A 90,540-nucleotide genomic window follows, 5' to 3' on the forward strand; every position below is an offset into this window, starting at 1 on the left:
CCCCCACCCCGCTACGAGGTGGCACCCCACCCGCGCCGCGGCATGGTGTGGGTGCCCGGCCACTGGGAGTGGCGCGGCCACCGCCATGTGTGGATGCAGGGCTACTGGGTCAAGGCCCGCCCCGGCTACCACTACCGCGAGCCCCGCTGGGTCGAGCACGGCGGGCGCTGGAACATGCAGCCTGGGGGCTGGGACCGCGATGGCGACGGCGTGCCCAACCGCCATGACCGGGATCGCGATGGTGATGGCGTGCCCAACCGCTACGACCATCGCCCGGACAACCCATACCGCCGTTAAGCCGAGGGGCGGCCGCCTGCGGTAGCGCGCAGGCCAGCCCCAGAGCGCCCCCCTGCGCCTACGCCAGGGGCGGCATCGCGCCTACAGCGCGGCGCCGGGTACCCGTGCACCATCGATACACCCGGTTCCACATCGAACCACCCACAGGAGACACTCATGGCCCGCCACCCGCTCACCGCAGCATCCCTCGCGCTTATGGCGTTTTTGGCCTTCGCTCCTGCGCAGGCCGCCACCCAGGGCACCGTCATCATTCAGTCCGGCCAACCCGAGCGCGGCTACCAGACTGCGCCCACCTACCAGGTGATTCCTGCGCCGCCACCTCCGCGCAATGAAGCGATGCCCCGCCCTCGCCGAGGCCAGGTATGGGAAGAAGGCCACTGGGAATGGCGTGGCAACCGCCACCACTGGGTGCGCGGCCACTGGGTGCAGGCACGCAACGGTTACCAATATCGCCAGCCCCAGTGGATCGAACGCGAAGGCCGGTGGGAGATGCAACGCGGTGGCTGGGACCGCGACGGTGACGGCATCTCCAACCGCAACGACCGCGACCGCGATGGCGACGGTGTGCCCAACCGCCGCGACAGCCAGCCGGACAACCCGCGCCGCAATTGAGGGAGCAACTCCCACCGCGACCAGGGCGCTGAGCAGGCCCCGTCCCTGCGGTAGCAGCGAACACTGCTACCGCAGCAACAACACAGCCTGACCGAGCCCCGGAAAGTCCGCCACCACCTCGGTACCTGGCGCCACCAGCACGGTGCCGGTGCACGACCCTGTGGTAACCCACTGCCCCGCGCGCAGCCCGCCCAGGCTGCGCGCGCCTTCGTTGGCCAGCCACACCAGCAGCCGCAGCGGGTCGCCCGCCGGATTGCCCCAGGTGGCATGCTGCACGGCCACTGTCCCGTTCACCGACAAGGTCACCGCTTGCGCCAGGGGCTGCACGGCAGCCACATCGTTGGTGCCAGCCCCCACAATCAGCGCCCCGTGGCAGGCCTGGTCGGCCAGGCGGCTCCACTCGCCCTGTTGCGCCCATGCAGCAAAGCGTGTGTCGCACACCTCAATGGCGGCGCGCACCGACACCACCGCCGCCAGCACCTCGGCGGCGCTGTAGGGGGTGGCGCGGGCGGGCAGGTCGGCCCCCAGTTCGTACACCAGCTCCGCCTCCACGCCCATCACGGCAAAACCCGCTGCAGACAGAGCAACCGCCTCACCCGCTGCGGCCGCCCACACCGAATCGCGCGTGAGAGCGGCCCGCGCGGGTTGCGCCTGGGGCGACGCGGCGCCGACCTTCCAGCCTGCGATGTCACCGCGCGCACGCACCACGGCGTCCTGCACCGCGTAGGCCTCGGCGGCATCGCGTGGGCGAAGCCCTGCGGGAAAGTCCAGCGGGCGGGGGGTGCGTCCCTCCCGGGCCTGGGTGATGACGGCGGCGCTGGCGACAGGGTCCAAAGTGGCGGGGGCGGGGGGCATGGCAAAACTCTCAGTGGGATAAGGGGTCGGCGGATTATCGGCACCTTCACCAGCGGCCCCGCGCCGCTGCATCAGCAACGATTGCGCCCCATTAGCCGCCGGAGTTGATCTTGCGCGCAGGCTTGGCCCCTAGAATCGGCCTCGCAGGAGAGCACGGCAGCCACAGGCCGCCGCTGCACCGAAGGCGCAAACTCCCATACACGCTCAGGTCCCGTACTGCACCATTCATCAAAGCCGTCTGGAGAGCCGCTTCGCGCAACGCGAAGCGCACCGAAGGAGCAAGCCGCAGCCCGGGTGGGTGGCGGTGAATCTCTCAGGTACCAAGGACAGGGGGAGCGGCAGCTAGGGCATTCATGCGCCAGCTGCACGCTATTGAATTCATAGCTGCCAGCGCATGTTGTTCTAGCGCCAGAGCCCAGAAAGGCTTTGAAAATCATGCGCGTGATCGTTTTGGGCGCCGGCTTGCTCGGCGTGACTTCGGCTTATTTCCTTTCGCAACTCGGCCACGAGGTGACCGTCATCGACCGCCAGGGTGCGCCCGGCGCCGAAACCAGTTTTGCCAACGGCGGCCAGATCTCGGTGAGCCACGCCGAACCCTGGGCCAACCCCAGTGCGCCGCTCAAGGTGCTGCAGTGGCTGGGCAAAGAGGATGCTCCGCTGCTGTTCCGCCTGCGCGCCGACATGCGGCAATGGCTGTGGGGCCTGTCCTTCCTGCGCAACTGCACGCCCGCGCGCACGCGCCACAACATCGAGCAGATCGTGCGCCTGGGCACCTACAGCCGCGACACGCTGCAGCAGCTGCGCGCGGCCACCGGCCTCCAGTACGACCAGCGCACGCAGGGCATCCTGCACTTCTATACCAACCAAAAAGAATTCGACGGCGCCCTGGCCCCTGCCGAGCAAATGCGCCAACTCGGCTGCGAGCGCCAGGTCATCAGCGCCGACGAGGCCGTGCGCATCGAGCCTGCGCTGGCCCACATCCGCCCGCAGCTGGCGGGCGCCACCTTCACGGCCGAGGACGAATCCGGCGACGCCAACCAGTTCACGCGCGAGCTGGCCAAGCTGTGCGAGGCGGCGGGCGTGCAGTTCCGCATGGGCCACCACATCACCGCGCTGCGCGAGGCAGGCGGCCGCATCGACCATGTGGAAGTGACCAATGCCGAAGGCCGCTTCGAGCGCGTGCGCGGCGATGCGTTTGTGCTGGCCATGGGCTCGTTCAGCCCGCTGCTGGCGCAGCCACTGGGCATCCAGCTGCCCATCTACCCGGCCAAGGGCTACTCGGTGACGATGCCGGTCAAGGACGCCAGCAAGGCGCACCAGGTGAGCCTGACGGACGACGAGTTCAAGCTCGTGTTCTCGCGCTACACCAGCGAACGCGGCGGTGATCGCCTGCGCATTGCCGGCACGGCCGAGCTGAACGGCTATGACCGCCACCTGAACCAGGTGCGCTGCGAGGCCATCGTGCGGCGCGTGGAGCAACTCTTCCCTGGCGCGGGCGACGCGAGCCAGGCGCAGTTCTGGAGCGGCCTGCGCCCCGCCACGCCCAGCAACGTGCCGCTGATCGGCAAGACGAAGGTGGGCAACCTGTTCCTCAACACCGGCCACGGCACGCTGGGCTGGACGCATGCCTGCGGCTCGGGCAAGGCGTTGGCCGACATCGTGAGCGGCCGCGTGCCCGAGGTGGACTTTGCGTTCCAGGGCTTGCAGGGGCGCGCAGCCGGGGCGGCGCTGGTGCCGTCGCGCACGGCAGCCTGAAGCAGCGCGCGGTTGCAGCGAGCCAAGGCCGTTGCAACCGCCGCGAGAGGCTGCGCCTACTTGGCCGCGCCTGTGGCGTGCGCCACAAACTGCGCCACGGCCAGCATGTCCTTCTCACTCATGCGCTCGGCATAGGACGGCATCACGCCGATGCCTGCCTTGAGCGCACGCAGCACACGGCCGGCGTCGGGTTTCAGCTCATCCAGCACCGGGCCTACCTGGCCCTCGGCCCCGGCGGCCTGCAGTGTGTGGCACACGGCGCAGGCGGGCTGGATCTTGGTGAACAGCTCCTTGCCCCGCGCCAGTTCGGCAGGGTCGGCGGCCCAGGCCGACGCACAGGCGCCAGCCGACCACACCGCCACGGCAAGGCGGCGCGCTCGGTTCAATCCACCCATGTCAGGCCACAGTCACGGTAACGGCGTGGTCGCGCCAGCTGGCGTTGTTGTAGCCGCCCAGGTTTTCCTCGCGCTGCTCGGCCTGCACATTGCCCGCCGTGTCGGTGGCGCGGCTGGCCAGCACATGGGTGCCCGCCTCCAGGCGCACGGGTAGCGCAAACTGCCGCCAGGCAAAGGGGCCCAGGTCGGGGCCGATGAGCTTGGCCGCCAACCAGGTCTTGCCGCCATCGGCCGACACCTCCACGCCCTTGATGCCGCGCGTGCCGCCAAAGGCCACGCCATGCACCTGCACCTGTCCGGGCTTGAGTGCCCCCTTGTCGGGCAAGGGGCCGTTGATCCACGACTTCACGCCCATCTCCCACACCGAAGGCTGGTCGGGGCTGGCCTTGCTGCCGGGCGGCGACATGCGGTAGCCGTGCGACATGATGCGCGCCTGCGACTGTGCGCTGGTAAACGCAACGCGCTTGACGTACTTGATGTTGTTCACGCCCTGGTAGCCGGGCACCACCAGCCGCAGCGGGCCGCCATGCGCCAGCGACAGCGGCTCGCCGTTCATCTCCCAGGCCAGCAGGGCGTCGTCCATCGCCTTCACGGGCACCGAGCGCTCCACCAGTACCGACAGCGGGTCCACACCTTCGGGCAGCTTCTCGCCCCCCGTGCCGGTCAGGTAGGCGGCACCATCGGCCAGCCCGCCCAGGGCGGCCACCACGTTGCGCAGCGGCACACCGCTCCAGACCACACAACCGGCAGCGCCCACCGACCAGGGGGTGCCGCTGGGCTTGCTGGGGAAAAAGCCCCGGCCATTGCCCGAGCACTGCAGCACGGTGGCCACGGTCTCCACGCCCAGCGTCTTGAGCTCCGCCAGCGTCAGGCTGCGCGGGCTCTTGACCCCTTCGACGGACACCGTCCACGCGTCGCGGTTGTCCAGGATGGCCGCGTCAGGCGCAGGCAGGTTGTTGCGCACGTACAGCTGGTTGGACGGCGTGATGACGCTGGTGCCGAACGCGGAGCGGCGCGTCTCCAGGGTGCTGCTGCTGTGCACAATCAATGCATCCGGCGACTTCCACCCCGCATAGGCGGGCAGCGGCTTGGCCGCAGACGCTGCGGCCTGCTGGGCCCGCGCACTGCCCGTCCATCCGGCCAGGCCCAGCGCGCTCAGGGCAGCAGCACTTCCGGCCAACATGTGGCGGCGCGGCAGGGTCATCGAATCTTTCATGGAAACGTCTCCAAATAGTGGGGTGGACAAAACCTTGTAGCCCCTCGCCATTGGGCGGGGACGGGGGATCGGGTCAGCCCGCATTCTGTGCGGCAGCTCCTCCTGCCGCACGCACGGCATCGTTAGCAGAAGTAACAAGAACAAAAGATCGGAAACATTCGTACGCAGGTGCGGGGGGCGTGGGCATATTCGCGCTTTGTTTTGGGGAGAGGAGCAGCGCAATGAACACCACCAGAAAACCGACCCGAGGCCCGCTGGGACTGCTACTTGTCCTATGGCTGGGATGCAGCGCAGCACAGGCCCAGCTGACGGCCATCGTGGCCGTGGAACCCACCGCCCGCAAGGCAGCGCATTCCATCCTGCGCACCGCTGCCGAATCAGGCCTGTCGAAAGCCGCGGGCCAGTCGGTGGCACTGACGACCAGCGAGGATATGGCCGACGTGATGCGCGCCACCCGCAGCGCGGGCTATGACATCTTCATTGGCCCTGCCCAGGTGGCGGCGTCTGCATTGCAACGTGGCTACGAACTGGTGGGCGCTACGCAAAAATCAGACAGATACCTGCTGGTCGGGCTGCAGCAGTTGGCGGCAGTGCCTGCGATGAAGGGCCGCAGGCTCTACCTGCCCCAGCAGGACTCGGTCTATACCTACATGGCGCGCGGCATGCTGAACGAGGCAGGGCTGTCGCTCCAGGACCTGCGCGCCGTGCAATACGAAAAATTTCCCCAGGCGGGCCTCACCGCCCTGACCCTGGGCACGGCCGATGCCACCGTGGTGCGCGAGGACGACTGGGCCGAATGGTCTGCGGCGTACCCCGGCATCGCGCGGGTGCTGGCCACGTCGCAGCCCGTTCCGGGCGGGTTCTCCATCGTGGTGAAAAAAGACCTGCCGGCGGATGCGCGCAACAAGCTGGCCCAGTGGTTCAACGCGTCGTCCTCCGCCAGCGGCCTGCAGCCAGTCTCCGTGCGCCCGGAGGCGGTGGAATACCGCCGCGTGGCCGAGCTGGGGCTGTTCACGCCCACCAGCCTGCCTGGGGTCAACCGTGTCACCGCGCGCGAGGCCCAGACCCTGCTGGCGCAGGGCGCCACGCTGGTGGACACCCGCACCGAAAAGGAATTCAAGACCAAGCGCATCCGCGGGGCCGTGTTCGCTGCGTATGTGGAAAAGAGCCTCAAGGACGTGGCCTTCAATGCCGCGCAGGATGACTTTCAGGCGCTGGACAAGCTCCAAGGGCTGGACAGAGCCAAGCCGGTGATTTTTGCGTGCAATGGCGCCGAATGCTGGAAGTCCTACAAGGCCGCCAAGGTAGCCTCCGCCAAGGGCTTCCAGTCGGTGTACTGGCTGCGCGGCGGGTTGCCCGAATGGGATGAAACCGGCCTGCCAACCGAAGGTGGCTAGGAGCCTGAGCAAGGCTTCTGGCCCCTGTCCTTACAATTGGTCGCTTCTCAACTCCCAAGGGCGCGCAAGGCGCCCTTTGTATGGAAATAGCAATACTGTTCGCCCTCATCTGTCTCAACGGCCTGTTTGCCATGTCAGAGATCGCTCTGGTCACGGCCCGCAAAGTCCGGTTGCAAAAGCTGATTGATGAGGGCGATAGCGGTGCCGCCGCGGCCGTGAAGCTGGGCGAAGACCCCACGCGCTTCCTCTCCACCATCCAGATCGGCATCACGTCGATCGGCGTGCTCAACGGTATCGTGGGCGAAGCCGCGCTGGCCGCGCCGCTTGCCTCGTGGCTGGAGCGCCTGGGGGTGCCACTGCCCTACGGCGGCTACGCGGCCACGGGCCTGGTGGTGGTGCTGATCACGTACTTCTCCATCGTGGTGGGCGAACTGGTGCCCAAGCGCATCGGCCAGTCGTACCCCGAGACCTTTGCCCGCCTGGTGGCACGGCCCATCAACTTTCTGGCGCTGGCCACCAAGCCGTTTGTGCTGCTGCTGTCCACGTCCACACGCACGCTGCTGCGCCTGTTGGGTGTGAAGGAAACCAGTGGCAGCCCGGTGACCGAAGAAGAGATCCACGCCATGCTGGTCGAAGGCACCACCGCCGGCGTGATCGAGTCGCACGAGCACACCATGGTGCGCAACGTGTTCCGCCTGGACGACCGCCAGATCGGCTCGCTGATGGTGCCGCGCGGGGATGTGGTGTGTCTGGACATCGATGCTCCGTTTGAAGACAACCTCCAATGCATTGAAGAGTCCGACCACGCGCGCTTCCCGGTGGTGCGCGGCGGCATGGACAACATCCTGGGGGTGATCAACGCGCGCCAGTGGCTGTCCCGCACCCTGCGCGACAAGGCGCGTGGTGGCCTGGCCGACCAGCCGCTGCAAACGGCGCTGTATGTGCCCGAGACCATCACGGGCATGGAGCTGCTGGACAACTTCCGCCTGTCGGACGTGCACATGGCGTTCGTCATCGACGAATACGGCGAGGTGCAGGGCATCGTGACGCTGCAGGACCTCATCGAGGCCATCACCGGCGAGTTCCAGCCGCGGGACCCCGAGACCTCGTGGGCGCTGCAGCGCGAGGACGGCAGCTGGCTGCTGGACGGCCACATTCCCGTGCCCGAGCTGAAGGACCGCCTGAACCTGGACGCCGTGCCCGAGGAAGAGCGCGGCCGCTACCACACCCTGAGCGGCATGATCATGCTGCTGACCGGCCGCCTGCCCAAGGTGACCGACACGGTGCAGTGGGAGGACTGGAAGCTGGAAGTTGTGGACATGGATGGCAAGACCATCGACAAGATCCTGGCCACGCGGCTGACGCCCGAAGAAAAAGCCGAGTCCGACGAGAACGGCGCGGGCTGACCGGCGTTGACGATGACGGGGGCTGCTGCGCCAGCCAGCCCCCTCCCCTCGTCTACCTCAGGACGGCAAGGGCTCGCCGTCCACAAACACGGTCAACACACCGGTGTAGCCGTACAGATGGTGGTGGGCGATCTCGCCGCCCGCAAAAAAGCCGGCCAGTGGCACATCGCCCAGCGCATGGCGCACGATCTGCAGCTCGGCGCTGGGCCCGCCAAAATGCGGCCCGCCCCGGCCCGAGCAGCTCACATAGATCGCGCCGCAAATGCGCCGCCCCGTCTGGGGTTGCGCTCCAGCATGTCCGTCAACGCCCGGCGCAGCGGCCAGTTCCCCTGGCGCGCCGGACGCCACCATGGGCGCGGGTTCCAACTCCTCCGGCGATAGTTCCTCGCGGATCTCGGCGCAGATGCGCATGAGGTCCGCCCGTGCGGCCGCCACGTTGCGCTGGCAGAACGCCAGGTGCATGCCGGGCTCCACATGGTCGGCCAAGGCCACACCCCGGCGGGAGCCGTCCAGCCCCAGGATATGGCGCACGCGCGTGTCGGTGCCAAAATGCCCCGTGCGGCGCTGGCCCTGTGGCTGCTCCCCCGCACTGACCAACCCGGCCAGCGTGGCGCGCACCTTGCGCAGGGCAGGCTGCGGGTCGCCACCGTCGAGCGACACCTGCAGCGTATCGAGCAGCACATCCAGCGCCGGCTCGCCATCCAGCGCAAGCACCACGTTCTCCTGCGCGGCCGTGATGGTGTGCAGCGCGCCCACGGGCTGGCAGCCCTGCGTGACGCGCGACACCAGCGACACGCCCGCGCCAAACGCCACGCCCGAGAGGCCCCCGTCAAACACGCCGCTGGCACCGCCCTGCCCGGCCATGTTGCCGTCGCCGCCCACGGCAAACTGCACGCTGGCCGTGCGGCTGGCGCTGAGGCCGCCAAACAGGTAGCCGGTGTCAGTGCGCGCGGCCATCTCGGTCAGCAGTTCGGCCAATTCCGGCGTGTGGCCGTCGGCATGCACCAGCGCGGTATGGGCCACAAAACCTGCGCCGGCATGCGGGGCGTGGGCGGGCAGCGGCGCCACGCCAGAAAACACGCGGTACTGCTCGGCCGGCACATCGAGCAGCATGACCGACAGCGCGGGCTCGTCAAAGTACTCGGCATTGTTGGCCGATACGCCCACGCCCACGGTACCGCTCCAGTCGGTCACCTCGGGCAGTTCGCTGCTCAGGTAGTCGAGCAGCGCCTGGGCCTCGTTGGCATAGTGGTCGGTGATGTACAGCAGGCCCAGGGTGGGCGCCGACGCGTAGTCAGGCAGCGCCATCTGGGCGCGCAACTGCGCCAGTACCAGCGCAGCGGCCATGCGCCACTGCGGGTGGGTGGCATGGCCGGTGGGGAAGAGTTTCATGGTGATGGTCTCCAGGCCTGGGCGGGGGTGGGGCAGTGCCGCGCCATCTGCGGGCTGCCACACCGGCCCGCTTTGGCGTCAGCCCGCTCGCTTGCGTGCCGCAGGGCTGCGGGTGCTGCCGGCCTTTTTAGCGGCGGGTTTCGTGGTGGTTTTGCGGGCTGCGGGTTTCTTGGCGGCAGCGGCCTTCTTGGCAGTGCCCGCTGAGGACGCGGCGGCGCGCTTGGCGCCGCCCTGCATGGTCTGCATGCCCTTGGCGGCAAACTGGCTGGCCATGCCGGTCGCCGTCTTGAGGGCTTCCTTGGCCAGGCCGGTGGCCATGTTCTTGGTGGTGTCGATGGCAGTCTGCTTGGCCGCGTCCTTCATGGCATTGGTGGCAATCTGCTGGAACTGGCTCGTGAGCGCGCCCCACCACTGCATCGGGTCCACCACGGCAGGCTCGGCGGCCGCCGCTGTCTTGCCCTTGGCTTTGCCTTTGGCGGGTTGAGGGGCGGGCTCGGTGTCAGCAGGCTCCTCCTCGGACTCGTCGGCAGCGCTGGCGCGGCCGGTCACGCGGGCGGCAGCACCCGCCACGGCCTCGGCGGCTCCGGTCACCGTGTCAGCGGCTTTTTGCACGCCGCTCATCACCGTGTCGGCGGTCTTGAGCTTGAAGGCGTTTGCCACATCGCCCATGCTGAAGTTCATGCCCTTGAGCGTGGCCAGGGTCATCTTCTGCACCTCCAGCGCCTGGATGGTGGCGGCCAGCGCGCGCGAGTTCTGCTCCAGCCAGAACTGCACGGCCTTGAGCTCGTCGATGCGTTTTTCCAGCTCTTCGACGCTGATGGTGGGCGCCACCCAATTGCTGAGGTTGGGCAACTGCGGAATGCTGCTGGACGCCCCCTTGGCAAGGCTTTGCAGAAAATCAAAACCGGGGACGAATTTGCCGAAACCGAAGTTGGATGTGTCGCTCATGGCCGCTCCGCAAGAGGTGGGTCGTGAGAACCTGCTGAAGGTTCTGAGGAGTCACAGCTTACTCCAATGCGTTGCGCCCGCGAAGGCGCTGCGGCGGCTGTCACCTCAGTGTTTATGCCCATCCATCATGCTGCCCGCCGTGGCGCCACCGGGTGCAGCCGTGCCCACGGGCAGCGTGAGGTTGAGCTTGCTTTCCACGCCCTTGGCGTCCTGGAACACCAGGGTGATGGGCACCGCGCTGTCCTTGGCCAGGGGCGCCTTCAGGTCCAGCAGCATGATGTGGTAGCCCCCGGGCTTGAGTTCCACCGTCTTGCCTGCGGGCAGGTCCAGCGTAGGCACCGCACGCATCTTCATGATGTCGCCTTCCATCTTCATCTCGTGCACCTCGGCAAGGCCGGCAGCAGGCGACTCGGCACGTACCAGGCGAGCACCGTCCTTGGCGGTCAGGCGCATGAATGCGCCCGTGGCCTTCTGGCCCTGCACGCTGGCACGCGCCCAGGCGCCTTCGACCTTGACGGCGGCGGTCTGGGCCCATGCAGGGGCACTCAGCAGTGCGGCAAAGACGGCAGCGGTGTGAAGCAGTTTTTTCATGGTGAATGTCTTTCGGTTTGCGAGAGAAGAAAGGGAAGCAGCAACAGGCTCTGGGCCCGACTGTCAGTGATTGTGGGCAGCGGCGCCACCGGTGGGCAGAATCTCCAGCGCAGCGGCAGGGGACTTCAGGTCCGACAGCTGCTGGCCTGCCTTGGGCACCTCGGTCCAATCGTTACGGCCCTCGGCGCAGACCTGGCGCACCGGCCAGTACACGGTGCCCGCCTGCTCCGGCGCCTGGGCCACGAGCACAAACTCGTCGTAGTGAGCGCTCTGCAACATGTCGTCCGGCGTCTTGGCCGTCCAGGTGATGCGCACCACGTCTTCGGTGATGCTGCGGCCGTGGCTGGTGTAGGGCTGGGCCAGCTTGTCGCGCTGCACCTCCAGCGTCCAGCCCGGCTTGGGCATGGGGCGCGCACCGCGCATGCCTGCAGGGATGTCCACCACAACCTGCCGCGTGGGCGACGCGCCGCAGCCGTGGCCGACCTTGAACGCGGCCTTGTAGCTGGCGCCGGCCGGGGCCACCTGGTATTCGAGCACCACATGGGCAGATGCAGTGCCAAACAGGGCTGTAGCGCTAGTCAAACATGCGGCAGCAGCTATCTTTTTCATAGTGTTCAGAGACATGGGATATTTTCCTTTCAGAGGCTTACCTTCAGCTCGGCCATGTAGCTGCGCTGCGGGTAGGGGTGGAAGTTCCAGAACTGGTAGTTGTTGAGGTTGTCGATGCCCACGGCGGCGCTGACCGCTTTGGTGATCTGGTAGCGCACGCGCACATCGGTGGTGAAGTAGCGGCTCGCGCCCTGGTAGGCAAAGCCGTTGGGGTCACTGTTGTCGAGCGTGCTGTACTGCTTGCCGCTGTAGCGCGCGCCCAGGGTGTACGACCACTTGTCATCGGGCCGGTAGGTGGCCACCGCAGTGGCGCGCCACTCGGGGATGCGGGGCTGCCATTGGCCGACGCTGGCCGGGAACTTGTCGTTGCGCGTGATCTTGGAATCCGTCCAGGTCAGGCTGCTGCCCAGCTCCAGCCCGCGCATGAAGACGTTGGTGGCCTGGTAAGCCAGCTCGATCCCCTTCGTGCGGATGGCATCCACGTTCTGCACGTTGGTCACGTTGGGTGTGACCAGCACATTGGTCTGCGAGTACAGCGCGTCCTTCGTGCGCTCAAAAAACGCAGTGAGGCGCAGCAGGCCATTGCCCATGTCGCGCTCGGCGGTCAGCTCGGTGGTCCAGCTCTTTTCGGGTTTCAGATTGGGGTCGTTGTTGATGAGCGTGCCGCTGCCGCTGATGCCGCCCTGGTACAGCTCGGCCACCGTGGGCATCCGCACGGCACGGCCGGTGGAGGCCTTGAGCACCCACAGGTCGCTGGCCTGGTAGGCCACGGCAGCCTTGGGCGACACATAGGTCTCGTTGCGCTCGGGGTGGCTCAGCGTGGTGGTGGCGTTGCCGGTCTGGCCATTGCTGGCGCTCCAGCGCTCGGCGCGGGCGCCCAGCACGGCCTTCCACCGTGGTGCGATCTTCCAGGTGTCTTGCGCCCACAGGCCAATGAGTTGCGTGTCGCCGTTGAAGGCCTGGTTGCGGGCGCCGGCATCACCGCTGATCCAGTTCGTCGTAGCGTTTTCGATAGTGCGCAGTTGGTAGCTGTCGCGCTGCAAGCCAAAGTCCACGATATGCGTGCCCTGCAGCCCATCGGGCCGCCAGCTGCCCTTGGCGGCCAGCGTGTTCCAGCCCGTGCCCTTGCTGTTGACGACGCGCCCTGCCCCGCCGTTCAGCGCGGCAGGCAGCGCCACAGTAGCAGCGCGCAGGGTGTCGGTCTGGTAGTCGTACAGGCTGGCGGCCACCTCCCAATCAAACACGCCCTGCGTGCGGCTCTTGACCGACAGGCCGTGCATGAAATGGGTGAGGTCTTCGTTGGACACATTGAAGTCCGTGGGCGCGAGCGCAAACGAGCGGCCATTGATGTTGACCGTGCCGCCGTAGACCGCATTGCCATTGGCATCGCGCAGGTAGCTGGTGGGGCGCCCCTCGGATGCGTTGTGCCACCAGCCGAAGGTGTAGGCGGCGCGCACGGTGGGCGAGAAGTCGTAGGCGATCTTGGCCTTGATGTGGTCTTGCTGCGTGTGGTACTGGGTGGCCGTGCCCAGCAGGTACCAGGGCTGGTTGCTGCGGTTGTTGCCCAGCACTGCGCCCGTCACGGGTGTGCCCGCGCTGCCCACGGTGCCTGCAGACACCAGGCGTGTGGGGAAGGTGAGCGGCTGGCCTTCGCTGTCGGTCTTGTTGAAGTTCAGGAACCACGACCAGTCGCCATTTTTGTTGCCCACCGAGGCGCTGACCTGCTTGCCGCCGTAGGTGCCGTTGGTGCTGTACAGGTCAAAGGGCTGGTGCTGATAGCTGACCTGCCCGTGCGCCTCGAACTTTGTCGGCATGCGCGTGACGTAGTCCACCACCGCACCCACCGAGTTGCCTGCATAGGCGGCCGAAAACGGGCCGTAGAGCACGTCCACGCGCTCAATTTCTTCCGGCGTGACCAGCATCCAGCGTGGCGCGTTGGTGGGGCCGTTGCCCAGGTAGTTGCTCAGCAAAATGCCATCGGCAAACACCATGGACCGCGCCGGGTTGCCCGTGCCCGAGGCGCGGGTGGACAGCACGGCGTGGTTGTAGTCGCCGATATAGCGCTTGCGCACCAGCAGACTGGGCAGGTACTTGAGGGCGTCTTCGCTGTCGGTGGCGTTGATCGCATGCTCGATCTGCTCGCGCGTCACGCCCTCGATGGTGGTGGGGATCTGCGTGGGCAGCGAGGTGGGCTGGCCGCCGGTGATGGTGACCACGCCCAGTTCCTTGACCGGGGCATGGCTGGTGGTGCTGGTGCTGTCAGCGGTCTGGGCGAATGCGGATGAAGCCCCGGCGGACGCGATGCCAAGGACGACGGGAAAGGCACTGGCCACGGCCAGCGCCATGCGGCTTTTGCGCATGGAAACTCCTGAAAATCAAACCAAATAGGCCGCAAGCGCAAGTGAATCATGCGCCAGCAGCTATCGAATCAATAGCGATTTCAGGAGAGCGATGGGGGCCCGCGCGGCGGCAGGGGCGCGGCGGTGCGCGCTGCAATGTGCGCGGCAGGGATGGGGCGCAGGGCATGCGCCAACGGGTGAACCACAGGCAGCTGGGCCTGCGATGCGGGAGGGGGAGCGCCCACATGCGCGCACATCGGGCAGTCCAGCGTGTGGCTGGGCAGCTCCTTGGCGCCGTCGTCGGTCTTGACCAGCACCTTGATCGCACCTGAGCCGGAGCAGATCAGCTCCATTGCCTGCGGGTGCACCAGCGGCGACGCAACGGCCACGCCGATCGACAACACAAACCACGCCAGCACACAGCGGGCGAGCCAGCGAAGGCTGCGGATGGTTTGGAGGGACGGCAACGACATGGAAGCGCCATTGTAGGTGCGCAGTCCGCGCCAGCCAGCGTACGGGTCATCTGCGTGACCGCCCCGCACCAGGTGCGGGCCTAGGATGTGCTCTTGCCCCTACAACACATCGGAGACACACCATGCTCACACTCTGCGGCTTTTCGGCCAGCAACTACTACAACAAGGTCAAGCTTGCGCTGCTCGAAAAGGGCCTGCCGTTCACCGAAGAACTGGCCTGGGTGGGCGAGACCGATCGCAGCGCCAGCCCGCTGGGCAAGGTGCCCTACCTGCGCACGCCGCAGGGAGCACTGTGTGAATCGGCGGTGATCGCCGACTACATCGAAGCCGCCCACCCCGATCACCCACTGATCCCGGCCGACCCCTTCCAGGCCGCCAAGGTGCGCGAGCTGATCACCTTTCTGGAGTTGCACCTGGAGCTGGTGGCACGCAACCTGTATCCGCAGGCGTTCTTTGGCGGCACCGTGAGCGACACCGCCAAGGAAAAGGTGGGCGCACAGCTGCAGAAGAACATTGCCGCCTTCGGCCAGTTGGCAAAGTTCAGCCCCTACGTGGGCGGCGACACCTTCACGATGGCCGACTGCGCGGCCGTCGTTCACCTGCCGCTGGTCAGCTCCGCCACCAAGATCATCTACGGCAAGGACTACCTGGCCGACCTGCCTGTGCGCGACTACCTCGCCCGCATGGCCGAACGCCCCCATGTGCAGCGCGTGAACGCGGACCGCAAGACCAACACCGCCGAGATGCTGGCGCGCCCGCCCAAGCGCTGAGCCCGCCACGCAGCGGTGTCACCAGGGTGGGGACACCGCGCGCCATCCCTTGACCTTGGTCAACCCAGCGCGCCGCGCACAGGCGCACCATGCAGGTATCCGATCACCCCGAGGAGACCCCGCATGGACAAGACCCAAGCCGCACCTTTCCGCCAGCAGTTACTGGCCCAGCAATCCGAGTTGCTGGCCCAGCTGGCCGCGCAGCGCGGTGGTGTCATCGGCCGCGCCGAAGCCGCCGCCGACCACTTCGGACAACCGGAAGACCCGCGTGCCCAGGTTGCCACCGAACGCGAGCTGGAATTTGCCCTGGACGAACGCGAGACCGCACACCTGGCGGCGGTCGAGGCCGCCCTGGCCCGCATCGAAGCCGGCACCTACGGCGAGTGCACGGATTGCGGCACCCACATCACCGCCGCCCGCCTGCACGCCACGCCCGAGGCCGCACGCTGTGTGCATTGCCAGGAAAAGGCCGAGCAACACCGGCGGGCGGCATGAGCGAATGCACGCACTCAGGCTGCTTCTTTCCCGTTTTTTGTCACTCCTTCAAGAAAGCCGATTCATGAGCACTTTTCACGCCGTTGTCTGGATGGACCAATCCGAAGCCCATGTGGTGATGTTCGATCGCGAACACGCGGAAGCCCAGCGCATCAAGTCCCGCAGCCACCACAAGCACCAGGGCAAGGCCGACGACCTCGCGCCGTTTTTTGCCGATATCGCCCAGACACTGACCCACACCCGCGAGGTGCTGCTGGCCGGCCCGGGCCTGGTGCGCAACCAGTTCCGCGACTGGGCCGCCAAACACCATGCGGCCGTGGCCGGCGTGGTGGTGGACTCGGTGGCCGCAGACCATCCGACAGACGCCCAGCTGGTGGCCATGGCGCGCCAGTATTTCAAGAAGTTTGACAACATGGCCGCCGATCCGTCGGTCGCCTGACCGACCTGCAGGCCACGCCACGGTGTGGCACTGGCTGCTATCCTCTGCGGGATGCGCAGCCTTTTTCACCTCGCCTTTCACGTCACCGACCTGGATGCCGCCCGGCGCTTTTACGGCGGCGTGCTGGGCTGCCTGGAGGGCCGAAGCACCGACACCTGGGTGGACTTCGACTTCTTCGGCCACCAGATCTCGTTGCATCTGGGCACGCCGTTTGCCAGCGCCCGCACCGGGCACGTGGGAGACCATCTGGTGCCCATGCCGCACTTCGGCGCCATCCTGGAGTTGCCCGACTGGCATGCGCTGGCCGCACGACTGAAGGCCGCCGACACCGCCTTCGTGCTGGAGCCGCAGGTGCGTTTTGAAGGCCAGCCGGGCGAACAGTGGACGATGTTCTTCCACGACCCCAGCGGCAACCCGATCGAGATCAAGGGCTTTCGCTCGCTGGACGCGGTGTACGCAACGTGAGCTACACCTTCGCGTCGGCCACCATCCTGCTCCTGCTGATCACCGATCCGCTGGGCAACATCCCCATCTTTGCCAATGCCCTGCGGGGCGTGGCGCCCGAGCGCCGGGCGCGGGTGATCCTGCGGGAGGTGCTCATTGCGTTTGCACTGCTGCTGGTGTTCCTGTTCTTCGGAGCGGAGTTCCTGCGGGTCATGAATTTGAGCGACTTGTCGCTGCAGATTGCCGGTGCCGTGGTGTTGTTTCTGATCGCACTGCGCATGATCTTTCCGTCGGCGGACGGACCACAGGCGGAGCTACCGGGCGAGCCGCTGATCGTGCCGCTGGCCATCCCCGCGCTGGCAGGCCCTTCGGCGCTGGCCACGGTGATGCTGCTGGTGGCCCAGGCCCCGGAGCGGCGATGGGAATGGGTGGGCGCACTGTGCGTCACCATGGCCGTGTGTGCCGTGGTGTTGCTGCTGGCCGAGCGCATCCAGCGCCTGGTGGGCGAACGCGTGGTGATGGCGTTTGAACGCCTGATGGGCCTGATCCTGGTCGCGATCTCGGTGGAGATGCTGATCCGGGGAATCAAGCAGCTGGCGCACCAGCTGTAGCCCGCGCCAGGAGCCGCTGGCCACGGCCCTCGTGTGTGCGTGGCGCCGTTCACAGCGCCCCGCAGCACCATATGGCGGCCGCTTCCTTCAGCGACGCTGCAGGATCGGCATGGTCCCCAGGGCAAACACCGAGTTGGGCACGTTGACCCGCGCCATCAAAGGGCGGGGCTTGGGTGCCAGCGGCAGCTTGGCCCGCGCAGCAGGGGCCTTCTCCTCCACGACCGTGCCCTGCTCCAGCGCCTGGGTGACAAGGTCCTGAAGCGTCACCGACTGCAGGTACTCCATCACCCGGGAGTTGAAGCTGGTCCACAGTTCTCCCGTCATGGATTTGACCTGGGCGGCCTGACTGGGCCCCAGGTTCTGCAGCTCGTCGGTCTTGAGGTTTTCTACCGCCAGGATGATTTCAGCCACCGATACCTGCTCCGCTTGCCGCGCCAGGGTATAGCCGCCACCGGGCCCTCGGGTACTGTCTACCAAGCCGGCGCGGCGCAGTGCGCTGAACAGCTGTTCAAGGTAAGACAGAGAAATCCCCTGCCGTGCGCTGATGGTGGACAAGGGCACGGGCCGCATCTTCTGGCGCAGGGCCAGGTCGGTCATGGCGGACACCGCCAGCTGTCCTCGGGTCGTGATACGCATCGTTGCTACTCCTTGTGAACACAGGCAGCTCCAGGCCGCAGCGCAGATCGCCACGGAAGCTGCCAAACGTCAATGTAGAGAATTTCATACTTCGCGTATATTCGTTTTATTGAGTTTTATTCTTCGATTTATACGAAGTATTGACAGTATGAACTTCAAGCACCTGCGCTATTTCTGGACGGTTGCCAAGGCTGGCGGTGTGATGCGGGCCGGTGAGCAGCTCAACACCACTCCGCAAACACTGTCCGGCCAGATCAAGCAGCTGGAAGAATGGCTGGGCCACGACCTGTTCCGGAAAAGGGGACGGGGACTGGAGCTGACCAGTGAGGGGCGTGTGGCCCTGGGTTATGCCGAACAGATCTTCGCGCTGGGCGACGAGCTGGAAAAATCCATCCGGCTGGCGCGTGGACAAGAGAAGCCGCTGGAATTCCGCGTGGGGGTGGCCGACTCGATAGCCAAGTCGGTGGCCTACCACCTGCTGGAGCCTGCACTGGGCATGCCGCAGCGCGTGCACATGACCTGCCATGAGGGCAAGTTCCCCGAATTGATTGCGCAGTTGAGCCTGCACCGGCTGGACCTGGTGTTGGCCGACGAGCCTGTTTCCAACAAGATCGGCGTCAAAGCCTTCAACCACCCGCTGGGCACCAGCAGCATGAGTTTTTTGTGCGCTCCCGCCCTGCGTGCGCAGTTGGAGGGGCCGTTCCCCCAGTGCCTGCATGGTGCGCCCATGCTCATCCAAGGTCCCATGTCGTCCGTTCGCCAGCAACTCGACCACTGGCTGAACAAGCACCACCTGCAACCCCGCCTGGTCGGCGAGTTTGACGACAGCGCGTTGATGAATGCGTTTGGGCGTGAAGGCCGGGGCATCTTCACATCCCCCTCCGTGCTGGAAGAGGAGACCACTGCTCAGTTTGGCGTGGAGGTTATCGGCCGCTCCTCAGACTTGGTGGAGGAATTCTTTGCGATCTCCATTGAAAGGCGCATTACGCACCCCTGTGTGGTGGCCATCACCAAGGCCGCCAAGGCAGATCTGTTCGCTCACTGAGCCGGTAGGAGCGCGATGGCGCTCTGCGCAGGAGGAACAAGTTGTCATCAACACGCCAACTCGCGCCCTCATGGAGGAGCACAAGCAACGAGTGAGAGCACAAACAAAAACGCCCACTGTGGAGTGGGCGTTTTGTTTTAGCAATGCTTGCTATGTTTTGGTTGCGCGAGAAGGATTTGAACCTCCGACCTTTGGGTTATGAGCCCAACGAGCTACCAGACTGCTCCATCGCGCGGTAAGAAATAAATTATACCCTATTATTCAGCTGCTGCCGAATTATTTTCGGTTTCTGCGGCACGATCGACCAATTCGACCAGGGCCATAGGCGCATTGTCACCCACGCGGAAGCCCATCTTCAGAATGCGGGTGTAACCGCCAGGACGCACCTTGAAACGCGGGCCCAGGTCGTTGAACAGCTTGGTCACGCTATCACGGTCACGCAGACGGTTGAATGCCAGGCGGCGGTTGGCGACAGAATCTTCCTTGGCCAAGGTGATCATGGGCTCGATCACGCGGCGCAGTTCCTTGGCCTTGGGGACGGTGGTCTTGATGACTTCGTGCTCGATGAGCGAGTTCATCATGTTCTGCAGCATCGCGAGGCGGTGCGAGCTGGTGCGGTTGAGTTTGCGAAGGCCGTGTCCGTGGCGCATGGTGCTTTCTTTCTACTGTCTATGTAATTAAATCAGGCAGCCGTATCAGGTACTGTCCGAGGCACTGTTCCCTTGAGGGAACGAAAAGTCCCCCTTGCGGGGGACATCAAACCGGGCGCCCAAAATTTGGGCAGCCTTCGATTATAGCTTTGGCTTAACGCTTGTCCAGACCTGCTGGCGGCCAGTTCTCAAGCTTCATGCCCAAGGTGAGGCCACGCGATGCCAGCACTTCCTTGATTTCGTTGAGCGACTTGCGGCCGAGGTTAGGCGTCTTGAGCAGCTCGTTCTCGGTGCGCTGAATCAGATCACCGATGTAGTAGATGTTCTCCGCCTTCAGGCAGTTGGCTGAACGCACGGTCAGTTCCAGCTCGTCCACAGGACGCAGCAGGATCGGATCGAACGTCGCATTGCCACGTGGGCCTGCGGGTGCGTCGAACGCAGCCAGCTCGCCGCCTTCCAGCTGCGCGAATACCGCCAGCTGTTCCACCAGGATCTTGGCAGATGCCCGCACGGCATCTTCGGCAGTGATCGCGCCGTTGGTCTCGATCTCGACCACCAGCTTGTCCAAGTCGGTACGCTGCTCCACACGGGCGCTTTCCACGGTGTAGCTCACACGCTTCACGGGGGAGAACGACGCGTCCAGCACGATGCGGCCAATCGACTTGGTCGACTCGTCGGCATAGCGGCGCAGATTGCCGGGCACATAGCCGCGACCCTTCTCTACCTTGATCTGCATGTCCAGCTTCCCGCCGGCAGACAGGTTGGCGATCACGTGATCAGGGTTGACGATTTCCACGTCGTGAGGGGTCTGGATGTCACGGGCAGTGACCACACCTTCGCCATCTTTACGCAGGCTCAACGTCACTTCATCACGGTTATGGAGCTTGAACACCACACCCTTGAGGTTCAGCAGGATATTGACGACATCCTCTTGAACACCGTCAATAGACGAATACTCGTGCAGAACGCCTGCAATGGTGACTTCCGTCGCTGCGTAACCCACCATGGACGAGAGCAGGACGCGCCGAATGGCGTTGCCCAGCGTGTGGCCGTACCCACGCTCGAACGGCTCCAGTGCGACCTTGGCACGGTTGTGGCCAAGCTGCTCGACATTGATCGCCTTGGGTTTCAGCAAATTGGTTTGCATTCAGACTTCCTCTCAATACCCCCAGCTCGTTACACCGGTAAGGCTGGTGAAGCGCCTAAACCGCGATGCCTCGCGGTTCAGGGACGGTTTTCTTGAATTACGTACTCGACCGATTAGCGCGAGTACAACTCAACGATCAGCGATTCGTTGATGTCGGCGCCAAACTCATCACGGTCTGGCACCTTCTTGAAGATGCCTTCTGCCTTCTCGGCATTCACTTCCACCCATGCGGGCATGCCCACTTGAGCTGCCAGTTGCAGGGCTTCCACCACGCGATTTTGCTTCTTGGACTTTTCACGCACAGCCACCACGTCACCCGTCTTCACGAGGTACGAAGCAATGTTCACGGACTTGCCGTTCACGGTGATCGCCTTGTGCGACACCAGCTGACGCGCTTCAGCGCGAGTGGAGCCGAAACCCATGCGGTACACGACGTTGTCGAGACGAGATTCCAACAGGAACAGCAGATTGGCGCCAGTGTTGCCCTTCTTGCCTTCGGCGGCTTCGAAGTAACGGCGGAATTGCTTTTCCAGCACACCGTACATGCGCTTGACCTTCTGCTTTTCACGCAGTTGCAGACCGTAGTCAGAGGTGCGGGCACCCGAGGTGCGGCCGTGCTGACCAGGCTTGGAGTCGAACTTGGACTTGTCAGCGATCGAGCGGCGTGCGCTCTTCAGGAACAGGTCAGTGCCTTCACGGCGGGAGAGTTTGGCCTTGGGGCCGAGGTAACGTGCCACTTGAGCTTCCTTTGTGTCATCTACCGCAAACCATTGCGGGAGCCGCCTGAGGCGCTTGCGCGTTCACAGGCGGCGGTGGGCTTAGAGAGATTAGATACGACGGCGCTTTTGAGGGCGGCAGCCGTTGTGTGGCACCGGGGTCACATCGGAAATCGATGTGATACGAATGCCCAGTGCGCCCAATGCGCGCACCGAAGACTCACGACCAGGGCCTGGGCCCTTGATTTCAACGTCAAGGTTCTTGATACCTTGATCGATGGCAGCGCGACCGGCCACTTCCGAAGCCACCTGGGCTGCGAATGGAGTGGACTTGCGCGAACCCTTGAAACCTTGGCCACCGGACGAAGCCCACGACAGAGCGTTGCCCTGACGGTCGGTGATCGTGATGATGGTGTTGTTGAACGAGGCGTGCACGTGTGCAATGCCGTCCGAAACATTCTTACGGACCTTCTTGCGAACGCGCTGAGCTGCGTTATTGGCAGGAGACTTAGCCATGATGATCTTTCAATCTTTATTTCTTCAGTGCAGCTGCACCCTTGCGCGGACCCTTGCGAGTGCGAGCATTGGTACGGGTGCGCTGACCACGCATTGGCAGACCGCGGCGATGGCGGAAGCCACGATAGCAGCCGATGTCCATCAAACGCTTGATGTTCATCGTGGTTTCGCGGCGCAGGTCACCTTCAATGGTGAACTGCTCGATTTGCTCGCGAATTTTTTCCAGATCGCCGTCCGTCAGATCCTTGATCTTCTTGGAGTAAGCGATACCAGTTGCTTCGCAGATCTTGCGAGCGCGGGTGCGACCAATGCCAAAAATGGCGGTCAAACCGATTTCCGCGTGCTTGTGCGGCGGAATGTTAATGCCAGCGATACGTGCCATATGCGTCCTCTAATACTTTCCAATCAACCTTGGCGCTGCTTGTGACGCAGATCCGTGCAGATCACGCGCACCACACCCTTGCGGCGGATGATCTTGCAGTTGCGGCAGATTTTTTTGACCGAAGCCGAAACTCTCATTGCATTCTCCTAAAACTTTTCCATCCGTCCCGGCTGCTTCGCACGGAACACAATTTGTGCCCGCGAAAAATCGTGGGGCGCCAACTCAACCGATATCCAACTCTTTGCAGGCAGCGCTGGGCGCTGCCCTCGTGATGTCAACCGCCTGCACTGCCTTTGAAGTTCGCCTTCTTGAGCAGCGATTCGTACTGTTGCGACATCATGTAGTTCTGGACCTGGGCCATGAAGTCCATGGTCACCACCACGATGATCAGCAGGGAAGTTCCACCAAAGTAAAACGGTACGTTGTACTTCAGGATCAGAAATTCCGGCAACAGACACACGAAGGTGATGTACACGGCACCGGCCAAGGTCAGGCGAACCAGGATCTTGTCGATGTAACGCGCAGTTTGTTCACCGGGACGAATGCCTGGGATGAACGCGCCGCTCTTCTTCAGGTTATCTGCTGTCTCGCGGCTGTTGAACACCAACGCTGTGTAGAAGAAGCAGAAGAAGATGATCGCAGCGGCATAGAACATCACATAGATCGGCTGACCTGGAGTCAGTGCACCCGAGATGTCCTTGAGCCACCGCATCGATTCACCAGCACTGAACCAGTTCACCACAGTCGCAGGTAGCAAGATGATCGACGACGCGAAGATCGGAGGAATCACACCAGCCATGTTCAGCTTCAAGGGCAAGTGCGACGATTGACCGCCATACACCTTGTTGCCGACTTGTCGCCGTGCATAGTTCACCAGTATCTTGCGCTGACCACGCTCCACAAACACCACGAAGTAAGTCACCAGACCCACCACGATAACGATGAAGATGGCTGCCAAGATGCTCATCGCGCCAGTACGAACCAGCTCCAGAAGACCACCGATCGAACTGGGCAACCCGGCGGCGATACCACCGAAGATCAGGATCGAAATCCCGTTGCCCAGACCACGTTCGGTGATCTGCTCACCCAGCCACATCAGAAACATGGTTCCGGCCGTCAAACTGACCACCGCAGTCAGGCGGAAGCCAAAACCGGGGCTCAGAACCAAGCCAGCAGAGCTTTCGAGAGCCACGGCAATACCCAGAGACTGGAACAGGGCCAGGCCCAGGGTTCCGTAACGGGTGTATTGCGTGATCTTCCTGCGACCAGCTTCGCCTTCCTTCTTCAACTGCTCAAACGCGGGCAGCACATAGGTCATCAGCTGCATGATGATCGATGCCGAGATGTACGGCATGATCCCCAGTGCGAACACTGTGAAACGCGACAGCGCGCCACCCGAAAACATGTTGAACAGGTTCAGGATGCCGCCCTGCTGGCCACTGAACAGCTGCTGAAGTTGGGCTGGATCGATACCAGGCACAGGGATATGAGCCCCGATGCGGTATACGACCAGCGCCAGCAACAGAAAAACCAGACGACGACGCAGGTCGCCGAATTTTCCGGTCTTTGCAATTTGAGCCGCGCTAGTAGCCACAGATGCCTTCCTTCAGTGCCACACTCAGGCGACGCTGCCGCCAGCAGCTTCGATGGCTGCCTTGGCACCAGCCGTAGCACCCACGCCAGACAGCTTGACTGCCTTGCTCAGGGAACCGCTCTTGATGACCTTGACCACCTTGGCCAGCTCGCCCACCAGACCAGCTTGCTTCAGTGCCAGCACATCCACTTCGGCCAGACCCAGTTGGTCCAGCGCCGTCAGCGTAACTTCTGCATTGAACTTGAGCAGGTGCGACTTGAAGCCGCGCTTGGGCAAGCGACGTTGCAGCGGCATTTGACCGCCTTCGAAGCCCACCTTGTGGTAGCCACCAGAGCGGGACTTTTGGCCCTTGTGACCACGGCCAGCGGTCTTGCCCAGGCCGGAGCCGATACCACGGCCTACGCGGCGCTTGGCATGCTTGGCGCCGTCTGCGGGCTTGATGCTATTGAGTTCCATGATCTATCTCTCAGACGATTTTGACCAGGTAGCTGATCTTGTTAATCATGCCGCGAACTTCGGGCGAATCCTTCAGTTCGCTGACGCTGTTCAGCTTGCGCAGACCCAGGCCACGGACGGTGGCGCGGTGCGATTCCTTGGTGCCGATCGGGCTGCGCACCAGTTGAATCTTGACGGTTTGTTGCGTTGTCATATTCAGGCTCCGGTTCAGGCGAAGATGTCTTCGACTGTCTTGCCGCGCTTGGCTGCAACGTTCGACGGAGTCGTCGAATTGACGAGCGCGTCAAAGGTAGCACGGACCATGTTGTAGGGGTTGGACGAACCATGGCTCTTGGCCACGATATCGGTCACACCCAGTACTTCAAAGACTGCGCGCATAGGACCGCCAGCGATGATACCGGTACCCTTGGGTGCGGGAGCCATCATCACCACTGCCGCGCCATGGTGGCCGGTCACGTTGTGATAGATGGTGCCGTTCTTCAGGGACACCTTGACCATGTTGCGGCGGGCTTCTTCCATCGCCTTTTGCACAGCAGCAGGCACTTCCTTGGACTTGCCCTTACCCATGCCCACGCGGCCGTCACCATCGCCAACCACAGTCAGTGCGGCGAAACCGAGAATACGGCCACCCTTCACGACTTTGGTCACGCGGTTGACCGCGATCATTTTTTCGCGCAGACCGTCGTCACGACCTTCGTCTTGCACTTTGGGTTGAAATTTAGCCATTTTTTTATTCCGCTCCGCTTAGAACTGCAGGCCGGCTTCACGGGCTGCGTCGGCCAAAGCCTTGACGCGACCGTGGTAAGCAAAGCCTGCGCGATCAAATGCAACCTTCTCGACACCTGCAGCTTTCGCCTTTTCAGCGATCCGCTTGCCGATGATCTGGGCTGCAGCGGCATTGCCACCCTTGCCCGAACCGCCGAGCGACTTGCGCACGTCGGCTTCTGCCGTCGAAGCGCTTGCCAGCACCTTGCTGCCGTCGCCGGAGATCACACTGGCGTAGATATGGAGGTTCGTACGGTTCACGGTCAGACGCGCCACGCCTTGCTGTGCAATGCGGATGCGGGTCTGGCGCGAACGACGAAGACGCTGCTCTTTCTTGGTCAACATGTTGCAGCTCCTTATTTCTTCTTGGTCTCTTTGATCGTGATCTTTTCGTCCGCGTAGCGGATGCCCTTGCCCTTGTAGGGCTCGGGTGGACGAACAGCACGGATCTCAGCGGCGATCTGACCGACGCGTTGACGATCAGCACCCTTGATCACCACTTCAGTGGGGGTAGGGGTGGCAACCGTGATACCAGCGGGCATCTCGATGTTGACCGGGTGCGAATAGCCGACGGCCAAGTTCAGCTTGGAACCGGCTGCAGCAGCCTTGTAACCCACGCCTACCAAGCTCAGCTTCTTTTCGAAACCCTTGCTGACGCCGACCACCATGTTGTTGACCAACTGGCGAATCGTGCCGCTCATGGCATTGGCTTCGCGGGAATCATTAGCAGGCTCAAAGCTGAGCTTGCCTTCATTGCTGGACACCTTCACCAACGCGTTTTGCGCCAGCGACAGGGTGCCGCCAGAACCCTTCACGGAGATCTGGTCACTCTTCACGGACACATCCACACCTGCGGGGATGGTCACGGGCATTTTTCCTACTCGGGACATTTCAGTTTCTCCTCAATGCCGCGGGTTAGGCCACGTAGCAGAGCACTTCGCCACCGACACCGGTAGCGCGCGCCTTGCGATCGGTCATCACGCCCTTGGGCGTTGTGACAATTGCCACACCCAGACCGTTCATGACTTGTGGAATGGAATCACGGCCTTTGTAGACACGCAGACCAGGGCGGCTGACGCGCTCGATGCGCTCAATCACTGGACGGCCTGCGTAATACTTCAGGGCAATTTCGAGTTCGGACTTGCCAGCTTCGGTCTTTACCTGGAAGCCGTCGATATAACCTTCGTCCTTCAGCACCTGGGCGATGGCGATCTTCACTTTGGAAGATGGCACCAGAACCGTGGCCTTGGAGACCATCTGTGCATTACGGATGCGGGTCAGCAAGTCAGCGATGGGATCACTCATGCTCATGTTTAATCTCTCCTGCCTGCTTACCAGCTGGCCTTGGTGACACCTGGGATGTCGCCATTGAAAGCCAGTTCGCGGATCTTGGCGCGAGCCAGACCGAATTGACGGAAGGTGCCACGTGGACGACCGGTGATTTCGCAACGGTTACGCTGACGTGTGGGGTTTGCGTTGCGCGGGAGCTTTTGCAGGCCCAGGCGGGCTGCATCACGCTCTTCGTCGCTGCGCTTGGCATCGCCAGCGATTGCCTTCAGTTCCGCATACTTGGTTGCGTACTTGGCTGCCAGTTTTTCGCGCTTCAGTTCGCGCTGGATCAAAGCTACTTTAGCCATGCTTCGCCTCAGTTCTTGAACGGGAAACGGAAACCAGCGAGAAGCGCCTTGGCTTCTTCGTCGGACTTGGCCGTCGTGGTGATGCTGATATTGAGACCGCGCAGGGCGTCAACCTTGTCGTACTCAATTTCAGGGAAGATGATCTGCTCTTTGACGCCGATGTTGTAGTTGCCACGGCCGTCGAAGGCGCGACCGGAGATACCACGGAAGTCACGAACGCGGGGCAGCGCCACGGTCACGAAACGATCCAGGAACTCATACATCTGCACGCCACGCAGCGTGACCATGCAACCAATGGCCTGACCTTCGCGGATCTTAAAACCAGCGATAGCCTTCTTGGCCTTGGTCACCACAGGCTTCTGACCAGCAATCTTGGTCAGATCGGCCACAGCGTTGTCCATCACCTTCTTGTCCGAGACTGCTTCGCTCACGCCCATGTTCAGGGTGATCTTGGTCAGACGGGGAACCTGCATCGGCGAGGTGTAACCGAACTGCTTGGTCAGCTCGGGAGCGATCTTGTCGCGGTAAATTTCTTGGAGTCGTGCCATGTTTACCCCTTAGGCCGCCTTGATTTCAGCGCCGCTGGACTTGAACACGCGAACGCGCGTGCCGTCAGCCTGCACCTTGATGCCCACGCGATCAGCCTTGCCAGTAGCGGCATTGAAGATGGCCACGTTGGACTGGTGAATCGGCATGGCCTTTTCGATGATGCCGCCTGTCGTACCCTTCATAGGGTTTGGCTTGGCGTGCTTTTTGACCAGGTTGATACCGTCGATGACGAGGTGAGAGTCATCCTTGCGCAGCGACACAGTGCCACGCTTGCCCTTGTCACGGCCGGTCAGCACGATGACTTCGTCGCCCTTGCGAATCTTGTTCATGGCGCGTCCTTAGAGAACTTCAGGAGCCAGGGACACGATCTTCATGAACTTCTCGGTACGCAGTTCACGCGTCACGGGTCCAAAGATGCGGGTGCCAATGGGCTCCAACTTTGCATTCAGCAACACTGCTGCGTTGCCATCGAATTTGACGAGCGAACCGTCGCCGCGACGAATACCCTTCGCCGTGCGAACCACCACTGCGCTGTAAACCTCGCCTTTTTTGACGCGGCCACGTGGAGCGGCTTCTTTGATGCTCACCTTGATGATGTCGCCAACGCTTGCATAGCGACGCTTCGAGCCACCCAGCACCTTGATGCAAAGGACGGACTTGGCGCCGGTATTGTCGGCAACCTCTAACCGAGATTCTGTCTGGATCATTTCAATATTCCCAACTTGCACCAGAAGACGACAGCCCCAGAGAACTTCTCAAGGGCTGCAAATCAGCCAGTCAGTCTTGGGCCCGTCGTCCGCACCGCAAACCATTTGCAGCACTTCCCGCTGGGCAGAAACTTCACGCATGAAACGCGAAGCCCTCGATTATTGCAAAAGACTTTTAGGAAGTCAAGCGCGTGTTATGTGGGCACATGCAGATACTGTTGCGCCAGGGCCAGAAAGGCCTCCAGTTGCGGATCGGCGCCTAGCTCCTCGCGCAGGAGGCCTGCGACAACCGGCGCCAGCTCAATCGCCTTGCGGGCATCCAGGAACAGCAGACGCGAACGCCGCGCCAGCACATCTTCCACCGTACAGGCGTATTCGTAGCGGGCCGCAAAGCGCACCATTGCCTCCGTCAGGCCGCCCCCGAGATCCGTCTGCGCTCCGGGCATTGCCCGCACCTCAGCCGCTTCCGTGCCGTAGGAGTGCAGTCCTTGGGCATCGCTGATGCGGTGCTGTACGGGCTCCCGAGGAGTTCCCACCAACGGCAGATGATTGGTCACCCCAGCTGGTTTTTCAGGCAACAGCCCCGTGGTGAAGCATTTTTGCAACACATCTTCGGCCATTGCCCGGTAGGTGGTCCATTTTCCACCCGTCACGGTGATCAGGCCACTGCGGCTGGCCAGCACGGTGTGCTCCCGGCTGATCTTCTTGGTGTTGTCGCCGTCGTCGTCCTGCGGCTTGACCAGCGGACGCAAGCCCACCCAGATGCTACGGATGTCCTCGACGCGGGGCGCGCGGGTCAGGTAGCGCGCGGATTCCTCCAGGATGAACCGCACTTCCTCCCGGAAGGGCTCAGGCTCGCGCACCACATCCTGGCGCGGGCTGTCGGTGGTGCCCAGAATGAGTTTGCCCAGCCAAGGCACCGCAAACAGCACGCGGCCATCGGCCGTCTTGGGCACCATCAGCGCGTGGTCGGACGGCAAGAACTCCCGGTCCACCACAATGTGCACCCCCTGGCTGGGCGCCACCATGGGCTTGACAGGCCGACCGATGGCTTCGCCGTCCATCTGGCGCAGGGTGTCCACCCACACGCCCGTGGCGTTGACCACCGACCGAGCGCGCACCGTGAATTGCTGGCCGCTGTCCGCGTCCTCGCAGACAAAACCCACGACCTTGCCAGCCTCGTGAACCAGCGACCGTGCGGGACAGTAATTGACAACCAAAGCGCCCAGGCTGGCGGCCGTGCGCGCCAGCGCCAAGGCCAGGCGAGCGTCATCGAACTGGCCGTCCCAATATTTGACACTGCCCTTGAGCCCCTCGGTACGGGCGGTGGGCAGACATTGCAGGGTGCGAGCGCGCCCCAGAAACTCCGTAGCGCCCAGGCCAGCCTTGCCTGCAAGCGCGTCATACATCATCAGCCCGATACCATAGAAGGGCGTTTCCCAGAAACGGTACGACGGCATCACAAAGGGCAGCGGTTGCGCCAGATGGGGCGCGTTGTGCAGCAGCGTGGTGCGTTCATGCAGCGCCTCGCGCACCAACGCGATGTTGCCCTGGGCCAGGTAACGGACCCCGCCATGCACCAGCTTGGTGGCCCGGGACGAGGTTCCTTTGGCGAAATCGTGTGAATCCACCAGCACGACGCTAAAGCCGCGCGCCGCGGCATCCAGCGCTACCCCCAGGCCCGTCGCGCCACCGCCGATCACGGCGAGGTCATACTGCTGCGGCTGGGCGAGGCGGGCCAGGAGGTCGGCGCGCCGTGTAGGAAGGGGTGCGGTTGCAATGGTCATGGGGTGATTGTCCATGGGCGGAGTAGAAACCAAGGGTTTACCCTTGAATTCCTGACACTCCCGGGGTGAGAACCCGCCCCGCAGCCGCACAGGTGCCGAGGGCGGTATCGAGCAAAAAAGGCAGCCAGAGACCTTGTGAGCCCCGGCTGCCGATCAATGGTGGTTACAACCACACCTTGATCTGTGGATCAGCGCGTCTTGCCGTCCTTCCACGCCTGCAGCAGCTTGTCGTAGGCAATGGTTTCGCCCTTTGGCTTCTCATTGGCCAGCTTCTTCCAGGGGGCCTGCTTGTCGCTCAGCCACTTGTTGGGGTCGCTCTTGGGGTTGAGCTTGGGCGCGCAGTGGGCCATGCCTGCGCGTTCCAGGCGGGCCATCACCTGGTCCATCTCGTCGGCCAGGGTGTCCATGGCGCCCTGGGGAGTCTTCTCGCCCGTGACCGCCTGCGCCACGTTCTTCCACCACAACTGGGCCAGCTTGGGATAATCGGGCACATTGGTGCCGGTAGGCGACCATGCTACGCGCGCCGGGCTGCGATAGAACTCGACCAGGCCACCGAGCTTGGGCGCGGCGTCCGTCATGGCCTTGGACTGGATGTCACTCTCGCGGATCGGGGTCAGGCCCGTCAGCGTTTTCTTGAGCGACGTGGTCTTGGCCGTCACGAACTGGGCGTACAGCCAGGCGGCAGCCGTCTTGTTGGCGTCATGGTCCTTGAAGAAGGTCCAGGAGCCCACGTCCTGGTAGCCGTTCTGCATGCCCTGCTTCCAGTAGGGGCCGTTGGGGCCGGGGGCCATGCGCCACTTGGGCGTGCCGTCAGCATTCACCACGGGCAGGCCGGGCTTGGTCATGTCGGCCGTGAAGGCGGTGTACCAGAAGATCTGCTGCGCGATCTGACCTTGTGCGGGCACGGGGCCGGCTTCGCCGAAGGTCATGCCCGTGGCTTCCTTGGGCGCGTACTTCTTCATCCAGTCCACGTACTTGGTCAGCGCATACACGGCTGCGGGCGAGTTGGTCGCACCGCCACGGGCCACGCTGGCGCCCACGGGAGTGCACTTGTCGTCCGCCACGCGGATGCCCCATTCGTCGATCGGCAGGCCATTGGGCGCGCCGATGTCGGCAGAGCCCGCCATGGACAGCCATGCGTCGGTGAAGCGCCAGCCCAGGGACGGGTCCTTCTTGCCATAGTCCATGTGGCCATAGATGGGCTTGCCATCGATGTTCTTCACGTCGTTGGTGAAGAACTCGGCGATGTCCTCATAGGCGCTCCAGTTGAGCGGCACACCCAGGTCGTAGCCATACTTGGCCTTGAACTTGTCCTTGATGTCCTTGCGGTCGAACAGGTCGGCGCGGAACCAGTACAGGTTGGCGAACTGCTGGTCGGGCAACTGGTACAGCTTGCCGTCTGGTCCGGTCGTGAACTTGGTGCCGATGTAGTCCTTGATGTCGATGCCGGGGTTGGTCCACTCCTTGCCTGCACCGCCCATGTAGTCGGTCAGGTTCATGATCTTGCCGTAGCGGTAGTGCGTTCCGATCAGGTCCGAGTCCGAGATCCAGCCGTCATAGATGGACTTGCCCGACTGCATGGAGGTCTGCAGCTTCTCGACCACGTCGCCCTCCTGGATCAGGTCGTGCTTGACCTTGATACCAGTGATTTCCTCAAACGCCTTGGCGAGCGTCTTGGATTCGTATTCGTGGGTGGTGATGGTCTCGGACACCACCGAGATTTCCTTCACACCCTTGGCCTGCAGCTTCTTGGCCGCGTCCATGAACCACTTCATTTCGGCCATCTGCTGGTCTTTGCTCAGCGTGGAGGGCTGGAACTCGGTGTCGATCCATTTTTTGGCCTCCGCCTCGCCCGCCATGGCGGCCTGACCCGTCATGACCGCCACTGCCAGTGCCAGCGCTGTGTACCGCGTCTTCATAGTGCCTGTCTCCTCATAGTCATCTCCCCTTTGGATGCAAGGGTCACGCAGCTCCGGGGAAGGGTTGAGCTGCGCGACGGGAACCATTGAAATCAAGGCTGCCTGCAAACACCTCACCCCTTGCGCAGGATGAGCAGCAGCAGCGCCATCGACAACACAAAGCTGATCCAGATCGACGGGTCACCCTGCAGGCTGAACCACTGGGCCAGCTTGCCGCTGACGCCGACAAAGATCAGATTCACGTAGGCCGCCGACAACAGCCCAATGAACAGCCGATCACCGCGCGTTGTCTCCAGCGGCAAAAAACCCTTGCGCATCGTCGTGGGCGACTTGATCTCCCACACTGTCATACCGATCAGCATCAGCACGATGCAAATGAAGAACACCGCCACGGGCAGCGTCCAGGCCATCCAATCAAACATGTCGCTGCCTCCTCAAACCCGCCCCATCGCAAAGCCTTTTGCGATGTAGTGGCGAACAAACCAGATCACGATCGCACCCGGCACGATGGTCAGCACGCCAGCGGCGGCCAGCGTCGCCCAGTCCATGCCCGAGGCGCTCACGGTGCGCGTCATGGTGGCCACGATGGGCTTGGCATTCACGCTGGTCAGCGTCCGCGCCAGCAGCAGCTCGACCCAGCTGAACATGAAGCAGAAGAACGCGGCCACGCCCACACCAGCCTTGATGAGCGGCAGGAAAATGGTCATGAAAAAGCGCGGAAAGCTGTAGCCATCGATATAGGCCGTCTCATCGATCTCGCGCGGAATACCGCTCATGAAGCCTTCCAGAATCCACACCGCCAGCGGTACGTTGAACAGCAGGTGCGCCAGTGCCACGGCAATGTGCGTGTCCATCAGCCCCACGGTGGTGTAGAGCTGAAAGAACGGCAGCAGGAACACGGCGGGCGGCGTCATGCGGTTGGTCAGCAGCCAGAAAAACACATGCTTGTCGCCCAGGAACTGATAGCGGCTGAAGGCATAGGCGGCGGGCAGCGCCACGGTGAGCGAGATCACCGTGTTGATGCCCACATAGATCAGGCTGTTGATGTAGCCCGAATACCAGGACTCGTCCGTGAAGATGGTCTTGTAGTTGGCCCAGGTGAAGTGCTGTGGAAAGAACGTGAAGGTCGAAAGAATCTCCTCGTTCGTCTTGAAGCTCATGTTGACCATCCAGTAGATGGGCAACAGCGCGAACAGCAGGTAGACAACAAGGAAGATCGACCGCTTCTGGAAGCGCTTTTCATTCATGGCCGGCTCCTTCGTTGCTGGCGGTACCCACGCGCTGCATCCAGTTGTAGAGGATGAAGCACAGCAGCAGGATGATGAAGAAATAGATCAGCGAAAACGCTGCGGCAGGGCCCAGGTCGAACTGGCCCACGGCCTTGGTCGTCAAGTACTGGCTCAAGAAGGTGGTGGCATTGCCCGGTCCGCCGCCGGTCAGCACGAACGGCTCGGTGTAGATCATGAAGCTGTCCATGAAGCGCAGCAGCACCGCAATCATCAGCACGCCACGCATCTTGGGCAGCTGGATGTAGCGGAACACCGCGAACTTGCTGGCGCCATCGATGCGTGCCGCCTGGTAGTACGCGTCGGGGATGGAGCGCAACCCGGCAAAGGCCAGCAGCGCGACCAGCGGCGTCCAGTGCCACACATCCATCAGCAGCACCGTGAGCCAGGCCTGCGTGGCGTTGCCGGTGTAGCTGTATTCGATGCCCACCTCTTGCAGCAGCCTGCCCATGAGGCCGATATCGGCACGGCCATAGATCTGCCAGATGGTGCCCACCACGTTCCAGGGGATCAGCAACGACAGCGCCACCACCACCAGTACGGCGGACGACTTCCAGCCCTGCGCAGGCATGGACAGTGCCAGCAGGATGCCCAGCGGAATCTCCACCGCCAGCACGGCCAGCGAGAAGGTGAGCTGGCGCAGCAGCGCGGCGTGCAGTTCCTCGTCGCGCATCACCTGTACGAACCATTCCGTGCCCACAAAGACGCGGCGCTCGGGGCTGATGATGTCTTGCACCGAGTAGTTCACCACCGTCATCAGCGGCAGGATGGCCGAGAAGGCCACACACAAAATCACGGGCAGGATCAGGAACCAGGCCTTCTGGTTCACGGGTTTGGTCGTGGTACTCATTGGAAACCTCCGTGCTGCGCACTGCGGTGCTGAGCGCCTTCGGGCGGCCGGGCGGCGCTCATGGGGCGACCTCCGCAGTCAGCAACTGCTCGTTCTGGTAGAAGCAGGTGTGGGTTCCCAGCACCTGCAGCCATGCCGTGTCACCGGCCGATGGCAGCCGCGTCTCGGGCGTAAAGCGCGCCTTGACGGTGTGCTCGCCCACCTTGGCGGTCAGCATCTGGTAGGTGCCGATGTCCTGCACTTGCACCACGTTGCAAGGCAATGCGCCCGGCTGCTGCGGTTGGGCCAGCGCCAGGTATTCGGGCCGGATGCCGACCTGCACGGCACCATTCGGCAGCGCACGGCCCACGGGGCTGGCCAGGCGGTGCCCGGCCACAGTGAGGCTGTCGCCCTCGCTGTGCGCAGGCAAGAAGTTCATGCCCGGCGAGCCAATGAAGTGCCCCACAAAAGTGTGCGCGGGCCGCTCGAACAAGGCGTCGGCTGAGCCCACCTGCACGGCCTTGCCGCGCGTCATCACCACCACCTGGTCGGCAAAGGTCAGCGCCTCCACCTGGTCGTGGGTCACATAGATCAGCGTGAGCTTGAGTTCGTGGTGGATCTGCTTGAGCTTGCGGCGCAGCTGCCACTTGAGGTGCGGGTCGATCACCGTGAGCGGTTCGTCGAACAGCACGGCCGCCACATCGGCGCGCACCAGTCCACGGCCCAGCGAGATCTTCTGCTTGGCGTCGGCCGCGAGGCCTGCCGCGCGCTGGTTGAGCTGACCGCTCATTTCCAGCATCTCGGCGATCACGCCCACACGCTGCTTGATCTGGTCCTCGGGCACCTTGCGGTTGCGCAGCGGGAAGGCCAGGTTCTCGGCCACCGTCATGGTGTCGTAGATCACCGGGAACTGGAACACCTGGGCAATGTTGCGTTCTTGCGGGCTGGCGCGCGTCACGTCACGCCCGTCAAACAGCACCTTGCCGTGCGACGGTACGAGCAGGCCCGACATGATGTTGAGCATGGTGGTCTTGCCACAGCCCGAGGGGCCGAGCAGCGCATAGGCACCACCGTCCTCGAACTCCATCTTCAAAGGCAGCAGCGCGTAGTCGCCGTCCTGCTGCGGGTTGGGCTTGTACGAATGCGCCAAGTCCAGGCTGATGCGGGCCATGTCAGCGCCCTCCTTGTGCAGTAGCGGGCCTTGCGGGCGCCCAAGCCAGTCGGCCATCAGCACCAAACACATAGACCTGGGCAGGGTCCAGGTGCAGCGTGATGGGCGTGCCCAGTTCAAAGTAATGCACACCGGTCAACTGCGCCACCAGGTCACCCCAGGGCGTGGCCGCGTGCACAAAGGTGTCAGAGCCCGAAATTTCGGCCAGCTCGACCACTCCGCCCACGCTGATGTCACCCGGGCGGGCCACCACGCGCAGCGCACTGGCGCGCACGCCTGCGGTGAGCCCTGCGGCCGTGGCCACCCCTTGCGGCAGATGCACCGCCAGCTCCACCCCACCCTGCAGACGCACCCCGGAAGGGGCCGCCGAGGCAGCAATGAGGTTCATGGGCGGGTCGCTGAAAGCGCGCGCCACACGCAGCGAATTGGGGGAATGGAACACCTCGGCGGTGGGGCCGTACTGCAGCAACTGACCTTCGTCGAGCACTGCGGTGTAGCCGCCCAGCAGCAGGGCCTCGCCCGGCTCGGTGGTGGCATAGACCACGGTGGACTGGCCGGCAGCAAACAGCTGGGTCAGCTCCTCGCGCAGTTCTTCGCGCAGCTTGTAGTCCAGGTTCACCAGCGGCTCGTCCAGCAGCATCAGCGGCGCACCCTTGGCCAGCGCACGCGCCAGCGCCACACGCTGCTGCTGCCCGCCGGAGAGTTCGGCCGGGTAACGATCCAGAAACATGTCGATGTGCAGGCGGCTCGCAATCTCACGCACCCTGGCGTCGACGTTCTTTTCGCCGCGCAGCTTCAGGGGCGACGCAATGTTGGCCGCCACCTTCATCGAGGGGTAGTTGATGAACTGCTGGTACACCATGGCCACATTGCGGTCGCGCACGGGCATGCCAGTCACATCCACACCATCGACCTTGACGGTGCCCGACGTGGGCGTATCCAGCCCGGCCATGATGCGCATCAGGCTGGTCTTGCCCGCCTGGGTCGCCCCCAGCAATACCGTCACGGCATTGGGCTGCAGCGACAGGTTCATGTCGTACAGCCAGGTCTGCGCCCCGACTTTTTTGCTGATGCTGTCCAACGCCAGCTGCATGAAGCATCCTCTTCCGGCCCTGAGGCCTGTGTGAAAGGGCTGCACACACGCACGGCAGCCCTCAAATTTCGATATTTTTCATTTTTGTTCCTTTTTGTTCGAATCGAATCAAGGTTTACCCTTAATCAATTCGTTTTTGTTCGATTTACAGTCTTTAGCGTGCCACCGGACACCAAAGCGAATGTTTCAGATTCGTTACGATTCGGTGACATAACACTGCGCACAACACCCCACCGTGAACACCAATCCCCGCCAACTCCAACTCCTCGAAGAAGTGCGCGCGCGCAAGTCCGCCACGGTGGAACAACTTGCCGACACCCTGGGGGTCACGCTGCAGACGGTGCGCCGCGATGTGCAGCGCCTGGCGGAGTCCGGACTGCTCACGCGCTTTCATGGCGGCGTGCGCGTGCCCAGCTCCACGGTGGAGAACCTGGCGCACACCCAGCGCGAAAACCTGCATGCCGAAGGCAAAGCGCGCATTGCGCGCGCCGTGGCCGAACAGGTGCCCAACGACTGCTCGCTGATCCTGAACATCGGCACCACCACCGAGGCCATTGCCAAGGCGCTGCTGCACCACCGAGGCCTGCGCGTGATCACCAACAACCTCAACGTGGCCGCGATCCTGAGCGGCAACCCCGAGTGCGAGGTCATCGTGGCCGGCGGCGTGGTGCGCGCCCGTGACCGGGGCATCGTGGGCGAAGCGGCGGTGGACTTCATCCGCCAGTTCAAGGTGGACATTGCGCTCATCGGCATTTCAGGCATCGAGCCGGACGGGTCGCTGCGCGACTTCGACTACCGCGAGGTGAAGGTGGCGCAAACCATCATCGAGCACGCGCGCGAGGTCTGGCTGGCGGCCGACTTCAGCAAGTTCAACCGCCCGGCCATGGTGCAACTGGCCACGCTGGCACAGATCGACCGACTGTTCACCGACGCACCGCCGCCACAACCTTTCCCGGCCCTTCTGCAAGATGCTGAAGTCATCTGCACGGTGGCCGCGTAGCTTCCCCTATCCTTTGCCCCCATGACCTACCTGCTCGCCCTCGACCAAGGCACCTCCAGCTCCCGCAGCATCGTTTTTGACGAAGGCGGCCACATCGTGGCGCAGGCGCAGCTGGAGCTGCCGCAGATCTACCCCCAGCCTGGCTGGGTGGAGCACGACCCGCTGGAGATCTGGCGCACCCAGCTCGCCACCGCGCGCGATGCGCTGGCCAAGGCGGGCATTGCGGCCCGCGACATCCGTGCCGTCGGCATCACCAACCAGCGCGAAACCACGGTGCTCTGGAACCGCAAAACCGGCCAGCCCGTGCACCACGCCATCGTGTGGCAGGACCGGCGTGCCGAGCCCGCCTGCGCCCAGCTGCGAAGCCAAGGCCACGCCGCCACCATCCAGGCCAAGACCGGCCTGCTGGTGGATGCGTACTTCTCGGGCACCAAGCTGCAGTGGATGCTGGACCACGTGCCCGGCGTGCGCGACGCGGCCGAGCGCGGCGAACTGGCCTTTGGCACGGTGGACAGCTGGCTGATGTGGAAGCTCACCCACGGCAAGGTGCATGTGACGGACGTGAGCAACGCTTCGCGCACCATGCTGTTCAATGTGCACACCAACCAGTGGGACGACGAACTGCTGGCGCTGCTGCGCATCCCCAAGGCACTGATGCCCGAGGTGTTGCCGTCCAGCGCCCACTTTGGCGACACGGCGGCCGACCTGCTGGGCCACGCCATCCGCATCGGCGGCGTGGCGGGCGACCAGCAAAGCGCGTTGTTCGGCCAGGCCTGCTTCACGGCGGGCATGGCCAAGAACACCTACGGCACCGGCTGCTTCATGCTCATGCACACGGGCAGCACGTTCCAGACCTCGCAGAACGGCCTGCTCACCACCAGCGCGGCCCAGGCATCGACCCAGCCTGAATTCGCCATGGAAGGCAGCGTGTTTGTGGGCGGCGCCGTGGTGCAGTGGCTACGCGACGGCCTGCGCGCCATCTCCACCAGCGGCGAGGTCGAGTCGCTGGCCCAAAGCGTGCCCGATTCGGGCGGCGTGATGATGGTGCCCGCCTTCACCGGCCTGGGCGCCCCGTACTGGAAGCCCGACGCACGCGGCACCATCACCGGCCTCACACGTGGCACCACACTGGGCCACATTGCGCGCGCGGCGCTCGAAAGCATCGCCTACCAAAGCGCTGCCCTGCTGCTGGCCATGAGCCGCGACGCCGTGGCCGCTGGCGGCGCCCCGGTGAGCGAGCTGCGTGTGGACGGTGGTGCCTGCATCAACGACTTGCTGATGCAGTTCCAGGCCGACCTGCTCGGTATCCCGGTGGTGCGGCCTGCGGTCATCGAGACCACCGCTTTGGGCGCGGCCTACCTGGCAGGGCTGTCGAGCGGCGTGTACCGCAGCACGGATGAACTCTCGCAACTGTGGCGCGCCGACCGCCGCTTTGTGCCCACACTCAGCAGCGCGCGTGCGCAGGAGCTGATGGCGAACTGGGAGCATGCGGTGCGCCAAACTACGGCAGCCTGAGGTCCCCGCGGCGCTGGGGTGACAAGGTCTCTGCCGTCCCAGTAGCCCGTCTTTCCTCCCATGAGTCCTGCCGCTGTCGCCGCTGCAGACATGGACTGACGGCCCGGCGGCGCTACCATCGTGGCCCTTCCTTGTTTGCCACCTTGCCTGCACGCACCATGAGCCAGACCACTGCCTCCCCAAACCTCCCCACCATCGCCTTCATCGGCGGCGGCAACATGGCCAGCGCCATCATCGGCGGGCTGATCCGCCAGGGCCACCCGGCCAGCCAGATCGAGGTGGTGGAGCCCTACGCCCCCACGCGCGAGGCGCTGCTCAAGAACTTCGGCCTCACGGCACAGCCCGAGGCAGGCCCCGCACTGCAGCGCGCCAGCATCGTGGTCTGGGCGGTCAAGCCACAGACCTTCAAGGACGCCGCCGCGCAGGCCAAGGCGCACACCCAGCAGGCCCTGCACCTGAGCGTGGCGGCGGGCATTCGCTCGGACAGCATCGCCCAGTGGCTCTCCACCGAGCGCATCGTGCGCACCATGCCCAACACGCCTGCGCTGGTGGGCAAGGGCATGAGCGCGATCTACGCGCGCCCCGCCGTGACCAGCGCCGAACGCCAGAGCGTGGAAGCCATCATGGCGTCTACCGGTGAATTCCTGTGGGTGGAGAGCGAGAGCCAGCTCGACGCCGTCACCGCTCTGTCGGGCTCGGGCCCGGCCTATGTGTTTTATTTCCTCGAAGCCATGACACGCGCCGGCGTGGGCATGGGCCTGACCGAAGCGCAGGCGCACCAGCTGGCCGTGGGCACGTTTGTGGGCGCGTCCGAGCTGGCCCGCCGTTCCGACGAATCCCCCGCCGTACTGCGCGAACGCGTCACCTCCAAGGGCGGCACCACCTACGCGGCCCTGCAGTCGATGGAAGTCAGCGGCGTGTCGCAGGCGTTCGAGGCCGCCATGCGCGCGGCCGAAAAACGTGCCAACGAATTGGGCAACGAGTTTGGATCTTGATGTTTTGGGGCGGTAGCGCTCGTCGATCAAGCGCTAACCGCTATCAATTGGTGAGCATTGCGCGCACGAGGCAACTGCCCGCAATGCCCGCAAACACCGTGGCGCCCAGCCAGTGGTTGATGCGGAACGCCTTGAAGCAGCCCTCGCGGGTGCGGGTGCGGATCAGCGTGAAGTGCCACACGGCCTGGGCCAACGCCACCGCAAGCGCTACATAAAAAATAGCACCCAAGGCATACGGCTGTAGCGCCACCGCCCAAATACCCAAGAAAAGCAGATAAAACACCACAATGGCGGCCACATCCAGCCGTCCCAGGGTGATGGCCGAGGTCTTGATGCCTATCTTCAGGTCGTCGTCCCGGTCCACCATGGCGTATTCGGTGTCGTAGGCCAGCACCCAGAACATATTGCCCAGCCACATCCACCAGGCCACGGCGGGCACGCTGCCCTGCACGGCGGCAAAGGCGATGACGATGCCGAAGTTGAACGCAATGCCCAGCACCGCCTGGGGCATGGAGATGATGCGTTTGGTGAAGGGGTAGGCAATGGCCACCAGCACGGCGGGCACCGACCAGGCGATGGCGGCGGTGTTGGTGGTGAGCACCAGGCCAAACGACACCAGCGCCAGCAGCGCCCCCAGGCCCAGAGCCTCCTTCACCGACACCGCACCGGTGGTGACCGGGCGCTGCGCCGTGCGCTTGACGTGTTTGTCAAAGTCGCGGTCGGCCACGTCGTTCACACAGCAGCCTGCGCTGCGCATGAGGATGGTGCCCAGCACAAACACCGCCAGCAGGTGCCAGCCCGGGAAGCCGTCGGCCGCAATCCACAGCGCGCTCAGCGTGGGCCACAGGCACACCAGCCAGCCAGCGGGGCGGTCCCAGCGGATCAGGTCGAGATAGAGCGAAAAACGGCTGCGGGGGGAAACAGGGGACGACGACATGATGGGACCATTACAAGAGCAGGCTCCGCAGCAAGACGCTGCGGCGGGTGGCGGGCCACGGGCGCACAGAATGTAGCAGCAGCGCCGCGACTGAGGCGCGCGTCACCGGGGCCAGGTAACAGCCCCAGCGCGAGCACAAAACCCGTTAAAGTCTCCGCTCGTTCCCCCAACGCACCGCCCTCTGGGGCACCAACGCATGCCCCATACATCGACCTCCCAGGCCGCCACGCGTTTTGCTGTCCCCCGCGGAATGCTGGTGGGATTTGTGATTGCTGCCCTCGCCACGGTGCTGATCGCGCTGGTGAACTTCCGCACCGCCCAGGTGCGCGCGCAAGCGGTGGAAGCCATGGACGAGACCACGGTGACCATGCGCCACCTCAACCTGTTCGTGTCGTCACTGAAGGACGCCGAGACCGGCCAGCGCGGCTACCTGCTGACGGGGGACGACACCTACCTGCAGCCCTACAACCTGTCGCTGAGCGCCATGGAGCGCAACATGGCGCGCCTGAAGGAACTGACGGACGACAGCGCCGTGCAGCGGCGCCTGGTGCTGCAGATCGACGACCTGCGCCACGAAAAACTGCGCGAGCTGGGCGAGACCATTGAACTGCGCCGCTCCAAGGGCCAGGAAGCCGCCGTGGCCGTGACCCGCAATGATGCCGGCCGCGTGCTGATGGACCGCATCCGCGACCTGGCGTCGGACCTGTCCACGCTGCTGAACCAGCAACTGGAGAGCGACCGCAAGCAATGGGTGGAGGCTGCGGCCATGTCCACCTACTACTCCTGGGGCGGCTCGTTCGTGCTGCTGGTGCTCATCTGCCTGTCGGCCGCCGCCAATGCGCGGGAGTACCGCCTCAAGGCGCAGCAGTCCTGGGTGGCGGCCGGCCTCAACGGGCTGAGCCAGCGCATCCAGGGCGACCACCGGCTGGAAGACCTGGGCCAGCTCACACTCGAATACCTGGCGCAGTACCTGCGCGCCGCCGTAGGGGCGGGCTACGTGGCCGACTGCAACGGCGCACTCACCCTATTTGGGGGCTACGCACTGCCCCGCGAGCGGCTGGAGCAGCGCCTGCTGCCCGGCGAGGGCCTGGTGGGACAGGTCGCACGCTCGCGCCAGATGCTGCATGTGCGCGATGTGCCCGCCGGGCACCTGATGGTGTCGTCCAGCACCGGCCAGTCCGCACCGACCGAACTGCTGCTGGCACCCGCCATCGAGAACGGCGAAGTCTTTGCCGTGATCGAGCTGGGCTTTCATCGCCCGCTGACGGAGCCTGAGCGCACCCTGATGGAGCGCGCCTCGGGCATCCTGGCGGTGGCGATTCGCGCGGGCATTGACCGCAACCGTCTGGAGGCCTTGCTGGAAGAAACCCAGCGCCAGTCCGAAGAGCTGCAGACCCAGCAAGAAGAACTGCGCGTGAGCAACGAAGAGCTGGAGCAGCAAAGCCGCATCCTGCAAGAGTCGCAGGCCCAGATGGAGGTGCAGCAGACCGAGCTGGAGCAGACCAACGCCCACCTGGAGGCGCAGACCCAGCAGCTGGAATACCAGCGCGAACAACTGCTACGCGCCCAAAGCGCCATGACGGACAAGGCCCGCGAGCTGGAGCTGGCCAGCCAGTACAAGAGCGAATTCCTGGCCAACATGAGCCACGAGCTGCGCACGCCGCTCAACTCCACCTTGATCCTGGCCAAGCTGCTGTCTGACAACAAGCCGGGCAACCTGAGCGCCGAGCAGGTGAAGTACGCGCAGACCATCTACGCGGCAGGCAACGACCTGCTGGCCCTCATCAACGACATCCTCGACCTGTCCAAGATCGAGGCCGGCCAGGCCACCGTGTCGGTGGAAACGGTAACGCTGTCCAAGGCCCTGCAAACCCTTATCGACCCGCTGCGCCCGCTGGCGCAGGAGAAGGGCCTGACGCTCACCGCCACCGTCGCCCCCGACGCTCCCGCCACGCTGGACACCGACCCGCAGCGCCTGGGGCAGGTGCTGAAGAACCTGCTGTCCAACGCGCTCAAGTTCACCGAGAAGGGCTCGGTGGCGCTGCATGTGTCGCGCAACCCGGACGACACCCTGTCATTCGCCGTCAAGGACACGGGCATCGGCATCCCGGCGCACCAGCAGGAGCTGATTTTCGAAGCCTTCCGCCAGGCCGATGGCAGCACGCACCGCAAATACGGCGGCACGGGCCTGGGCCTGTCGATCTCGCGCGACCTGGCGCAGCTGCTGGGCGGATCGATCCACGTGCACAGCACGCCGGGCGAAGGCAGCGTCTTCACCCTGGTGCTGCCCCAGAAGCTGGTGCCCCCGTCGCCAGAAGCGGCCCCCGCAGCGCCGCTGGCGGCACCTGCTCCAGCCCATGCGGCGGCACCGGTCGTCGCACCGGCTCCTTCGGCCCTGGCTTTGCCGCCTGTGGCTGTACCAGTTGCACCCGCAGCCCCCCGCCGTGCGGGCGCGCGCAGCATCCTGGTGATCGAGGACGACGTGCGCTTTGCGCAGATCCTGAGCGACCTGGCGCGGGAGATGGACTTTGACTGCCACCTGGCCCACAACGCGGCCGACGGCCTGGCGTATGCGATACACAGCCTGCCCAGCGCCATCGTGCTGGACGTGAACCTGCCCGACTTCTCGGGCCTGGGCGTGCTCGACCAGCTCAAGCGCAACCCGGCCACGCGCCACATCCCGGTGCACGTGGTTTCGGTGGCCGACTACTCACAAGAGGCCCTGGGCCGGGGGGCCGTGGGCTACGCCCTCAAGCCCGTCAAGCGCGACGAACTGGTGCATGCCCTGCAGCGGCTCGAAGCCAAGTTCACCCAGAACCTGCGGCGCGTGCTGGTGGTGGAAGACGACGAGCGCCAGCGCGAGAGCGTGCGCCACCTGCTCACCAACGACGACGTGGAGATCGTGGGCGCCGGCACGGCAGCCGAGGCGCTGGCGCACCTGCGCGGCTCCACCTTCGACTGCATGGTGATGGACCTGAACCTGCCCGACCTGAGCGGCTACGAATTGCTGCAGCAGATGACGGAGCAGGACGGTGTCTCCTTCCCGCCCGTCATCGTGTACACAGGCCGCGCCCTGTCGCGCGACGAGGAGCAGCAGCTGCGCCGGTTTTCCAAGTCCATCATCATCAAAGACGCGCGCTCCCCCGAGCGGCTGCTCGACGAGGTCACGCTGTTCCTGCACCAGGTGGAGTCGGAGCTGTCGGCAGAGCACCGCCAGATGCTGCAGGTGGCCCGCAACCGCGAGACTGCCCTGGAAGGCCGCAACGTGCTGGTGGTGGAAGACGATGTACGCAACGTGTTTGCGCTCTCCAGCATCCTGGAGCCCACCGGCATCCGCGTGGAGATCGCGCGCAACGGCCTGGAGGCCCTGCAGGCGCTGGAACGCGCCGGCAGCGGCGGCCACCCTGCGATTGACCTGGTGCTGATGGACATCATGATGCCGGAGATGGACGGTTACACCGCCATGCGCGAGATCCGCAACCGCCCCGAGTGGCGCCGCCTGCCCATCATCGCGCTGACCGCCAAGGCCATGAAGGACGATCAGGAAAAATGCCTGGCCGCCGGGGCCAATGACTACATCGCCAAGCCGCTGGACGTGGAGAAGCTGCTGTCCCTGGTGCGGGTGTGGATGCCCAAGTAGGCCCCGCCATGCCCCATCGCAAGGCCCGCACAGCAGACATCGAGCAGCGCCTGCTGATCGATGCCATCTACCACCGCTATCACTACGACTTCCGGGGCTACGCACAGGCGTCGCTCAAGCGGCGGCTGGCGTCGGCGCTGGTGCAGTTCGACTGCAAGACGCTGTCGCAGCTGCAGGACCGCGTGCTGCACGACCCCGCCGTGTTCCCTGCGCTGCTCGAATACCTCACCGTGCAGGTGAGCGACATGTTCCGCGACCCCAGCTACTTCCAGGCACTGCGCCAGGAGGTGGTGCCACTGCTGCGCACCTACCCGTCGCTCAAGGTCTGGGTGGCCGGGTGCAGTGCGGGGGAAGAGGTGTATGCGCTGGCCATCCTGCTGCAGGAAGAAGGCCTGCTGGACCGCACGCTGATCTACGCCACGGACATCAACCCGCACGCGCTGCGCGCCGCCGAGGCGGGTGTGTTCGACCTGTCCCGGGTGCCTGCCTTCACCGAGAACCATGCGAGCTCCGGCGCCCGCAGCTCGTTGTCGGACTACTACGCTGCCGGCTATGGCCGCGTGGTGTTCGACAAGGGCTTGCGCGAGCACATGGTGTTCTCTGACCACAGCCTGGCCACCGACAGCGTGTTTGCCGAGGTCCATCTGGTGTCCTGCCGCAATGTGCTCATTTACTTCGAGCGCGACCTGCAGAACCGTGCACTCGGGTTGTTCCGCGAGTCGCTGTGCCACCGGGGCTTCCTGGGCCTGGGCTCCAAGGAGTCATTGCGGTTTTCTGCGCACACCGATGCCTTCGAGGACTTCGTGCTGGAGGACCGCATCTACCGAAAAAAGGCCGGACTATGACCAGCCCCGCCCTGGCGCCAAGGCCATCGCCACCGGGGGGCTACCACGCCGTCGTGGTGGGTGGCTCTTCGGGCGGTATTGATGCCCTCTTGCATCTGCTGCCCGCGCTGCCCGCCACCCTGCAGGCCGCGGTTCTGGTCGTGCTGCACCTGCCCCGGGACCGGCGCAGCCTGCTGGTGGACATCTTCCTGCCCCGCTGCGCCCTGGCGCTGCGCGAGGCGCAGGACAAGGACGCCATCACGCCAGGCTCGGTCAGCTTTGCGCCACCCGACTATCACCTGCTGGTCGATGCCGGCCCCCAGGGACCGCATGTGGGGCTGTCGCTGGACGCCCCTCTGCATTTTTCCCGCCCCTCCATCGACGTGCTGTTCGAATCGGCGGCAGACCACTACGGCCCCCGGCTGGTGGGCATCCTGCTGTCGGGCGCCAACGAAGACGGTGTGCACGGCCTGCAAGCCATTCAGGCGGCGGGCGGCCTCACGATCGTGCAAGACCCCGCCAGCGCCAGCATGCCCACCATGCCGCAGGCGGCCATCGCGGCCTTGGCGGTTGACCACATCCTGCCCCCTGAAGGCATTGCCAGGCTGTTGGCGGACCTGCACCAGCGCCAGCAGCTTTGATACGGGCATATGCGTCCTTCCTTGAGAACCCCATCCACCCTCCCCACCGCCCATGCCCCAGACCGACCGCACCAAATGCCTGCTCGTTGACGATGTCGAGGAAAACCTGATCGCCCTGGAGGCGCTGCTGCAACGCGACGGGCTGGACATCCTCAAGGCCCAGTCGGGCCCTGAGGCCCTGGAACTCCTGCTGGCGCATGACGACGTGGCCCTGGCCTTGCTGGACGTGCAGATGCCCGACATGAACGGCTTCGAGCTGGCGGAACTGATCCGGGGCAGCGAGCGCACCCGGCACATCCCGCTCATCTTCATGACAGCGGGCTCACGCGAGCAGAACTGGCAGTTCCGGGGGTACGAGAGCGGGGCGGTGGACTTTCTCTACAAACCCATCGACCCGCACATGCTCACCAACAAGGCGAGCGTGTTCTTTGAACTGCACCGGCGCAAGCAGGCGCTGGCGCACGAGCTGCGCGCGCGCACCGAGGCCTTGCGCATCAACGAAATGTTCATGGCCGTGCTGAGCCACGACCTGCGCACACCGCTGCAGTCCATCGTCGCGGCGGCCACCGTGCTCAAGCGGCAGCCGCCCCCCGACAAGGCGGTACTCATGGCCGACCGGGTGCTGGGCGCCAGCCAGCGCATGGGCCACATGATCGAAGACCTGCTGGACGTGACCCGCATCCGCCAGGCGGGTGGGCTGGCCCTTCAACTGGGCCCTGCCCACATGCAGGCGCTGGTGCAGCGCACGCTGGACGAGGTGGCGGCCAGCCACCCGGAGCGCCCCATCGATTCCACCCTGCAGGGAGACCTGGCAGGCACCTGGGATGCGGAGCGCCTGTGCCAGGTGGTCACCAATCTGGTCGGCAATGCACTGCACCACGGCAGCGCCGACCACCCCGTACGGATTGCGGTGGACGGGACCCGCGCCGAGCAGGTGAGCATCACGGTGGCCAACGGCGGCACCATCCCCCCCGAGCTGTTACCGCATTTGTTCGACCCTTTCCGGGGAGGAGAACGCGAGCCTGGCCGCCACCAGGGTCTGGGGCTGGGGCTTTTTATTGCACACCAGATCGTGCGGGCCCACCGTGGAACCATCGAAGCCAGGTCGCAAGACAATGTCACCACCTTCCAGGTGACACTGCCGCGCCATTCGCCAGCGCGCCCGCACCGCAGTTGACCATGCCAAGCACGCGCAGCCAGCGTGCCGATCAGCAGACAAGCCGACCGCAGGAAGCCCCTGAGGCTCCACCAGTGTGATGTGACAGGGGGGGAGGCAAACCGCGAGCGGGCGGTGCCCGCAAACGTCAGCCGGCGGCCGAGGCCAGCGCGCTTTGGATGGAATCGAGCAGCTGCTCCAGCTCTTCCAGCTCGAAGGGTTTGAGCAAGGCGCGCACGTTCGGCCCCCAATTGCTCGGATGGCTGCCCAGTTCATACCCGGAGCACAGCACCACCCAGCGCTGCGGATCATCTTCCAGCAGCTGGCGGGCCAGATCCGTGCCCGAAAGGCCGGGCAGGCTGACATCGGTCACCAGCACGTCAAAGGGGTCGCCAGCATCCAGCGCCAGCGCCTCTTCGGCAGAGGCGCTGGGCGTGACCGTCCGGCCTTCGCCTTCCATGAGCATGCCGATGGTCTCGCGCAGCTCCGGGTTGTCTTCAACGTACAGGATTCGCATACATCACAGGGAGTTGATCCGCCATGCCGTCCTGCGGGAAGGGAGCATGACCAAAACCCGCATCATGCGCAGGCGACCGTGCTGCGCCGTGTAGGACAAGGCGCTATTCTGCGCGCCTGTGCCATCTCCCTGCGCGCAGCCGGGCCGTGCGTAGGCCGACGCGCGCAGGGGAAGGAGAGCCCTTTTATTCTTCCAGCAGCGAGCGCAGCATCCACGCCGTCTGTTCGTGCACCGTGAGGCGCTGGGTCAGCAGGTCGGCCGTGGGCTCGTCGCTGGCCTTGTCGGCTAGAGGGAACAGGCTGCGCGCCGTGCGGGCCACGGCTTCGTGGCCCTCAACCAGCACACGCACCATGTCCAGCGCCTTGGGGGGCTTGGCGGGGGCGTCGGGCACCGTCGCCAACTTGCCAAACTCGGCATAAGAACCTGGTGCCACATGGCCCAGCGAGCGAATGCGCTCGGCAATCGGGTCCACCGCGTTCCACAGCTCGGTGTACTGCGCCATGAACATGGTGTGCAGCGTGTTGAACATGGGGCCCGTGACGTTCCAGTGGAAGTTATGGGTGGTAAGGTACAGCGTGTAGGTGTCGGCCAGCAGGCGCGACAGGCCCTGGGCGATGGCGGCGCGATCCTTGTCGCTGATGCCGATGTTGATACTGGGGGCAGAGGGTTTGCCGGATGCGGCTTTGCCAGGAGCTTTGGCCATGGGGAGGTTCCTTCCGTGCGGAGAACATGAAACACCCCGCGCTGTGCGGGGTCCTCAAATACTGTAGCGCAAGCGCCTGGCCCCCAGTGTCAGCCAAGGCCGATGCCTTGCGCCTGTGTCAAGAAAACGCAAGCGGAGCCAAGCCCCGCAGGCTTATTGCATGTGCGGCAAGTTGCCAATGCGCACCAGCATCTCGGTGAACATCTGCATGTCGGCATCCAGGTCCGCCACTTCCTTGAACTCCTTGGCATTGTGGGCGGTGTACTTCTTGCCAGGCATGGCAGGGCCAAAGTTGATGGCGTTGGGCATCAGCTTGGCGGTGGTGCTGCCGGCCGTGGGCACGGGCTTGGCTTCGAGGCCGGTGGTGTCGCCAAAGGTGTTGAGCAACGTGGCCAGCCAGGCGCCCTTGGGGTCGCGGGCCATCCAGTTGCCTTGGTTGTGGTCCACCTCCACCGCCACACCGGCCTGGGTGCCCCAGGCCTTGATGCGTTCGGTGGTGGCTTTGGCCACTGCTTCGGGCGTGTTGCCACGGGGCATGCGCACGTTCACCAGCACATCGACCTTGCCATCCTTTTCGCGGATGAGGTTGGGAGACATCGTGAGCGGGCCCATGAAGTCATCGCTGTAGGCCAGCCCCATCGTACGACCCAGGTAGTCGGTGCCATACAGGTCTGTGAGGTAACGCACGGCCTGCGCGTAGCCGTTGGGGGCCAGCACTAGGCCCGACTCCTTGAGGAACAGCGCCAGGCGCGGCAGCGGATTCACGCCTTCTTCGGGGCGCGAGCCGTGGGCCGATGCGCCCGTGACCTTGACCAAGACGTCTGCGCCTTCACGCGCCACATCGATGCTGAACTTGCCGCCCTGGCTGGTGTATTTGCCGATAAAGGCGTCCTTGCCAGCGCTGAGCTGGCGGGTGGTGGCATCGGCGTTGCCGCCACGCAGGCGGGCCGTGGCCGTCTGGGGCACGGCGTTGGCCGATGCGGCGCCCGCCATGGCCACGATGGTGGGCTGGTTGCCTGCCGCGGCGCCCAAGGCAAAGGTGGTGCGCAGCGCACCCGAGCCCTTCTCGGCCACCACCGCAGGATATTTGCTATCGAGCACGATGTTGTACTCAGGCAGCGAGGTCTTGGCGCGGTAGTACTTCATCGCGTCGCCACCGGTTTCTTCGGTGGTTTCGATCATGAGTCGGATGGTGCGCGCCAGCGGCAAGCCGCTGTCCTTGACGGCCTTCATCGCAAACAGCACCGTGGCGATGGAGCCCTTGTCGTCAATGGAGCCCCGGCCATACAGGTTGCCGCCCACGCGGGTCAGCTGGAAGGGGTCAAGCTTCGTGCCATCGTCCAGAACCCATTCGTCGGCCACCACGGGCACCACGTCGGCATGGGTGAGGATGCCGAATTCTTCGGGGCCGCTGCCGGGCAGCTTCACTTCAAAGATGCGGTTGTCCACATTACGGTACTGCAGGCCAAAGTCCTTGGCCATCCCTTCGACCAGGGCACCGAACGCAATGATGTGCTTGTCCTCGTGCGGCGGCACCTTGTCGGCCCGCACCGTGGGAACGGCCACCATCTTCGCGGTGGCGTCGATCACCGCCGCCTGGTTGCGCAAGCGGTTGTGCAGACCCAGCAAGCGGCTGATGTTGACCAGGTCATCACCCACCAAGGGCTTGTGCGCCAGATAAGCCGACACGGCGGTCTGCAGCTGCGGCTGCATCTGTGCAGCCAGCGCCAGGAACTGTCGGAAGTCCGCTGCTGCAGCGGCGGCAGGCGCGGCCGCAATGCGGTCGAGCGCAGGCTTCTTAAGCGTCTGGGCTGCCGGTGGTGGGGTGGGGGTGGAGCAAGCCGTCAGGGCGGCAACCAGCGTGGCGGTGAGCCAAAGCGTCTTCATAGGAACCTCTTGTGGGGGCAAAGGCACCGACCGCCGATGGGCAGAGGGCGCCGTGGAGCAGGGCCTGCCCGGGCCGGGTGGTCCTGCGCAGGGGCGGCGGGAGTGTAGCGCCGATTACAGGAAGCGAATCAGCGCCCCGCAGCCGTTCAGGACAGTCGCGTCACGCCTGGCAGCTCGCACGCATAGATGGCGTTGCGCAGGGCGGCAATGGCTTCGTAGCGCGTGAAGCTGCGGCGCCACGCCAGCACCACGCGGCGCACGGGCGGCGGGCCACCGTCTTCCTCACGGATGGGCAGGTAGCGGATGTAGGTCTCGTCGCTCTTGCGGCGGCGCGACACCGTGAGCAACGCATCGCGCGGCACCGACAGGCGTGGCACCAGCGTCACCCCCATGCCGGCGGCCACCATGTGCTTGATGGTCTCCAGCGATGAGCCCTCAAACGACTTGCGGATGCCCTCGGCGTTGCTCGCAAAGCGCGCGAACTCGGGGCACACCTCCAGCACATGGTCCCGGAAGCAATGGCCCGCCCCGAGCAGGAGCATGGTCTCGTTTTTCAGCTCGGCAGCCGTGACCGACTTCTTGGCCGCCAAGGGGTGCGTGCTGGGCACGGCCGCCATGAAGGGCTCGTCGTACAGCGGCGCCATGGCCAGGCCGGTGTCGGGGAAAGGCTCGGCCAGGATGGCGCAGTCGATCTCGCCCGTGCGCAGCATCTCCAGCAGCTTGACGGTGAAGTTCTCCTGCAGCATCAGCGGCATCTGCGGGGTGCGCGTGATGGACTGGCGCACCAGCTCGGGCAGCAGATAGGGCCCGATGGTGTAGATCACGCCCAGCGTGAGCGGCCCTGCCAGCGGGTCCTTGCCGCGCTTGGCGATTTCCTTGATGGCCGCGGCCTGCTCCAGCACGCTTTGCGCCTGGCGAACAATGTCCTCGCCCAGCGGGGTCACCGTGACTTCGCCCGCGCTGCGCTCGAACAGCTTCACGTCCAGCTCTTCTTCCAGCTTCTTGATGGCCACCGAGAGCGTGGGTTGCGACACATAGCAGGCGTCGGCCGCATGGCCAAAGTGCTTCTCGCGGGCCACCGCAACGATGTACTTGAGTTCGGTGAGGGTCATGGTGTGTTCCTGCGGGCCACGTCAGTGTCGTTCTGAGCGTCTCATGCCTTGAGATAGTCTGATTTTCCACCCAACCAGCGCGCCACGTGTTTGGCGGCCAATTCCGGGTAGCGGTCCAGCATCTGGGGGGCCAGTTCACGCGCCCATTCCAGCAGATGGGTATCGGTCGCCAGGTCGGCAAACCGCAGCAGCGCATCGCCCGACTGGCGGGCGCCCAAAAACTCACCAGGACCTCGGATTTCCAGATCACGCCGGGCGATCTCGAAGCCATCGTTGGTTTCGGCCATGGCGCGCAGGCGCTCCTTGGCGGTTTCGCCCACGCGGCCGCTGTCGTTGGTGGCGTACAGCAGCACGCAGGCCGAGGCCGCCGCACCCCGCCCCACGCGGCCGCGCAGCTGGTGCAATTGCGAGAGGCCAAAACGCTCGGCATGTTCAATGACCATGAGCGAGGCGTTGGGCACGTCCACGCCCACCTCGATCACGGTGGTGCTGACCAGCACGCCCATCTGGCCACTGGTGAAGAGCGCCATCACAGCCTTCTTCTCGGCGGTGGGCATGCGCGAGTGCAGCAGGCCGACCATGCAGCCCGGCAGAGCCCCGCTCAGGTCGGCGTGTGTGGCGGTGGCGTTGGAGAGGTCCAGCGCCTCGCTCTCTTCGATCAGCGGGCACACCCAGTACACCTGCCGCCCGGCCTCCACCTGCGCGCCGATGCGTTCGATCACCTCGTCCTTGCGGCTGTCGGCAATCAGCTTGGTGACGATGGGCGTGCGGCCTGGCGGCAGCTCGTCGATCACCGACACATCCAGGTCCGCGTAGTAGCTCATCGCCAAAGTGCGCGGGATGGGCGTGGCGCTCATCATGAGCATGTGCGGCTCCATGCCGTGGGCCGCCAACTTTTGCCGCAAGGCCAGCCGCTGGGCCACGCCGAAGCGGTGTTGCTCGTCGATGATGGCCAGCGCCAGGTTCTTGAACTGCACCTGGTCCTGGATCACGGCGTGCGTGCCCACCACCAGCGCCGCCTCGCCGCTGGCCACCAGCGCCAGCATGGCAGTACGGTCCTTCTTCTTTTGCCCGCCCACCAGCCAGGCCACCTTGCGGCCGTGTGCGGCCAGCAGCGGTTCGAGCCAGCCGATCATCTTGGCAAAGTGCTGCTCGGCCAGGATTTCGGTGGGTGCCATCAGCGCGCACTGCCAGCCCGCGTCCATGGCCAGGCAGGCGGCCAGGGCCGACACCACGGTTTTGCCCGAGCCCACATCGCCCTGCAGCAGACGGTGCATGGGCACCTGGCGGGCCAGATCGGCCGCAATCTCTTCGCCCACGCGGCGCTGGGCCGCCGTCAGGTCAAACGGCAATACGCCCATCAACTGTTCGTGCAATGGCAGGGCGCCGTCGGTACTGCGCCGGGGCCGCAGCACCGGCGCGCGCAGCATGTCGCGTTCGCGCCGCGACTGCTGCTGCGACAGCTGCTGGGCCAGCAACTCCTCCGCCTTCAACCGCTGCCAGGCCGGGTGGCTCTGGTCCTCCAGCGTGGACAGCGCCACATCGGGCGTGGGATGGTGCAAAAAAGTGAGCGCCTCGCGCAAGCTGAACCTGCGCTGCAGGCCATTGGGGCCATAAACCCGGGCCATCGGTGGCTCTGTGCCGGGTGGCAGGGTGTCGGACAAATCCACCCGCGTCAGCGCACTGACGACGGCCCGGCGCAGGTAGGGTTGGGGCAGTCCGGCGGTGGTGGGGTAGACGGGCGTAAGAGCGGCAGGCAACTCTCCACCCGCCACGCGGAAGGCCGGGTGCAGCATCTGCCGCCCCCAGAAGCCGCCTTTGACCTCGCCCCGAATGCGCAGGCGCGCGCCCACGGCCAGGGTCTTCTGGTGCGACGGGTAGAAGCTGAAAAAGCGCAGCTCACAGCTGCCGGTGTCATCCTCCACCTGCACCAGCAGCTGGCGGCGGGGGCGCAGTTGCACCTCGCTGGCAGTGACCGTGGCCTCGATCTGTACCGTTTGCCCGTCGCGCGCGTTGGCCAGCGGGGTGATGCGGGTTTCATCCTCATAGCGCAAGGGCAGGTGCAGGGCCAGGTCGATATCACGGCGCAGGCCCAGTTTTTGCAACGCCTTCTGCGCCACCGAGGCCGCACCCTGGCCACGCGCGGCCGGGACGGCGGAGCGCGCAGTGGGTTTGGCGGGAGCAGGGGCTGCAGCGGGCATGGAGAGCAATTTGCTAGGGAAAACGAGCGGAGATCGCAGCCTGAAAAGGCTACCATGGTTACCATTGCTAACGCCTGATCACGGCGTTTTTTCGAGTCCGGGGCCCCGTCATGCTCAAGCGCATTCAAATCCAACACCTGACCCTGGGCATGTACCTGCACGAGTTTTGCGGCTCGTGGATGGAGCACCCCTTCTGGCGGGCCAAGTTCCTGCTCAAGGACCCCAAGGACCTCGCCCGCATCCAGGCCACCGCCATTCAGGAAATCTGGATCGATACCGACAAGGGCCTGGATGTGGCCGCAGGCACGGCTTCGATGTCGCGCGAAGAGGTGGATGCGCAGATCGAGACCGACTTCAGCCGCCTGGAGGACCTGCCCCCCATCAAGGTGACGCTGCCTTCGCCCCCTCCTCCCCCCAAGCGGGACCGCCAACCGGCGGACATGCACAGCGAACTGAGGATGGCCGCCGCCATCTGCGTCAAGTCCAAGGAAGCGGTGGTCTCGATGTTCAACGAGGCCCGCATGGGCCGCGCAGTGGACTCGGCCAGTGCACAGAGCCTGGTGGAAGAAATCTCCGACTCCGTCACCCGCAACCCCGGCGCACTCATCAGCCTGGCGCGGCTGAAGACGGCCGACGACTACACCTACATGCATTCGGTGGCGGTGTGTGCGCTCATGGTGGCCCTGGCCAAGCAGCTCAAGCTCAAGGACGACCAGCAGCGGCTCGCTGGCATGGCGGGCCTGCTGCACGACCTGGGCAAGGCGGCCATCCCGCTGGCAGTGCTCAACAAGCCCGGCAAGCTCACCGACCAGGAGTTCACCGTGGTGCGCAGCCACCCGGTGGAGGGCTACCACATGCTCAAGGAAGGCGGCAACGTGCCCGACGCCGTGCTGGACGCCTGCCTCCACCACCATGAAAAGGTGGACGGCTCGGGCTACCCTGACAAGCTGCAGGGCGAAGGCATCAGCGTGATCGCCCGCATGACGGCCATCTGCGACGTGTACGACGCCATCACCTCCGACCGGCCCTACAAGCGCGGCTGGGACCCGGCCGAGTCGCTGCGCCGCATGGCTGAGTGGACCAGGGACCACTTTGACGCACGCATCTTTCAGGCGTTTGTCAAAAGCATCGGCATCTACCCCGTGGGCTCGCTGGTGCGGCTGACCTCGGGCCGCATCGGCATCGTGACTGAGCAATCGCCCACCGCGCTGACCACCCCCATCGTCAAGGTGTTTTTCTCGACCAAGTCCGACCTGCGCATTCCGCCCGAGGTGGTGAACCTAGCCGCCCCGGACTGCAACGAGAAGATCGTGGCACGCGAAGACCCCGAGAAGTGGCGCTTTCCCGACCTGGACGAGCTGTGGTCCGGCTTCTCCGACAAGGTCTGGTAGCCCATGCCTGCACTGATCATCACCCTGACGCTCAACCCCGCCCTGGACCTGGCGACCACCACCGACCACGTGGCCCCCACACACAAGCTGCGCTGCGGCCCGGTGCAGCGGTTTGCGGGGGGCGGCGGCATCAACGTGGCGCGGGTGCTGCACCGCCTGGGCGCGGACGTGAGCGCGTGGGCACTGGCGGGCGGCGCGGCGGGCGCCCAGGTGCAGCAGTTGCTGGCCGGCGAGGGCGTGCCCACGCGGCTGCAGCGCATTGCGGGCGACACGCGCGAGAACTTTTCGGTGGTCGAGACCAGCACGGGCCAGGAGTTTCGGTTTGTGCTGCCCGGCCCCACGCTGCAGGCCAGCGAGTGGCAGGCCTGCCTGGATGCGCTGGCTACCCACACACCGCCACCCCGCTGGCTGATCGCCAGCGGCAGCCTGCCGCCTGGCACGCCGGACGACTTCTACGCCCAGTTGGCGCGCGCCGCATCCGGCCGGGGCGTGCGGGTGGCCGTCGACACCTCGGGGCCGCCGCTGGCGGCGGCATTGCAGGCCGGGGTGGCGCTGGTCAAACCCAGCCTGCGCGAGCTGCGCGACCTGTTGCAACAGCCCCTGGAACAGGCGGTCGACTGGTGCGCTGCCGCCCAGTCGCTGGTACGCAGCGGCGCCGCAGACACCGTGGCCCTGTCGGTGGGCGAGCAAGGCGCTGTGCTGGCCACGCGGGAGGGGGTATGGCAGGCGCCAGCGCTGAACGTGCCCGCTACGACCGGCACCACGGGCGCTGGTGACTGCTTTTTGGCCGCGCTGGTCTGGGCGCTGGACCGGGGCGATGCGCCTGCCGAGGCGCTGCGCTGGGGCGTGGCCGCAGGCGCTGCCGCCTTGCTGCATCCGGGCACCACCCTGGCCCAGGCCGATGACGTGCAACGGCTGGTGCACAGCGTACCGGCAGCGGTGGCATTCACCACCTCGCCCTAGCACCGCGCCTGCAGGGGCTGCAGCCCCGTGGGACAATCGCGCCTTCCGCAATTTTTACCTTGGCACGGGCCCGTTCGGCCCTCAAGCACGATGACTGATCTCTCCAGCGGCGCAACCAGTGCGCCCCTCGCCTCCGGCGGCCCTTCCACGCCCCGCGTGTTCACCCTCAGCGACTTCGACTTCTCGCTGCCCCCCGAACTCATTGCACAGCACCCCGCGCCCGAGCGCAGCGCCTCGCGCCTGCTCGATGGCCGCGCCATGCAGCCGGTGGACCGCATCTTTCGTGAGCTGCCCGGCCTGCTGCGCGAGGGCGACCTGCTCGTATTCAACGACACGCGCGTGGTCAAGGCGCGCATCTTTGGCGAGAAGGCCAGCGGCGGCAAGCTGGAGCTGCTGATCGAACGCGTGCTGCCCGCCGAGGCGGGCAACCCGGGTAACGAAGTCGTGGCCCACATGAAGGTCAGCAAGAAGCCCCTGCCCGGCAGCGTGGTGCACATGGCCGGTGGCCGCAAGGCGGGCGGCTTTGACGCGCAGTTGCTGGGCCGCTGGCCCACCGAGGACGGCCCGCTGTTCCGCTTTGCGCTGCACGGCCCCGCAGGCGATTCGCCCTGGGAACTGATGGACCGCCACGGCCACCTGCCGCTGCCGCCCTACATCGAGCGCCAGCAAAACACCGACCACGACCCCGACGAGGCCGAGGACAGCCAGCGCTACCAGACCGTGTTTGCCCGCAACCCCGGCGCCGTGGCCGCGCCCACGGCCGCGCTGCATTTTGACGAAGGCGTGCTGGCCGACCTGGCCGCACGCGGCATCGAGCGCGCCAGCGTCACGTTGCACGTGGGCGCAGGCACCTTCCAACCCTGCAAGACCGAGAACCTGGCCGAGCACCAGATGCACAGCGAGTGGTACGAGATTCCACTGGCCACGCTGGCCGCGCTGGAGCGCTGCCGCCAGCGCGGCGGCCGCGTGGTGGCGGTGGGCACCACCACCGTGCGCACACTCGAATCCTGGGCGAAGACGGGCCAGGCCTCGGGCGACACCAACATCTTCATCACACCGGGCTTTGCATTCCAGGTGGTGGATGTGCTGATCACCAACTTCCACCTGCCCAAGAGCACGCTGATGATGCTGGTGAGCGCGTTTGCGGGCTACGCCCACATCATGGGCCTGTACCGGCACGCCATTGCGCAGCAGTACCGCTTCTTCAGTTATGGCGACGCCATGCTGCTGGAGCGTGCGCGCGGCACGCCGTGAGTCCCCCCGGCCCTGCGTCGTCGACCAGCCCTGCAGCCCGTCGGCGTGCGGCGCTGGCAGGCATCGCGCTGGCCGTCACGGCCTGCGCGTTCTTTGCGCTGCTGGACACCGCGAGCAAGCTGGTCAGTGTGGGTGTGCCCATCGTCATGGCGCTGTGGATGCGCTATGTATTCCAGTCGCTGCTGACCACGGCCTTCGTGCTGCAACGGGCGGGGCGCCCAGCCCTGCGCACCACACAGCCCCGCTTCCAGGCCTTGCGCGGCGCGCTGTTCGCCATGACCAGCCTGTTCGGCTTCATCAGCCTCACGGCCTTGCCGCTGGCGGAGTTCACGGCCATCGTGGCCACGGTGCCGCTGTGTGTGACGGTGGTGGCGGCCCTGTGGCTGCACCAGCCGGTGAGCCCGTTGCGCTGGCTGCTGGTGGTGACGGGCCTGGCGGGCACGCTGGCCATCATCCGGCCCGGCGGCGAGGCCTTCACCTGGGCGTTGCTGTGGCCGCTGTGCATGCTGGCTGCGGGCACGGGCTACCAGGTGCTGAGCAGCAAGATGGCCGGGCACGAGAGCCCCGCCACCACGCAGCTCTACACCAGCTGGATCGCCACCGCGCTGGTGTCGCTGGGCGTGCCGTTCTTCTGGCAGCCGGTGAGCGACCCGTGGCTGTGGGCCGGCATGTTCACCATGGGCCTGTCGAGCGCGGTGGGCCACATGCTGCTGCTCAACGCCTATGCGCGCACCACGCCGGTGACGATTGCGCCGTTCCTGTATTCACAGATCGGGTTTGCCATGCTGGCGGGCTGGCTGGTGTACCGCCATGTGCCCGATGCGTGGTCGCTGGCGGGCATCGCGGCCATCGTGCTCAGCGGCGCGGCCAGCGCCTGGCTGACCGTGCGCGAGACACGTTAAGCACCAAAACAGCCGGTGGCGCTAGTGCAATATGCCTGAACAGCTATATATTCAATAGCATCAAGCCCGCCACCTGGGCACGGATCAGAACGCCACCGCGTGCCCGTCCTTGCGCGGGTCGGAGCCCGCGATGTAGCTGTTGCCGTTCTTGAGCACCAGTTGGGCGCCGCCAAAGGCGAACACGCCGTTGCCCTCTTCCACCGTCACCTCGTGCCCGCGCGCGCGCAGCGCGGCGACCACGGCGGGGTCGAACCCTGGCTCCACCGCCACACCCTTGCCGCCGGTGATGCGCCAACGGGGTGCATCGGCGGCTGCCTGTGGGTTCTGGCCGTAGCGCAGCACGCGCAGCGCCATCTGGGTGTGGCCCTGGCTTTGCATGGGGCCGCCCATCACGCCGAAAGCCATCTGCGGCGTGCCGTCGACATGCATCGCAAAGGCCGGGATGATGGTGTGCGAGGGGCGCTTGCGCGGCGCCACCTGGTTGGCGTGGCCCGGGACCAGGTTGAAGCCATGGCCCCGGTTCTGCAAGCTAATACCCGTGCCCGGCACCACCACGCCCGAGCCAAAGCCCATGTAGTTGGACTGGATGAACGAGACCATCATGCCGGACGCGTCGGCTGCCGCCAGATACACCGTGCCGCCGGGGCGCGGCGCGCCGTAGCCGGGGTCGCCAGCACGCGTGGTGTCGATCAGCGCGGCGCGGCTGCGCAGGTAGTCGGGGTTCAGCAGCGCATCCGGTTTCACCGGCATGGCGTCGATGTCGGCGTTGTACTGGTGCAGGTCGGCAAACGCGAGCTTCATGGCCTCGATGCTGGCGTGCACGGTCTCCACATCGTCCACCGGGTGAGCGCCAATGCCATGCGCGTCGAGCATGCCCAGCGCCATCAGTGCGGCGATGCCTTGGCCGTTGGGTGGGATCTCGTGGATGACCGAATCGCCAAAGCGCTGCTGGATGGTGCCTACCCAGTCGGCCTGGTGTGCGGCGAGGTCGGCCATCGTCATGGCGCCGCCATGGGCCTGCGCATGGGCGGCGATGCGCTCGGCAATCACGCCCCGGTAGAAGGCCTCGCCCTCGGTCTCGGCAATCAGCTCCAGCGTGCGCGCATGGGCTTCGCTGCGGAAGATATCGCCCGCCTGGGGCACGCGACCATTCGGCATGAAGCACTCATCAAACCCGGGCTGCGTGCCCAGCTTGGCCGCGCCCAGCGCCCACAGGCGGGCGATGGTGGGCGACACCGGAAAGCCGTTGCGCGCGTAGTCGATGGCGGGCTGGGCCAGTTGTGCAAACGGCAGCTTGCCCAGGCGCTTGGACAAGGCCACCCAGGCCGACACGGCACCCGGCACGGTGACGGCATTCCAGCCGGTTTCAGGAATGCCGCCCAGCTTCTCGAAATATTCAGGCGTCCAGGCCGCTGGCGAACGGCCCGAGGCATTGAGGCCGTGCAGCTCCTTGCCATCCCACACGATGGCAAACCCGTCGCTGCCCAGGCCGCAGCCCGTGGGCTCCACCACCGTGAGCGCCATGGCAGCGGCAATGGCGGCGTCCACCGCGTTGCCACCCGCCAGCAGCATGCGCAGGCCCGCCTGCGCGGCCAGCGGCTGCGAGGTGGAAACCACGTTGCGGCCCATGACCGCGCTGCGGTTTGAGGCGTAGGGAAGGGACCAGTCGAGGGATGGGGTATTCATAGCGTTCTGACTCTGTTGCCCCGCACAGGGCGGGCTGCATGAAACCGGCGCGGCGCAAAGCGAGGGACGCCGATGAAGGGCCGCCCCGCACCGAGGGCGTCGTCCCCCCTCCCGAATGGCAACGCCATTCGAGAGAAGGGGGAAGCGGCAAAGCCGCTCAGGGGGATGTCACTCCAGGGTTATTTTGTGCTGGCGAATCACCGTCGCCCAGCGATTGCTATCGGCCTGCACCATGGCACCAAACTGCGCGGGCGTGCGCGGTACAGCGGGCTCCACGCCCAGCTTGGCCAGGCTCTCGGCCACTTCGGGCGCCTGCACGGCTTTGGCGAAGGCCTTGTGCACCTTCTCGACCAGCGCGGGCGGTGCGCCCGCAGGCAGGTACACACCAAACCAGGTCACCGACGAATAACCGGGCAGGCCGGACTCAGCCAGCGTGGGCAGCTCGGGCGCCAGGGTGCTGCGCTTTTCGCTGGTCACGGCCAGCGCGCGCAGGCGGCCGGCCTTGGCGTGCGGCATGCCGGTGGGCAGCGAGTCAAACAGCACATGCGTCTGCCCGGCAATCAGGTCAGGGATGGCCAGGGCCGTGCCCTTGTAGGGGATGTGCGTCATCTCCACACCCGCCTGGGCGCTGAAGGCGGCCGTGTTCAGGTGCACGATGGTGCCATTGCCGCTGGTGGCGTAGTTGAGCTTGCCGGGGTGGGCCTTGGCGTAGGCAATCAGTTCGCCCACGGTCTTGACCGGCAGGCTGTTGGTGACCAGCAGCACGCTGGGTGCGTCGGCCACATGGGCCACCGGCGTGAAGTCCTTGCGCGGGTCATAAGCCAGCTTGGGCATGAGGTGGGGCGAGATGGCATGTGTGCTGCTCGTGGTCAGCAGCAGGGTATAGCCGTCGGGTGCGGCCTTGGCCGCCTCGGCCGTGCCCAGGGTGCCGCCAGCGCCGGGCTTGTTGTCCACCACCAGTTGCTGTCCCAGGTCGGCCGCGACGCGCTGGGTAACGGTGCGGGCCACCAGGTCGGTCGCGCCGCTGGCGGGGAAGGGCACGATCACCCGCACAGGGCGATCCGGCCAATTGGCTTGTGCCTGCGCGGCAGATGCCAGCACCAGCAGGCCGGCCAGGCCCCAGACACCACGGCCCCAGGAAAGTAGACGCATACAGAGCACTCCCGCAAAGAAATCGGACACAACAGAGGATGGAACCATCTTAGGAAGCAGCGCCTTGCTTGACCACCAGCATTTCAGCAAGCTGCTTTGCCACCACGGCAAACCGGCGCATACTGAACACCTCCATCGCCGCCCCTCCCTCCATGCGCCCCCACCTGCTGCAAGACACCACCCTGCGCTACTTTCTGGCCGTGGCGCAAAGTGGATCGCTCACCGAGGCCTCGGCCCGGCTGCATGTGGCCGCCTCGGCACTGAGCCGCCAGATCGCGGGGCTGGAGGCCCAGCTGGGCACGCCCCTCTTTGAGCGCCACCCGCGCGGCATGGTGCTGACGGCGGCGGGCGAGATCCTCGCGGTGCACGCGCGCCGCACGTTGCTGGACGCCGAGCGCGCGCTGGGCGAGATCGGCGCGCTGCAGGGGCTGCGTGCGGGGCAGGTGCGCCTGGCCACGTCGGATGCGTTTGCGAACGAGCTGGTGCCGCGCCTGTGCGTGGAGTTCCAGCGCACGTACGCAGGGGTGCAGTTCAGCGTGATCGCCTTGCCCACGGCCCAGGTGCCCGACGCCGTGCGCAGCGGCGCAGCCGACATCGGCCTGTGCTTCAGCCGCGCACCGCACAAGGACATCGACGTGGCCTACCGCCAGAGCGCGCCGGTGCTGGCCCTGCTGCCCCCGGGCCACCCACTGGCCAGCGCAGGCAGCGTGGCCCTGGCGCAGATGGCCGGGTACCCGCTGGCCCTGCCCCCGGCCGAAACCACGGTGCGTCAGATGATCGACATCGTCTGCAGCCGCCAGGGCCTGCAGCTGGAGGCCGTGCTCATCAGCAACCACGCCAAGACGGTGGTCAACTTTGTACAGCTGGGCGGCGGGCTGTCGGTGGCCAGCGAGATCGCCGTGCGCCACCTGGTGGCCGAAGGCGCCATCGTGGCCCTGCCCATCAGCGACCCCGGCATGGACCTGCGCGACATCGAACTCCAGACCCTGGCCGGGCGCAGCCTGCCGGTGGCGGCGCAGGCGTTTCTGGAACTGCTCAAGGAACGGCTACCGCAGCCGTGGTAGCCCTTGGCGTGGGTTATTCGCTGGGCTGGTCATCCATCGGTAGACCGAGGCGAATCGGGCCGCCGGGCGCTTTGGCATCCACCGGCACCCCGCCGCGCGTGACGCGCAGGCGGTGCTGCTGGGCCAAAACCTGCGCCACCTGCCTGACTTGAGGCATGTAGTGGCGCCAGTCACCGCCCTCTGGCACCAACGCCCGAGCGACCTCTGACGGGCAGATCGTCGTGTGCAGCTTGCGCCGTGCGAGCAAGGCGAAGATCTGCGCTTCCACGTCTGCGTCGGTCATGGCGCACTCGTGATGTTGCGAACCCTGCTCAGCACCCGTGCTGCGCGCGAAAATCCCGCGCCTTGCCAAAGTGCCCGTTGCCAATGAAGGGCACCGGCGGGCGCAGGGCCGACAGCGGCGAGGGGTGGTTGGAGGTGAGCACCAGGTGCCCCCGGTCTGCGGGAATCCACGCGCGCTTTCCCTGTGCGTGCGAGCCCCAGAGCATGAACACCACCGGACGCGGGCCCTCGGCCACGTGGCGGATGACGGTGTCGGTCAGCTCTTCCCAGCCCTTGCCCGCATGGCTGGCGGCCTGGCCCTCTTCCACCGTGAGGCAGGTGTTGAGCAGCAGCACGCCATTCTTTGCCCACTTGACCAGGCTACCGCCGGGGTTCGGGAACGGGGGAAACGCCACCCCCAGGTCGCGCTGCATTTCCTTGAAGATGTTCTGCAGCGAGGGCGGCAGCCGCACGCCCGGCGCCACCGAAAATGCCAGCCCCTCGGCCTGGCCCCGGCCGTGGTACGGGTCCTGCCCCAGGATGACCACGCGCACGTCTTCGGGTGGCGTCAGGTCCAGCGCGCGCAACGGCTGAGGCGGAAAGATCGCAGCCCCGGCCTGCAGCCGCGCCTGCAAGTGAGCGAGCAACGCCTGCCCACGCGCGCCTGCAAAAAAGGCGTCCACCAAGGGCTGCCAGCCAGGGGCCACCGGCCAGTCGGCGGGTCGGGCCGTCTGGAGTTGCGTGGCGGGCATTTCAGAGGAATTCATGGCGAAATAGGCTGGTAGCGCTAATTACACATGCTCCAGCAGCTATCAAAAACATAGTGATCGATCACTGTCAAGCGAACAGCTTGGCCAGCGCCAGGCCGGGGTCATCCGCCCGCATGAAGGCCTCGCCCACCAGAAAGGCGTGCACACCCGCGTCGCGCATGGTCTTCACATCGGCAGGCTTGAGGATGCCGGACTCGGTGACCAGCAAACGGTCCGCAGGCACATCCTTGAGCATGCCCAGGGTGGTGTCCAGCGTGACTTCAAACGTGCGCAGGTTGCGGTTGTTGATGCCCACCAGCGGGGTCTTGAGCTTGAGCGCGCGCTCCAGTTCGGCGCGGTCGTGCACCTCCACCAGCACCGCCATGTCCAGGCTGCGGGCAATGGCCTCGAAGTCAGCCATCTGGGCGTCATCCAGGCTCGCGGCGATGAGCAGGATGGCGTCAGCGCCCATGGCCCGCGATTCGTAGATCTGGTACGCATCCACCATGAAGTCCTTGCGCAGCACGGGCAACAAGGTGCTAGCGCGGGCCTGCTTCAGGTAGTCGGGCTGGCCCTGGAAGAACTGGCGGTCGGTCAGCACCGACAGGCAGGCCGCGCTGACCTTGCCATCGCCTTCCATATAGCTTTGCGCAATGTCAGCGGGCTCGAAGTCAGCGCGCAGCACGCCCTTGCTGGGGCTGGCCTTCTTGACCTCGGCAATCACCGCCGCCTGGCCCTTGGCGATCTTGGCCCGCAGCGCGCCTTCAAAGTCGCGCGTGAGCACGCGGCTCTCGGCATCGGCGCGCATGGCATCGAACGGCAGGCGCTTCTTGGCGGCGGCCACTTCTTCGTGCTTGACGGCCACGATCTTGTTGAGGATGTCACTGCTCATGGTTGGCTGCCTTGTCGGTTTCGGTGGGCTCAGCGGAGCCCTGTTTCAGAATGCGGGTGAACACGCGGTGCATCACGACCCCGGCCACGATGAACAGGGCAGAGACGCCCAGTGCGATCCAGGTGCCCGGGTCGTGCCACATGGCGGGGTCAGGCCGCCGTATCAGACCGCTGTGGCCAGCGCATGCGTGCGCGTGACCACCTGCTCCAGCTTGGCCAGCGCGGCGCCGGAGGCAATCGCAGCGCGTGCCTTGGCAATGCCAGTCTGGATGGACTCGGCCACGTTGGCGGCGTACAGGGCCACGCCTGCATTCAGGCAGACGATGTCCTGCGCGGCACCGGGTTCGCCCTTCAGCACGCCGATCAGCATCTCACGCGACTGCTCGGGTGTTTCGACCTTGAGGGCGCGGTTGCTCGCCATCGGCAGGCCGAAGTCTTCAGGGTGGATCTCGTATTCGGTGATCTGGCCGTTCTTCAGCTCACCGACCAGCGTGGCGGCGCCCAGGCTCACTTCGTCCATGCCATCACGGCCATACACAACCAGCGCGTGTTCGGCGCCCAGGCGCTGCAGCGCGCGCACCTGAATACCGACGAGGTCGGGGTGGAACACGCCCATCAGGATGTTGGGCGCACCGGCCGGGTTGGTCAGCGGGCCCAGGATGTTGAAGATGGTGCGCACGCCCAGCTCCTTGCGCACCGGGGCCACATTTTTCATGGCGGGGTGGTGGTTGGGCGCAAACATGAAGCCGATGCCGACTTCAGCGATGCACTGGGCGATCTGCTCGGGCTTGAGGTTGATGTGGATGCCCAGGGCCTCCATCACATCGGCGCTGCCGCTTTTGCTCGACACACCGCGCCCGCCATGTTTGCTGACCTTGGCGCCCGCTGCGGCGGCCACGAACATCGAGCAGGTGGAGATGTTGAAGGTGTTGGCGCCATCGCCGCCCGTACCCACGATGTCCACCATGTGGGTCGCGTCCTTGACGTGCACCTTGGTGCTGAACTCGCGCATCACCTGCGCGGCAGCGGTGATCTCGCCGATGGTTTCCTTCTTCACGCGCAGGCCGGTGATGATGGACGCGGTCATGACGGGCGAGAGTTCGCCGTTCATGATGAGCCGCATCAGGTGCAGCATCTCGTCGTGGAAGATTTCGCGGTGCTCGATGGTGCGCTGCAGCGCTTCCTGGGGGGTAATGGGCATGGAATGTCTCCTGGTATTTATGCTGAGGGCTGGTCTGTGAAGGCCAGCTTGAGCCCGAAGCCGATGAACATGGCACCGGCCACGCGGTCCAGCCAGTGCATGCCGAGCTGGATCACCCCGGCGCGCCGTGCCATCCACGATGCCGCCAGCGCCCAGCCCACGTTGACGGGGATGGCGTTGAGGTTGAACAGCACGCCCAGCAACACAAAGGCCAGCGCCTTGTTGTCCGCGCCCGGCGCGATGAACTGCGGCACAAAGGCCAGGAAGAAGATCGCGACCTTGGGGTTGAGCACATTGGTCCAGAAGCCACCGAGGAACACCTTGGAGAGCGGTGTGTGCTGCGCAGGGGCCGCCTGCGCGGCTGCCAGCGCTGCGCTGTTGCCCCCGTCGGCACCGGGCTTGGACAACAGCATGCGCACACCCATCCACATCAGGTACGCGGCACCGATCCACTTGAGCACGGTGAACGCCGTGGCCGATGCGGCCAGCAGCGCGCCCACGCCCACGGCGGCCGCAAAGATGTGCACAAAACACCCAGCCGTGATGCCCAGGCCCGCCACGATGCCCGCGTGGGTGCCGGTCTTGAGCGCGTTGGTCACGATGTAAAGCACATCGGGGCCTGGCGTGAGGTTGAGCAGCCAGCCTGCGGCGATGAACATCACCAGCTGGTGGGCGTCGATGAAGCTCATGCGCGCTGCTCCAGAAAATTCTTGAGCATGGCGTGGCCGTGTTCGGTGAGGATGCTTTCGGGGTGGAACTGCACGCCTTCGATCGCCAGCGTCTTGTGGCGCACGCCCATGATCTCGCCGTCCTCCGTCCAGGCCGTCACCTCCAGCACATCGGGGCAGGTGGCGCGCTCGATGGCCAGCGAGTGGTAGCGGTTGACGGTGAACTGCTCGGGTAGCCCCGCAAACACGCCCTTTTGCGTGGTGGTGATGACGCTGGTCTTGCCGTGCATCAACTCCTGCGCGCGGATGATGTTGCCGCCGAAGGCCGCGCCAATGCTCTGGTGGCCCAGGCACACGCCCAGAATGGGCAGCTTGCCGGCAAAGTGCTTGATAGCGGCCACCGAGATGCCCGCCTCTGCGGGCGAGCAAGGGCCGGGCGAGATGACGAGGCGGTCGAGCTGGCCCGCGTTGAGACGCGCCTCGATCTCGGCCATTGTGATCTCGTCGTTGCGGAACACCTCGACCTCGGCGCCCAGTTCACCAAAGTACTGGACGATGTTGTAGGTAAAGCTGTCGTAGTTATCGACCATCAAGAGTTTAGTCATGCGGCGCTCCCGGCAAGGGCGGGCTCGCGCAGACGGGCGAACTCGCGGTGTTCATAGGCAATGCAGGCTTCCATGAGGCTGCGGTAGATGGCTTCCATCACGTCGGCGTCGCCGCCTTCGGCCTGGGCGCGCTCGCGCACGCGGGCCACGATGGCCTCGATGCGCGCTTCATCGCGCACCTGTTCCACACCTTGCTTGATGCGGGCGGCCTGGGTCATGTAGCCCACGCGCTCCACCAGCAAGGGCACCAGGACGTCGTCCAGCGCGTTCACTTCGCGGCGCACGTCCTGCATGGTGGTGCAGGGTTTGACTCGGGTGATAGCTAGGGTCATTCCAGCCCCTCCTCGACCAGCTCTGCGGCACGCAGCAGCGCACGGGCCTTGTGTTCGGTTTCTTTCCATTCCAGCTCGGGCACCGAGTCAGCCACCACACCGGCAGCCGCCTGCACGTAGAGCGTTCCGTTCTTGATGATGCCGGTGCGGATCGCGATGGCCACGTCCATGTCGCCCGCGTAGCTCAGGTAACCGCAGGCGCCGCCGTACAGGCCGCGTTTGGTGGGTTCCAGCTGGTCGATGAGTTCCATGGCGTGCACCTTGGGCGCGCCGGTGAGTGTGCCGGCGGGGAAGGTGGCCTTGAGCACATCCATGCTGGTCATGCCGTCGTGCAGGATGCCTTCCACGTTGCTCACGATGTGCATCACGTGGCTGTAGCGCTCCACGGCAAAGGCCTCGGTCACCTTCACGGTGCCGGTTTTGGCGATGCGGCCGATGTCGTTGCGCGCCAGGTCGATGAGCATCACGTGCTCAGCACGTTCCTTGGGGTCGTTGATGAGTTCGACCTCGGTGGCCTTGTCTTTCTCGGGCGTGGCGCCACGCGGGCGGGTTCCGGCCAGGGGGCGGATGGTGACCTTGGTGCCTTCGTCGGTCTTCTCCTGGCGCACCAGGATCTCGGGGCTGGCGCCCACCACATGGAAGTCGCCAAAGTCGTAGAAGTACATGTACGGCGACGGGTTCAGCGAACGCAGCGCGCGGTACAGCGACAGGGGCGACTCGGTGTAGCGCTTGTGGATGCGCTGGCCCACCTGCACCTGCATGAAGTCGCCTGCGGCAATCAGCTCCTTGGCGCGCTCCACGGCGGCCAGGTAGTCGGCCTTGGCAAAGTCGCGCTGGGCGGGGTGGCTTTCGGTGGCCTTGACCACGGGGGCGCTCACCGAATACTTGAGCTGCTCTTTCAGCTCGCGCAGGCGCTTCTTGGCCTTGGCGTACGCCTCCGGCTGGGCCGGGTCGGCGTAGACAATGAGGTACAGCTTGCCCGAGAGGTTGTCGATGACGGCCAGCTCCTCGCACTGCAGCAGCAGGATGTCGGGGCAGCCCAGGGTGTCGGGTGGGCAGGTGGTCTCCAGCTTCTTTTCGATGTAGCGCACCGCGTCGTAGCCGAAGTAACCGGCCAGGCCGCCACAAAAACGCGGCAGGCCGGGGCGCAAAGCCACTTTGAAACGCTTTTGGTAGGCCTCGATGAAATCGAGCGGGTTGCCTTGCGCGGTCTCGACCACCTGACCGTCGGTCACCACCTCGGTCCTGGCCTGGTCGCCAAAGCCGCTGGCGCGCAGCAGGGTGCGGGCGGGCAGGCCAATGAAGCTGTAGCGCCCGAAGCGCTCGCCGCCCACCACGGATTCGAGCAGGAAGCTGTGCTTGCCGCCGTCTTTGGTGTGCGCCAGCTTCAGATAGAGCGAGAGCGGAGTTTCCAGGTCCGCAAAGGCCTCGGCCATGAGCGGAATGCGGTTATAGCCTTCGCTGGCCAGGCTTTTGAATTCAAGTTCTGTGATCACGGGGAGGGCTCCCAGCTGTCGCAGCGCGTGTCCCTGTGCAATGAAAAGGGGCGCTGCGGTCCATTCAATCGGCCTCACCGCATTCGGGTGGAGGCCACGGGTGCACGCTGGGGCTGCTGCCCAGGTGCCATCAGGCGTTCAAAGCGACAGGCTGACGCCAGGGCCAGGCTCCCCGGTCGCTGCAACCTGTGATGAACACGTGGTGAATGAACATGGGCCAAAGTGTAGCAAAGCTTTTTTAGCGGGCTGATTTGACAGCCCTCACAGCGAGATCGCACAACCGCTCGAAAACCCTGTTGCGGCCCGACAGGAGCGCTGCAACAATTTGAAACGAACGACCGTTCTTTTTTAGGAGCTGCGCATGAAATTCCTGACGCGATGCGCTGTGATGGCGGGAGCTTGCCTGTTGGCAGCCAGTGCCATTGCCCAGCCCATTACCGTGGCCGACGTGAAATACGAAGAAACCGCCAGCCTGAGCGGCAGCACCCTGCAGCTCAATGGCGCAGGGGTGCGCTACAAGGCAGTGTTCAAGGTATACACGGCGGGGCTTTATCTCGAAAAGAAAGCCGGCACACCCGCCGACGTCATGGCCCAGAAGGGCCCCAAGCGCATGAGTATTACCATGCTGCGCGACATCGACTCCACCGAGCTGGGCAAGCTGTTCTCGCGCGGCATGGAGGACAACATGGACCGCGCGGCATTCTCCAAGCTCATTCCTGGCGTGCTCCGCATGAGCCAGATCTTCTCGGACCACAAGAAGCTGGTGGCGGGAGACCAGTTCCAGATCGACTGGATTCCGGGTACCGGCACCATCATCACCGTCAAGGGCAAGCCGCAGGGAGAGCCCTTCAAGGAACCCGAGTTCTTCAACGCGTTGCTGGGTATCTGGCTGGGCAATGCGCCAGCTGACTGGAAGCTCAAGGACGCGTTGCTGGGCAAGACCGCCCAGTCATCGTCCTAGTTGTCCTAGGGCAAACACCCACGCCCTCCCGGCAAAGGCTGTCGCGCGCCCGACAGACGCGCCCCCTACCCGGGAGTAGCCTGTGCCTCAGTCCCCGCCCCAGCCATTGCCCAACCTTTCCAGCCCTTTTTGACAACGCGACAACCGGTCTCCCGCTGCGTGCACCCGCAGCGCCCGAGGCCACGGCCTGAACCGAGCTTTGTGCGCTATCCGCGCCCCGCAACGAGCCGTCTGTAACGCCCCTTCTGCCCCCAGCCCCCTTACGCGCCAGACACCACCATGAAACTCAGCAACCTTTCCGTCGGCCTGCGCCTGAGCGCATCCTTCGGTGCCATTCTTCTCATCACGGCTCTCATTGCGGCCACAGGGATGTGGCGCATTGCCAGCCTGCAAAGTGCCAGCGAGCGCGTCGCCACGCAGGAGATCGAGCAGCAAACCCTTGTGGAGGACTGGGCGTCGGACATCCGCCTGAACTGGGTACGCACCGAGGCCTTCCTCAAGGCCATCGACCGCGACTACATGGACAAGCTCACCGCCGACACCCAGGCGACGGCGAAGGGCATGGAAGCCAAGGTCAAGCGCATTGAGGCACTGGTGCAAGGCGACCAGGCCAAGGGGCTTCTGGCAGCAATTGCGACGGCCCGGCAGGCCTACAACGACAAGCTCAACGAAATCCGGGAACTGCACCGCGGTGGCGAACCCAACGTGCCCGCCCTCGTGGACAAGGACCTGCGCCCGCTGGCCGACAAATACCTTCAATCCCTCGACGACCTGCGCAAAACCATGGCCGCCCAGCTGGCCGAAAGCCAGGCAGACACATCCACCCTGGCCAAAGCCAGCCAGGTGCTGTTGGGTGTAGGCACTCTGGTGGCCGTCGCGCTCGGCGCATTGATGGGCCTGACCGTCACGCGCTCCATCGTGCGCCCCTTGCAGCAAGGCCAACAAGCCGCCGAAAGCATTGCAGATGGCGATCTGACCCACCCCATTACCACCAGTGGGAATGACGAAACCGGCCAGTTGCTCCAAGCACTGTCCACCATGCAATCGCGCCTGGCCACCATCGTGGGCAACGTGCGCAACAGTGCCGAGGGCGTGGCCACGGCCAGTGCCGAGATTGCATCAGGCAACAACGACCTGAGTGCCCGCACCGAGCAGCAGGCCAGCGCACTGGAAGAAACCGCAGCCTCCATGGAAGAGCTGGGCTCCACCGTGCGCCAGAACGCCGACAACGCCCGCACCGCCAACCAGCTGGCCATGAGCGCCAGCACCGTGGCCGTGCAGGGCGGGGATGTGGTGGCCGAGGTGGTGGACACCATGAAGGGCATCAACGACAGCAGCCGCAAGATCGCAGACATCATCAGCGTGATCGACGGCATCGCCTTCCAGACCAACATCCTGGCGCTGAACGCGGCTGTGGAGGCTGCGCGCGCGGGCGAACAGGGTCGGGGCTTTGCGGTGGTGGCGGGCGAGGTGCGCAGCCTGGCGCAACGCAGCGCCGAGGCCGCCAAGGAGATCAAGGGTCTAATTGGGACCAGCGTGGAACGCGTGGAGCGCGGCACGGCCCTGGTGGACAAGGCCGGCGCCACGATGACCGAAGTGGTCAGCGCCATCCGGCGCGTGACCGACATCATGGGCGAAATCAGCGCCGCCAGCAGCGAACAAAGCCAGGGCGTCTCACAGGTCGGCGAGGCCATCACGCAGATGGACCAGGCCACCCAGCAAAACGCCGCCCTGGTGGAACAAAGTGCTGCCGCCGCCGACAGCCTCAAGACCCAGGCCGGCCAGCTGGTGGATGCCGTGGCAGTGTTCCGCCTCTCGGACAACGCCACGCGCCCCAGCAGCACCGCGCCCGCCCCCGTGCGCAGCAATCCCCCCGCGTCATCACGTCTGGACTACCGCAGCGTGGCGCCACGCCAGCTGACTGCCTGAACAGGCAGGCTCGGCCAGCTCAGGCGAGCTGCGCCAGCGCATCCACAAAACCATCGGCATCCACGGCCCGCACGGGCTGGCCGTGGTTGTAGCCATAGGTGACCAGCACCACCGGGCAGCCCGCAGCCCGCGCGGCCTGCGCATCGTTGCTGGAGTCGCCCACCATGAGCGTGCGCGCGGGGTCGGTGCCCAACGCTTCGCAGGTCTTGCGCAAAGGCAACGGATCGGGCTTCTTGCGCTCGAACGAGTCGCCACCGAAGACCTTCTCGAAATAGCCGTCAAGCCCCTTGGACTGCAGCAAGGGCAGCGCAAAGTCCCGGGGCTTGTTGGTCAGACAGGCGAGACGCAGACCCCGGGCGCGCAAAGCCTGGAGCCCCGCCTCCACACCGTCATATACCCCGGCATACTGGCCATTGATGGCGAGATAGTGGCGTTGGTAGCTGGCCCAGGCCGATGGATACAACGCTTCAATTTCAGTAGCAATAGAGGCATGATTTATCTGCGCCAGCACGTGGTGGAGCACTGAACGCAGCAAATGCTCCGACCCCTTGCCCACCATGTGCTCGATGGTCTGTGCCGCAATCGACGGCAGCTCCAGTTCGCGCAGCATGCGGTTCAGTGCCTCGTTGAAATCACCCATGGTGTCCACCATGGTTCCGTCCAGGTCGATGATGGCGGCGTCCACGCCGGTGAGCAATGTGGACAGCGAGGGGGTAACGGCGAGAGACATTGGGCAAGCATTCGGAAAGAGAAGACGGGACCAAGTTTACGGAACCCGTCAAATCCTCCCCTGGTCTGCCTTGCTTCGTTCACCGCAGACTGAGCGTCTCGCGCTTCCACGCAGGGTCTTGCCAACGCTGGAACAGGGGCAGCGCTGCCACATCGCCCGTCACGCGCTCGGTGGTCAAGCCCTCCAGCCGCACCACCTCAAAACTCTTGCGGTAGCGGCCCTGGCCCCGGGCTTCGCGCGCCACCAGCATCTGCTGGCCGCCGGGCACCCAGCCCGCCCATTCGGCCACGCCGGTCTCGGGCGTGGCGGCGGCGGGCGGCAGCACGTCGGCCAGCCAGCCGCCTTCCGTTTTGCGCAGCACCCACAGCTCGCGCCAGCCTTCCATGGGCTGCACGGCCAGGGCCAAGGCTGTGCCTTCGCGGTTGGTGCTGGCCGATGCAGTCCACACCACGCCGTAGGTGCAGCGGCGCAGCAGCGGGGCCTTGGCGCTGTGCTGCGCGTCCACCAGCAGCACGCAGGTTTCGCCGGGGGCGCCAGGCTCAGTCAGCAGCGTGGGGCGGGCTCCGGCGGCAGTCGCGACAGGCGCCGCAGCAGGCACCAGCGCCCAGCGTACGGCGCTCACCCGCATGGCAGCGTCGTTGTAGGCGCTCTGGTCTTCGTCGGGCAGGTCGGCCTTGCTCACGCCAGTGAATTCCGTCAGGGCGCGTGCGGCGGCTGCGGCCACAGCCGGGTCGGCCGCGTTCTTGCGCGCCTGCTGGAAGGCCGCGGCGCCCCACACGCTGGCGCGGCGCATCTGCACGCGGTTGCGCAGGTAGCCGGGCAGGCTCGCCACGTCCACGCGCTCCAGCACCTCCGCCTGCCAGGCGGTGACCTTGGCACGCTCGTGTGCGGGCAGGTCGGGGTTGATGCATTCGGGGCGGGTCAGCGCCAGGACGGCACGGGCGCGCTGCTCGGCATCGGCCACGGGCATGGCCAGCAGGCGGCGAAAGGCCTCGCCCTCGTAGCAGACCTGCATGCGGCCTTCGACCTCGTAGGTGGCAAAGCGCACGCCGTAGCCGTTGGCCACATCCAGATGGGCCGACAGCGCGGCACCCGAGGCCTTGCCCGGCACGGCCACCGAGGCACGGCGCGCCAGACGGTCGGCAAAGGTGCCCAGGGCATCGAAAGCCTGGGCACCCTCCACACCCGCCAGGGCCTTGGCGGGCGCGGCTTGCAGGTACGCGGCGGTGAGGCCAATGCCCAGCGCTTCGGCGCCCGGGGTGTCCTGCACAAAGCGCATCACAGCCAGCAGCGCGGGGCCTTCTGCCTCGGTCAGGGCCACGCGGCGCACATCGCTGGCGCGGATGAAGCCACCGCGCTCGCGCTTGTGGTCCCACACCTGCAAATAGTCGAGGCGTTCGCCGCGCACTTCGAGCACTTCGCCCTGCCACAGGCTGGCCTGCTGCTGGGCACCATCGCGCGGTGCAGCGCGCAGGTTGGCTTGGTCTTGCACCACGATGGCGCTGCCCTGGGCGCTGGGCGATGGCTGGGGGGCGGCCTCGGCCACCACGGTCACTGCGGCGCTGGCCACGGCTGCCAACAAAGTTGCGAAGGTCGCGTTCATGTTCACTGCTCCACGGCTTGGGTGGTGGTGGCGTCGTCGGCCACGGCTGCAGCCTGTGCGGCCCCGGCCTGGGCATTCCGTTGACCGCCCAGCAGCGCGGCACCGATGAAGTCGCCATTGGTGGGCGGGGGCGCGATGATGACCTGGATCTTGTCCGAGAGCTTGTCGGCCAGCGTCTTCTGAATGAGCAGCGGGTGTTTGGTCACCAGTGCGCCTTCGCGGGCCATTTGCTCGGCATTGACCTTGCCCACGCGGTCCATGCGGTAGGCCTCGGCTTCGGCCAGCTTCTGGCGGGCGTCGGCTTCGCCGTTGGCTTCGATGCGGCGGGCCTGGGCGGCGCCTTCAGCAGCTTTCACGCGGGCCACACGCTCGGCTTCGGCCTCCAGCTGGCGCTGTTCGATCTGGCGCTGCTTGAAGGGCAGCACGTGCTTCATGGCATCTTCCTGGGCCTTGGCGGCGATGACCTGCTCACGCGCGGCGGCTTCGGCGGCCACTTCGCGACGCACCTTGTCGGCGTTGGCGTCCAGCTCGGTTTCCTTCACGCGCTTGTCTTTCAGCTCCAGCGTGTAGCGCATCTTTTCGGACGCCAGCTCTTCGGCCAGCAGGCTGTCCATGCCACGGCGGTATTCGGCGGGCAGGTCCACCTTGCCGATCTGCAGGCTGCGCAGCGTCACGCCATCGGCCGCCAGGCGGGCGCGCAGTTCGGTTTCGATGATCTGTGCAATTTCGGCGCGCTTGGACGAGAAGATTTCACGCACCGTGTAGCGGGCAAACACCTTGTAGACCAGGCCCTGCACGGCGGGCTCCACGATGTCGACGCCCACGTTGTCGGGCAGGTTGCCGGCCTTGACGGCGGGCGAGTTGGGGTCCAGGGCATAGCGCACGCTCAGGTCCAGGCCTAGCGACAGTCCTTCCACTGACTGCAGCGGCGCGCTGCCCGTGGCCTGGCGCATGGCTTCGGGGCGGTAACTCTGGTCACGCAGCGAGAACACGCGCACCGTGTGCAGGCCGGGCACCACCCACACGCTGCCATCGCGCCAGAGGCTCACGGCACCGGTGAACTGGTTCAGGCGCACACCGAGGTCGCCTTGCGCCAGGTGTTGCACCGGCGGATTGCGGACCACCATCAGGCCTGCGACGGCCACCATAGCGCCAGCAGTCAACCAGCGCACGGTGCGTGCGGTGGGCAGCAGATAGGCCCAGTTCAGTCGAGGGCCATCGGCACCGCATGCATCGGCTGCCACAGGGCTTTGCGATTCAGCGTCCAGCACGGGCTCCATGCCGGCTTCGGACAACGGGGTAGAGCGACGGCCCTTCAGGGTCTGCACGATGCGGTTCCAGGTGGCTTTCATGGTGTTTCTCTCTCGGGTTGGTTCGGTGTTGTTGTCATTTCTGAGCCGCCGCTGTGGCTTGCTCATTGAGGACCGATTGTTCGGATCCACCCCGGAAGCAACAATGCGGCGCAGCCCCCAATGCGCTCACACCGGTCGCACGAACCTTCCGGTCCCGGAAGAAAAACTCACACCGCCCAGAACGGGGCGCCGGGATAATCCGCCCACCCCTCTACTGCCTCGCCCTGCCCATGACCCGCATTGCCGTGATCGAAGATGACCTGCCCACCAGCAACCAGTTGGCCGGGTGGATACGCAGTGCGAAGAGCGGTATCGTCATCGACCAGTGGTTCACCCGCGACGAGGCCGAGGCCGCGCTGGCCCGCGAGCACTACGACGCGGTGGTGCTGGACATTGAGTTAGGCCGCGAGCGCCATGCGGGCGTGGCCCTCATCAACGCCATTAACAAGCTGCGCCAGGGCACGCCGGTGCTGGTGGTGTCGGCCATGCCCGCGGCCATCTACCGCAGCATCATGAAGGCGCTGGACGCGTGGGACTACCTGCAGAAAACCACGTTCGAAGAGGCCGATTTCATTGAGACCTTTCTCGACATCCTGCGTACCACACAGGCCCAGGCCCCAGCCAGCGCGCCCTCCGCCCCCGTGGGTGATGCACTGGTGCTGGACCCGCTGTGGCAGCGCACCCCCACCTGGCGCGGCGAGCGCATCAACCTGCCACTGACGGCCCAGCGCATCCTGGCCACGCTGCACCAGCGCAGTGGCGAGGTGGTGTCGTATGACGAACTGTTCGAGGTGGTGAAAAGCGGGCGCAATCGTGACAACGTGCGCAAGCATGTGAGCACCATTCGCGAGGCGCTGCGCGAAGTCGATCCTGGATTTGAGGGAATAGAAAACGTGCCCATGCGCGGGTTCCGCTGGGTCGGCAAATGAAGCGCCTGCTGCGCCGCCCCGCGCTGGAAATGCCTAGACTGGGCCTGCCCGCGTTCCGCCTGCGCATCCTCGTGCGCGGGGTGTTCGTGCTGCTGGCATTGGCCACGGTGGTGCTGAGCGTGGTAGTGCTCAAGGACGAAAAAGAGCGCGCCTGGCAGGCTTACCAACATGGCTTTGTGCGTAGCCAGGCAGAGGTCATGGCGCGGCTGCGCCACCCCTCGGGCCACTTGGCGCTGCTCAACGCCAGCCACCTCGGCCAGGGCGTGACGCCGCTGGCGCCGCTGCTGCTGCCCTACGCCGCCATCGACTTTGACGATCCCCAAAAATCGCAACAGGCCGTGGAGATGGCGGGGTGTTCCGTGCAGTACCCCGATGGCGCCTCAGTGTGCGCGGCGATTGGCAACAACCCCTATGCGGGCGGCTTCATCTACCTGGTGGGCAGTTTTTATGCGGGCGAGCTGACACCCCGCGAACGCGGCGCCTTGGTGCCCGCCGAGGCACACCGTGCGCGCATCTCCCTGGACATGCGAGGCGCCACCTACCGCTGGATTGCTCCGTATGAGGCCATGCCCCCACAAGGCAGCGCGGCTGTGCGCGGGCGCCTGACGGGGTTTGTGGACAACGGCACGCCGCTGCTCGACGCCCGCGCGCGGCCGGTGCGCGACTTTCGCGGCTGGCTGTGGCAAAACGGCCAATGCCGCGACCTGCCGCACCCATCGGCCAGCTCGCCCGCTGGCGAGGCCACCACCACTGACTGCCTGCGCCGCACCCACTACTCCATCCGCCTGCCAGTCGAGTTGTTCCGCGAAGCCCTGTTCCGCAGAGACGAGCGCCTGGTCTGGCCGCCGGAAGACCTGGGGCAGATGCGTGTGCGGGTGGAGATGCTGGCGCCGGGCGAGGAAACCAAGCCGCTGTTCGACAGCGACGCACCCGGCGCGCAACTGGCCGCATCGCTGGGCGACCTCTCGCGCAGCCTGTTGCCGGGCGAGCGTGTGCAGATCCGCAAAATGGGCAGCGACGAAGCCAGCGCCATCACCCTCAAGGGCGTCGAAGTGCAGGCCGATCCATCTGCACCGTGGCTGCTGCGCCTGATCCGCTGGCTGCCGCTGGAGGCCGCAGGCGTGGGCCCGGCAGCAGCCACGCCCGCCGCCCCTACGGCCCTGGACATTCTGGACACGCCCACGGGAAACTACGTGGTCAACTTCACCGGCCACCTGCGCGGCGTGGAGCAAGGCTTGGCCGCCGTGGCCACGCGCCTGTCGTGGTACCTGGGTGCCATGCTGGGCGCCATTGCGCTGGCCTGGCTGGTGGTCGAGGTGGGCCTGATCCGCCGCGTGACGGCCCTGACCCGCCGCGCCGCCGCCGTGTCGTACAACGTGCAGCCTGGCCACACCGGCCCCCGGCTGGGCGATCTGGATGTGTCGGACCTGCGCGGCTCGGACGAGCTGGGCATTCTGGCCGGTGGCTTGGCCGACCTGCTGCAGCGCGTGAAGGACGACCTGCAGCGCGAGCAGCTGCGCGCCCAACAAGAGCGCGACATGTGGCACGCCGTAGGGCACGAGATCATGTCGCCCCTGCAGTCGCTGATGGCGCTGAACGGCCCACAAGACCCCGGCCACCGCTATGTGCAGCGCATGCAGCAGGCCATCCATGTGTTGTATGGCACGGCATCGCCCGCCGAAGCGCTGCAGGCCGCCGATGTGCCCCAGGGGCGGCTGGACCTGGATGCCTTCTTGCGCAACGTGGCCGACAACGCCCACTTTGCGGGCATTCTGGATGTGGTGTACGACCTGGGCCCAAGCCACCCTGGCCCGGTCATCGTGCGGGCCGATGAGTTTGCGCTCGAAGACGTGGTGACCCACATCTTGCGCAATGCCGACCGCTATCGCCCTACAGGCAGCCCCATCAGGCTGACGCTCACGGCGTCGGAATCCACCGCCAGCGCTACGCTGCACAACCAGGGCTCCACCATTGCAGACGAACTGCTGGAGCGGATTTTTGAGCTGGGCGTTTCCGACCCCGCCAGCCCCGCCCCGCTGGGCGAGGGCGAGCACCGGGGCCAGGGGCTGTTTGTGGCCAAAACCTACATGGCCAAGATGGGCGGCACCATCAATGCGCGCAACACGTCTGATGGCGTGGCCTTCATCCTGACCTTTCAGCGACTGGGCTGACCCAGCCCAAGACGCGAAGCGCGCGCACGGGCAAGGGCGGCTCTGTCCGACAGGGGCACATGGCCCCGGCGCCTACCCTGCAGGCATAGGTTCAGACCATCGTCTGCCATTGCCTCAGGAGCCCTCCATGAAACGCCTTCGCTTTGCCACCTCTATCTTCACTGCGGCATTGCTGCTGGCCTGTGCGGGCGCATCCGCTCAAACGCCGCCGCAGGACGCGCGGACACGCTACGAGCAGGAGCGGGAAAAGTGCATGACCAACAACACCCAGGACAGCCTGGCCACCTGCCTGCGCGAGGCCAACAACGCACTGGACGCTTCCCGCAAGGGCGATCTCAGCAACCCTGGAGCCGCCGCCACCGACAACGCCACCCAGCGTTGTGCAGCTTTCCAGACGGCTGCTGACCAGGCGGATTGCATGCGCCGCGTGCAAAGCAGCCCGGCGAGTGGCTCGGTATCCGGCGGCGGCGTGCTGCGCGAATCGACCACGACGACCATCACCGTGCCTGCGCAACAGTAGCCTGACCCCCTATTAGGTGCGGTCTGTCACAAAGGCATCCGCGCCCAATCTTCGCAGCGACCCAGGCGATCAGCCCAAGGCCACACGCATCGCGTCGATCACGCCCCGGTAGTCCGGCTTGCCAAAGATGGCGCTGCCCGCGACAAAGGTGTCAGCGCCCGCGTCAGCCACGCGGCGGATGTTGTCGGTCTTGATGCCGCCATCGACTTCCAGACGAATGTCCTTGCCAGAAGCATCAATGCGCTTGCGCACAGCTTCGATCTTGCGCAGCGCGGAGTCGATAAAGCTCTGGCCGCCAAAGCCGGGGTTCACGCTCATGATGAGGATGAGGTCGATGTCGTCGATCACCCAGTCCAGCACGTCCAGAGGTTCGGCAGGATTGAACACCAGGCCAGGCTTGACGCCTTTGGACCGGATGGCCTGGATGCTGCGGTGCACATGGCCCGAGGCATCGGGGTGGAAGCTGATGTAGTCAGCACCCGCGTCGGCAAAGGCAGCGGCCAAGGCATCTACGGGCTGGATCATCAGGTGCACGTCAATCGGCACGGCCACGCCCGCAGGCGTTTTGGCGTGGGGCTTCAAGGCCTGGCAGACCATGGGGCCAAAGGTCAGGTTGGGCACGTAATGGTTGTCCATCACGTCAAAGTGAATCCAGTCGGCGCCAGCGGCAATGACATTGCGCACTTCCTCGCCCAGGCGGGCAAAGTCGGCGGAAAGGATAGAGGGGGCGATTTGGAATGTGCGGCTCATCCCCCGATTGTCGCAAAGCGCAGAACCACTGGGGTTTTGGCACGTGGGAATTGCCCACACAGAGGGCGGCACGGTTACCATGCGGCCCATGCCAAAGTACCAGTTTGACGTGGAAGTGCTGCCCGAATACCTGCCCGAGCAGTCTGCGCCGGACACCGGGGTGTTCAGCTTCGCCTACACCATCACCATCACCAACGCAGGGGACGCGCCCGCCCAGCTGATCTCGCGACACTGGATCATCAGCGACGCGCGCGGCCACACCGAAGAGGTCAAGGGCCTGGGCGTGGTGGGACAGCAGCCACTGCTCAAGCCGGGTGAGTCGTTCCAGTACACCAGCGGCTGTCGCCTGCGCACCTCCAGCGGCACCATGCACGGCACCTTCCATTGCGTGGCCGAAGATGGCGAGCCTTTCAATACCCCGGTGCCCTTGTTCGTGCTGGAGGCGATCAGCCACGGCCCGTCGGGTGAGCCCCTGAGCGGCCGGGTGCTGCATTGAAGAACCATTCCCACAGCCCCCATGCCCCCCCCTCCATGGGACCGCTATCCATCGGATGGGCGGCTTTTCCTGTGGGAGCAGGCCACCCATGAAAAATTCCGCCGAGCCCAAAGACCTGGCCCACCTGCTGGCGGCGCTGGACCCTGCCGCCGACCTGGCCCATCGCCATCTGTGGCTCATCCACCTGCTGGACTGGGTGCGCGGCAAGCGTGATTCGGTGCCTGCCGCGGTGGGCCGGGTGCAGCTTTTCATCGATGCGGTCGCGGCGCGGCCCGATATTCAGCAGCGGCTGCAGGCCTGGTGGGCGACGCTGGTGGACCAGGTAGACATCACCACCTTGCTGGCGGACTTTGGCTTTGCACCCCGCACCGCCCTGGTCAGCGAGATGGCCGAACGCCTGCGCACCAAGCTGCTGCCGGGCAGCCCAGAGACCATCGATGCGTCCGAACTGTTCATGCTGGCCTTGCCCAGTGCGTTCGACGCGCAATGGCTGGCCGCACTGGATGAAGCCACCCTGAACCGCCTGGTGATGTTGCTGGCCCAGGACAACGCCGATGAGCGCCCAGGCGGCGCGACACGCTGGCACCGCGCCTTGTTGGATGCCATCACCTACTGTGCAGGGCAAATCCTCTCGACCGGCTTTGCACCCGAACTGCGACTGCGCATGAGCGAATCTGCACGGGAGGCACAACCCTTCCACGCCCTCATCCGCGACGTGGAAAGCCTGCGGGTCGAGGTGCTGCACGCGCTGCGCACACCCGACCGGCTGGACGCATCCGCCCAGCGCCTGCGCGAACGCCTGGAGGCCTGCCGCGCGGCGGCTGCCACCGTCTATACGCATTTCGAGGACAACGGCATTTCGGTGGGGCTGGTGTTCCGGCTGCGGCAGCTGCGCGAGCGCATCTTGCGCGTGCGCGTGTTGCTCGACTGCCTGTTGTCAGCGCAGCCCGCAGTCACTGCGGCGCAACTCATGGCACAGCTGGTGATGGTGGGACAAGAGCGGCGCAGCCTGCGCGCGCTGCTGGCCTCCAACTCCTCGCTGCTGGCGGCCAAGGTGGCCGAGCGCAGCGCCGAAACGGGCGAGCACTACATCACCCGCACCAGTGCCGAATACCGCTCCATGCTGCGCAAGGCGGCAGGCGGCGGTGCGCTGATGGCCTTCACCACACTGATCAAGTTTGGCCTGTATGCGCTCGCGCTCTCGGCCTTCTGGGGCGGCTTCATGGCGGGCATCAACTATGCCGTGAGCTTTGTGTTGATCCAGTTGCTGCACTTCACGGTGGCCACCAAACAACCTGCCATGACCGCGCCTGCCATGGCGGCCAAGCTCAAGGAGCTGGGCACCGGCGATGCGATCGAGTCGTTCGTGGACGAGATCACGCACCTGGTGCGCTCGCAGGTGGCTGCTGTGCTGGGCAATGTGCTGGTGGTGTTCCCGGCCGTGCTGGCGCTGGCTGCACTGATTGCACTGGCCACGGGCCACCCGGCCATCAGCGAGAAGCAGGCCGAGCATGTGTTCGAGTCCCTGCACCTGCTGGGGCCGTCGCTGTTCTTTGCCGCCTTTACCGGGGTGCTGCTGTTTGCCTCCAGCATCATCGCGGGCTGGACAGAGAACTGGTTTGTGCTGCACCGCATGGACTCGGCCTTGCACTACAACCCGCGCATCACCGGGCTATTGGGTGCCGAGCGCGCCGCGCGCTGGGCGCGCTTCCTGCGCGAGAACCTGTCGGGTTTTGCGGCCAACATCTCGCTGGGTTTCATGCTGGGCCTGGTGCCTGCTTTCGCTGCGTTTTTCGGCTTGGGGCTGGATGTACGGCACGTCACCCTCTCCACCGGGCAGGTGGCGGCCGCCGGCGCCACGCTGGGTCTGCAGGTGCTGCAGTTGCCCGCGTTCTGGTGGGCAGTAGCCTCGCTCCCGTTCCTGGGCGCACTGAATGTGTCGGTGAGCTTTTATCTGGCCTTCAGTCTGGCGCTGCGTGCACAGAACGTGAGCGGCGTGGACCGCTCGCGCATCTATGCCGCCATCCGCGCCCGCCTGCGCACCGCGCCGCTGAGCTTTTTTGTGCCCGAGCGGCGGGGGCCACTGGCGACAACGGCACAGGGCTGAGGCGAAACCGCCGCCTCTGTCCTACAAGGGCGGAGTGTTTCCGCCTGTAAATTCAAGGGCCCAACGCCCCAGCGCACCCCGTCCCATCTGCGGAGGGCCTGTGCGCCGGGGCCTCCACTCCAACGGGCAGCGCCCGTCTGACGCAGAGGTCCGATGACATGAATGAAATCCTGAGCTTTTGGGCGCAGTGGCTGCGCCCCTCGGCCGGGCTGCCCACGGTGCAATGGTCACTGCTGCTGGCGGTAGCCGCGATGGCAGGCTATCTCACCCAACGCCACACCGGCCTGCCCAAGGTGGTGGGCTATTCGCTGGTGGGCACGGCAGCCGGCCTGGCAGGCTTCAGCGGTGCAGTCTGGCCGCTGCAGGGCATTGGCCTGTTCCTGCTGGAGCTGGGCGTGGCCATTGTGCTGTTCGAATGTGGCGGCCGTATCCCGCTGCGCTGGTTCCGCCACAACCCCATGGTGCTGGTGCAGAGCATTGCCGAATCGGTGCTGACCTATTTCGCGGTGTACTGGGTGCTGGTGTGGCTGCAGCTGCCGCCCCAGGCGGCTGGCCCGCTGGCCCTGGTGGCGCTGGCGGCATCTCCTGCAGTGCTGACCCGTGTGGTGGCCGACACCCGTGCCGCCGGCCCGGTGACCGAACGCGCCATTGTGCTCACCACACTCTCCACGCTGTATGCCCTGACCCTGGGCAGCGCCAAGGCAGAACTCATCAACCGCCAGAGCCTCACCGTGCTGGAGGCCGTTTCGCCCGTGGTGGTGGTGCTGGGCGTATCGATCGTGGTGGCCGCCGTGCTGGCCCTGGTGCTGCGCATGGCGTTGCGCTTCATGAGCCCCACCAGCGAAAACACCTCCATGCTGTTCCTGGCCCTGGTGGCTGCAGGCACGGCAGTGGCCGCTCACATGGGGGGCTCGGCACCACTGGCCGCGCTGCTGGGGGGCATGCTGCTCAAACAGCTCAACCCGCGCCCCTGGGCCTGGCCACGGCAGCTGGGCAATGCATCGTCCCTGCTCACCATGCTGATGTTCGTGCTGGTTTCCACCGTGGCAGCGCAGGCCGACTGGAGCGCGCCCGTGGCCGGTGTGGTGCTGGCCCTGATTGCCGTGCGCCTGCTGGCCAAGGCCACCGGCGTTGCGCTGGGCAATGTGGGCAGCGGCGCCAGCTGGAAGCAGGCGCTGTGGGTGGGCTGCGCGATGACCCCCATGTCCTCCATCGCCCTGCTGATCGCATCGCAGTTTGTGCTCGCGTCGCCTTCCACCGGCCATGTGATCGCGGGTGTGGCGCTGCCCGCCATCTTGCTGATGGAGGTATTTGGTGCCGTCATTGCCACCGTGGCCATTTACCGTGCGGGCGAAAGCTCCAAACCCTGGGCACCCCTGACCCGCAGCAACAACAACGGAGAGTCCCCCCGTGAGTCTTGAAGCCTTCACCCATTCCGAGCCGCTGACGCTGGGCGTCGAGCTGGAGCTGCAGCTGGTCAACACCAACGACTACGACCTGGCGCCCTACGCCGAGGACATGCTGCGCCTCATGAAGAAAACCCCGCTGCCCGGTAGCGTGGTGCCCGAGATGACGAACAGCATGATCGAAATCTCCACCGGCATCTGCCACTCGGCCAGCGAGGTGCTGGGCCAGCTTACGCCCATCCGCGATGCGCTGGTCAAAAGCGCCGACAAGCTCAACATTGCCGTGGTGGGCGGCGGCACGCACCCGTTCCAGCAGTGGCACGAGCGCCGCATCTACGACAAGCCGCGCTTTCGCGAGCTGTCCGAGCTGTACGGCTACCTGTCCAAGCAGTTCACCATCTTCGGACAGCACGTGCACATTGGCTGCCCGGATGCCGATGCCGCGCTGCTGATGCTGCACCGCATGTCGCGCTACATCCCGCACTTCATTGCGCTGTCGGCGTCCAGCCCCTATGTGCAAGGGCAGGACACGGCATTTGACTCGGCCCGGCTCAACTCGGTGTTTGCGTTCCCCTTGTCGGGCCGCGCCCCGATGGCGCTGACCTGGGACGACTTCACGACCTACTTCAACAAGATGACCCGCACGGGCGTGGTCAAGAGCATGAAGGACTTCTACTGGGACATCCGCCCCAAGCCCGAGTTCGGCACCATCGAGATCCGCGTGTTCGACACGCCGCTCACCATCGAGCGCGCGGCGGCCCTCGCAGGCTACGTGCAGTCGCTGGGCGCGTGGTTCCTGGCGGACCAGCCCTTCATGCCTGAAGAGGACGACTACCTCGTGTACACCTACAACCGCTTCCAGGCCTGCCGGTTTGGCATGGACGCGGTGTATGTGGACCCGGCCACGGGCGACCACATGCCGCTGCGCGAGCACATCCTGAGCACCATGGACAAGATCGCAGGCCACGCGGCCGTACAGGGCGCATCAAGCGCCATGCATATGCTGCGCACCGAGGTCGAGGCGGGGCAGAACGATGCCCGCTGGCTGCGCCAGCGCCAGAGCGAAGAGCAGCTGCTGGCCGAGGTAAGCCGCCAGGCAGCGCAGCGCTTTCGCGGCGCGGCAGCCGGCTGAGAATCTGGCACGCCCCTCCACCAGCTGCCCGCTCTTATCCCACTCACAATCGGGGCATGGGTGAATTTGACTTGATTGCGCGCTACTTCACGCGCCCCGTTCGCCACGCCGTGCTGGGCGTGGGCGACGACTGTGCCTTGCTGGCACCGCGCACCGGCATGCAGCTGGCCATCAGCAGCGACATGCTGGTGGAGGGCCGCCACTTCTTTGCCGACGTGGACCCCGAAGCCCTGGGCCACAAGGCGCTGGCCGTGAACCTGTCCGACCTGGCGGCGTGTGGTGCCAAGCCGCTCGCGTTCACGCTGGCCCTGTCGCTGCCCCGGGTCGATGAGGCCTGGCTCGCAGGCTTCTCGCGCGGGCTGCTGGCGCTGGCCGATGCCCACGGCTGCGAGCTGGTGGGCGGCGACACCACGCAGGGCCCGCTCAACATCTGCATCACCGTGTTTGGCGAGGTACCCACCGGCCAGGCCCTACTGCGCAGCCGCGCACAGCCCGGCGACGACATCTATGTGAGTGGCACGCTGGGCGACGCCAGGCTGGCGCTGGAGGCGCTGCTCGGCCACATCGCCCTGCCCGCCGAGGTGCTCGCCCGCGCCCGCCAGCGGCTGGAGCGCCCCACCCCGCGTGTGGCCCTGGGCCTGGCCTTGCGCGGCGTGGCCACCAGCGCCATGGATGTGAGCGACGGACTGCTGGGCGACCTGTCGCACGTCCTCCAAGCCTCGGGGGCAGGGGCCTGTATCGACACCTCAAAAACTATACATTTGATAGCAGCAAAGGCATATTCGACTAGCGCAACCAGCCCATTGGACCCTGAACTGGTCCACCAATGCACCTTGGCGGGCGGTGACGACTACGAGCTGGCCTTCACCGCCCCGCGCGCGCGGCGTGACGCGGTGGCCGCCTCGGCGCAGGCAAGCGGCACACCCGTCACCCGCATCGGCACCGTGCTGGCTGAGCCAGGCCTGAGGCTGGTGGACGCGCAGGGACAGGCGGTGGAGAACCGTTACGCCTCGTTCGACCATTTCCGGTGACGGGTGGTGGCAGGCAAAAATTTTTTGCAACCCATGAATCCTTTTGCGCAACCAGCCGCTCTTGGTAGGGAAGGTGCCCCGTGCCGGCGCCTTCATTTCCCCACCAAGGAGTTTTTCACCATGCTGTACCGCAAGAACATCACCCGCCCCGAAAGCCTGCTGCGCGTTGCAGGGGGCGTCGCCCTCATCGCTGCAGGCCTGTGGTGGATGTCCGCATCGCCCCTGGCCCTGGCATTGGCCTCCTCGGGTGTTGGCAGCATCCTGAGCGGCGCGTTTGGCTACTGCCCAGCCTGTGCCATGGTGGGCCGCAAGCCTGTCGAGTGAACGCCCATGGCCACCACCCACCCAGCCCCCACCGTGGCCCAGCTGCTGCCCGCTGCACGCAGCGGTGACGCGGCGGCCATGGAGCAGCTGCTGCGCCTCACCCGTCCCGACATCCGCCGCTATGCGCTGCGCCACTGCGCCGCCACCACGGCGACGGACGACGTGGTGCAGGAGGCGCTCATCATCGTGTACCGCCGCGTGGCCGCGCTGCGCGAGGTGGCGGCGTTCGGCGGGTGGGTGGTGCGCATCGTGCAGCGGCTGTGCATGCAGCCCATGCTGGCCTGGCTCAAGGGCGAGCCGCTGGCACAGGTGGAAGACAACCTCGCCTGGTCGCACCGCCCCGACCACGAGCTGCGCCATGACCTGGCCCTGGCCATCGACTCGCTGCCGCCCCTGTACCGCGAGGCCTTGCTGATGCGCGACTTCGAGGAGCTGACCATTGAGGAAATGGCGCAGCGGCTGGGCGTGACGCGCGAGGCGGCCAAAAGCCGCCTGCACCGCGCGCGGGCCCTGGTGCGGGAGTACCTGGCACCCACGGACCGCACCGGCACCACATAGCGCTGCGGCGCGGAGAACCCGCCTCAGCGCATCTGGAACAGCTCCTGGTGAAAGCGCGCAGGCGAGCGCCCCAGCTGCTCCATGCCCTGGCGCACCGCCTCGGCAAAACCCTGCGGTCCGCAGAACCACACACTCGCCGCCGGGCTGGTGCCTGCGAGCAACGCTGCGGGTGTCACGGGCCCAGTGTCGTTGCTGTAGTGGATCTCCAGCGTCACGCTGGGCAAGCGGGCACACAGCGCGGCCATGCGCTCGGTAAACACCGCCTCGCCCGCATGGCGCACACAGTAGTGCAGGTGCACCCGGGGCGCCAGCGCGGGCGTGGACTGCATCGACTCCAGCCAGGCCATGAACGGCGTGGCGCCAATGCCTGCGGCCACCCACACCTGCTCGGTGGCGCTGTCGCTGCGAAAGTCAAAGCAGCCATACGGCCCCTCGATGCTCACCGTCTGGCCCGGCTGCACCTGCAGGGGCAATTGCCCCGTGTGATCGCCCAGCGCCTTGATGGCAAACCGCAGCACGCCGTCGCCCTGGTCGGCGTTGAGCAGGGTGAAGGGGTGCGCCCCTTCGGCGCGGCCAAAGGTGACAAACGCAAACTGACCGGCCGCATGCTTCCAGCCACTGGCGGGGCTGACCTGGCAGGTCACTTCCAGCACCCCAACCCCTTGGGACGACACGCCCACCACACGCGCTGCATGGCGGCGGCGGCGCCCGATGGCCCCGGCCAGCGAGCGCACGGCGCACAGCGCCCCCACCAGCGTGCACAGGCCCACCAGAACGCCTGCAGGCTGTTGCCACCAGGCGGGCGGCGTGAGCACCACGGCATGGAAGGCCAGCACCAGGTACACCAAGGCCAGCAGCTTGTGCAGGTAACGCCACACGTGGTACGGGAACCGCCGCCACAGCGTGATGACCAGCATGGCCGCTAGGAACCACACAGCCCACTCCCCCATCTCCTCGGCCAGGTGGCGGAAGGTGTTGAGCCACCAATCCGCGCGCGGCGTGCGCACCGGGCGGCCTACCCAGTCAGCCAGCAGGCTGCGCGACAGCTGCAGCCCGTAGTGCAGCAACGCCAGAACGATCGCGCCGATGCCCGCCCACTTGTGCAGGCGGTAGCTCTTGTCCAGGCCGTCCAGCGGCTTTTCCAGCCACGCGGGCCGCACGGCCAGCACCATGATCAGCGACATGAGGGCCCAGGCCGATACCCCACTGAGCAGGATCAGCTGGTTGCGCCACCACCAGACATCACCCCACGCGGGCGGCGCAGGCTGCGGCACCCACAGAGCCAGCAGCCACGCCGTACATGCCAGCACCAGGGAGCCCCCCAAGACCTTCTTCCACATCACCAGTCCCCACCATTTGTTGCAATGCAGCAACTGTAGAAACCCGCGATGAACGCCACCTGAACAGTGTGTGAAGCAGCGGCAAAGCGCGCCAGCTTGTGGCCGGAGGTTGATCTGCATCAGCCCTTTGCGCAGGTGCTGCCCTCCTCGGAATCAAGCCTGCACAAAACGCGCAAGCGGCCTGCGCGGCGTGGCAGGCACCTCGCCCTGCGGGTAACCAATGCGGCAGAACATCTGCACGGTGGGCTCCTGGGGCGTGCGCGGCGCTGGACGCCCCAGCACCAGCTGGTGCACGTGCTCGAATTGCGGGGCCATTTCGGCAAACTCCTGCACCGCCTGGCTCATGGGGTGCATGCCCACACCCAGCGCCGTGGCCTGCAACTGCTGGCGCACATACAGGCGCCCGGTACGGATCTGGTCGCTGCGGGTGTTGGGGCCGGTGATCCACACAAAACCCATGGCCGTGCGGCTATGGCCCTCAAAACGCCCCATGGCGCTTTTGTAGGCGGCGCTGCCTTCGGCCGGAGGCTGGGTGCGGTCGAACATGCCCAAAGCGTCCACGGCGCGCACAAAAGGCGAGTTGATCGAGATGCCATCGCGGTGCTGCAGGATTTCGCCTGGCCCCACGCGCGTGAGCTGGATGCTTTCCATCATGGTGCGCGGCGTGAGCAGCTCTACCCGGGCAGATTCCCAGCACAGCGTGCGCAGCGCGGGCAACTGGTCGGCGCTGACGGTGCCGCCCACGCGCAGCGGGGCTTCAGCCGGTGCGCTGCCCAGCAACTGGGCCAGCACCCCGGGCGCGATGGCCCGGGTGGTATCGAAATCCGTCTTGGGCGTGCGACGCAGCAGCACCTGCGCAAACAGCGGGTCGGGCTGGCCACCAGGCTTGAGGGTGATGCGCGCCACGGGGCGGTCGTCCCAGTCCTTCAGGGCCGCAGGCATCTCGCCCTGCGGCCACAGCAACACCTCGCTGGCCACGCCTTGCTGAGCCAGCGCCATCACCAGCAGCTCCAGAAAGGCGCCGTGGCCGATCAGGATCTGGCGCCCCCACGGATCCGTCTGTGGCAGCACCCGCGCAGGGTCGGTGCGCAGGGTAATGACACCGCTCTCGCGCAAATCCACCAGCCAGGGCTGCAGGTTGTGCGAATTGGGTGCGGTGATGGCATAGGCCACGGCACGGCGGCGCAGGTCGGTCTCGCCCACCGGGCCTTTCCAGGCCTCCACCGCCTCGGCGGGATAGTGCGAGCCCACGGCACCACAGGCGACCAGCGTGCCCGCAGTGGCGGCGGCGATGGTGCCACCCCCTGCCAAACGGATGAAGTTGCGACGGTTCATGAGAATGCTCCGGTGGTTCAAGAGGTGATGCGGTCAGGCCAGCGCGGCGCGGATTGAACGGGTGGACACCAGCCCCAAATCGACCAGCGCCTGGCGCACGGCCTGATCGAAGGGGGTGTGTGGCTCGTCGCCGATGAGCGCGCGCAGGCGGGTGTTGTCCAGACGGTGCGGTGTGCGCCACAGATAGCGCATGTCCGCCAGCGCAGCGAACGTGGGGGCCACCAGCCCCATCACGCGCAGCAGCGGCCACGGCAACTGGCTCACCCGCAGCGCGCCCGCATCGGGCAACCAGCCCTGCTCTGCTGCAATGGCCGTGAAGCTGTGCAGCCACTGCTGCGCGGTAACGTGGTGCCCAGCGAAATGCAGGCACTCGAAGACGGCCAGCCGGTCACGCTCTTGCGCCACGCGCACGAAGGTGCGGGCCAGGTCGGGCAGGTAGGCCCAGGGCGTGGCTACGTCCAGCGGGCCGGGCCAGGTGATGCGGCCCCGGGGCAGGTCCTTGGCAATGGCCTGGTCGATCCAGCTGCCCGTGCCGCTGCCAAAAAAATCCCCGGCGCGCAACACCACAGCACGTATCTCGCCCTGTCGCGTGGCGGCCTGCAGCCGCTGCTCCAGCTGCACCCGCGTGCGGCCCTTGAAACCGGTGGCGGCCTGGGGCGTGTCTTCGCGCAGTACGGGCGGCATGGCTTCGCCAAAGTTGTAGACGTTGCCCGGCAGCATCAGCGTGGCACGCAGCTGGCGGGTGACGGCGATGGCCGCCTCCATCAGCACCGGGGCCTGCTCGCGCCAGGCCTTGTGGGTGTAGGCAGGGTTGAGCGCATGCACCACCACCTGCGCGCCCTGCGCCTGGGCCGCCAGCGCGGCAGTGTCCTCCACTGCCACCGGCATCCACCACACGCCTGGAATGGCGGGCAATGCAGCGCTCTGCGCACTGGGGCGCACCTGTGCCAGCACCTGCCAGCCAGCCTGCGCAAAGGCGCGGGTGGTCGCCAGTCCCAGCCGCCCCCGGGCGCCCAGGATCAACACGGTGGAGGGATTGTCCGTGGAGTGTGGAAAACGGGTGTGGGTGATCATCTGAGGGCTCCATTCACAAGGGATGGAGCGATTGTGAAAACGCCAGCACCGTTACACAATTGGCTAAGTTTTCATATCAGCAATGCAAATATGAATACCTCCAACCACCCTCCTGCCATCCCATTGCGGGCACGCTATTGCCATGAACCAGACCTTTGACTGGAGCCTCGTACAGTCCTTCCTGGCCGCACTCGACCAGGGCAGCCTGCTGGGCGCCGCCCGTGCGCTCAACGCCAGCCAGCCCACCATCGGCCGCCACATTGCCGAGCTGGAATCGCAGCTGGGCGTGGTGCTCTTTGAGCGCACCGGGCGCGGCCTGCTGCCCACGGCCACGGCGCTGCGGCTGGCCGAATCGGCCCGCGCCATGGAGATGGGCGCCCACCAGCTCGCACGCAGCGTGTCGGGCGCGGAGGAAGGCGTGACGGGCACCGTGCGCATCACCGCCAGCCAGCCCGTGGCCTGCGTGCTGCTGACGCCCGTGCTGGCGCACATGCGCCAGGCGCTGCCCGAGGTGCAGGTGGAGCTGGTGGCCAGCAACCAGGTCACCAACCTGCTGCGGCGCGAGGCCGACATCGCACTGCGCATGGTGCGCCCCGACCAGGCCAGCCTGGTGGCCAAACGGATCGGCGCGGTGACGCTGGGCGCCTACGCCCACCGCGACTACCTGCGCCGCAAGGGCACACCCCGCCAGCCGCCCGACCTGCTGCAGCACGAGCTGGTGGGCAACGACCGGCACGAGGACATCCAGCAAGGTTTTGCCGCCATGGGCTATCCGGTGGAACGCGGGCACTTCGCGTTCCGCACCGACGACCTCATGGCCTACTGGGAGGCTGTGCGCGCAGGGCTGGGCATTGGCTTTGTGGGCAACTACCTGGCCCGCACCGACCCGAACGTGGTGGCCGTGCTGCCCATGCTGCCCCTGCCCGATCTGCCCATCTGGCTCACGGTGCACCGCGAGATCCGCACCAGCCGCAAGATCCGGGCGGTGTATGACTTTTTGGCGGCGGAGGTGCCTCTGGTGCTGTGAACCACCAGCGGCTCACTGCCTGGCTGCTAGCATCCCAGTCCCTTTGTCCATTGCGCCCAAGGAGCCCCATGCGCCCCGTGAGCCCCCCATCCC

At 65.6% G+C, this 90,540-nt stretch carries 94 protein-coding genes, 1 tRNA gene and 1 riboswitch; of the genes, 36 read left to right on the forward strand and 59 right to left on the reverse strand.

The genetic code is table 11. The features are described from left to right. Both AC07X4_RS05410 and AC07X4_RS05415 read left to right on the forward strand, forming a co-directional pair. Window positions 1-297: thrombospondin type 3 repeat-containing protein (locus tag AC07X4_RS05410; RefSeq protein WP_494739481.1), on the forward strand; the 297-nt coding region annotated here is incomplete at its 5' end. A gap of 156 nt (window positions 298-453) precedes the next feature. Further along, a complete protein-coding gene (locus tag AC07X4_RS05415; protein WP_056065438.1) occupies window positions 454-909 on the forward strand; it encodes a YXWGXW repeat-containing protein in 456 nt (151 codons plus the stop codon). A gap of 66 nt (window positions 910-975) precedes the next feature. Here AC07X4_RS05415 and AC07X4_RS05420 read toward each other — a convergent pair whose 3' ends face one another. Beyond that, window positions 976-1,764, reverse strand: a complete 789-nt coding sequence (locus AC07X4_RS05420; RefSeq protein ID WP_494739482.1) for a 2-keto-4-pentenoate hydratase — start codon at window positions 1,762-1,764, stop codon at window positions 976-978. Between the two features lie 228 nt (window positions 1,765-1,992). Then, window positions 1,993-2,104: riboswitch (glycine riboswitch) on the forward strand. A gap of 95 nt (window positions 2,105-2,199) precedes the next feature. On the opposite strand from AC07X4_RS05420, the gene AC07X4_RS05425 reads away from it, so the two are divergent. Next, window positions 2,200-3,519, forward strand: coding sequence for a D-amino acid dehydrogenase (locus tag AC07X4_RS05425; protein ID WP_436076915.1), 1,320 nt, complete (start codon window positions 2,200-2,202; stop codon window positions 3,517-3,519). 56 nt (window positions 3,520-3,575) lie between these two features. On the opposite strand, the gene sorU is transcribed toward AC07X4_RS05425, so the two are convergent. Further along, the gene (sorU, locus tag AC07X4_RS05430; protein WP_056065430.1) at window positions 3,576-3,914 is read right to left on the reverse strand and encodes a SorU family sulfite dehydrogenase c-type cytochrome subunit; all 339 of its coding nucleotides are present in this window, start codon (window positions 3,912-3,914) and stop codon (window positions 3,576-3,578) included. 1 nt (window position 3,915) lies between these two features. After that, window positions 3,916-5,130, reverse strand: a complete 1,215-nt coding sequence (gene sorT / locus AC07X4_RS05435) for a SorT family sulfite dehydrogenase catalytic subunit (protein WP_056747901.1) — start codon at window positions 5,128-5,130, stop codon at window positions 3,916-3,918. 221 nt (window positions 5,131-5,351) lie between these two features. On the opposite strand from sorT, the gene AC07X4_RS05440 reads away from it, so the two are divergent. Next, entirely contained in the window at window positions 5,352-6,527 is a 1,176-nt protein-coding gene (locus AC07X4_RS05440; protein ID WP_494739483.1) for a rhodanese-like domain-containing protein, read from the forward strand. Between the two features lie 80 nt (window positions 6,528-6,607). Beyond that, on the forward strand, window positions 6,608-7,933 hold the full coding sequence (locus AC07X4_RS05445; RefSeq protein ID WP_056065422.1) for a hemolysin family protein: 1,326 nt from the start codon (window positions 6,608-6,610) through the stop codon (window positions 7,931-7,933). A 57-nt stretch (window positions 7,934-7,990) separates the two neighbouring features. Here the strand turns inward: AC07X4_RS05445 and AC07X4_RS05450 are convergent, their stop codons facing one another. The 6 genes from AC07X4_RS05450 to AC07X4_RS05475 form a co-directional block, all read right to left on the reverse strand. After that, window positions 7,991-9,325 (reverse strand): FIST signal transduction protein, encoded by a 1,335-nt coding sequence (locus AC07X4_RS05450; RefSeq protein ID WP_494739484.1) that lies wholly within the window; start codon window positions 9,323-9,325, stop codon window positions 7,991-7,993. Between the two features lie 78 nt (window positions 9,326-9,403). Then, complete coding sequence (locus AC07X4_RS05455; protein ID WP_099729104.1) at window positions 9,404-10,273, reverse strand: PhaM family polyhydroxyalkanoate granule multifunctional regulatory protein; 870 nt, start codon at window positions 10,271-10,273, stop codon at window positions 9,404-9,406. Window positions 10,274-10,378: 105 nt separating this feature from the next. Further along, window positions 10,379-10,864 carry a copper chaperone PCu(A)C gene (locus tag AC07X4_RS05460; protein WP_056065416.1) on the reverse strand — a complete coding sequence of 162 codons (486 nt, stop codon included), beginning with the start codon at window positions 10,862-10,864 and terminating at the stop codon, window positions 10,379-10,381. A gap of 63 nt (window positions 10,865-10,927) precedes the next feature. After that, window positions 10,928-11,488, reverse strand: coding sequence for a YcnI family copper-binding membrane protein (locus tag AC07X4_RS05465; RefSeq protein ID WP_494739485.1), 561 nt, complete (start codon window positions 11,486-11,488; stop codon window positions 10,928-10,930). Between the two features lie 14 nt (window positions 11,489-11,502). Beyond that, window positions 11,503-13,833, reverse strand: a complete 2,331-nt coding sequence (locus AC07X4_RS05470) for a TonB-dependent receptor (RefSeq protein WP_494739486.1) — start codon at window positions 13,831-13,833, stop codon at window positions 11,503-11,505. An 80-nt stretch (window positions 13,834-13,913) separates the two neighbouring features. Then, window positions 13,914-14,285, reverse strand: coding sequence for a DUF2946 family protein (locus AC07X4_RS05475; RefSeq protein WP_494739487.1), 372 nt, complete (start codon window positions 14,283-14,285; stop codon window positions 13,914-13,916). Between the two features lie 122 nt (window positions 14,286-14,407). Here AC07X4_RS05475 and AC07X4_RS05480 point away from each other — a divergent pair, with 122 nt between their 5' ends. From AC07X4_RS05480 to AC07X4_RS05500, 5 genes are all read left to right on the forward strand, one after another. Next, complete coding sequence (locus AC07X4_RS05480; protein WP_108498674.1) at window positions 14,408-15,055, forward strand: glutathione S-transferase; 648 nt, start codon at window positions 14,408-14,410, stop codon at window positions 15,053-15,055. A gap of 123 nt (window positions 15,056-15,178) precedes the next feature. Beyond that, window positions 15,179-15,550, forward strand: coding sequence for a TraR/DksA family transcriptional regulator (locus AC07X4_RS05485; RefSeq protein WP_056747886.1), 372 nt, complete (start codon window positions 15,179-15,181; stop codon window positions 15,548-15,550). A gap of 64 nt (window positions 15,551-15,614) precedes the next feature. After that, the gene (locus AC07X4_RS05490; protein WP_099729098.1) at window positions 15,615-15,989 is read left to right on the forward strand and encodes a hypothetical protein; all 375 of its coding nucleotides are present in this window, start codon (window positions 15,615-15,617) and stop codon (window positions 15,987-15,989) included. A 51-nt stretch (window positions 15,990-16,040) separates the two neighbouring features. Beyond that, window positions 16,041-16,454: a VOC family protein gene (locus AC07X4_RS05495; RefSeq protein ID WP_056065399.1), complete on the forward strand. Its 414-nt coding sequence runs from the start codon at window positions 16,041-16,043 to the stop codon at window positions 16,452-16,454. Beyond that, window positions 16,451-17,044 (forward strand): MarC family protein, encoded by a 594-nt coding sequence (locus AC07X4_RS05500; RefSeq protein WP_015016008.1) that lies wholly within the window; start codon window positions 16,451-16,453, stop codon window positions 17,042-17,044. Before AC07X4_RS05495 ends, AC07X4_RS05500 begins: the two co-directional genes overlap by 4 nt. Before the next feature lie 87 nt (window positions 17,045-17,131). Here AC07X4_RS05500 and AC07X4_RS05505 read toward each other — a convergent pair whose 3' ends face one another. Next, window positions 17,132-17,680, reverse strand: a complete 549-nt coding sequence (locus tag AC07X4_RS05505; RefSeq protein WP_056065396.1) for an Rrf2 family transcriptional regulator — start codon at window positions 17,678-17,680, stop codon at window positions 17,132-17,134. A 148-nt stretch (window positions 17,681-17,828) separates the two neighbouring features. Between AC07X4_RS05505 and nhaR the strand changes: the two genes are divergently transcribed. After that, complete coding sequence (gene nhaR, locus AC07X4_RS05510; RefSeq protein ID WP_099729096.1) at window positions 17,829-18,725, forward strand: transcriptional activator NhaR; 897 nt, start codon at window positions 17,829-17,831, stop codon at window positions 18,723-18,725. 158 nt (window positions 18,726-18,883) lie between these two features. On the opposite strand, the gene AC07X4_RS05515 is transcribed toward nhaR, so the two are convergent. From AC07X4_RS05515 to AC07X4_RS05635, 25 genes are all read right to left on the reverse strand, one after another. Beyond that, window positions 18,884-18,960, reverse strand: a tRNA-Met gene (locus AC07X4_RS05515). Between the two features lie 22 nt (window positions 18,961-18,982). Next, window positions 18,983-19,375 (reverse strand): 50S ribosomal protein L17, encoded by a 393-nt coding sequence (gene rplQ / locus AC07X4_RS05520; protein ID WP_008906513.1) that lies wholly within the window; start codon window positions 19,373-19,375, stop codon window positions 18,983-18,985. A gap of 154 nt (window positions 19,376-19,529) precedes the next feature. After that, entirely contained in the window at window positions 19,530-20,522 is a 993-nt protein-coding gene (locus tag AC07X4_RS05525; RefSeq protein ID WP_005793666.1) for a DNA-directed RNA polymerase subunit alpha, read from the reverse strand. Between the two features lie 113 nt (window positions 20,523-20,635). After that, the gene (gene rpsD, locus AC07X4_RS05530) at window positions 20,636-21,259 is read right to left on the reverse strand and encodes a 30S ribosomal protein S4 (RefSeq protein WP_008906515.1); all 624 of its coding nucleotides are present in this window, start codon (window positions 21,257-21,259) and stop codon (window positions 20,636-20,638) included. Window positions 21,260-21,349: 90 nt separating this feature from the next. Then, window positions 21,350-21,754 carry a 30S ribosomal protein S11 gene (rpsK, locus tag AC07X4_RS05535; protein ID WP_005793662.1) on the reverse strand — a complete coding sequence of 135 codons (405 nt, stop codon included), beginning with the start codon at window positions 21,752-21,754 and terminating at the stop codon, window positions 21,350-21,352. A 16-nt stretch (window positions 21,755-21,770) separates the two neighbouring features. Further along, window positions 21,771-22,136, reverse strand: coding sequence for a 30S ribosomal protein S13 (gene rpsM, locus AC07X4_RS05540; RefSeq protein ID WP_008906516.1), 366 nt, complete (start codon window positions 22,134-22,136; stop codon window positions 21,771-21,773). A gap of 23 nt (window positions 22,137-22,159) precedes the next feature. Beyond that, complete coding sequence (rpmJ, locus tag AC07X4_RS05545; protein WP_005793651.1) at window positions 22,160-22,273, reverse strand: 50S ribosomal protein L36; 114 nt, start codon at window positions 22,271-22,273, stop codon at window positions 22,160-22,162. A 137-nt stretch (window positions 22,274-22,410) separates the two neighbouring features. Continuing rightward, window positions 22,411-23,730, reverse strand: a complete 1,320-nt coding sequence (secY, locus tag AC07X4_RS05550) for a preprotein translocase subunit SecY (protein ID WP_056065391.1) — start codon at window positions 23,728-23,730, stop codon at window positions 22,411-22,413. Between the two features lie 24 nt (window positions 23,731-23,754). Next, window positions 23,755-24,186 (reverse strand): 50S ribosomal protein L15, encoded by a 432-nt coding sequence (gene rplO / locus AC07X4_RS05555; protein ID WP_056065387.1) that lies wholly within the window; start codon window positions 24,184-24,186, stop codon window positions 23,755-23,757. A gap of 10 nt (window positions 24,187-24,196) precedes the next feature. Beyond that, window positions 24,197-24,379, reverse strand: coding sequence for a 50S ribosomal protein L30 (rpmD, locus tag AC07X4_RS05560; protein ID WP_005793644.1), 183 nt, complete (start codon window positions 24,377-24,379; stop codon window positions 24,197-24,199). A gap of 14 nt (window positions 24,380-24,393) precedes the next feature. Continuing rightward, complete coding sequence (gene rpsE / locus AC07X4_RS05565) at window positions 24,394-24,912, reverse strand: 30S ribosomal protein S5 (protein WP_015016014.1); 519 nt, start codon at window positions 24,910-24,912, stop codon at window positions 24,394-24,396. An 18-nt stretch (window positions 24,913-24,930) separates the two neighbouring features. After that, complete coding sequence (rplR, locus tag AC07X4_RS05570; RefSeq protein WP_005793639.1) at window positions 24,931-25,296, reverse strand: 50S ribosomal protein L18; 366 nt, start codon at window positions 25,294-25,296, stop codon at window positions 24,931-24,933. Window positions 25,297-25,307: 11 nt separating this feature from the next. Next, on the reverse strand, window positions 25,308-25,841 hold the full coding sequence (gene rplF, locus AC07X4_RS05575) for a 50S ribosomal protein L6 (RefSeq protein WP_056065384.1): 534 nt from the start codon (window positions 25,839-25,841) through the stop codon (window positions 25,308-25,310). Between the two features lie 25 nt (window positions 25,842-25,866). Further along, entirely contained in the window at window positions 25,867-26,262 is a 396-nt protein-coding gene (gene rpsH / locus AC07X4_RS05580) for a 30S ribosomal protein S8 (RefSeq protein ID WP_005793636.1), read from the reverse strand. Window positions 26,263-26,282: 20 nt separating this feature from the next. Beyond that, complete coding sequence (gene rpsN / locus AC07X4_RS05585; protein ID WP_015016017.1) at window positions 26,283-26,588, reverse strand: 30S ribosomal protein S14; 306 nt, start codon at window positions 26,586-26,588, stop codon at window positions 26,283-26,285. 8 nt (window positions 26,589-26,596) lie between these two features. Beyond that, window positions 26,597-27,136 carry a 50S ribosomal protein L5 gene (gene rplE / locus AC07X4_RS05590; protein ID WP_005793632.1) on the reverse strand — a complete coding sequence of 180 codons (540 nt, stop codon included), beginning with the start codon at window positions 27,134-27,136 and terminating at the stop codon, window positions 26,597-26,599. A 9-nt stretch (window positions 27,137-27,145) separates the two neighbouring features. Then, window positions 27,146-27,466 carry a 50S ribosomal protein L24 gene (gene rplX / locus AC07X4_RS05595; RefSeq protein ID WP_008906524.1) on the reverse strand — a complete coding sequence of 107 codons (321 nt, stop codon included), beginning with the start codon at window positions 27,464-27,466 and terminating at the stop codon, window positions 27,146-27,148. Between the two features lie 9 nt (window positions 27,467-27,475). Continuing rightward, entirely contained in the window at window positions 27,476-27,844 is a 369-nt protein-coding gene (gene rplN, locus AC07X4_RS05600) for a 50S ribosomal protein L14 (RefSeq protein ID WP_007861702.1), read from the reverse strand. 194 nt (window positions 27,845-28,038) lie between these two features. Next, window positions 28,039-29,631, reverse strand: coding sequence for a glycerol-3-phosphate dehydrogenase/oxidase (locus AC07X4_RS05605; RefSeq protein ID WP_494739488.1), 1,593 nt, complete (start codon window positions 29,629-29,631; stop codon window positions 28,039-28,041). A gap of 188 nt (window positions 29,632-29,819) precedes the next feature. Next, complete coding sequence (locus AC07X4_RS05610; protein ID WP_056065378.1) at window positions 29,820-31,550, reverse strand: ABC transporter substrate-binding protein; 1,731 nt, start codon at window positions 31,548-31,550, stop codon at window positions 29,820-29,822. A 113-nt stretch (window positions 31,551-31,663) separates the two neighbouring features. Then, window positions 31,664-31,972 carry a DUF2160 domain-containing protein gene (locus tag AC07X4_RS05615; protein WP_056065375.1) on the reverse strand — a complete coding sequence of 103 codons (309 nt, stop codon included), beginning with the start codon at window positions 31,970-31,972 and terminating at the stop codon, window positions 31,664-31,666. Window positions 31,973-31,984: 12 nt separating this feature from the next. After that, window positions 31,985-32,797 carry a carbohydrate ABC transporter permease gene (locus AC07X4_RS05620; protein ID WP_056065372.1) on the reverse strand — a complete coding sequence of 271 codons (813 nt, stop codon included), beginning with the start codon at window positions 32,795-32,797 and terminating at the stop codon, window positions 31,985-31,987. Then, a complete protein-coding gene (locus tag AC07X4_RS05625) occupies window positions 32,790-33,686 on the reverse strand; it encodes a carbohydrate ABC transporter permease (protein WP_056065369.1) in 897 nt (298 codons plus the stop codon). Before AC07X4_RS05625 ends, AC07X4_RS05620 begins: the two co-directional genes overlap by 8 nt. Before the next feature lie 58 nt (window positions 33,687-33,744). After that, window positions 33,745-34,836, reverse strand: coding sequence for an ABC transporter ATP-binding protein (locus AC07X4_RS05630; protein ID WP_494739489.1), 1,092 nt, complete (start codon window positions 34,834-34,836; stop codon window positions 33,745-33,747). 1 nt (window position 34,837) lies between these two features. Further along, window positions 34,838-35,929, reverse strand: a complete 1,092-nt coding sequence (locus AC07X4_RS05635; RefSeq protein ID WP_494739490.1) for an ABC transporter ATP-binding protein — start codon at window positions 35,927-35,929, stop codon at window positions 34,838-34,840. A 235-nt stretch (window positions 35,930-36,164) separates the two neighbouring features. Here AC07X4_RS05635 and AC07X4_RS05640 point away from each other — a divergent pair, with 235 nt between their 5' ends. From AC07X4_RS05640 to proC, 3 genes are all read left to right on the forward strand, one after another. After that, window positions 36,165-36,929, forward strand: coding sequence for a DeoR/GlpR family DNA-binding transcription regulator (locus tag AC07X4_RS05640; RefSeq protein ID WP_015016027.1), 765 nt, complete (start codon window positions 36,165-36,167; stop codon window positions 36,927-36,929). 21 nt (window positions 36,930-36,950) lie between these two features. Then, window positions 36,951-38,444: a glycerol kinase GlpK gene (gene glpK / locus AC07X4_RS05645; protein ID WP_494739491.1), complete on the forward strand. Its 1,494-nt coding sequence runs from the start codon at window positions 36,951-36,953 to the stop codon at window positions 38,442-38,444. 158 nt (window positions 38,445-38,602) lie between these two features. Further along, a complete protein-coding gene (proC, locus tag AC07X4_RS05650; RefSeq protein WP_494739492.1) occupies window positions 38,603-39,439 on the forward strand; it encodes a pyrroline-5-carboxylate reductase in 837 nt (278 codons plus the stop codon). Between the two features lie 43 nt (window positions 39,440-39,482). On the opposite strand, the gene ubiA is transcribed toward proC, so the two are convergent. Next, window positions 39,483-40,376 carry a 4-hydroxybenzoate octaprenyltransferase gene (gene ubiA, locus AC07X4_RS05655; RefSeq protein ID WP_494739493.1) on the reverse strand — a complete coding sequence of 298 codons (894 nt, stop codon included), beginning with the start codon at window positions 40,374-40,376 and terminating at the stop codon, window positions 39,483-39,485. 196 nt (window positions 40,377-40,572) lie between these two features. Between ubiA and AC07X4_RS05660 the strand changes: the two genes are divergently transcribed. From AC07X4_RS05660 to AC07X4_RS05675, 4 genes are read left to right on the forward strand one after another with little or no spacing between them, the layout of a single operon-like run. Further along, window positions 40,573-44,016: a response regulator gene (locus AC07X4_RS05660; RefSeq protein WP_494739494.1), complete on the forward strand. Its 3,444-nt coding sequence runs from the start codon at window positions 40,573-40,575 to the stop codon at window positions 44,014-44,016. An 8-nt stretch (window positions 44,017-44,024) separates the two neighbouring features. After that, complete coding sequence (locus AC07X4_RS05665) at window positions 44,025-44,861, forward strand: CheR family methyltransferase (RefSeq protein ID WP_494739495.1); 837 nt, start codon at window positions 44,025-44,027, stop codon at window positions 44,859-44,861. After that, a complete protein-coding gene (locus AC07X4_RS05670; RefSeq protein ID WP_494739496.1) occupies window positions 44,858-45,481 on the forward strand; it encodes a chemotaxis protein CheB in 624 nt (207 codons plus the stop codon). The genes AC07X4_RS05665 and AC07X4_RS05670 overlap by 4 nt, the downstream gene beginning before the upstream one ends. Window positions 45,482-45,533: 52 nt before the next feature. Further along, a complete protein-coding gene (locus tag AC07X4_RS05675; RefSeq protein ID WP_494739497.1) occupies window positions 45,534-46,658 on the forward strand; it encodes a hybrid sensor histidine kinase/response regulator in 1,125 nt (374 codons plus the stop codon). A 127-nt stretch (window positions 46,659-46,785) separates the two neighbouring features. On the opposite strand, the gene AC07X4_RS05680 is transcribed toward AC07X4_RS05675, so the two are convergent. The 5 genes from AC07X4_RS05680 to recG form a co-directional block, all read right to left on the reverse strand. Then, on the reverse strand, window positions 46,786-47,154 hold the full coding sequence (locus AC07X4_RS05680; protein ID WP_494739498.1) for a response regulator: 369 nt from the start codon (window positions 47,152-47,154) through the stop codon (window positions 46,786-46,788). 184 nt (window positions 47,155-47,338) lie between these two features. Further along, a complete protein-coding gene (locus AC07X4_RS05685; RefSeq protein WP_060984998.1) occupies window positions 47,339-47,857 on the reverse strand; it encodes a Dps family protein in 519 nt (172 codons plus the stop codon). Between the two features lie 153 nt (window positions 47,858-48,010). Continuing rightward, the gene (locus AC07X4_RS05690) at window positions 48,011-49,744 is read right to left on the reverse strand and encodes a dipeptidase (RefSeq protein ID WP_494739499.1); all 1,734 of its coding nucleotides are present in this window, start codon (window positions 49,742-49,744) and stop codon (window positions 48,011-48,013) included. 146 nt (window positions 49,745-49,890) lie between these two features. Next, window positions 49,891-50,856 (reverse strand): LysR substrate-binding domain-containing protein, encoded by a 966-nt coding sequence (locus AC07X4_RS05695; protein WP_056747872.1) that lies wholly within the window; start codon window positions 50,854-50,856, stop codon window positions 49,891-49,893. A 41-nt stretch (window positions 50,857-50,897) separates the two neighbouring features. Continuing rightward, window positions 50,898-53,057 carry an ATP-dependent DNA helicase RecG gene (gene recG / locus AC07X4_RS05700; RefSeq protein ID WP_056747870.1) on the reverse strand — a complete coding sequence of 720 codons (2,160 nt, stop codon included), beginning with the start codon at window positions 53,055-53,057 and terminating at the stop codon, window positions 50,898-50,900. 110 nt (window positions 53,058-53,167) lie between these two features. On the opposite strand from recG, the gene AC07X4_RS05705 reads away from it, so the two are divergent. The 4 genes from AC07X4_RS05705 to AC07X4_RS05720 all read left to right on the forward strand — a co-directional run bounded on the left by AC07X4_RS05705 (window position 53,168) and on the right by AC07X4_RS05720 (window position 57,567). Beyond that, entirely contained in the window at window positions 53,168-54,448 is a 1,281-nt protein-coding gene (locus AC07X4_RS05705; RefSeq protein WP_056065324.1) for a cyclic di-GMP phosphodiesterase, read from the forward strand. Window positions 54,449-54,451: 3 nt separating this feature from the next. Next, window positions 54,452-55,411 (forward strand): 1-phosphofructokinase family hexose kinase, encoded by a 960-nt coding sequence (locus AC07X4_RS05710; protein ID WP_494739500.1) that lies wholly within the window; start codon window positions 54,452-54,454, stop codon window positions 55,409-55,411. 90 nt (window positions 55,412-55,501) lie between these two features. After that, on the forward strand, window positions 55,502-56,665 hold the full coding sequence (queA, locus tag AC07X4_RS05715) for a tRNA preQ1(34) S-adenosylmethionine ribosyltransferase-isomerase QueA (protein ID WP_494739501.1): 1,164 nt from the start codon (window positions 55,502-55,504) through the stop codon (window positions 56,663-56,665). Beyond that, window positions 56,662-57,567 carry a DMT family transporter gene (locus AC07X4_RS05720; protein ID WP_494739502.1) on the forward strand — a complete coding sequence of 302 codons (906 nt, stop codon included), beginning with the start codon at window positions 56,662-56,664 and terminating at the stop codon, window positions 57,565-57,567. Before queA ends, AC07X4_RS05720 begins: the two co-directional genes overlap by 4 nt. An 84-nt stretch (window positions 57,568-57,651) precedes the next feature. Here the strand turns inward: AC07X4_RS05720 and AC07X4_RS05725 are convergent, their stop codons facing one another. Together AC07X4_RS05725 and AC07X4_RS05730 are read right to left on the reverse strand one after the other, a co-directional pair. Next, window positions 57,652-59,253 carry a gamma-glutamyltransferase family protein gene (locus tag AC07X4_RS05725; RefSeq protein ID WP_494739503.1) on the reverse strand — a complete coding sequence of 534 codons (1,602 nt, stop codon included), beginning with the start codon at window positions 59,251-59,253 and terminating at the stop codon, window positions 57,652-57,654. A 168-nt stretch (window positions 59,254-59,421) separates the two neighbouring features. Further along, complete coding sequence (locus AC07X4_RS05730) at window positions 59,422-60,405, reverse strand: Bug family tripartite tricarboxylate transporter substrate binding protein (protein WP_494739504.1); 984 nt, start codon at window positions 60,403-60,405, stop codon at window positions 59,422-59,424. 152 nt (window positions 60,406-60,557) lie between these two features. Between AC07X4_RS05730 and AC07X4_RS05735 the strand changes: the two genes are divergently transcribed. Next, on the forward strand, window positions 60,558-61,469 hold the full coding sequence (locus tag AC07X4_RS05735; RefSeq protein WP_108497472.1) for a LysR family transcriptional regulator: 912 nt from the start codon (window positions 60,558-60,560) through the stop codon (window positions 61,467-61,469). 13 nt (window positions 61,470-61,482) lie between these two features. Here the strand turns inward: AC07X4_RS05735 and AC07X4_RS05740 are convergent, their stop codons facing one another. From AC07X4_RS05740 to trpE, 9 genes are all read right to left on the reverse strand, one after another. Next, the gene (locus AC07X4_RS05740) at window positions 61,483-61,752 is read right to left on the reverse strand and encodes a DUF3253 domain-containing protein (protein WP_395456659.1); all 270 of its coding nucleotides are present in this window, start codon (window positions 61,750-61,752) and stop codon (window positions 61,483-61,485) included. A 28-nt stretch (window positions 61,753-61,780) separates the two neighbouring features. Further along, complete coding sequence (locus AC07X4_RS05745; protein WP_494739505.1) at window positions 61,781-62,497, reverse strand: uracil-DNA glycosylase; 717 nt, start codon at window positions 62,495-62,497, stop codon at window positions 61,781-61,783. A gap of 70 nt (window positions 62,498-62,567) precedes the next feature. Next, window positions 62,568-63,371, reverse strand: coding sequence for an indole-3-glycerol phosphate synthase TrpC (gene trpC, locus AC07X4_RS05750; RefSeq protein ID WP_108497475.1), 804 nt, complete (start codon window positions 63,369-63,371; stop codon window positions 62,568-62,570). After that, window positions 63,361-63,513 (reverse strand): hypothetical protein, encoded by a 153-nt coding sequence (locus AC07X4_RS05755; protein WP_165836521.1) that lies wholly within the window; start codon window positions 63,511-63,513, stop codon window positions 63,361-63,363. The genes trpC and AC07X4_RS05755 overlap by 11 nt, the downstream gene beginning before the upstream one ends. Window positions 63,514-63,533: 20 nt before the next feature. Then, the gene (gene trpD, locus AC07X4_RS05760) at window positions 63,534-64,571 is read right to left on the reverse strand and encodes an anthranilate phosphoribosyltransferase (RefSeq protein ID WP_056747856.1); all 1,038 of its coding nucleotides are present in this window, start codon (window positions 64,569-64,571) and stop codon (window positions 63,534-63,536) included. Window positions 64,572-64,588: 17 nt separating this feature from the next. Beyond that, entirely contained in the window at window positions 64,589-65,260 is a 672-nt protein-coding gene (locus AC07X4_RS05765; protein ID WP_494739506.1) for a LysE family translocator, read from the reverse strand. After that, the gene (locus AC07X4_RS05770; RefSeq protein WP_494739507.1) at window positions 65,257-65,844 is read right to left on the reverse strand and encodes an aminodeoxychorismate/anthranilate synthase component II; all 588 of its coding nucleotides are present in this window, start codon (window positions 65,842-65,844) and stop codon (window positions 65,257-65,259) included. Before AC07X4_RS05770 ends, AC07X4_RS05765 begins: the two co-directional genes overlap by 4 nt. Further along, the gene (locus AC07X4_RS05775) at window positions 65,841-66,176 is read right to left on the reverse strand and encodes a chorismate mutase (RefSeq protein ID WP_056065295.1); all 336 of its coding nucleotides are present in this window, start codon (window positions 66,174-66,176) and stop codon (window positions 65,841-65,843) included. The genes AC07X4_RS05770 and AC07X4_RS05775 overlap by 4 nt, the downstream gene beginning before the upstream one ends. Further along, complete coding sequence (gene trpE, locus AC07X4_RS05780; RefSeq protein ID WP_099732322.1) at window positions 66,173-67,672, reverse strand: anthranilate synthase component I; 1,500 nt, start codon at window positions 67,670-67,672, stop codon at window positions 66,173-66,175. The genes AC07X4_RS05775 and trpE overlap by 4 nt, the downstream gene beginning before the upstream one ends. Window positions 67,673-68,033: 361 nt before the next feature. On the opposite strand from trpE, the gene AC07X4_RS05785 reads away from it, so the two are divergent. Both AC07X4_RS05785 and AC07X4_RS05790 read left to right on the forward strand, forming a co-directional pair. Next, complete coding sequence (locus tag AC07X4_RS05785; RefSeq protein WP_015016056.1) at window positions 68,034-68,633, forward strand: chalcone isomerase family protein; 600 nt, start codon at window positions 68,034-68,036, stop codon at window positions 68,631-68,633. A 279-nt stretch (window positions 68,634-68,912) separates the two neighbouring features. Next, window positions 68,913-70,562, forward strand: coding sequence for a methyl-accepting chemotaxis protein (locus tag AC07X4_RS05790; protein ID WP_494739508.1), 1,650 nt, complete (start codon window positions 68,913-68,915; stop codon window positions 70,560-70,562). A gap of 19 nt (window positions 70,563-70,581) precedes the next feature. On the opposite strand, the gene gph is transcribed toward AC07X4_RS05790, so the two are convergent. The 3 genes from gph to AC07X4_RS05805 form a co-directional block, all read right to left on the reverse strand. Next, window positions 70,582-71,292, reverse strand: a complete 711-nt coding sequence (gene gph, locus AC07X4_RS05795; protein ID WP_494739509.1) for a phosphoglycolate phosphatase — start codon at window positions 71,290-71,292, stop codon at window positions 70,582-70,584. A gap of 79 nt (window positions 71,293-71,371) precedes the next feature. After that, entirely contained in the window at window positions 71,372-72,895 is a 1,524-nt protein-coding gene (locus tag AC07X4_RS05800; RefSeq protein ID WP_494739510.1) for an SH3 domain-containing protein, read from the reverse strand. A gap of 2 nt (window positions 72,896-72,897) precedes the next feature. Beyond that, the gene (locus AC07X4_RS05805; protein WP_494739511.1) at window positions 72,898-74,247 is read right to left on the reverse strand and encodes an SPFH domain-containing protein; all 1,350 of its coding nucleotides are present in this window, start codon (window positions 74,245-74,247) and stop codon (window positions 72,898-72,900) included. Window positions 74,248-74,477: 230 nt separating this feature from the next. On the opposite strand from AC07X4_RS05805, the gene AC07X4_RS05810 reads away from it, so the two are divergent. From AC07X4_RS05810 to AC07X4_RS05820, 3 genes are all read left to right on the forward strand, one after another. Continuing rightward, window positions 74,478-75,176, forward strand: coding sequence for a response regulator transcription factor (locus AC07X4_RS05810; RefSeq protein WP_056747842.1), 699 nt, complete (start codon window positions 74,478-74,480; stop codon window positions 75,174-75,176). Continuing rightward, window positions 75,173-77,347 (forward strand): sensor histidine kinase, encoded by a 2,175-nt coding sequence (locus AC07X4_RS05815; RefSeq protein ID WP_494739512.1) that lies wholly within the window; start codon window positions 75,173-75,175, stop codon window positions 77,345-77,347. The genes AC07X4_RS05810 and AC07X4_RS05815 overlap by 4 nt, the downstream gene beginning before the upstream one ends. 127 nt (window positions 77,348-77,474) lie before the next feature. Continuing rightward, window positions 77,475-77,867, forward strand: a complete 393-nt coding sequence (locus tag AC07X4_RS05820) for a hypothetical protein (RefSeq protein ID WP_108497712.1) — start codon at window positions 77,475-77,477, stop codon at window positions 77,865-77,867. Window positions 77,868-77,936: 69 nt separating this feature from the next. Here the strand turns inward: AC07X4_RS05820 and rpe are convergent, their stop codons facing one another. Next, the gene (rpe, locus tag AC07X4_RS05825; protein ID WP_099731931.1) at window positions 77,937-78,617 is read right to left on the reverse strand and encodes a ribulose-phosphate 3-epimerase; all 681 of its coding nucleotides are present in this window, start codon (window positions 78,615-78,617) and stop codon (window positions 77,937-77,939) included. 88 nt (window positions 78,618-78,705) lie between these two features. Between rpe and apaG the strand changes: the two genes are divergently transcribed. The 7 genes from apaG (at window position 78,706) to AC07X4_RS05860 (ending at window position 85,671) form a co-directional block, all read left to right on the forward strand. Beyond that, entirely contained in the window at window positions 78,706-79,113 is a 408-nt protein-coding gene (gene apaG / locus AC07X4_RS05830) for a Co2+/Mg2+ efflux facilitator ApaG/CorD (protein WP_056748068.1), read from the forward strand. A gap of 88 nt (window positions 79,114-79,201) precedes the next feature. Next, window positions 79,202-81,220: a transporter-like protein TlpB gene (gene tlpB, locus AC07X4_RS05835; protein WP_192422365.1), complete on the forward strand. Its 2,019-nt coding sequence runs from the start codon at window positions 79,202-79,204 to the stop codon at window positions 81,218-81,220. Window positions 81,221-81,378: 158 nt separating this feature from the next. Then, window positions 81,379-82,641: a cation:proton antiporter gene (locus AC07X4_RS05840; RefSeq protein WP_056065273.1), complete on the forward strand. Its 1,263-nt coding sequence runs from the start codon at window positions 81,379-81,381 to the stop codon at window positions 82,639-82,641. Further along, window positions 82,631-83,758 (forward strand): YbdK family carboxylate-amine ligase, encoded by a 1,128-nt coding sequence (locus AC07X4_RS05845; protein ID WP_494739513.1) that lies wholly within the window; start codon window positions 82,631-82,633, stop codon window positions 83,756-83,758. The genes AC07X4_RS05840 and AC07X4_RS05845 overlap by 11 nt, the downstream gene beginning before the upstream one ends. A gap of 56 nt (window positions 83,759-83,814) precedes the next feature. After that, window positions 83,815-84,789: a thiamine-phosphate kinase gene (gene thiL / locus AC07X4_RS05850; protein WP_494739514.1), complete on the forward strand. Its 975-nt coding sequence runs from the start codon at window positions 83,815-83,817 to the stop codon at window positions 84,787-84,789. Between the two features lie 120 nt (window positions 84,790-84,909). Then, window positions 84,910-85,113: a YgaP family membrane protein gene (locus AC07X4_RS05855; RefSeq protein WP_494739515.1), complete on the forward strand. Its 204-nt coding sequence runs from the start codon at window positions 84,910-84,912 to the stop codon at window positions 85,111-85,113. A 6-nt stretch (window positions 85,114-85,119) separates the two neighbouring features. Further along, window positions 85,120-85,671: an RNA polymerase sigma factor gene (locus AC07X4_RS05860; RefSeq protein WP_494739516.1), complete on the forward strand. Its 552-nt coding sequence runs from the start codon at window positions 85,120-85,122 to the stop codon at window positions 85,669-85,671. Between the two features lie 23 nt (window positions 85,672-85,694). On the opposite strand, the gene AC07X4_RS05865 is transcribed toward AC07X4_RS05860, so the two are convergent. The 3 genes from AC07X4_RS05865 to AC07X4_RS05875 all read right to left on the reverse strand — a co-directional run bounded on the left by AC07X4_RS05865 (window position 85,695) and on the right by AC07X4_RS05875 (window position 89,420). Further along, entirely contained in the window at window positions 85,695-87,011 is a 1,317-nt protein-coding gene (locus tag AC07X4_RS05865) for a ferredoxin reductase family protein (protein ID WP_494739517.1), read from the reverse strand. Between the two features lie 153 nt (window positions 87,012-87,164). Then, window positions 87,165-88,346, reverse strand: coding sequence for an Acg family FMN-binding oxidoreductase (locus AC07X4_RS05870; RefSeq protein WP_494739518.1), 1,182 nt, complete (start codon window positions 88,344-88,346; stop codon window positions 87,165-87,167). A 33-nt stretch (window positions 88,347-88,379) separates the two neighbouring features. Further along, window positions 88,380-89,420, reverse strand: coding sequence for an NAD-dependent epimerase/dehydratase family protein (locus AC07X4_RS05875; RefSeq protein ID WP_494739519.1), 1,041 nt, complete (start codon window positions 89,418-89,420; stop codon window positions 88,380-88,382). A 142-nt stretch (window positions 89,421-89,562) separates the two neighbouring features. Between AC07X4_RS05875 and AC07X4_RS05880 the strand changes: the two genes are divergently transcribed. Beyond that, window positions 89,563-90,447 carry a LysR family transcriptional regulator gene (locus tag AC07X4_RS05880; protein ID WP_494739520.1) on the forward strand — a complete coding sequence of 295 codons (885 nt, stop codon included), beginning with the start codon at window positions 89,563-89,565 and terminating at the stop codon, window positions 90,445-90,447. Window positions 90,448-90,540: the final 93 nt, after the last annotated feature.

The sequence above is a fragment of the Acidovorax sp. GW460-11-11-14-LB4 genome (assembly GCF_059423685.1).

Coding starts and splice junctions, on each gene's coding strand:
- AC07X4_RS05790 (WP_494739508.1), top strand. CDS start 68,913: ATGAAACTCAGCAACCTTTCCGTCGGCCTGCGCCTGAGCGCATCCTTC.
- AC07X4_RS05810 (WP_056747842.1), top strand. CDS start 74,478: ATGACCCGCATTGCCGTGATCGAAGATGACCTGCCCACCAGCAACCAG.
- AC07X4_RS05870 (WP_494739518.1), bottom strand. CDS start 88,346: ATGAACCGTCGCAACTTCATCCGTTTGGCAGGGGGTGGCACCATCGCC.
- AC07X4_RS05735 (WP_108497472.1), top strand. CDS start 60,558: ATGCGCCCCCACCTGCTGCAAGACACCACCCTGCGCTACTTTCTGGCC.
- trpC (WP_108497475.1), bottom strand. CDS start 63,371: ATGAGCAGTGACATCCTCAACAAGATCGTGGCCGTCAAGCACGAAGAA.
- AC07X4_RS05820 (WP_108497712.1), top strand. CDS start 77,475: ATGAAACGCCTTCGCTTTGCCACCTCTATCTTCACTGCGGCATTGCTG.
- queA (WP_494739501.1), top strand. CDS start 55,502: ATGACTGATCTCTCCAGCGGCGCAACCAGTGCGCCCCTCGCCTCCGGC.
- sorT (WP_056747901.1), bottom strand. CDS start 5,130: ATGAAAGATTCGATGACCCTGCCGCGCCGCCACATGTTGGCCGGAAGT.
- AC07X4_RS05730 (WP_494739504.1), bottom strand. CDS start 60,405: ATGCGTCTACTTTCCTGGGGCCGTGGTGTCTGGGGCCTGGCCGGCCTG.
- AC07X4_RS05765 (WP_494739506.1), bottom strand. CDS start 65,260: ATGAGCTTCATCGACGCCCACCAGCTGGTGATGTTCATCGCCGCAGGC.
- AC07X4_RS05475 (WP_494739487.1), bottom strand. CDS start 14,285: ATGTCGTTGCCGTCCCTCCAAACCATCCGCAGCCTTCGCTGGCTCGCC.
- rplE (WP_005793632.1), bottom strand. CDS start 27,136: ATGGCACGACTCCAAGAAATTTACCGCGACAAGATCGCTCCCGAGCTG.
- AC07X4_RS05815 (WP_494739512.1), top strand. CDS start 75,173: ATGAAGCGCCTGCTGCGCCGCCCCGCGCTGGAAATGCCTAGACTGGGC.
- AC07X4_RS05480 (WP_108498674.1), top strand. CDS start 14,408: ATGCTCACACTCTGCGGCTTTTCGGCCAGCAACTACTACAACAAGGTC.
- AC07X4_RS05685 (WP_060984998.1), bottom strand. CDS start 47,857: ATGGCCAAAGCTCCTGGCAAAGCCGCATCCGGCAAACCCTCTGCCCCC.
- AC07X4_RS05770 (WP_494739507.1), bottom strand. CDS start 65,844: ATGACTAAACTCTTGATGGTCGATAACTACGACAGCTTTACCTACAAC.
- rplX (WP_008906524.1), bottom strand. CDS start 27,466: ATGAACAAGATTCGCAAGGGCGACGAAGTCATCGTGCTGACCGGCCGT.
- rpsK (WP_005793662.1), bottom strand. CDS start 21,754: ATGGCTAAGTCTCCTGCCAATAACGCAGCTCAGCGCGTTCGCAAGAAG.
- AC07X4_RS05460 (WP_056065416.1), bottom strand. CDS start 10,864: ATGAAAAAACTGCTTCACACCGCTGCCGTCTTTGCCGCACTGCTGAGT.
- AC07X4_RS05860 (WP_494739516.1), top strand. CDS start 85,120: ATGGCCACCACCCACCCAGCCCCCACCGTGGCCCAGCTGCTGCCCGCT.
- proC (WP_494739492.1), top strand. CDS start 38,603: ATGAGCCAGACCACTGCCTCCCCAAACCTCCCCACCATCGCCTTCATC.
- AC07X4_RS05445 (WP_056065422.1), top strand. CDS start 6,608: ATGGAAATAGCAATACTGTTCGCCCTCATCTGTCTCAACGGCCTGTTT.
- AC07X4_RS05420 (WP_494739482.1), bottom strand. CDS start 1,764: ATGCCCCCCGCCCCCGCCACTTTGGACCCTGTCGCCAGCGCCGCCGTC.
- apaG (WP_056748068.1), top strand. CDS start 78,706: ATGCCAAAGTACCAGTTTGACGTGGAAGTGCTGCCCGAATACCTGCCC.
- AC07X4_RS05725 (WP_494739503.1), bottom strand. CDS start 59,253: ATGAATACCCCATCCCTCGACTGGTCCCTTCCCTACGCCTCAAACCGC.
- AC07X4_RS05625 (WP_056065369.1), bottom strand. CDS start 33,686: ATGAGTACCACGACCAAACCCGTGAACCAGAAGGCCTGGTTCCTGATC.
- AC07X4_RS05865 (WP_494739517.1), bottom strand. CDS start 87,011: ATGTGGAAGAAGGTCTTGGGGGGCTCCCTGGTGCTGGCATGTACGGCG.
- rpe (WP_099731931.1), bottom strand. CDS start 78,617: ATGAGCCGCACATTCCAAATCGCCCCCTCTATCCTTTCCGCCGACTTT.
- rpsE (WP_015016014.1), bottom strand. CDS start 24,912: ATGGCTAAATTTCAACCCAAAGTGCAAGACGAAGGTCGTGACGACGGT.
- AC07X4_RS05490 (WP_099729098.1), top strand. CDS start 15,615: ATGAGCACTTTTCACGCCGTTGTCTGGATGGACCAATCCGAAGCCCAT.
- AC07X4_RS05855 (WP_494739515.1), top strand. CDS start 84,910: ATGCTGTACCGCAAGAACATCACCCGCCCCGAAAGCCTGCTGCGCGTT.
- rpsN (WP_015016017.1), bottom strand. CDS start 26,588: ATGGCTAAAGTAGCTTTGATCCAGCGCGAACTGAAGCGCGAAAAACTG.
- gph (WP_494739509.1), bottom strand. CDS start 71,292: ATGTCTCTCGCCGTTACCCCCTCGCTGTCCACATTGCTCACCGGCGTG.
- AC07X4_RS05680 (WP_494739498.1), bottom strand. CDS start 47,154: ATGCGAATCCTGTACGTTGAAGACAACCCGGAGCTGCGCGAGACCATC.
- glpK (WP_494739491.1), top strand. CDS start 36,951: ATGACCTACCTGCTCGCCCTCGACCAAGGCACCTCCAGCTCCCGCAGC.
- AC07X4_RS05805 (WP_494739511.1), bottom strand. CDS start 74,247: ATGAAAGCCACCTGGAACCGCATCGTGCAGACCCTGAAGGGCCGTCGC.
- AC07X4_RS05415 (WP_056065438.1), top strand. CDS start 454: ATGGCCCGCCACCCGCTCACCGCAGCATCCCTCGCGCTTATGGCGTTT.
- rplR (WP_005793639.1), bottom strand. CDS start 25,296: ATGTTGACCAAGAAAGAGCAGCGTCTTCGTCGTTCGCGCCAGACCCGC.
- rplF (WP_056065384.1), bottom strand. CDS start 25,841: ATGTCCCGAGTAGGAAAAATGCCCGTGACCATCCCCGCAGGTGTGGAT.
- AC07X4_RS05525 (WP_005793666.1), bottom strand. CDS start 20,522: ATGCAAACCAATTTGCTGAAACCCAAGGCGATCAATGTCGAGCAGCTT.
- thiL (WP_494739514.1), top strand. CDS start 83,815: ATGGGTGAATTTGACTTGATTGCGCGCTACTTCACGCGCCCCGTTCGC.
- AC07X4_RS05875 (WP_494739519.1), bottom strand. CDS start 89,420: ATGATCACCCACACCCGTTTTCCACACTCCACGGACAATCCCTCCACC.
- AC07X4_RS05745 (WP_494739505.1), bottom strand. CDS start 62,497: ATGAATTCCTCTGAAATGCCCGCCACGCAACTCCAGACGGCCCGACCC.
- AC07X4_RS05630 (WP_494739489.1), bottom strand. CDS start 34,836: ATGGCCCGCATCAGCCTGGACTTGGCGCATTCGTACAAGCCCAACCCG.
- AC07X4_RS05660 (WP_494739494.1), top strand. CDS start 40,573: ATGCCCCATACATCGACCTCCCAGGCCGCCACGCGTTTTGCTGTCCCC.
- AC07X4_RS05675 (WP_494739497.1), top strand. CDS start 45,534: ATGCCCCAGACCGACCGCACCAAATGCCTGCTCGTTGACGATGTCGAG.
- AC07X4_RS05785 (WP_015016056.1), top strand. CDS start 68,034: ATGAAATTCCTGACGCGATGCGCTGTGATGGCGGGAGCTTGCCTGTTG.
- rpmJ (WP_005793651.1), bottom strand. CDS start 22,273: ATGAGAGTTTCGGCTTCGGTCAAAAAAATCTGCCGCAACTGCAAGATC.
- rplO (WP_056065387.1), bottom strand. CDS start 24,186: ATGGAACTCAATAGCATCAAGCCCGCAGACGGCGCCAAGCATGCCAAG.
- AC07X4_RS05495 (WP_056065399.1), top strand. CDS start 16,041: ATGCGCAGCCTTTTTCACCTCGCCTTTCACGTCACCGACCTGGATGCC.
- AC07X4_RS05670 (WP_494739496.1), top strand. CDS start 44,858: ATGACCAGCCCCGCCCTGGCGCCAAGGCCATCGCCACCGGGGGGCTAC.
- AC07X4_RS05620 (WP_056065372.1), bottom strand. CDS start 32,797: ATGAATGAAAAGCGCTTCCAGAAGCGGTCGATCTTCCTTGTTGTCTAC.
- recG (WP_056747870.1), bottom strand. CDS start 53,057: ATGCCCGCTGCAGCCCCTGCTCCCGCCAAACCCACTGCGCGCTCCGCC.
- AC07X4_RS05610 (WP_056065378.1), bottom strand. CDS start 31,550: ATGAAGACGCGGTACACAGCGCTGGCACTGGCAGTGGCGGTCATGACG.
- AC07X4_RS05635 (WP_494739490.1), bottom strand. CDS start 35,929: ATGCAGCTGGCGTTGGACAGCATCAGCAAAAAAGTCGGGGCGCAGACC.
- AC07X4_RS05775 (WP_056065295.1), bottom strand. CDS start 66,176: ATGACCCTAGCTATCACCCGAGTCAAACCCTGCACCACCATGCAGGAC.
- rpmD (WP_005793644.1), bottom strand. CDS start 24,379: ATGACAACGCAACAAACCGTCAAGATTCAACTGGTGCGCAGCCCGATC.
- AC07X4_RS05465 (WP_494739485.1), bottom strand. CDS start 11,488: ATGTCTCTGAACACTATGAAAAAGATAGCTGCTGCCGCATGTTTGACT.
- AC07X4_RS05800 (WP_494739510.1), bottom strand. CDS start 72,895: ATGAACGCGACCTTCGCAACTTTGTTGGCAGCCGTGGCCAGCGCCGCA.
- AC07X4_RS05705 (WP_056065324.1), top strand. CDS start 53,168: ATGCTCAAGCGCATTCAAATCCAACACCTGACCCTGGGCATGTACCTG.
- AC07X4_RS05840 (WP_056065273.1), top strand. CDS start 81,379: ATGAATGAAATCCTGAGCTTTTGGGCGCAGTGGCTGCGCCCCTCGGCC.
- trpD (WP_056747856.1), bottom strand. CDS start 64,571: ATGCCCATTACCCCCCAGGAAGCGCTGCAGCGCACCATCGAGCACCGC.
- AC07X4_RS05450 (WP_494739484.1), bottom strand. CDS start 9,325: ATGAAACTCTTCCCCACCGGCCATGCCACCCACCCGCAGTGGCGCATG.
- rplQ (WP_008906513.1), bottom strand. CDS start 19,375: ATGCGCCACGGACACGGCCTTCGCAAACTCAACCGCACCAGCTCGCAC.
- nhaR (WP_099729096.1), top strand. CDS start 17,829: ATGAACTTCAAGCACCTGCGCTATTTCTGGACGGTTGCCAAGGCTGGC.
- AC07X4_RS05440 (WP_494739483.1), top strand. CDS start 5,352: ATGAACACCACCAGAAAACCGACCCGAGGCCCGCTGGGACTGCTACTT.
- tlpB (WP_192422365.1), top strand. CDS start 79,202: ATGAAAAATTCCGCCGAGCCCAAAGACCTGGCCCACCTGCTGGCGGCG.
- AC07X4_RS05455 (WP_099729104.1), bottom strand. CDS start 10,273: ATGAGCGACACATCCAACTTCGGTTTCGGCAAATTCGTCCCCGGTTTT.
- AC07X4_RS05695 (WP_056747872.1), bottom strand. CDS start 50,856: ATGACCCTCACCGAACTCAAGTACATCGTTGCGGTGGCCCGCGAGAAG.
- AC07X4_RS05665 (WP_494739495.1), top strand. CDS start 44,025: ATGCCCCATCGCAAGGCCCGCACAGCAGACATCGAGCAGCGCCTGCTG.
- rpsH (WP_005793636.1), bottom strand. CDS start 26,262: ATGAGCATGAGTGATCCCATCGCTGACTTGCTGACCCGCATCCGTAAT.
- AC07X4_RS05710 (WP_494739500.1), top strand. CDS start 54,452: ATGCCTGCACTGATCATCACCCTGACGCTCAACCCCGCCCTGGACCTG.
- AC07X4_RS05505 (WP_056065396.1), bottom strand. CDS start 17,680: ATGCGTATCACGACCCGAGGACAGCTGGCGGTGTCCGCCATGACCGAC.
- ubiA (WP_494739493.1), bottom strand. CDS start 40,376: ATGTCGTCGTCCCCTGTTTCCCCCCGCAGCCGTTTTTCGCTCTATCTC.
- AC07X4_RS05740 (WP_395456659.1), bottom strand. CDS start 61,752: ATGACCGACGCAGACGTGGAAGCGCAGATCTTCGCCTTGCTCGCACGG.
- AC07X4_RS05485 (WP_056747886.1), top strand. CDS start 15,179: ATGGACAAGACCCAAGCCGCACCTTTCCGCCAGCAGTTACTGGCCCAG.
- AC07X4_RS05615 (WP_056065375.1), bottom strand. CDS start 31,972: ATGTTTGATTGGATGGCCTGGACGCTGCCCGTGGCGGTGTTCTTCATT.
- AC07X4_RS05880 (WP_494739520.1), top strand. CDS start 89,563: ATGAACCAGACCTTTGACTGGAGCCTCGTACAGTCCTTCCTGGCCGCA.
- AC07X4_RS05755 (WP_165836521.1), bottom strand. CDS start 63,513: ATGTGGCACGACCCGGGCACCTGGATCGCACTGGGCGTCTCTGCCCTG.
- sorU (WP_056065430.1), bottom strand. CDS start 3,914: ATGGGTGGATTGAACCGAGCGCGCCGCCTTGCCGTGGCGGTGTGGTCG.
- AC07X4_RS05690 (WP_494739499.1), bottom strand. CDS start 49,744: ATGAAGACGCTTTGGCTCACCGCCACGCTGGTTGCCGCCCTGACGGCT.
- rplN (WP_007861702.1), bottom strand. CDS start 27,844: ATGATCCAGACAGAATCTCGGTTAGAGGTTGCCGACAATACCGGCGCC.
- AC07X4_RS05605 (WP_494739488.1), bottom strand. CDS start 29,631: ATGACCATTGCAACCGCACCCCTTCCTACACGGCGCGCCGACCTCCTG.
- AC07X4_RS05425 (WP_436076915.1), top strand. CDS start 2,200: ATGCGCGTGATCGTTTTGGGCGCCGGCTTGCTCGGCGTGACTTCGGCT.
- AC07X4_RS05470 (WP_494739486.1), bottom strand. CDS start 13,833: ATGCGCAAAAGCCGCATGGCGCTGGCCGTGGCCAGTGCCTTTCCCGTC.
- rpsM (WP_008906516.1), bottom strand. CDS start 22,136: ATGGCACGTATCGCTGGCATTAACATTCCGCCGCACAAGCACGCGGAA.